83 protein-coding genes and 1 pseudogene are annotated in these 94,656 nt (G+C 58.2%); 37 read left to right on the forward strand and 47 right to left on the reverse strand.

The genetic code is table 11. From position 1 onward, the window contains the following. From FGA82_RS13405 to FGA82_RS13420, 4 genes and pseudogenes are all read left to right on the forward strand, one after another. Nucleotides 1-976 (forward strand): annotated as a pseudogene (locus FGA82_RS13405) (bifunctional DNA primase/helicase); the annotation flags it as partial. 16 nt (nucleotides 977-992) lie between these two features. Continuing rightward, a complete protein-coding gene (locus FGA82_RS13410; protein ID WP_141127440.1) occupies nucleotides 993-1,286 on the forward strand; it encodes a hypothetical protein in 294 nt (97 codons plus the stop codon). A 66-nt stretch (nucleotides 1,287-1,352) separates the two neighbouring features. After that, the gene (locus FGA82_RS13415) at nucleotides 1,353-1,649 is read left to right on the forward strand and encodes a hypothetical protein (RefSeq protein ID WP_141127441.1); all 297 of its coding nucleotides are present in this window, start codon (nucleotides 1,353-1,355) and stop codon (nucleotides 1,647-1,649) included. Next, on the forward strand, nucleotides 1,646-1,921 hold the full coding sequence (locus tag FGA82_RS13420) for a pyocin activator PrtN family protein (protein WP_064392767.1): 276 nt from the start codon (nucleotides 1,646-1,648) through the stop codon (nucleotides 1,919-1,921). The genes FGA82_RS13415 and FGA82_RS13420 overlap by 4 nt, the downstream gene beginning before the upstream one ends. A gap of 1 nt (nucleotide 1,922) precedes the next feature. Here the strand turns inward: FGA82_RS13420 and FGA82_RS13425 are convergent, their stop codons facing one another. Then, nucleotides 1,923-3,047 (reverse strand): site-specific integrase, encoded by a 1,125-nt coding sequence (locus FGA82_RS13425; protein ID WP_141127442.1) that lies wholly within the window; start codon nucleotides 3,045-3,047, stop codon nucleotides 1,923-1,925. Between the two features lie 102 nt (nucleotides 3,048-3,149). Here FGA82_RS13425 and dusA point away from each other — a divergent pair, with 102 nt between their 5' ends. Continuing rightward, nucleotides 3,150-4,160, forward strand: a complete 1,011-nt coding sequence (dusA, locus tag FGA82_RS13430) for a tRNA dihydrouridine(20/20a) synthase DusA (RefSeq protein ID WP_141127443.1) — start codon at nucleotides 3,150-3,152, stop codon at nucleotides 4,158-4,160. 75 nt (nucleotides 4,161-4,235) lie between these two features. Then, entirely contained in the window at nucleotides 4,236-4,607 is a 372-nt protein-coding gene (locus tag FGA82_RS13435; RefSeq protein WP_141127444.1) for a DUF2388 domain-containing protein, read from the forward strand. Here the strand turns inward: FGA82_RS13435 and FGA82_RS13440 are convergent, their stop codons facing one another. Continuing rightward, the gene (locus FGA82_RS13440) at nucleotides 4,608-5,441 is read right to left on the reverse strand and encodes an undecaprenyl-diphosphate phosphatase (RefSeq protein ID WP_141127445.1); all 834 of its coding nucleotides are present in this window, start codon (nucleotides 5,439-5,441) and stop codon (nucleotides 4,608-4,610) included. It abuts the gene before it with no gap. Nucleotides 5,442-5,946: 505 nt separating this feature from the next. Here FGA82_RS13440 and FGA82_RS13445 point away from each other — a divergent pair. From FGA82_RS13445 to FGA82_RS13455, 3 genes are all read left to right on the forward strand, one after another. Beyond that, a complete protein-coding gene (locus tag FGA82_RS13445) occupies nucleotides 5,947-6,687 on the forward strand; it encodes a winged helix-turn-helix domain-containing protein (protein ID WP_141127500.1) in 741 nt (246 codons plus the stop codon). Nucleotides 6,688-6,966: 279 nt separating this feature from the next. After that, nucleotides 6,967-7,599, forward strand: coding sequence for a winged helix-turn-helix domain-containing protein (locus tag FGA82_RS13450; RefSeq protein WP_141127446.1), 633 nt, complete (start codon nucleotides 6,967-6,969; stop codon nucleotides 7,597-7,599). A gap of 392 nt (nucleotides 7,600-7,991) precedes the next feature. Then, a complete protein-coding gene (locus tag FGA82_RS13455; RefSeq protein WP_095121080.1) occupies nucleotides 7,992-9,386 on the forward strand; it encodes an undecaprenyl-phosphate glucose phosphotransferase in 1,395 nt (464 codons plus the stop codon). Between the two features lie 494 nt (nucleotides 9,387-9,880). Here FGA82_RS13455 and FGA82_RS13465 read toward each other — a convergent pair whose 3' ends face one another. The 6 genes from FGA82_RS13465 to galE form a co-directional block, all read right to left on the reverse strand. After that, nucleotides 9,881-11,959, reverse strand: a complete 2,079-nt coding sequence (locus FGA82_RS13465) for a YjbH domain-containing protein (protein ID WP_141127448.1) — start codon at nucleotides 11,957-11,959, stop codon at nucleotides 9,881-9,883. Further along, nucleotides 11,956-12,714, reverse strand: a complete 759-nt coding sequence (locus tag FGA82_RS13470) for a capsule biosynthesis GfcC family protein (RefSeq protein WP_141127501.1) — start codon at nucleotides 12,712-12,714, stop codon at nucleotides 11,956-11,958. Before FGA82_RS13470 ends, FGA82_RS13465 begins: the two co-directional genes overlap by 4 nt. Continuing rightward, nucleotides 12,714-13,379: a YjbF family lipoprotein gene (locus tag FGA82_RS13475; RefSeq protein ID WP_141127449.1), complete on the reverse strand. Its 666-nt coding sequence runs from the start codon at nucleotides 13,377-13,379 to the stop codon at nucleotides 12,714-12,716. The genes FGA82_RS13470 and FGA82_RS13475 overlap by 1 nt, the downstream gene beginning before the upstream one ends. An 11-nt stretch (nucleotides 13,380-13,390) precedes the next feature. Further along, entirely contained in the window at nucleotides 13,391-14,452 is a 1,062-nt protein-coding gene (locus FGA82_RS13480; RefSeq protein WP_049802139.1) for a polysaccharide biosynthesis/export family protein, read from the reverse strand. A 144-nt stretch (nucleotides 14,453-14,596) separates the two neighbouring features. Beyond that, nucleotides 14,597-14,833, reverse strand: coding sequence for a hypothetical protein (locus FGA82_RS13485; protein WP_007910552.1), 237 nt, complete (start codon nucleotides 14,831-14,833; stop codon nucleotides 14,597-14,599). A gap of 230 nt (nucleotides 14,834-15,063) precedes the next feature. Then, nucleotides 15,064-16,080 (reverse strand): UDP-glucose 4-epimerase GalE, encoded by a 1,017-nt coding sequence (galE, locus tag FGA82_RS13490; protein WP_141127450.1) that lies wholly within the window; start codon nucleotides 16,078-16,080, stop codon nucleotides 15,064-15,066. Nucleotides 16,081-16,471: 391 nt separating this feature from the next. On the opposite strand from galE, the gene galU reads away from it, so the two are divergent. Next, nucleotides 16,472-17,305, forward strand: coding sequence for a UTP--glucose-1-phosphate uridylyltransferase GalU (gene galU / locus FGA82_RS13495; RefSeq protein ID WP_007910549.1), 834 nt, complete (start codon nucleotides 16,472-16,474; stop codon nucleotides 17,303-17,305). A 28-nt stretch (nucleotides 17,306-17,333) separates the two neighbouring features. Beyond that, entirely contained in the window at nucleotides 17,334-17,738 is a 405-nt protein-coding gene (locus FGA82_RS13500; protein WP_141127451.1) for a mannose-1-phosphate guanylyltransferase, read from the forward strand. Between the two features lie 142 nt (nucleotides 17,739-17,880). On the opposite strand, the gene FGA82_RS13510 is transcribed toward FGA82_RS13500, so the two are convergent. From FGA82_RS13510 to FGA82_RS13545, 8 genes are all read right to left on the reverse strand, one after another. Then, nucleotides 17,881-19,011 (reverse strand): SGNH/GDSL hydrolase family protein, encoded by a 1,131-nt coding sequence (locus FGA82_RS13510; RefSeq protein ID WP_141127452.1) that lies wholly within the window; start codon nucleotides 19,009-19,011, stop codon nucleotides 17,881-17,883. Nucleotides 19,012-19,218: 207 nt separating this feature from the next. Beyond that, a complete protein-coding gene (locus FGA82_RS13515) occupies nucleotides 19,219-20,265 on the reverse strand; it encodes an acyltransferase family protein (RefSeq protein ID WP_141127453.1) in 1,047 nt (348 codons plus the stop codon). A 12-nt stretch (nucleotides 20,266-20,277) separates the two neighbouring features. Continuing rightward, nucleotides 20,278-21,381 (reverse strand): hypothetical protein, encoded by a 1,104-nt coding sequence (locus tag FGA82_RS13520; protein ID WP_016986717.1) that lies wholly within the window; start codon nucleotides 21,379-21,381, stop codon nucleotides 20,278-20,280. Continuing rightward, the gene (locus tag FGA82_RS13525; RefSeq protein WP_141127454.1) at nucleotides 21,372-22,604 is read right to left on the reverse strand and encodes a phosphoribosylaminoimidazole carboxylase; all 1,233 of its coding nucleotides are present in this window, start codon (nucleotides 22,602-22,604) and stop codon (nucleotides 21,372-21,374) included. Before FGA82_RS13525 ends, FGA82_RS13520 begins: the two co-directional genes overlap by 10 nt. Further along, nucleotides 22,601-23,713, reverse strand: coding sequence for a polysaccharide pyruvyl transferase family protein (locus FGA82_RS13530; protein ID WP_141127455.1), 1,113 nt, complete (start codon nucleotides 23,711-23,713; stop codon nucleotides 22,601-22,603). Before FGA82_RS13530 ends, FGA82_RS13525 begins: the two co-directional genes overlap by 4 nt. Before the next feature lie 15 nt (nucleotides 23,714-23,728). Beyond that, complete coding sequence (locus FGA82_RS13535) at nucleotides 23,729-24,811, reverse strand: glycosyltransferase family 4 protein (RefSeq protein WP_141127456.1); 1,083 nt, start codon at nucleotides 24,809-24,811, stop codon at nucleotides 23,729-23,731. Between the two features lie 40 nt (nucleotides 24,812-24,851). Then, nucleotides 24,852-27,080: a polysaccharide biosynthesis tyrosine autokinase gene (locus FGA82_RS13540; RefSeq protein WP_141127457.1), complete on the reverse strand. Its 2,229-nt coding sequence runs from the start codon at nucleotides 27,078-27,080 to the stop codon at nucleotides 24,852-24,854. Nucleotides 27,081-27,119: 39 nt separating this feature from the next. Next, a complete protein-coding gene (locus tag FGA82_RS13545; RefSeq protein ID WP_064117874.1) occupies nucleotides 27,120-27,560 on the reverse strand; it encodes a low molecular weight protein-tyrosine-phosphatase in 441 nt (146 codons plus the stop codon). Between the two features lie 294 nt (nucleotides 27,561-27,854). Between FGA82_RS13545 and FGA82_RS13550 the strand changes: the two genes are divergently transcribed. Together FGA82_RS13550 and tal are read left to right on the forward strand one after the other, a co-directional pair. After that, a complete protein-coding gene (locus FGA82_RS13550) occupies nucleotides 27,855-28,811 on the forward strand; it encodes a cellulase family glycosylhydrolase (RefSeq protein WP_141127458.1) in 957 nt (318 codons plus the stop codon). A gap of 202 nt (nucleotides 28,812-29,013) precedes the next feature. Then, nucleotides 29,014-29,940 (forward strand): transaldolase, encoded by a 927-nt coding sequence (gene tal, locus FGA82_RS13555; RefSeq protein ID WP_141127459.1) that lies wholly within the window; start codon nucleotides 29,014-29,016, stop codon nucleotides 29,938-29,940. A gap of 197 nt (nucleotides 29,941-30,137) precedes the next feature. On the opposite strand, the gene rssC is transcribed toward tal, so the two are convergent. Both rssC and rssB read right to left on the reverse strand, forming a co-directional pair. Next, nucleotides 30,138-30,620 (reverse strand): anti-sigma factor antagonist RssC, encoded by a 483-nt coding sequence (gene rssC / locus FGA82_RS13560; RefSeq protein ID WP_003226553.1) that lies wholly within the window; start codon nucleotides 30,618-30,620, stop codon nucleotides 30,138-30,140. Then, complete coding sequence (gene rssB, locus FGA82_RS13565; protein WP_016986724.1) at nucleotides 30,620-31,801, reverse strand: two-component system response regulator RssB; 1,182 nt, start codon at nucleotides 31,799-31,801, stop codon at nucleotides 30,620-30,622. Before rssB ends, rssC begins: the two co-directional genes overlap by 1 nt. A gap of 275 nt (nucleotides 31,802-32,076) precedes the next feature. On the opposite strand from rssB, the gene FGA82_RS13570 reads away from it, so the two are divergent. Continuing rightward, a complete protein-coding gene (locus tag FGA82_RS13570; protein WP_141127460.1) occupies nucleotides 32,077-32,376 on the forward strand; it encodes a PilZ domain-containing protein in 300 nt (99 codons plus the stop codon). 52 nt (nucleotides 32,377-32,428) lie between these two features. On the opposite strand, the gene FGA82_RS13575 is transcribed toward FGA82_RS13570, so the two are convergent. Beyond that, a complete protein-coding gene (locus FGA82_RS13575) occupies nucleotides 32,429-33,118 on the reverse strand; it encodes an MlaA family lipoprotein (RefSeq protein ID WP_141127461.1) in 690 nt (229 codons plus the stop codon). Between the two features lie 198 nt (nucleotides 33,119-33,316). Between FGA82_RS13575 and FGA82_RS13580 the strand changes: the two genes are divergently transcribed. Both FGA82_RS13580 and FGA82_RS13585 read left to right on the forward strand, forming a co-directional pair. Beyond that, the gene (locus FGA82_RS13580; RefSeq protein ID WP_141127462.1) at nucleotides 33,317-33,937 is read left to right on the forward strand and encodes an HAD family phosphatase; all 621 of its coding nucleotides are present in this window, start codon (nucleotides 33,317-33,319) and stop codon (nucleotides 33,935-33,937) included. A gap of 108 nt (nucleotides 33,938-34,045) precedes the next feature. Next, nucleotides 34,046-34,309, forward strand: coding sequence for a DUF4404 family protein (locus tag FGA82_RS13585; RefSeq protein ID WP_008087721.1), 264 nt, complete (start codon nucleotides 34,046-34,048; stop codon nucleotides 34,307-34,309). Between the two features lie 187 nt (nucleotides 34,310-34,496). On the opposite strand, the gene queF is transcribed toward FGA82_RS13585, so the two are convergent. Then, nucleotides 34,497-35,327, reverse strand: coding sequence for an NADPH-dependent 7-cyano-7-deazaguanine reductase QueF (queF, locus tag FGA82_RS13595; protein WP_141127463.1), 831 nt, complete (start codon nucleotides 35,325-35,327; stop codon nucleotides 34,497-34,499). A gap of 61 nt (nucleotides 35,328-35,388) precedes the next feature. After that, nucleotides 35,389-35,922 (reverse strand): copper-resistant cuproprotein CopI, encoded by a 534-nt coding sequence (locus FGA82_RS13600; protein ID WP_141127464.1) that lies wholly within the window; start codon nucleotides 35,920-35,922, stop codon nucleotides 35,389-35,391. A gap of 163 nt (nucleotides 35,923-36,085) precedes the next feature. Here FGA82_RS13600 and FGA82_RS13605 point away from each other — a divergent pair, with 163 nt between their 5' ends. Next, nucleotides 36,086-36,766 (forward strand): heavy metal response regulator transcription factor, encoded by a 681-nt coding sequence (locus tag FGA82_RS13605; RefSeq protein WP_108225795.1) that lies wholly within the window; start codon nucleotides 36,086-36,088, stop codon nucleotides 36,764-36,766. Beyond that, nucleotides 36,766-38,112 carry a heavy metal sensor histidine kinase gene (locus tag FGA82_RS13610; RefSeq protein ID WP_141127465.1) on the forward strand — a complete coding sequence of 449 codons (1,347 nt, stop codon included), beginning with the start codon at nucleotides 36,766-36,768 and terminating at the stop codon, nucleotides 38,110-38,112. Before FGA82_RS13605 ends, FGA82_RS13610 begins: the two co-directional genes overlap by 1 nt. A gap of 119 nt (nucleotides 38,113-38,231) precedes the next feature. Here FGA82_RS13610 and FGA82_RS13615 read toward each other — a convergent pair whose 3' ends face one another. The 3 genes from FGA82_RS13615 to FGA82_RS13625 all read right to left on the reverse strand — a co-directional run bounded on the left by FGA82_RS13615 (nucleotide 38,232) and on the right by FGA82_RS13625 (nucleotide 41,481). Further along, entirely contained in the window at nucleotides 38,232-39,476 is a 1,245-nt protein-coding gene (locus tag FGA82_RS13615; protein ID WP_141127466.1) for a lipoprotein-releasing ABC transporter permease subunit, read from the reverse strand. Nucleotides 39,477-39,539: 63 nt separating this feature from the next. Beyond that, entirely contained in the window at nucleotides 39,540-40,238 is a 699-nt protein-coding gene (gene lolD, locus FGA82_RS13620; RefSeq protein ID WP_141127467.1) for a lipoprotein-releasing ABC transporter ATP-binding protein LolD, read from the reverse strand. Continuing rightward, nucleotides 40,231-41,481 carry a lipoprotein-releasing ABC transporter permease subunit gene (locus tag FGA82_RS13625; protein WP_141127468.1) on the reverse strand — a complete coding sequence of 417 codons (1,251 nt, stop codon included), beginning with the start codon at nucleotides 41,479-41,481 and terminating at the stop codon, nucleotides 40,231-40,233. Before FGA82_RS13625 ends, lolD begins: the two co-directional genes overlap by 8 nt. Nucleotides 41,482-41,575: 94 nt before the next feature. On the opposite strand from FGA82_RS13625, the gene FGA82_RS13630 reads away from it, so the two are divergent. Together FGA82_RS13630 and FGA82_RS13635 are read left to right on the forward strand one after the other, a co-directional pair. Continuing rightward, nucleotides 41,576-42,157, forward strand: coding sequence for a PilZ domain-containing protein (locus FGA82_RS13630; protein ID WP_016986736.1), 582 nt, complete (start codon nucleotides 41,576-41,578; stop codon nucleotides 42,155-42,157). Between the two features lie 14 nt (nucleotides 42,158-42,171). Further along, nucleotides 42,172-42,894 carry a glycerophosphodiester phosphodiesterase gene (locus tag FGA82_RS13635; protein WP_095121056.1) on the forward strand — a complete coding sequence of 241 codons (723 nt, stop codon included), beginning with the start codon at nucleotides 42,172-42,174 and terminating at the stop codon, nucleotides 42,892-42,894. A gap of 42 nt (nucleotides 42,895-42,936) precedes the next feature. Here the strand turns inward: FGA82_RS13635 and sthA are convergent, their stop codons facing one another. Then, a complete protein-coding gene (sthA, locus tag FGA82_RS13640; protein ID WP_007984277.1) occupies nucleotides 42,937-44,331 on the reverse strand; it encodes a Si-specific NAD(P)(+) transhydrogenase in 1,395 nt (464 codons plus the stop codon). Between the two features lie 197 nt (nucleotides 44,332-44,528). Then, the gene (locus FGA82_RS13645; RefSeq protein WP_249384245.1) at nucleotides 44,529-45,473 is read right to left on the reverse strand and encodes an FAD:protein FMN transferase; all 945 of its coding nucleotides are present in this window, start codon (nucleotides 45,471-45,473) and stop codon (nucleotides 44,529-44,531) included. Between the two features lie 162 nt (nucleotides 45,474-45,635). Between FGA82_RS13645 and FGA82_RS13650 the strand changes: the two genes are divergently transcribed. Then, complete coding sequence (locus FGA82_RS13650) at nucleotides 45,636-46,937, forward strand: MFS transporter (protein ID WP_141127470.1); 1,302 nt, start codon at nucleotides 45,636-45,638, stop codon at nucleotides 46,935-46,937. A 219-nt stretch (nucleotides 46,938-47,156) separates the two neighbouring features. On the opposite strand, the gene FGA82_RS13655 is transcribed toward FGA82_RS13650, so the two are convergent. Beyond that, the gene (locus FGA82_RS13655; protein WP_016986741.1) at nucleotides 47,157-48,620 is read right to left on the reverse strand and encodes a glyceraldehyde-3-phosphate dehydrogenase; all 1,464 of its coding nucleotides are present in this window, start codon (nucleotides 48,618-48,620) and stop codon (nucleotides 47,157-47,159) included. Nucleotides 48,621-48,974: 354 nt separating this feature from the next. Here FGA82_RS13655 and mfd point away from each other — a divergent pair, with 354 nt between their 5' ends. The 3 genes from mfd to FGA82_RS13670 are packed head-to-tail and all read left to right on the forward strand — an operon-like array spanning nucleotide 48,975 to nucleotide 55,703. Next, entirely contained in the window at nucleotides 48,975-52,424 is a 3,450-nt protein-coding gene (gene mfd / locus FGA82_RS13660) for a transcription-repair coupling factor (RefSeq protein WP_141127471.1), read from the forward strand. Between the two features lie 10 nt (nucleotides 52,425-52,434). Beyond that, on the forward strand, nucleotides 52,435-53,001 hold the full coding sequence (locus FGA82_RS13665; RefSeq protein ID WP_141127472.1) for a CsiV family protein: 567 nt from the start codon (nucleotides 52,435-52,437) through the stop codon (nucleotides 52,999-53,001). Nucleotides 53,002-53,012: 11 nt separating this feature from the next. Further along, nucleotides 53,013-55,703 carry a DEAD/DEAH box helicase gene (locus FGA82_RS13670; RefSeq protein WP_141127473.1) on the forward strand — a complete coding sequence of 897 codons (2,691 nt, stop codon included), beginning with the start codon at nucleotides 53,013-53,015 and terminating at the stop codon, nucleotides 55,701-55,703. 148 nt (nucleotides 55,704-55,851) lie between these two features. On the opposite strand, the gene FGA82_RS13675 is transcribed toward FGA82_RS13670, so the two are convergent. From FGA82_RS13675 to FGA82_RS13690, 4 genes are all read right to left on the reverse strand, one after another. Continuing rightward, complete coding sequence (locus FGA82_RS13675; protein ID WP_141127474.1) at nucleotides 55,852-59,145, reverse strand: DEAD/DEAH box helicase; 3,294 nt, start codon at nucleotides 59,143-59,145, stop codon at nucleotides 55,852-55,854. Between the two features lie 9 nt (nucleotides 59,146-59,154). After that, on the reverse strand, nucleotides 59,155-59,892 hold the full coding sequence (locus FGA82_RS13680; RefSeq protein WP_141127475.1) for an S-methyl-5'-thioinosine phosphorylase: 738 nt from the start codon (nucleotides 59,890-59,892) through the stop codon (nucleotides 59,155-59,157). Nucleotides 59,893-59,904: 12 nt separating this feature from the next. Next, entirely contained in the window at nucleotides 59,905-60,915 is a 1,011-nt protein-coding gene (gene nagZ, locus FGA82_RS13685; RefSeq protein ID WP_141127476.1) for a beta-N-acetylhexosaminidase, read from the reverse strand. A gap of 158 nt (nucleotides 60,916-61,073) precedes the next feature. After that, nucleotides 61,074-61,781, reverse strand: coding sequence for a TetR/AcrR family transcriptional regulator (locus FGA82_RS13690; protein WP_007910473.1), 708 nt, complete (start codon nucleotides 61,779-61,781; stop codon nucleotides 61,074-61,076). A 229-nt stretch (nucleotides 61,782-62,010) separates the two neighbouring features. Here FGA82_RS13690 and lexA point away from each other — a divergent pair, with 229 nt between their 5' ends. Together lexA and sulA are read left to right on the forward strand one after the other, a co-directional pair. Next, a complete protein-coding gene (lexA, locus tag FGA82_RS13695; RefSeq protein WP_003226590.1) occupies nucleotides 62,011-62,619 on the forward strand; it encodes a transcriptional repressor LexA in 609 nt (202 codons plus the stop codon). 10 nt (nucleotides 62,620-62,629) lie between these two features. Beyond that, nucleotides 62,630-63,103: an SOS-induced cell division inhibitor SulA gene (sulA, locus tag FGA82_RS13700; RefSeq protein WP_141127477.1), complete on the forward strand. Its 474-nt coding sequence runs from the start codon at nucleotides 62,630-62,632 to the stop codon at nucleotides 63,101-63,103. Between the two features lie 94 nt (nucleotides 63,104-63,197). Here sulA and FGA82_RS13705 read toward each other — a convergent pair whose 3' ends face one another. From FGA82_RS13705 to FGA82_RS13740, 7 genes are all read right to left on the reverse strand, one after another. Further along, on the reverse strand, nucleotides 63,198-63,431 hold the full coding sequence (locus FGA82_RS13705) for a hypothetical protein (protein ID WP_141127478.1): 234 nt from the start codon (nucleotides 63,429-63,431) through the stop codon (nucleotides 63,198-63,200). A gap of 106 nt (nucleotides 63,432-63,537) precedes the next feature. Beyond that, the gene (locus FGA82_RS13710) at nucleotides 63,538-64,062 is read right to left on the reverse strand and encodes a DUF6586 family protein (protein WP_141127479.1); all 525 of its coding nucleotides are present in this window, start codon (nucleotides 64,060-64,062) and stop codon (nucleotides 63,538-63,540) included. A 143-nt stretch (nucleotides 64,063-64,205) separates the two neighbouring features. Beyond that, a complete protein-coding gene (gene topA / locus FGA82_RS13715) occupies nucleotides 64,206-66,836 on the reverse strand; it encodes a type I DNA topoisomerase (protein ID WP_034156438.1) in 2,631 nt (876 codons plus the stop codon). Nucleotides 66,837-66,950: 114 nt separating this feature from the next. Next, nucleotides 66,951-67,187: a DUF1653 domain-containing protein gene (locus FGA82_RS13720; RefSeq protein ID WP_007910467.1), complete on the reverse strand. Its 237-nt coding sequence runs from the start codon at nucleotides 67,185-67,187 to the stop codon at nucleotides 66,951-66,953. A gap of 98 nt (nucleotides 67,188-67,285) precedes the next feature. Beyond that, nucleotides 67,286-68,461, reverse strand: coding sequence for an acetyl-CoA C-acyltransferase FadA (fadA, locus tag FGA82_RS13725; RefSeq protein WP_007910465.1), 1,176 nt, complete (start codon nucleotides 68,459-68,461; stop codon nucleotides 67,286-67,288). A 32-nt stretch (nucleotides 68,462-68,493) separates the two neighbouring features. Next, nucleotides 68,494-70,641 carry a fatty acid oxidation complex subunit alpha FadB gene (gene fadB / locus FGA82_RS13730; RefSeq protein WP_141127480.1) on the reverse strand — a complete coding sequence of 716 codons (2,148 nt, stop codon included), beginning with the start codon at nucleotides 70,639-70,641 and terminating at the stop codon, nucleotides 68,494-68,496. A 516-nt stretch (nucleotides 70,642-71,157) separates the two neighbouring features. Next, nucleotides 71,158-71,595, reverse strand: a complete 438-nt coding sequence (locus FGA82_RS13740; protein WP_141127481.1) for a hypothetical protein — start codon at nucleotides 71,593-71,595, stop codon at nucleotides 71,158-71,160. Between the two features lie 103 nt (nucleotides 71,596-71,698). Between FGA82_RS13740 and FGA82_RS13745 the strand changes: the two genes are divergently transcribed. Next, the gene (locus tag FGA82_RS13745; RefSeq protein WP_141127482.1) at nucleotides 71,699-72,136 is read left to right on the forward strand and encodes a universal stress protein; all 438 of its coding nucleotides are present in this window, start codon (nucleotides 71,699-71,701) and stop codon (nucleotides 72,134-72,136) included. A gap of 172 nt (nucleotides 72,137-72,308) precedes the next feature. Here FGA82_RS13745 and FGA82_RS13755 read toward each other — a convergent pair whose 3' ends face one another. Further along, nucleotides 72,309-74,231, reverse strand: coding sequence for an ATP-binding cassette domain-containing protein (locus FGA82_RS13755; RefSeq protein WP_141127483.1), 1,923 nt, complete (start codon nucleotides 74,229-74,231; stop codon nucleotides 72,309-72,311). Between the two features lie 214 nt (nucleotides 74,232-74,445). On the opposite strand from FGA82_RS13755, the gene FGA82_RS13760 reads away from it, so the two are divergent. Then, complete coding sequence (locus FGA82_RS13760; RefSeq protein ID WP_141127484.1) at nucleotides 74,446-76,374, forward strand: transglycosylase SLT domain-containing protein; 1,929 nt, start codon at nucleotides 74,446-74,448, stop codon at nucleotides 76,372-76,374. Nucleotides 76,375-76,456: 82 nt separating this feature from the next. Here FGA82_RS13760 and FGA82_RS13765 read toward each other — a convergent pair whose 3' ends face one another. Further along, nucleotides 76,457-78,262 carry an ABC transporter transmembrane domain-containing protein gene (locus FGA82_RS13765; protein ID WP_141127485.1) on the reverse strand — a complete coding sequence of 602 codons (1,806 nt, stop codon included), beginning with the start codon at nucleotides 78,260-78,262 and terminating at the stop codon, nucleotides 76,457-76,459. A gap of 255 nt (nucleotides 78,263-78,517) precedes the next feature. On the opposite strand from FGA82_RS13765, the gene FGA82_RS13770 reads away from it, so the two are divergent. Next, nucleotides 78,518-78,697: a PA1571 family protein gene (locus FGA82_RS13770; RefSeq protein ID WP_141127486.1), complete on the forward strand. Its 180-nt coding sequence runs from the start codon at nucleotides 78,518-78,520 to the stop codon at nucleotides 78,695-78,697. 168 nt (nucleotides 78,698-78,865) lie between these two features. On the opposite strand, the gene pdxB is transcribed toward FGA82_RS13770, so the two are convergent. After that, a complete protein-coding gene (pdxB, locus tag FGA82_RS13775) occupies nucleotides 78,866-80,008 on the reverse strand; it encodes a 4-phosphoerythronate dehydrogenase PdxB (protein ID WP_141127487.1) in 1,143 nt (380 codons plus the stop codon). Nucleotides 80,009-80,167: 159 nt separating this feature from the next. Here pdxB and FGA82_RS13780 point away from each other — a divergent pair, with 159 nt between their 5' ends. Beyond that, nucleotides 80,168-81,577: an MATE family efflux transporter gene (locus FGA82_RS13780; protein WP_141127488.1), complete on the forward strand. Its 1,410-nt coding sequence runs from the start codon at nucleotides 80,168-80,170 to the stop codon at nucleotides 81,575-81,577. A 133-nt stretch (nucleotides 81,578-81,710) separates the two neighbouring features. Here the strand turns inward: FGA82_RS13780 and tusA are convergent, their stop codons facing one another. Both tusA and rlmM read right to left on the reverse strand, forming a co-directional pair. Further along, nucleotides 81,711-81,962, reverse strand: a complete 252-nt coding sequence (tusA, locus tag FGA82_RS13785; RefSeq protein ID WP_141127489.1) for a sulfurtransferase TusA — start codon at nucleotides 81,960-81,962, stop codon at nucleotides 81,711-81,713. A 164-nt stretch (nucleotides 81,963-82,126) separates the two neighbouring features. After that, on the reverse strand, nucleotides 82,127-83,200 hold the full coding sequence (gene rlmM / locus FGA82_RS13790) for a 23S rRNA (cytidine(2498)-2'-O)-methyltransferase RlmM (RefSeq protein WP_141127490.1): 1,074 nt from the start codon (nucleotides 83,198-83,200) through the stop codon (nucleotides 82,127-82,129). Nucleotides 83,201-83,421: 221 nt separating this feature from the next. On the opposite strand from rlmM, the gene acnA reads away from it, so the two are divergent. Continuing rightward, complete coding sequence (gene acnA / locus FGA82_RS13795; protein WP_141127491.1) at nucleotides 83,422-86,163, forward strand: aconitate hydratase AcnA; 2,742 nt, start codon at nucleotides 83,422-83,424, stop codon at nucleotides 86,161-86,163. A gap of 325 nt (nucleotides 86,164-86,488) precedes the next feature. Here the strand turns inward: acnA and FGA82_RS13800 are convergent, their stop codons facing one another. Continuing rightward, a complete protein-coding gene (locus FGA82_RS13800) occupies nucleotides 86,489-87,301 on the reverse strand; it encodes an aminoglycoside phosphotransferase family protein (RefSeq protein ID WP_171057282.1) in 813 nt (270 codons plus the stop codon). Then, nucleotides 87,291-87,779 carry an SRPBCC family protein gene (locus FGA82_RS13805; RefSeq protein WP_141127492.1) on the reverse strand — a complete coding sequence of 163 codons (489 nt, stop codon included), beginning with the start codon at nucleotides 87,777-87,779 and terminating at the stop codon, nucleotides 87,291-87,293. Before FGA82_RS13805 ends, FGA82_RS13800 begins: the two co-directional genes overlap by 11 nt. Nucleotides 87,780-87,975: 196 nt before the next feature. Between FGA82_RS13805 and FGA82_RS13810 the strand changes: the two genes are divergently transcribed. Together FGA82_RS13810 and FGA82_RS13815 are read left to right on the forward strand one after the other, a co-directional pair. Beyond that, nucleotides 87,976-88,896 carry an ADP-ribosylglycohydrolase family protein gene (locus tag FGA82_RS13810; RefSeq protein WP_141127493.1) on the forward strand — a complete coding sequence of 307 codons (921 nt, stop codon included), beginning with the start codon at nucleotides 87,976-87,978 and terminating at the stop codon, nucleotides 88,894-88,896. A 57-nt stretch (nucleotides 88,897-88,953) separates the two neighbouring features. Further along, nucleotides 88,954-89,358: a lysozyme inhibitor LprI family protein gene (locus FGA82_RS13815; RefSeq protein WP_141127494.1), complete on the forward strand. Its 405-nt coding sequence runs from the start codon at nucleotides 88,954-88,956 to the stop codon at nucleotides 89,356-89,358. A 73-nt stretch (nucleotides 89,359-89,431) separates the two neighbouring features. Here FGA82_RS13815 and FGA82_RS13820 read toward each other — a convergent pair whose 3' ends face one another. Further along, complete coding sequence (locus FGA82_RS13820; protein ID WP_141127495.1) at nucleotides 89,432-89,872, reverse strand: MerR family transcriptional regulator; 441 nt, start codon at nucleotides 89,870-89,872, stop codon at nucleotides 89,432-89,434. Between the two features lie 114 nt (nucleotides 89,873-89,986). On the opposite strand from FGA82_RS13820, the gene FGA82_RS13825 reads away from it, so the two are divergent. The 4 genes from FGA82_RS13825 (at nucleotide 89,987) to FGA82_RS13840 (ending at nucleotide 92,510) form a co-directional block, all read left to right on the forward strand. After that, on the forward strand, nucleotides 89,987-90,625 hold the full coding sequence (locus FGA82_RS13825; RefSeq protein ID WP_141127496.1) for an NAD(P)H-dependent oxidoreductase: 639 nt from the start codon (nucleotides 89,987-89,989) through the stop codon (nucleotides 90,623-90,625). Nucleotides 90,626-90,932: 307 nt separating this feature from the next. Beyond that, on the forward strand, nucleotides 90,933-91,538 hold the full coding sequence (locus FGA82_RS13830) for a hypothetical protein (RefSeq protein WP_141127497.1): 606 nt from the start codon (nucleotides 90,933-90,935) through the stop codon (nucleotides 91,536-91,538). Between the two features lie 9 nt (nucleotides 91,539-91,547). Beyond that, nucleotides 91,548-91,754, forward strand: a complete 207-nt coding sequence (locus tag FGA82_RS13835) for a helix-turn-helix domain-containing protein (protein WP_007910409.1) — start codon at nucleotides 91,548-91,550, stop codon at nucleotides 91,752-91,754. Nucleotides 91,755-91,838: 84 nt separating this feature from the next. Further along, a complete protein-coding gene (locus FGA82_RS13840; RefSeq protein WP_141127498.1) occupies nucleotides 91,839-92,510 on the forward strand; it encodes a hypothetical protein in 672 nt (223 codons plus the stop codon). A 57-nt stretch (nucleotides 92,511-92,567) separates the two neighbouring features. Here the strand turns inward: FGA82_RS13840 and mrdA are convergent, their stop codons facing one another. Then, nucleotides 92,568-94,460, reverse strand: coding sequence for a penicillin-binding protein 2 (gene mrdA / locus FGA82_RS13845; RefSeq protein ID WP_141127499.1), 1,893 nt, complete (start codon nucleotides 94,458-94,460; stop codon nucleotides 92,568-92,570). Between the last annotated feature and the right edge of the window lie 196 nt (nucleotides 94,461-94,656).

Raw genomic sequence — 94,656 nt, forward strand, 5'->3', positions numbered from 1 at the left:
GGGTCAGGTCTCCGGTATGCCTGTGGTGTTTCTGGAAGCCGATCGCCACAGCGACGATCGGGCACACGCGAAAACCTTCGAATGGGATGAGCTGAAAGACTTCTACGGCGGCGGCACGCTGGCCACCAAAGGCGTCAAGACGGCGGGCAACGAGACCTACGAACCGCCCTTTCGGGGAACGATCGCCATCAGCCAGAACGCCGCCGTGGTGGCTCACGAAGCGATCATGACGCGCATCGTCAAGCTGCACTTTGTACGCCCAACCGTCACCCCGGAAAGCCGTGCGGCGGCTGACCAGTTAAACGCACTGGACGGCGGCACCCTCAGCCACTTCCTGTTGCGCGCCGTGGGCAAGGAGTACGCGGTACTGGATTTGTTCGCCCAGCGCATGCCCGAATACGAAGCGAAGCTGCGCCGCCTGCACACGCATTGTTTTGCCTGCAGTACGGCCTATGTCAGCGACCAGGGCAACTGCACCAGTTGTGGTTATGACCTGCGCGGCTACATCCGCGTGGAGCGCATCAGCAAGAACCACGCTCAGTTGCTTTCGCTACTCGATGCACTGCGCCTGATTCTGAAACTGGATGAGCCTCAAATAGCCGCGACCCAGCGCCAAATCGTCCGCATGGCGATTGAGCGCCAGGCATCGATCAGCTCCGACCACCCGGCCGTTGCTGAATTCTGGGAAGTCTACGACTACCTCGAATCTCTCAACGATGACCCCTTGGTTGATCACAGCAGTGACCCGAGCGTCATCGCGATCAACCTCAACGAATTCAGCGAAAGAGCTGCTGAACACAAACAGAAACTGGCGGACGTGGCCACCCTGCGTGACCTACTGAAAGAGTCCCGCTCGCACAAGTTTCTGGAAGCAAACAAGGCCGTACATAGCGCAGTCCGCGCAGCCATTAACAGCAGGACACCCTTGGCGCCGGGTCGCCCTACCACGGTCAAGTGCTGGATCTTCAAAGCGTGAAAAGGAGGCTACACCGATGCAAATCCAAATCTTTATGGGCAATGCCGGCGACGGCAACACAAGCAAGCTGCAGGAGATCCAGAACCGGTTGGAAGGGATCGGCGAAAGCCAGCCGGTCATTCAGGCCGGTGCTTATGGGGTGGACGGACTGCTGCAGATTCTTGAGGTTCGTGCCGCAGGTGGCCAACGTGAAATCCTGGTGGACGCGTGCAGCCCACAGCAGATTTTGAGCGTAATCGAATGGCAGTCCTGCACTGAGGAAGACCCGAAGTACGCCGACCTGATCATTCACCTGGCCCGCCAGGACTGACGGAATAAAGAAGCGATGTCGAGGAGTTGCACCTCCCCGACATCAACCACCACCGAGGGCAACACCATGGAAGTACAGCACCAAAGCAGCAGTGATTCGAAGGCTAACACACTCATCAACGGTGACCCGCATGCTCGGCATCTGATGGCTATCAGAATCGTCGGTACAGCACTGTTTGATTACCAGGTGCGGAAAACCGAGGTAGCGCGGATCCGTCTCGAATGCCTTACCACTTTCGCCAAGGAATTGGGCGACATCGACGCGGCAGAGTTCGCTGTTGTCGCTCAACTACTGGCTGGCAGCTCAACAGCCAACCTAACCCCGTTTGATCGACCTAACTCACTCGAAGGAATCGCACTATGAAAACGTTGTTTGTACTGATGGCTCAATACAATGGCCAAGTGGTAATTCCGCTGGATCGAGTGTGTCAGGATTATTTCACGCACCTGACAACAGACATGTTCCAACGCAAAGTGGGGGCCGGCCAGATAAAGCTCCCTATCACTCGCATGGAGCCGAGTCAGAAAAGCGCGAAAGGTATTCATATTGCAGACCTGTCGGCTTACCTGGATGAGCAGCGCGCTGCAGCAGTCAAAGAAAGTAACCAACTGAATAGCGCGCCGCGCAGCAGTTAATTCACTTCAACGTTTTGGCGCCCAGCTTTACGGGCGCCTGCAGAATGCGCTCGAACCACTCCCAAGTTGCATAAACATCCCCTCGCCCGCGCAGGTGGGTATAACGGCGCATCGAGTTCCAATCTCGATGTCCCGACACACTCGCCACTCGCGGAATATCCCAGTCCATTTCGAAAAGCCGGCTGACGCCTTCGTGGCGCAGATCGTGAAAGTGCAAATCTGCGATGCCCAGGATTTTGCAGGCCCTTGTCCAGGACGTGGACACGGATTCAGCGCTGTAAGGAAAAATCTCAGGCAACACTTTAGGCATGGTCTGAAGTATCGCCCATGCTTCTGGCGGCAAATGACACCAGACGTCGTTACCGATCTTCTGGCCTGGATTCTTCATGTCACGAACCAGCACCCGCTGGCCAGCTTCGTCCAAGTCATCCCATAGGATCCGAGTGATCTCTTCTTGCCTACGCGTGGAAAACAACGCGAAGCCAGTCAGCTTAAGCATGTTGATAGACGTTGGACGACGGGTTTGGATACTCCGGAAGTGCGAAAGCAGTTTGTCGAGTTCGTCCAGGGTTGGCCGGCGATCGCGCTCGCGGCTTTTCATGTTGTAACCGAGCTTTTTTAATACTCGGCGGGCGTCCACCATTGCATGCGGATCCACTTCATAACCCCAAGCGGGGCGAGCGATCGAGAGAACCGCGCCCAGGTGTGCGAGATCGTTGCCAGCGGTCTGGGGCTGAACACCCCCACCCTCCTTGCCCATGCGCCATAACGCATACTCGACCAGGTGCTGGCTGCTTATATCTCTGTCGTTCAACCTTCCCAAGTAGGACTCGCTGATCGCCTTCAACGTGCCGAGCTTAGTTTTCCCGAGAGGGCGCGCCTTGGTCATTTCGGCCAAGTAGCGATCGATCATTTCCTTGATCGTCGCACCAGGTCGGTTCGCCCGCTCGATCGCACCTGGTTCGTCCAGCTCGGTTTCTCTTTTACGCACCCAAGCCTGTGCGGCCTGTTTTCGGGCGAAGGTCTGACTCTCTTGGTAAACTTGCACCCCATCGCGAAACAGGCGTATCTGTGCCGTGTAACTGGTGCTGCCGTCGGTGCGTTTCCGTGCTCTGATCGTGGCCATAGTCAACTGGTACAATTGGAAAAGTGATTGGTACATTGTACCAACCGACCTTAGAAAACGCCTATTTACCCCCTGAAATCGGCCTAGAACACGTAGAGCAAAATGGTACATAAATCAGCTACATACCCAACAAACACCGACTCTACGCTGTCTAGAAGGTTCTCCGTTGCGCCCATGATGGATTGGACCGACCGTCACTGCCGTTTCTTCCTACGCCTTCTATCGAAGAACGCCCTGCTCTACACCGAAATGGTCACCACCGGCGCGCTGCTCAACGGCGATCACGAACGTTTCCTCCGTCACAACGAAGCCGAGCACCCGCTCGCGTTGCAGTTGGGCGGTAGCGTTCCGTTGGACTTGGCCGCCTGCGCCCGCATGGCCCAGGAACACGGTTACGACGAAGTGAACTTGAACGTCGGCTGCCCAAGCGATCGTGTGCAGAACAACATGATCGGCGCGTGCCTGATGGGTCATCCGCAACTGGTGGCGGATTGTGTGAAGGCGATGCAAGACGCGGTGTCGATTCCAGTAACGGTAAAGCACCGCATCGGCATCAACGGTCGGGACAGTTACGCGGAGCTGTGTGATTTCGTCGGCACAGTCCGCGATGCCGGGTGCACCAGTTTTACCGTGCATGCGCGGATTGCGATTCTGGAGGGGTTGTCGCCGAAGGAGAATCGTGACATTCCGCCGTTGCGCTATGACGTGGCGGCGCAGCTGAAGGCGGATTTTCCGGAGTTGGAGATTGTGCTGAATGGCGGGATCAAGACGATGGAGGCTTGTCATGAGCATTTGCAGACGTTTGACGGTGTGATGTTGGGGCGTGAGGCTTATCACAATCCGTATTTGCTGGCGGAGGTGGATCAGCAGTTGTTCGGCAGTTCGGCGCCGGTGATCAGCCGGGCTGAGGCGTTGGCGCAGTTGCGTCCTTATATAGCCGAGCATTTGCAGGCCGGTGGGGCGATGCATCACATCACGCGCCATGTGCTGGGCCTGGGCACGGGGTTCCCGGGGGCGCGTAAATTCCGTCAATTGTTGTCGGTGGATATTCACAAGGCCAAGGATCCGTTGGCGTTGCTGGATCAGGCTGCCGAGTTGCTTGAAGGTCGTTGATTGATGGTTTGAATGTGCGGGTGACGCATGAGCGTTGCCCGGTGTTTTGTTGTACTGACAGGATGTCTTTTGTTTATGCCCGCGTTTACTTTTCCTGCTTTCAAGCGTTTCACCCTTCTCGCCTTGTTCAGCTTCACTTCCGACGTTTATGCGCACTGCGATGGCTTTTGCATGGGCCGTACTGATACGCCGTGGGAGGTGACGCAGTTTTCCGGCTTCACCTTGGTGTCTTTAATCCTCGCACCTATTTCGACTAGCCAGGAAACGACCGACAGCCATAAACGTGTTTACTCTGCCGAAGAACAAGAAGACGCGCGACTCTATCTGGCCAGCGACGGCATGCTGCAGGCCGCGTATTTCACCTCGGCCTTGCAGCGCTTTCGCCAGGAGTCGTCGGATTCGACATTAAACGATCTCGCCGTCGCGGCGTTGATCAGCGCTCAGTGATCAGGCGGCCGCTGCGGCAGTCCAGTTGACCCAGCCAAACAGCCACGTCGCAAGAATCAACAAACCAAACGCGATCCGATACCAGGCGAATGCGGCGTAGCTGTGGTTGGCAATAAACTTGAGCAGGCCGCGTACGGCGATCATCGCGAAGATGAACGCGGTGACGAAGCCGAGGGCGAAGACTGGCAGGTCGTTGGGCTGGAACAGTTCGCGGTATTTGTAGCCGGAGTACACGGCGGCGCCGACCATGGTCGGCATGGCGAGGAAGAACGAGAACTCGGTGGCGGCTTTGCGCGACAGACCGAAGAGCAGACCGCCGATGATGGTTGAGCCGGAGCGCGAGGTGCCGGGAATCATCGCCAGGCATTGTACGAAACCGACTTTCAGTGCGTGAGACCAGCGCATGTCGTCGACGTGTTCGACGCTGATCACATGGCTGCGCTGTTCGGCCCACAACATAATGATGCCGCCGACGACCAGTGCGACGGCGACGGTGATCGGGTTAAACAGGTATTCGTGGATGGCGTCGGCGAACAATACACCCAAGACCACGGCGGGGAGAAAGGCGATCAGCAAGTTGAGGGTGAAGCGTTGGGCATTACGTTCGGTGGGCAGGCCTTTGATGATGTCGAAGATCTTCGGTCGAAACTCCCAGACGACGGCAAGAATGGCACCCAGTTGAATAATGATGTTGAACGCCATGGCGCGTTCGCCGCCGAATTCCAGCAGGTCGGCGACGATGATCTGGTGGCCGGTACTCGAGATCGGCAAGAACTCGGTCAGGCCTTCTACCGCACCTAATATCAACACCTGGAAAAGGGTCCAGAAATCCATTAATCCTCCGTCAGAGCGCTCTTGGCGAGCGACCGGGTAATAACACTCAGGGGTTGAGTATCTGCAGTGACACCATTGACATACATAAACGCAAAAGTTCATCAGCCATAAAGATTACGTCTTATTAAAAGACACACTCAAGCCATGTTAGTAATCGTCGGCCGACGAACTACGCAGAAAATACTTAGGCCTTTTTTCAGAAAAAAGTTGCTCCGGCAATAAAGTGTGATCAATATCACATTATGCAGAGATGGCCAGACAGTGGCAGATGGACATAGACAAAGCCATCGCAATAAGCTCAAAATAGTGGCACCATTGCATATCGCCACCATCTAAGCAGTAGTTCACCCCTCCGAGAAAATCAACTAAAAGCTTGAAAAGCTTAATTATTGTTAGAAAACTCGGGAGCCACGTCTAAAAATCGCGTGAATGTTACCAATTGTCAGTCACAGATGAGAACCTGTGCTTTAACATCCCGATGTCAGCACTTAATTCGAGTCAATGCATGATGCTCTCAGGGAACTTAGCGACTAGAAGCCCGCGCCCGACAAACGACGAACCCGGTGTTCTTACTCTGGGTCGCACCCGTGGCGTGGCTGAACATTTCAAAGCGCTAGTCGCCCAGCATTTACGCACTGATATGGCGCTCGAAGCCAATGCGTACACTAGTTCATCTCAGTTGAATGAACAGTCTGGTTCGTATCGAGCGATCTTTCTGGTTATCGACAGCCCACAGGCCCTCGAAGACAATCTGGCGCTGGTCGAGAACCTGCGCAGCGACAACTTGAAGCCGATCATTTGCGCGGTCATCACCGGTCGCGGCGCCTTCAACAAGATCAAATATTATCTGGCTGGCGCGGATGTTTGTATCAAGCTCAATACCCTTTCCGACGATGGCGCCGAGTTGCTGGGCGAGTTCTTCAACAGTGAAGAATGGCAACGCGATATCGATCTGACGCTTGATCCGACCCGTATCTGCCTGATGGGCACCAGCAAGAAACTCGATATCTCGTTTGCCGAAATGAAGATCCTCGAAGCCTTCGCGCAAACCAGTAATCACATTCTGAGCCATGATGAAATTGCCAGCATCATGGGCCTCAATACCAATTTCTACGACCCTCGCGCACTGGAGAAATCAATCAGTCGCTTGCGTGGAAAAATCAAGGACATGTATGGTACAAACGCGATTCAGAGCATTCGCGGCTATGGCTATCGCCTGCTGCGGGGTCTGATATCGACTGCCTGACTCTCGGGCAGCCATCCCTTTTGCATACGTACGAAGGATCGTCTGATGCAACCATATCGTTCCAATTCTGCTTCACGCCTGTTTGAAATCAAGCAATTGAATGAGCGCGACAACACGACCCATAACAATAAAACTCCATAACATAGCAGCAGATCGAGTGGAATTTATCGAGGGCCATTCTTGGGCCCAGACCCTGCCTATCGATTACTTCCGAGGAAGTCATTGCTCGCCTGCCGATTTATCTTTTAGCCAATTTTGGTATGTATTCAGGAGAGAGACATGGAAACTAGTACAACCCTCCCAAGGAAATATTTTGTTGTCGTGACTCACAGTACAACGTCGCAACGCGAACTGGAGAGCATGCTGTCCAGTGAACGTTTCAATTCGTTTGAAGGGGTTGATTCGCCCTCTTCCGCTCCAATGGTGATGGAGTTCACATATCCAAGCATCAGTCGAAAAAATGCCCCGCGCAGTATTGAACACGATACTCAGCGAATATTGGCCACGCTCGAGTCCGAATGGCGCGCTGCGCAATCGGCCAATCCTTTCCAGAATGTCCCGGCAATCACCGGGGAAACCCGCAGCATGCCGCCTGCCATTGAAGGTGATATGCCTGGCAATGAAACCTGGCATCTTGACCCGACTCAGGGCGCACTGGTCAAAGAGGGTGTCGAAATCAATCTGACTGGCCTGGAAACAGCATTGGTCAGAAAAATGCTCAGCCATGAAGAGCGTGTTGTCAGTCGTGACGAGCTGATCCTCAGCATCGGTCGAGAACCGGAACAATATCGCGGTCTGGAAATGTGCCTGAGTCGCCTGCAAGACAAATTCAAAAGCGCCAGTAATGGAGAGCGACTGTTTCGTGCCGTCAGAAACCGTGGTTATTGCCTGATTCAGGAAATCGTCGCGTAACCCCGCAAGACTTCCACGAACAGAACAAACAGACAAAAGTGCGATTACAAAAACAACAAGAGCACTCTGTTTGGCATCATTTCCCTCCTTGAACTAAAAACTCCCTGCCTCCACCCCTCCAACAGTAACAAATACAACATCATTTATTCACCCCCTCCTCTACGACCTTTTCTAACACCCTTCTATTTAATTATTAAAAAGTTGGCACTGTGCCATCTTGTTAGAACTCGTCAGACACCATTCCAGCCAATAACTTAGTCTATTGACTGACGACAGTTCGGCATATCGATGTTGTTACCTCAGGACACTCGTTAAAACAAAAACAATAAGTCTGCATAACAACTCGGTTTTCAACTGTTGAAACCTGAATGGACGTCTTTTGGGGATACCGTATGGATCTTTCTTTAAGTATCAATCGAAGCACAGGCCTCAAGGGACTGACCTTTTGGGGCCAATGGGCGCTGGCACAAGGCTTTGTGGTGACGCTGTTGTTCATACTCGCCGAGCAGCACACCGGGACGGTCGCGTTCTACTACCGGATGTGTGCAACGCTGGCAGTACTGGCGTCGGTGCCGGCTTATACGTTTAGCGGCGTGTATCGCAAGCGTGACAATTACCTGACCGGTCTCGGTCGACTGTTCATGGGTTGGTCGATGACCATGGCGGCGCTGGCGTGCATCGCCTTTGTCTGCCAGGCCGATGAGCTGTTTTCTCGGCAGGTGATTCTGAGCTGGGCAGTGTATGGCTTCCTTGGTCAGGCGTTTCTTTACGCGCCGCTGCATGCGTTTTCCAAGTACTACCAACGGTCGCGTAAAAGCGAGCACAAGACGCTGATCGTCGGCACCGGCGAACTGGCCTTGGGTCTGGCAAAGAAACTCAGCCAGCTGGAAAATCTGCCGTTGGTAGGTTTGGTCAGCAATGGTGATGTGTCTGCGTTGGGTTCGGATGCACCGCGTGTTGTCGGTGATCAGGAACAGTTGCTGGAGCTGATCGAAGCGCATGACATCCGTCGCTTGTACATCACCCTGCCGTTGTGTGAAGCAGCGAAAATCGAGGCGATTTATGGCGATTTGCTTGGTGCCAACGTCGACGTGGTGTGGGTGCCGGACTTGAACAGTCTGACCCTGCTCAATCACTCGGTGAAGGTTGTGGACGGGCTGCCGGCGATCTACTTGAACGAGAGCCCGCTGACCAGCCGCCCTACCGCTGCTCTGAGCAAGAGTCTGGTCGAGAAAACCGTGGCGTTCCTGGCGATCATCGCGCTGAGTCCGATCCTGCTGATCATTGCGCTGGCAGTGAAGATCAACTCGCCCGGCCCGGTGTTCTTTAAACAGGATCGCCACGGCTGGAACGGCAAGGTGATCAAGGTCTGGAAGTTCCGCTCGATGCGTGTTCACGATGACCGCGATGTGAAGCAGGCCAGCCGTAATGACTCGCGCATTACCCCGGTCGGCCGCTTTATCCGCCGTACTTCGCTGGATGAGTTGCCGCAACTGTTCAACGTGTTGCAGGGGCACATGGCCCTGGTCGGCCCACGCCCGCACGCCGTCGCGCACAACAACTACTACTCGGGGAAAATCCTCGCGTACATGGCGCGTCACCGGATTAAACCGGGGATCACCGGGCTGGCGCAGATCAGCGGTTGCCGCGGTGAAACGGACACCATCGACAAGATGCAGAAGCGTGTCGAGATTGACCTGCAGTACATCAACAGCTGGTCGTTGTGGCTGGACCTGAAGATCCTGGTGAAGACGCCGTTTACGTTGCTGTCGAAGGATATTTACTGAGGTTTGAAGCTGCATACCGCAAGGGGACGAAAGTCCCCTTTTTTGTGCGTGGGATTTGGGGATGGAATCGGATATTGGATGGATGCAAAAACTGTGGGAGCGAGCCTGCTCGCGATGGCGGTGGGTCAGGCAACATTGATGCTGGATGTGCTGACGCCTTCGCGAGCAAGCTCGCTCCCACAGGGATTTGTGTTTGGCTCACGCTCTGTGGCGTAGCAAATATTCAATGTAGGAGTGAGCCTGCTCGCGATTACGGTGGGTCAGACAACAGGATGTCGACTGGTCTTGCGCTATCGCGAGCAGGCGAAGGCCTACAGGGGATTTGTGGTTGGCTCAGGCCTTGTGGCTAGACACATAACCTGTGGGAGCTGCGGTGCGACGATTCGACTTGCCAGCGATGGCGGTGGGTCAGCCAATATCAATCTTGAATGTGCCGACCTCATCGCTGGCAAGCCAGCTCCCACAGGTTTCAGAGGTTTCTCGGAGATCCGCGCTTACTCCGTGATTTTCTCGAAATTGCGATAAAACATGTCCCCTTCCCGGCTATCGGTCATCGAGTGCAGTTGGTAGCTGCGGCTCAGTCGCGCGCCACCGTCACGGGTCAGTGGTGCCCAGACCAGGTTGGCGCGGCGCATGGTCGACATGCTCATCATTTCGTCGAACGGGATCGACAGGTAGATGCCTTTGTCGAAACTACCTTCGCCGTATTCGGCACTGCCCGCCGTGGTGATCGTCGCCCACGCGCCAAAACGCACACCATTGAAGAACTCTCGAGAGATGTCCAGCGTGCCGCCCCAGTCACCGGCCAGATAACGCCCGACGCTCACCGCCGCCAGCGTATCGAACGGCAGATCGGTATACCCGGTGATATGCCCGGTCACCACCGAGTAATCACGCAACGCAAAACCCTGATCGAAATCACGCTGCCGCACCCAGTTCAGATCCGCGCCCACCGACCAGCGCTCGCCGGTCGGGCGGAACAACACCTCACCGCCAACACCGGCAAACATCGATTCCAGATAACCGCCATACACCATGCCATACCAGTCTTTATCCAACTGCTCGGCATGACTCACCTGAAACAACGGCATGGTGGTGTTAGACGTGGTCAGGTACTGACGCAAATCGGTGCGCACACGCGGCAAACCGCTCGGCGCGTCGTAGCTGAATTTATCGAAGTTGTTGGCCAGGTTGGCACTGAGCAAACCGCTCCACCATGTGTTGCGGTTGAAACGGTATTCGGCGTCGGCATCAGCACTCAATTGATAGAGCAAGCCATCCGGGCCGCCGACGTTCTGCTTGAAGCCCAGCCCCACGCCATAGCTGAAATGCTGCGGCGCTTCGGTGTAGAGGGTCTTCTCGTTGTGCGGCATCGCCGGGTTGATCTCGGTGGTGCGGTGCAGCGACTCAAGTGGCTCTTCGTTGTTGATCACTTCGCGGAAGGTCTGGCGCGGCAAACTGGTTTCTTCCAGTGGCAAGTCGTAGCGCTTGTTGACCACGGTGAACCAGTCGATGTCGTCGTTGACGCTGTTGTCGAGAATCCGGCTCGCCCGCCCGACAGCCTTGGACGAATGGAAGTAGCGCTGCTGCTCGCCATACACGATCAGCTCGGAATCACGCTGCGCGATGCGCTCGACCTTGTAGCCGGCATTCTGCTGCAAACGCTGCGAGACGTTGGCCCAGTTGACCTGATCCATCGCCGTGGTCGGTGCCTTCGCCGGCAGCGGTTCCGGGGTCGGATCGTAAGTCTTCGCCGGTGCCTTGCGGCTGACGAAATTGGTGTGAAAGGTCACGCCAAACATCGCCGTATTACCGCGCTCCCACGCCGCGCTGACATCGACCGAATCGGTGACTTTGAACACCGCGCCAAGGTTGATCGGCGAGTCCTGTTTGATCTCGTTGTCCTTCGGCTCGTGCTTGTAGTCGTTGCCTTCAAATTCGAGTTTCAGGCTGAGGCGATCCCACGGCGTCTGATAGCTCACACCACCGAAGAACGACGGCCGGCCACGAAAGTACGAACCCGAGTTGACGTCACCGGTGCCTTCCAGGGCCGGGCGGGTATCGAAGCGATCGCTGACGTAGCCCAACGGGTTGTCGATATCGCCGCGATTACCGAGATAACCCCAGGCAATCCCGGCGCTGAAATCGAAGTTGTCGTAGCGCTTGTTGGCGACGAAAAATTCACTGGAGAACAAACCGGTACCGCCGACGTCTCGGAAGCCCAGGGCCACGTCGGGCAGCCAGTGGCTTTCCTGCCACAGCCGGACTTTGACGTCGACCGCCTTGTCCTTATAGCTTTGACTGCCGCTGAGGGCCTCCGAGCCGTACGGCCGGTTGGTGATCGCGGTGTAGCGAAACGAGCCTTCGAGCCAGTCCAGCGGCTGCAACGACACGCTGTAGCGGCTGTACGGATCGGTGCGGTTGGCGTTGACGCTCAACTCGCCGGCCGGGGCCATGCGCGCGGTCGGCGTCTGCAACAGACCGGTGCCACCGAAGTCATTCTGGGTAATGCGCGGCTCGGCATGAGCCAGACCGCAAGGCAATAACAACACAGCTGCAAAACGTAACTTCAACGAACCACCTCGGCCAGCTGCGTGGCAATGAATTCGGCCAACTGCTGATTCAGTTCAGGTAGAGGCGGATCAAGATCATCATTTTTCAACGGCACCAGAATCTTGCTGCCGGCCACGGGAAAGTGCCCGCTCTCGCGATTCCAGTGGGCGATACCGACACGTTGCGAAGCGCCGTTGGGCTGGATCAGCCACAAGTAATCGGCTTCGGCATCGGCCAGAATCGAACAGCCTTGCAGGTATTCACGGGCCTCCTGCAACGGCTGATACGGCAAGTGGCACGGCTCGGCGACGGCACCCAACACTTGCACTTCGTCGACGCGCTTCGGATAGACCAGACGATCGCCGTCATCGAGGCGAATGTTGCGCGCGAAGCCGACTTCCAGCGCTACCGGATCAAGATCGGCAATCTGCCGTCCCGTCACCGGCATCTGCCGCACTTCTTCGGCAATGCGCTGCGCCAGCGCCGCACGACTTGGCCGGTCGAACAGCATCGACATGCGTTGCAGCACATCCAGGTCAAACAACACGCCGACCTTGAGCCGCGTCTGCTCCTCAATCAGCGACTGGCGCAGCAAGCCGCCCGCCAGCCAATAGCCTTCGGCATTCGGCACGGCTTCGCTGATCACATCGAGCAAACGTCCGCCCGGTGGCAACGCGACCGGCCCGGGATTGGCGACATCGCCCGACACCGTGACGGCCGCCTGACTCACACTCGCGACCAGCATCAGGCTCGCCGATAACATTTTCAGGCGCATCACGGCAGGTGCCTGCGATCAGGGGTCAGTTGCACAACCTTGACGCGCAACTGCGACGTCAGTTGCTGCTCGCTCTGCAAAATGAAACCGTCACGCGGGTCGACCCAGTAACGATTGGTCGCGCTCAGGCCAATGGCCGGAGCGTCAATGTGTTCATCGACACGCAGCACCGTGTATTCCTTGTCGAGAATCTTCAGGGTCTGTTCCGAGCGACGAGAGAAACGGCTGTTGACGATCACCCCGACTTCCTGACCCTTGTAGAGGTCGATCCAGCGCCGCGTGGTGAAACCGTCGGCGACGTGGTGCAGACCCTGCTTGAACGGCGAGTCGTCAGCCAGCCGCGTGCCGTCCAGATCACCTTCCAGGCCCAGACCAATGGTGCGCACGGCGAGGCCATTGCGCAGCAGCAGCACTTGCTTGCCGGAGGCGACCCAGAACTGCAGGTCTTCGCGCTCGCGCACCAGCGCCAGCACGCCGGAACCGGACGGCGTGGTCAGTTTCAGTTGCGGGTAGTTGACCCCGGCCACTTCGGCCGCCGACACGTCGACTTCATCCGGGCCGACGACCGCCGCTTTAAGGTTATTCAACGAAGCGCTCATCAGCGGGTTACAGCCGCACAGCAACGAGGCCGCCATCAGGCACAGGCCAACTTTCAAAATATTCAAAGTCGGCGGCCTTATTTGCTGTTGTTACTGTATTCGCTCCAGTTCTTCGCAGCGGAAGCGCCAGTGCCGACAATCGATGCCGACGGCACCAATTGGCTGATCAGACGGTTCCAGCGAGTCACGTTGGCAGGCCCGACATACACCACGTCCTGCGGGCGGACTTCGAAGTGCGAGGCGAGCGCCATGGCGGTCGGCGATTCGGCTTCCAGCTGGTAGATCTTGGCCGGTTCGACATCAAGGTTTTCCACGCCACGAATGACGTAGACCGCGTTGCCATTGGAGGTGGTCTGGGCCAGGCCGCCGACCGAACCGAGCACGTCGGTGAGGTTCATCGTCGCAGTCTTGAAACTCAGCGCACGGGGCTGATTGACCTCGCCCATCACGTAGATGCGCTTGTTGTCGTTGTACGGCAGATACAGCTGATCGCCGCCCTTGAGGTAGACGTTCTGCAACTCGGAATCCTGCTGATTGAGCGAGTCGAGGTTGAGCGGATAAGTGCGCCCCTTACGCGTCAGCAGCAGCCCGGACAAATCGGCGTTGTTGGTATCGATACCGGCCGAACCGAGGGCTTCGACCACGCTCAGTGGATTGGTGGAAATTGCTTGCGGGCCGGCCTTGGCCACCGCGCCGGTGACCACGACTTTCTGACTGGCGAAACGCAACACCGCGACATCGACCTGCGGTTCGGCAATGAACGCCGACAAGCGTTGCTCGATGTCCGAGCGCAGTTGCTGGATGGTCCGGCCGGTGGCCTGGACTTCCTTGATGAACGGGTAGTAGAGCGTGCCATCGGAGCGCACCAGACGGCCGTTGGCATCGATCTGTTGTTGCGCGCCGGAGGGGGCCGTCAGCTCAGGGTGATCCCACACGGTGATGTACAGAACATCGTTGTTGCCGATGCGGTATTCGGCCGGCGTTGCCAGCAGCTCCGGCGGCAGCGACTCACGCTTTTGCGTGGCGCGGTTCATGGCGATCAGCTTGGGCGTGATCGGAATCAGCTCGACCCGGCTGCTTTCGCTGGCACCCTGGCGGGTGATGTCACTGGTGCTGAGGTATTGACCGGGGGAAAACATGCAACCTTGCAAAGCGAGACTTGCCAACATTAAAAGATAAACACTACGAGTCATAATGGCACTACGCTATTCAAGGGCGAATCCAAAAACAAAGTCACCCGACTTGCGTCGGGCGACCCTGTACTGCACTAACAGAACTTCCTGTTAGTTATGCGTGCCGGTTGTACCGGTGGTACCCGTCGTACCGGTGGTACCGCCGTTGGCACTGCCACCGCTGTTAGACGCCGCTACAGCACTGGCAACCATTGCAGTACTGGCTGCGGGCGCTTGAGAAGCCGCCACGTTGCCACCTACATTGGTTACCGCTGTCAGCGGTGCTTCAGCGGCGGCAGCCCAGTTGCTCAACATCGTCAACAGGGCTACTGCCATCACTTTTTTCATATCAACTCCTTTCTAACATTCGACCTGTTAAAAAACCGGCCTGAGTTAGCGGTGGTGAGTTCAAGTCCGCAAAAAGCGCGAACAAGATCCGTCGTTCTTTCACAGTCTTACCCAACTGATAAAAGTCGAACGGCAGGTTTATATCTACGGACTTGCAAAAGGCATTGCCAGTGTAATTTCCAGACGTTATCTAACAACCTGACTGAAAATAACATTGGACTAAATGGCCATCATCGCGAGTAGCCTTGAGGATGATTCGATTGCCAGCGCCAAGTATCAGTGACCATGTCCTGCAAGTTGCGCGTAGCTTTCCAGCCTAATTCTTTGGCCGCCTTGGAAGCATCGGCCCAACTCTCGGCGATATCCCCGGAACGGCGCGGCATCATCCGATACGGCACCGGCTGCCCGCAGGCCTGTTCGAAGGCGTGGAGCACTTGCAGCACGCTATAGCCATCGCCGGTGCCGAGGTTCCAGGTATGAATGCCGGTGCGTTCGGAAATGGACTGCAGCGCCTTCAAGTGGCCGTCCGCCAGATCGACGACATGGATGTAATCGCGCACACCGGTACCGTCGATGGTCGGGTAATCGTTACCGAAGATCGACAACTCTTGCAGGCTGCCGACCGCGACCTGACTGATGTAAGGCACCAGATTATTCGGGATGCCGTTGGGGTCTTCGCCCATGTGCCCGCTGGCGTGGGCGCCGATCGGGTTGAAGTAGCGCAGCAAGGCGATGCTCCAGCGCGGCTCGGCCTGGCTAAGGTCTCGCAGGACGTTCTCGACGATCAGCTTGGACTGGCCGTAGGGATTGGTTGGATTGCCGGTGGGGAAATCCTCGCGAATCGGCATCTGCTCAGGCTCGCCATACACCGTGGCCGACGAGCTGAACACCAGCCGGAACACCCCCGCCGCCGCCATCGCCTGGCACAGATTGATGCTGCCGCTGACGTTGGTCTCATAGTACTCGAGCGGCTTGCGCACGCTCTCGCCGACCGCTTTCAGACCGGCAAAATGCAGCACCGCTTCAATGTTGTGCTCGCGGAAAATCCGGTCGAGCAGTGCCCGGTCGCAGACATCGCCGCGAATCATCCAGGCACTCTTGCCGCAAATGCCCTCAACGGCGTGCAACGCGGCTTCACTGCTGTTGCAAAGATTATCCAGTACGACAACTTCATAACCTGCTTCAAGCAGCGCAAGTGTGGTGTGCGAGCCGATATAGCCGGCACCACCCGTTACCAGAATCTTCATAGCGCGATCCGTCTTTGAATGAGTGACAAGTAGCGTGTCAAGCCTGATTCATTGAAGATGTGTCACAATCCACATAAATAAGGCGACAACAACCGAAAACAAAACTAGTTCAATGACTGGCAATAAATATTTTTGCAGGTCACACTGTATTGCCCGCTACTTATTAGCACTCCCTGCGCACTCATCACTATCAACAGATACCGACTAAAAATAACTATCAAGTAACTAACCGACATCTCATAACATTGTCGTGTTTTACCGCCACTCGCATTTGCCATTAATAACCTGACTCAGGTATTAAAGTAAGCCTTCAATCCAACATTGAACTTGTACGCCCTTTATTAGTGCGCGCATCTGTCGCCTGTGTTCCATGACTGTCCAGGATACTTTTATGATTCGTAAATGTTTGTTCCCCGCTGCCGGCTATGGCACGCGTTTCTTGCCGGCTACCAAAGCCATGCCGAAAGAGATGCTGCCGATCGTCAACAAGCCGTTGATCGAATACGCCGTCGAAGAAGCGCGGGACGCCGGCCTGCAACACATGGCCATCGTCACCGGTCGCGGCAAGCGTGCGCTGGAAGACCATTTCGACATCAGCTACGAACTCGAACACCAGATCCGTGGTACCGAGAAAGAGAAGTTTCTCGCCGGCACCCGCGAGCTGATCGACACCTGCACCTTCTCCTACACCCGTCAGGTGGAAATGAAGGGCCTGGGCCACGCGATTCTCAGCGGTCGCCCACTCATCGGCGATGAGCCGTTTGCCGTGGTGCTGGCTGATGACCTGTGCCTGAACCTGGAAGGTGACGGCGTGCTCACGCAGATGATTGAGCTGTACAAGAAATTTCGCTGCTCGATCGTCGCCATCCAGGAAGTCCCGGCCGACCAGACCCACAAGTACGGGGTGATCGCCGGCGAACTGATGTCCGACGGCATCTATCGGGTCAACAACATGGTGGAAAAACCGGCCCCGCAAGACGCGCCATCGAACCTGGCGATCATCGGTCGCTACATTCTCACCCCGGACATCTTCGACCTGATCGCCGACACCCAACCGGGCAAGGGCGGCGAGATCCAGATCACCGACGCGCTGATGAAACAGGCGCAGAACGGTTGCGTGCTGGCCTACAAATTCAAAGGTCTGCGCTTTGACTGCGGTGACGCCGAGGGTTACTTGCAGGCGACCAATTTCTGCTACGAAAACGTTTATCTCAAGGGCCGCTGAGACGGCTCCCCCACCCAACGAGGCCACCATGAACATTGCACAACATTCCGTAGAGATTGAACGCGAGGTGGGTAACCTCGGGGTGATGAGTTGGTTGTCACGCCATCAGCCGTTGCCCAGCGCCAACGAAACCTGGCTGGGCACGATTTTGCTGGTGGAGCGGATTGGCGTGTTTCCGGCGTCCGGTGATATTCGCCGGCCGTTGCGCGACCCCTATCCGCTGCTCGCGCATCTGAAAAAGCTGTATGGCGAGCAGGCGCTGGAAATGGATGACCGTGATGGTCTGAAAGTGATCTTCAGCGACTGGCGTTTTCGCGTGCGGATTTGCTGCAACGACCCGGCGATCATCATTAACGTTGAGACGCGGTGCGATACGCGGTTGATGCCGCAGAAGATTGCGGAATTGCTTGAGCAAGTCGACACGTTCGAATAGCTCCCCCCACCTGATCGTTCCCACGCTCTGCGTGGGAATGCATCCAGTGACGCTCTGCGTCACACAGCGAGGGGACGCGGAGCGTCCCGGGCGGCATTCCCACGCGGCGCGTGGGAACGATCACCGCTCTGGGGTTTGCGTTTTATTTAGGGGCGGTGTCGCAACGATCCTTGGCGCCCATGATCCAGCCATAAAAGTAATCAGCAATCACCTTCCCACCCGTGGCCGGTACCGGATGAATCTTGTCCGGGCCGATCATCGCGGCCGCGTAGCGTTTGACGTCCGGCCCGAACGCGCATTGCAGGTTGGCATACCCCAGATGCTGCTCACGTGCCCACGGTTCAAGCACCTGCGCGTACGCCGACATTGGGTAAGCGCTGGAGCGCGTGGTGTCCTGGCGCATGATCAGGTTGATGCTCGCCTGCGGTTGAATCTCACGCAACATCCCGACCAAACCCTGAACGTTCTGCAGGTACTGCGCAGGCTTCACGCCGAAGCCCTGATCGTTGCCACCGAGCATGATCAGATAAACGTCCGCAGGAATCTTCGATACTGCGGCTTTCCACTGCACCTGCCATTGCGGATCCTGGTGATAGAAATCCGCAGAGGCAGCGCCGGAGGCCGCCAGTTTTGAGACCCGCACGCCGTTCTGATCGTTGCTCATCCACAGACCAAAAAACGTCGGCGCGCCCTTCACCACTTCCAGCTTGAAGGACCAGTCTTTCGCTGCCGAAAGACCTGTCAGCGCGACCTCTTGAACGCCCGAACCTTGAAGCTTCAGGGGTTGCCAGTCTTGCGCGGGAGACCAGCGATAGCGGATGTCGCTGGATTCGCCATTACCCAGGTAAAGCAATTTCGCCTGAGTAACCGCCGTATCAAGGCGCGGCGTCGGACTCGCATCCACTTGCAACCATGCACCGGGCCGGCCTGTCACCGTGCGACTGTCCGGACTCGCCTGGCCCAGGTCTGAAACCTTCCAGTCGCCGCCGAAGTACTTGTCACTGCTGCGGGTGTATTTGAAATGCGTGCCGCCCAGCGCCGCGCCGTGGTTGAAACCGACGTAACCCGGCCCGGCAAATCCCGCCTCCCCGGCCACGCGCTGCACCAGTTTGTTCAGATAGAAATCCTGCCCGGCGCTGTAGCTGTCGCCGATCACCGAAACCGATAAGACTTTGCCAGCCTTGCCTTCACGCCACTGTGCAAAACGCTCGCGGGCATCGCCCACCTGAACCACCGACGCCGCGACGGGTTGAGCGTCATCTACTGCCAACATGCAAAATTTCCTTCAGTCTGGAATGGCCCAATGAATAACGGGATGTACACAGATCAACTGTAGGAGCTGTCGAGTGAAACGAGGCTGCGATCTTTTGATCCTGCGCTTCAAAAACAAGATCAAAAGATCGCAGCGTGCCGCAGCTCCTACAAGAGATCTTGTGTACGACACGGATCCACTGTGGGAGCGAGCTTGCTCGCGAAGCTCTTAGCTGCTTTGTGGTTGCACCACCGGGGTGACCGGCACCAACGGTTTCTTCTTCGCCGCGCGCTCGCCAAGAAACAACACAGAGGTGAAATTGAATCGACTGAAAACCATCGACAACACCACCGGCCCGAGCAAGCCAAAGCTCAAGCCGCCGAGCACCAGCAGGCTTTCATCCTTCACCCCCAACCGCCCCAGCACAAACCGCGACGTCGCCGCGAACAGCACATGGAACAGGAAGATCGCATAGGAATAACCACCGAGCCACGTCAGCGCTTTCGAGCGCACATCACTCGACAGCAAGGCGATGCACGACACGCAACCGACAGTCAGACCGATCAAACTGCGTCGATCAACAATCAACTCCCGATCAATCGCCGCGACATACAACAGCGTCAGCGAGATCAACACAAACACCAGCGGCCCGATCACTTTGAACGTCTGCTTCAACCGATCGACATTCTCTTGCCCAATCATCCCTGCGACAAAAAACGGCAGCAGGTAAATCGCGCCGTTAATCCCGAACGCATCGAACTTGAACGGCGGCAGCAAAAACAACAGCGCAGCAAACGCAAACAGCCCATACAACCGCGTCGCTGAGCGCAGCATTCCGCGCCACTCCAGCAGCCCGACGAACATGAAAATGATGAACACCGCCTGCAGGAACCAGAAGTGGTTGATCGGCACCCAGAACGACAACAACGCATCGATCACGCCGACATTCTTGTTCACCCCCGGCCCCACCGCCTGCAACACCGAGAACGGTACGCCGACACAAAACAGCGGCACGATCAAACGGCGCACCTTGCCGCTGAAGAACGCGGAAAAGTCGTTGCCACGGATTTTGTAGATCGAATAGATGTATCCGGAGATGAAGGTGAACAACGGCATACGAACGTACACCATCGAATCGGCGATCACCCGGAACGGCGAGCCGATATCGATCTTCAACCCGCCGCCCAACGGGCCGATGACGTGATAGAGCACCAGCAACAGGCACGCCAGACCGCGCAGGGTTTCAATCTCCAGGGACTTTTTCTTGCTCGACATAAAGCACCTGCCTCAATTCAGAATTCGTGATTCGACCTGCACCGGTTTGTTCGCCCGCAGCATCAAGCCCAGACCGACAAACAACACCGGCACCACCATCGAAAAGTGCCGGGCGAAGGAGCCGAAGTCCGGCTCGAACAACCCCTGCACCAGCAGAAACGCCAGCGGAATCGCGATCAGTTCCTTGGGTTTGGTCTGGATCGGCGCGCCTTTGTAGTCGGTCGAGGTGATGACTTTGAACAGCAGCAACGCGGTCATGATCATCAACGCCACGAAGATCACCTGACCCGGACCCGACAGCAGAATCAGCTCCACCGGAAACGACAAGCGAAAGAAGATGATCATCGAGTCCAGCGCTTGCGAAACGAAATCGCTGCCGCTGAGCCACGACACGATCAAGGATTTCGAGCCCTCCTCGCCCGCCGTGCGTAGTTCGTTGTTACTGGCGCGAATCGATGACACCGGAAAGCCCAGTGCGAGCTGGATCGACATCGCTACCGCCAGATAAAACAAGAACAGCATCAGGAAGAACGTCGTCCGCGACACGTACTTTTTCATCACGCAGACGCCGACCCACGACAGCGAAAACAGAATCCAGTAAGGCCGGATCAGCACGCCGTAGATCACTGCCGAGAGGAAAAATCCGCCACGATATTTGCGCGTCAGCGAGCTGAGCAGAATGCTCAACACCGCCACCGACACAATGATTTCCTTGGTCAGGTTCTCAAGGAAAAACGAGCGCACAATCCCCCACAGACACAGGGTGCCGAAGATCGCCAACGGCATGCGCCGAAACACCACCACCGGAATCGCAGTGAGGAAAAAATTGCAGAACATGCCGTAGGCCCAGGCATTGGTCAGGTTGATCCCGGTGGGCCGCAGCAGGAACGCCGAGCACTCGTAGGACGAGCGATCCGGCGAGAACGGGTTCCAGAAGTTGCAGTTGTCGGCCCGTGCGTAGGACGACCACAAGGTCATCGCGTCCGGCCCCGGATCGCGAGGGATCAGCAGCGGCATGGCCACCGACAGAAACAACCCGGTGAAGAGAATCAGGAACGACACATACGAATCGAGTCGCTTGCCACGAAACTCGATGCACGGCAGTTTCAGGCCCATGACAACGCAGCCTTTTTCGCAGCGGTTGCGCGAGTCAGCACGGCAATCACCACGAGCTGCACGATGATCGCGAAGACGTTGCCCCACGCCGCGCCGTAAATCGAATAATGCTTGATCAGCACATAGCTGACCGGCACTGACACCAGCAGGCAAATCGCCGCGCTGGCCAGTGATACGCGACTGTTTTTCGAGGCAATCAGACCGCCCCAGACGATGTCGCCGATCGCGCGCAGGGCGAAGGAGAAAATCAGTACGCCGAGGATCGCATTGTCCGGACGCGGAACGCTGGTGGCGACGTAATCGAGCACCACGTTGAAAAACACATAGATCGTCACCGCCACCGCCGCCGACACTACGAGCGAACGCATGACCCACTTGTTGACGAACAGTTGCTTGACCGTGAACGCCTGCTGATCAGCCTGAAAACGCTTGGCCAGCACCGGAATCCCGACCACCGCCACCACCGCGTACGACAACGCCTGCAAAGTGTTCGCCGCCGACCACGCGTAGACGTATTTACCGAGGCTGGCGTAGGGTTCCAGATCGATGATCAGAAAGCGCTCCGCGTACTGACTCAATGCGATCAATCCAGTGCCGAGGTAAAACGGCAACCCGGCCTTCCACACCGTGGCCGTCGCCAGCGTTCCGCTCTCGCGGCCCTTGTGCACGTTCACCACGATCAAGTAACCGGCCACGATCACCAGCAGGTTGGCGGCGACCCACAGCCACAACACGCTGGCGATTCCCGACACCCAGTCGAGCATCATCCCGCCCACCGCCAACACCGCCCACAGACCGGTCTTGATGAAAAACAGCAGCGCGCCCGCTGTGGCTTTCTGCGCGGAAAATACGAACGAGTTGATTTCAAACGACAGGTGTTCAGTGAGCAATACCAGCGTCACACAAAGGATCAGCGCGGCACCCGCTTCAACTGTCTGGAACAGTGAATAGATCAGCACTGTCGCTACCGACAACAACAGCCCCACCGCCAGATACAGCAGCAAAACCTTGTCGACCACCCGACGCGAACTGCCGCCGACGCTGATCAAGCGATTGATCTCGGAACTGAAACCGACGCTGTAGAACTTCGACGCAATCAGCGATGCCGCCACCACCACGCCGTAAAAGCCCAGTGCCTCATAACCGAGGTAATGGGTAATCGCCAACACCAGCAAAAACTTCGCGCCTAACGCTCCGCCACGAAGCAGCAGCCGAAATATCATCGAACGACACCTTTGATGATCTCGTCCATGGCCACGGTTTTTGCTTCGATTTCTCGGCAGGTGTCGGTCAGGCGCTTGCCGAAATTCGACAGCGCATTCGGCGCGTAAACCGTGTCGATGATGGTGTCGACATTGATGTCGCCGCCGTTGATCACCCAGTCCTCGACGCCCATGTCCTGATAGGCGCCAAAGCCTTTGCGCTCATAGCTGATGTGGTACGCCGGCACACCGGAGAGCAGCGATTCGATAGCGCCGTGCAAGCGTACGGAAATCACCAGATCCGGCTGATATTTGGCAATCGTTGCTTTCAACGACAGCAAGTCTTCGGTGATGCCCAGCTCGCGATAGAACGCGCCGTCATCGTTGCCGCGTACCGCGCTCTGTACCGCGCAAACCACTTTGCTTTTGTTCTTCAAACGCTGCAGCAGCAATTTCAGGTTAGCCACGTAAGCGACTTTCTTTTCCTTGCTCCACTCCGGCGGCTTGCGCAGCACTACGCAGACCGTGGCTGGCGAAGACGCGCAGCGGGTGAATTTTGCTTGCTGAAGGATTTTGCTGGCCAGCGACTGCACCGCCAGATCCGGCGCGCGGTAGACGTTGGCGCAGGCATCGAAAATCGCCGAGGAGCGATTGTCGCGCACAAACACCGCGTCGGCATTGGCGTAGTGTTCGACGATCTTGCTGCTCTCGCCATGGAACGGGCCGATGCTTTGCGGCAGGTACACCGACGGCACTTTGCTGAGGATCGCGGTTTCCAGTTGCTTGGCGTGGCCGAGTTTCAGCTTGATGTGTTCGAAGGCACTTTTCGAACGCATGTAGCCGCCGCCGACGCCGACGATCAGGTCGGTTTTCTTCAACAGATCCGCCAGCCCGGCGTAGGACTGATTGAGAAACACCGCTTGCTTGACCCGGCCCAAACCCTTGGCCGCCATTACCGGCGCGTCGAAACGTGGATGCGGCAGGTAGCTGAAAGAGTCCGGATCGGAAGCCACCACGCTGATCGCCGTGTCTTCGCCAAAGTTGCGCTGCACCAGCGCGATGGCCAGATCGACGAGCAAGCCATCGCCGGAGTTGGACGCACTGTAGCCATGCAAAATCGTTACGTTCATATGCTTGAGTTCTACTTAATAAGTGGGAGCGCGATACAGGTCGTAAGTCTGGCGAATCATCAACGCGGCGCTGAAACGCTCGCGGACAATGCTCCGTCCTTCGTTGCCGAGGTCGAGCAAGCGTGGCTTCTGGATGATCGTCAGCACGTCGGCCAATGCCTGGTGATCGCCGGACGGGAAGACATAACCGGAGACTTCATTGGTGACCAGTTCCGGCAGCGAGGTGCAGTTGCTGGCAATCACCGGCAACCCCATGGCCATGCCTTCCAGCGGCACCATGGCGAAACCTTCCCAGCGACTCGGCACAATCAGCGCATCGGCTTTCTGGTACAGCGCCTGCACTTCGCTCGGCGTGACCCATGGCAGGTATTCAACGGAGTCCATCGGTGGGCACTCCACCGAGTCCTCGTTCACCGCGCTGCCGACGACCGTCAGCTTCAAGTCTTTGCGCTGCACGTTGGCGAAGGCCTTGAGCAGCACGTCGAAGCCTTTCTGATAATCGAGGCGACCGACGAACAGCAGATGAATCGGCTCGGGACTCGCCGCTTTCGGCGCGTCGTCCTTGCGGTGAATGCCGTTGTAGATCAGCTTCATGCGCTTGCGCTCGATGCCGAAGCGCGCGGCTTTGTCGAGTTCGTACTGGCTGACGCAAATGATCACGTCGGTGACTTTCTGCAGTACTCGCTCGATCCACGCATAGACTTTCTGCTTGGTCGGCGAGCTTTCCATCAGGAACGAAAACGCGTGCGGGCAGTAGACGATTTTCGGCTTGCGCCACGGTCGCAACAGCACACACACGCATCGGCCGATGACCCCGGAAAAGGTGCTGTGCAAATGCACCACGTCGGGTTTTTCCTTGAGCATCACCTGAGTCAGGCGCCAAGCGAAACGCAACAACGACGGCACGTTGCGCCCGGTGCGGGGGAAAGTGCGGATCTGCTGCGCGCCGATGCCGTGCAACTCTTTGGCCTGATCCTCCGGGACCAGATACACCAGCTCGTAGTTCGCCGCATCACCTTCCGGCGAAGCCGAAATCGTACGGATTACCGTCGCGACGCCACCTTTGATCGTCTCTGCCACGTGCAGTATTTTCTTCACAAATCACCCACTTCAAACAGGAAAAAACAGTCGCTGACAGTCAGGATTTGTCGGACGCGTATTCGTAGTTGTAATAGCCGTAACCGCCGTTGCCGTAGTAGCTGGCGGCACGCTTCTCGACGCCGTTGAACACCGCGCCTTTGAGCTCGATGCCGTTCTGCGCGAAGCGGCGAATGGTCAGTTCGATCTCCTTGGCCGGGTTCACCCCGAAGCGCGTGACGATCAGGCTGATCCCGGCTTCTCGGCCGACAATCGCCGCATCGGTCACCGCCAGCAGCGGCGGCGTATCGATGATCACCAGGTCGTAACGCTCGCTCAGCTCGGCGAGCAATTCGCGAAAGTTGGCGTGCATCAACAGCTCGGAAGGATTCGGCGGCACCTGCCCGCGACTAATGAAGTGCAGGTTGTCGACTTCGACTTTGTTGATCGCCTGATCGATGCTGCAGCGCTTGACCAGCAGGTCGGACAAACCGTTAGTGATCGGTGTGTTGAGGGTTTTGTGCAGATGACCTTTGCGCATGTCGGCATCGATCAGCACCACGCGCTGGCCGCTGAGGGCCATGACCGCCGCAAGGTTGGACGAAACAAAAGTCTTGCCGACTTGCGGGCTCGGCCCGGAAATCATGATGCGGTTGTTGGTCGAATCGAGCCCGGCGAAGTGCAGGCAGGTGCGCAGGCTGCGGATCGATTCGATCGACAGATCGGTCGGATTGCGCAGGGCCAGCAGGTACGCCGGCTTGTCGACGCCATCGCGGGCGCGGCCTTTCTTGCTGTCTTCTTCCTCCTGCAAAGCGCTGTACGGGATCGACGCGTACACCGGCAAACCGAGTTGTTCGATGGCTTCCGGGCCTTCGAGACCACGGCTCAGGGATTTGCGCAGCAGCACCAGCGCCACACCAACGAAGGCGCCGAAGAATGTGGCAATCAGCACAATCAGGGCTTTTTTCGGTTTGACCGGGCTAGTCAGGTCGACATCCGCCGCATCGACCAGACGCACGTTACCCACGGCACCCGCGCGGACGATGTCCAGCTCCTGGGATTTGTTCAGCAACTGCGTGTAGATCTGCGAAGCGACTTCGACATCGCGGGTCAGGTTGAGCAATTCCTGCTGTGTGGCGGGCAGATCGCCGACCTTGCCTTCCAGCGACTTCTGTTGCTGGGTCAACTCACCGATCTGGCTCATCAACGCACGATAGGCCGGGTGCTGCCTGGTGAACTTGCGATCCATCTCCGCCTGCTGCATTTTCAGCTCGGAAATCCGCGTTTCCAGGGCCACGGACTGGCCGAGCACCGACTGTGTTTCCAGCGAGATGTTCACGGTTTTGCCATGGGTCTGGTAGGCGTTCAGCGCATCGCTGGCCTTGGCCAGATCGCGTTTGACCTGCGGCAACTGGCTCTGCAGGAAAGCCAGGCTTTGTGCCGCTTCTGCCGAGGTACGGCGCACGTTCTGATCCACGTACAGGGCGGCGATCTTGTTGAGAATCTTCACCGCTTCAGCGGCGTCGCTGCTGGCCAGCGCCAGTTTGATAATCCCCGACTCCTTGCCCTGCTCGGAGATGTCCAGTGCGTCCTGATAACCCTGAATCGTCACGATCCGTGGGTTGCGCACCACTTCGAAACGCGTGCCGGGATTCGCCAACAACTGGGTGATTTGCCCTTCTACGCCATCCTGCGCGAAGGCTTCACCAGCAACGCCTTCTACCAGCAGGTTGTCGTTGTCATCGAGTAACTGGAAGTGCTTCTGTTCGCCGGCGACCAGGGTGAGTTTCTTGCCCAGCAGTTCTTTCGGCAGATTGAGCCGAGCGAACTCCAGACGCTCACCGCCCCAGGCGTAGCTGTTCAGACCGAAACGCGGTGCAGCGACGCTGGTCTCGGTCTCGCCGCGATAACGCCGGGCGAGAAAGCCGCCGATCATCGGGAAGGTATTGGGGGTGACATCGATGTCCAGGCGCAGGTCGTCGACGGTTTTGCCGATCACCGCACGGGATTTGATGATGCCGATTTCGGTCACCGACGGCGATTGCCCACCGAGCATGCTATTGAGGTCGGAAAATCCGAGCATGTCGTTCTTTTTTGGCTCGACCTGCACCAGCGCATTCGCCAGGTAAACGGGCGTGGCCAAAACTGCGTACGCGACACCGGTAACCATGAAGGCGCCGGTGAGCGCGCCGATCAACCATTTCTGGTCGATCAAACTGCCGAAGATGCCGAGAAGATCAATACTGTCTTGATCATTGTCGCGGGTGCCGATGACGGACGGTAACTGCATAAGTCTGTTCTTACCATTCATTGATCTGAAGAATATTCATCAACGCGCGAGGCGTTGTGCCCATGAGCTAACAGCATCTTCAATCAATGCATGGGCATGAATAAAAGCGGCCTTGCCTTGACGATACGGATCTTGTATTTCGCGCTCGCTCTGCCACTTGCCGAGCAGAAATACTTTGCCTCTGGCGTGAGAGGCAATCTTCAATACTTGATTTACATGTTGTTTTTCCATCACCAGAATCAGGTCTGATTCATTGACGATGTCCGCAGTCAGTTGCCGTGCCGTGAAGCCCTCGGCGCTATGCCCATGGTCTTCCAACACTTGGCGGGCGGACGCTTCGACACCCTCGCCGACCCGTGCCGACAGGCCTGCAGAGGAGACCGTGATCGCTGAGGGGGCCAACGCGTTACGCAGCATCAGTTCTGCCGTCGGACTACGGCATATATTGCCCACGCAAACGACAAGGATCTTTCTGAACAAGGTTTTACTTTCCTGTGTAATGTCAAACGGCCAACATCCCGAGAGCAATTGAATGAACCCTCAAGATCTTTCTTCACTCGGAAATAGATTCGCCCTGTTAGTACCGAAGCATTAAGTACCACAGCGTTTAAAAGCCCCCCAACCACAATTAGCGGACTAAAAATAACTGTGATTTTCGCTTGATTGTTTTCCGACAAAAAATAACATTCGCGCACTAAGTGCCATCACCTCACTCGAAAATTGAGCAACGAGATAATTTATTCGCAGTTGTCACTTCTCTTCGGGAGAGCAGACATGAAAACAACACATCTCAAAAAACTCGGCGCATTGGCACTGATGGTGGCCGGGGCTACGACTCAGGTTCACGCCAGCGAACTGTTTCCCAACCTTCCGGCCAAGAACATCGGCGTACAAGTGAAGATCCAGAACTTCACGGCCGCCGACGCCGCGCAGATCAAATCGGCAGGCTTCGGTTTTGTCCGCTTCGGTGTGTGGAGCGACAGCCTGACGGCCAAGGCTTATCAGAAACAGGTCAGCGATGCCTTTGCGGCGGCGCAATCTGCGGGCCTGCCGGTGCTGCTCACGGTGCGCGCGATCAAGGCGTTGCCGGCCACATCGAGCGCAGAGCTGAGCACTGCCGGTGAAGGCTTCGCTAAAGCTGTGACCGGGCTGCAACAGTCATACAGCGCGCAACTGGTGGCGATCGAGTTATGGAATGAACCGGACCTGGAAACCTACTGGCCGACGCGCAATTTCGACACCACGTTTGTGCCGTTCATGAGCGGCGTGTGCAAGGCGCTGCAGGAGCAACCGCCATCGACGCCGGTGATCGGTTACGGATTCGCCCGTCCGCCTAGCGCAGGCTCGGCTTCGACCGTGGCGCTGAGCCGCATCGTCAGCGAATACCCCAAATGCCTGAGTGGCGTGTCCTATCACCCCTACGGCATGACGGCTACGCAGATCAGCAACGCGCAGAACTTTATTCAGCAGAACTTTCATGTGCCCGGGATCATCAGTGAGTGGGGTATCTCGGCACTGGCCTCCAACGGCGGGCCTGAAGGCCAAGCGAGCAAGATCAACGCGTTTATTGGCGATGTTAAAAAACTCAAGATTCCGCTGACTTCCATCTACGAATGGAAGAACAGTGATTCCGGCAGTAACGATCGCGAGAAGAACTTCGGCCTACTGACCTCCGACGGTCAGCCGAAACCGGCGCGCATGTCGGTCGAAGCCCTGTTGAACGCCGAGTAGTCCCTGCACAACCGACCTGTACGCAGGTCGGTTGCTTTGAACCTGTTGGCCGTTTTGGCATCGTATTCATCGATACCGCGCCCCGCCTTTCAAACAATCGTTTTCAGGATGTTGCCGCAGGGGCCATCGATACACGCACCTACCCTTGAGTGGCCGTCAGCGCTCGGGTAATGTCATCAGACCCATAGGACAGAGCACGCCCATGACTTCCAAGCTGGAACAACTCAAACAATTCACCACCGTAGTTGCCGACACCGGCGACTTCGAAGCGATCGCCCGGGTCAAACCGGTCGACGCCACCACCAACCCTTCCCTGCTGCTCAAAGCGGCGGCCATTCCGGCCTACGCCGAGTTGCTGAACGCTTGCGTCAGCGACTGCAAGGGCGATGTCGGCCTCGCCAGCGACCGTTTCGGCGTCGCGGTGGGCCAGGAAATTCTCAAAGTCATCCCGGGCCGTATCTCCACCGAAGTGGATGCACGCCTGTCGTTCGACAAGGACGCCGTACTGAAACGCGCGCATCGCTTGATCGAGCTGTACGACAAGGCCGGCATTGGCCGTGATCGCGTACTGATCAAGATCGCCTCGACCTGGGAAGGCATCCGCGCCGCCGAAGTGCTTGAGAAGGAAGGCATCCAGACCAACCTGACCCTGCTGTTCTCCTTCGCTCAGGCCGCCGCTTGCGCTGACGCTGGCGTGTTCCTGATTTCGCCATTCGTGGGCCGCATCTACGACTGGTACAAGAAGGCCAACGGCAACGACTACACCGGTGCTGATGATCCGGGCGTACAGTCGGTCACCCGTATCTACAACTACTACAAGGCCAATGACTACAAGACTGTGGTCATGGGCGCGAGCTTCCGCAACCTCAACCAGATCGAGCAACTGGCCGGCTGTGACCGTCTGACCATCAGCCCGGACCTGATCGACAAACTGGCGGCAGATTCCGGCAAGCTGGAGCGCAAACTGGCCCCGGGCAACGCCGGTGAAGCCCGTCTGAGCCTCAACGAAGCGCAATTCCGCTGGTTGTCCAACGAAGACGCAATGGCCACCGAGAAACTGGCTGAGGGCATTCGTCAGTTTGCTCGCGACCAGGAGAAGCTTGAGGCGCTGTTGCAGGCCAAGCTGTGATTTGAGTGGGTGAAATGAAAAAGGGCGAATCCTGGTGGATTCGCCCTTTTTTATGGCTGCTGGATAATTCTAGTGTTCTTGCGACCGCTTTCGCGAGCAAGCTCGCTCCCACAAGGGGATTTGTGAACGACGCTGATCCAGTGTGGGAGCGAGCTTGCTCGCGAAGGGGCCAGCCCAGACAACATCACTTCATGAGATCAATGCCGCTCGAGGGCATTCACCAGGTCATGAAACGCTTCACGATTGGAATCGTTGAGGCCCATGAGGATCTTGTGCGCTTCGAGCACCTTGATCCGCACGACTTCTTCCGACTGGTCCTGATCCGGCAGGTCGTCCAGGCACTCCGGGCACGGCACCGGGTGGTTGACGATGTTGAACACCTGCTCGAAACCCATCGATTGCAACAGACGAGTGATGTCTTCGTGGGTGGTGACGACAGTCGGCAACAGGCCGACCTTCTGCCGCGACAGGATCGACAGTTTGGCCAACAGGCCCAACGTCGTGCTGTCGATGCTGCGGGTTTCGGTCAAATCGATCACGATCGCGTTGAAATTCAGCGCGGTGAAGATTTTCTCAATAGTCGCATCCAACGCCGAACACAGGGTCAGGCGAACTTCACCGACGAACTTCAGGACGAAGGTGCCGTCCTGCTCGGCGAACTGGATTCTACCGGTACTCATTAAAGATTCCTGCTCAACACCAACAGGGCGATATCATCCGGCATCTCCCCTAGCGTGGCCAATCCAAACACTTGCCGCAGACCATCCAGGCTGCCGCCCGCCGACTTCACCCGTTGAGGCAAAGCGGCTTCTTTTTCTTTGAGCGTAGGTTCTGGCAAAAGATCCAGAATGCCATCCGACATCAGCGTCAGGCTGAACGTCGGCGGCAGCTCAAGCACGTGGTCTTCGTAGGTGGCTTCATTGAAGAGCCCCACCGGCAGACCACGCCCTTCGAGATAACGAACACTGTCAGGCGTGTACAACACAGGCAACGGCAGATGGCCGCCGATGCTATAGGTCAACAAACCGGTCTCCTCGTCGATGACTCCACCGACCATTGTGACGTGTTTACCCAGCTTACAACTGATCAGCCCCCGGTTGATATGACCAAGGACTTCCGAAGGCTTGAATTCCGGCAAGGTGCCGTTGCGCTTGGATTCGAACAGCAAGCGCGTGGTCATGAACTTCAGCAGCACGGTGACAAAGGCTGAGGAGGCGCCATGACCGGATACATCCGCCAGGTAAAAGGCGACCCGGCGCTCGTCTACACGGAAATAGTCGACAAAATCACCCGACAGGTACAACGACGGGATGATCTGGTGCGCGAACTTGAACTCGTCAATGCTCCACGGGCTTTCCGGCAGCATGTTCATCTGCACCTGGCGACCGGCGTTCTGGTCTTCCTGGAGCAGGTTCAGGCTGGCCTCAAGCTCGCGGTTGGCCTTTTCCAGCTTCTCGCGGTAGCGCTGGTTTTCCAGCAGCAGGCGCGCACGATCCAGGGCCCGGCGCACAGAGTGCTCGAGCACAGCCAGATCTTCGAGAGGCTTGATCAGGTAGTCCGCCGCGCCCAGGCGCAGGGCTTCGACCGCGTCGTTCATCACGCCGGCACCCGACACCACGATCACCGGCGTCTGCGGTGACCGCTCGGTAACCTGACGGATCAGTTCGAGACCGCCCATCTGCGGCATGCGCAGATCGCAGATGACCAGGTCGGGCGTGTCTTGCTCGAATACCTGAAGACCCTGTTGGCCGTTGCTGGCCTGCAGGACGCTGAAACCACTGTCTTCCAAGTAGGCCGCGAGGCTCGCGCGCACTACTTCGTCATCATCGATTATCAGCAGCGTGGCACTGGTTTTTGGCATGTGGGCAAACGGCGCCAGAATTAGGTTGGCGTAGTTGGCGGGGCATCGGGCCCTGCGCAGACTACTGGATTCGCTTTCTAGCCTCTCTGCTGCACCGCTTTCGAGCATTGGCTGCAAACGCGGTTACACCAGAGGTGCCCTTCTAAGGCGCAGACGGTACTCCCATCCGCAGAGCGTTTCAAGCATGCGCCGATGGTCGCTTGACGACTTTACTTGTCAAATCACCGAGAGTTATAAGAACAGCTCAAACCGTAACCCAATGGAAGGACGAACCTATGAGTCAAACCAGTCGGGACTACAGCGAAAAGCGCGATTTCATCCGCATGCGGGTCGATGCCGATGTCGTGTTGATTCATGAAGGAGATGAGGTTTCAGGGGTGTGCATCGACCTCTCCAGCAGCGGCATGCAGGTCGAAGCGCCGCGCCAGTTCGCGGTCGGCGACCGTTTGAGCGTGCGGATCGACTCTGAACACGCAGCGTTAAGTGGGCTTGAAGCAGAGACCGAAGTGGTCTGGGTCAGACCACAGGATGGCGGCGGCCAGAAGCTCGGCCTGACCATCCTGAAGATGAAATAGCTGCACACAAAAAAGGCGACCCGGAGGTCGCCTTTGTCTTTACCGGTCGAGATTAAAAATCGTCTTCGACCTGGCCATCCTTCACTTTGAACTCGCGGTTCTGCAAGTAAGCGTTGCGGATGAAGGTGTACTTGTCACCACTGATCAGCTTCTCGCTCGACAGCAGGCTGGCGCGGGTGTCGACGATGTTCAGACCAAAGATCGAATTACGCACCGGCACATCGTTGATGTAGCGGTACATGCCGGTGTAGCTGTCGACGTACTTGGACGGCGCGTCACGCAGGGTGCTTGGGCCCATCAGCGGCAGCATCACGTACGGACCGCTGCCCACGCCCCAGTAACCGAGAGTCTGACCGAAGTCTTCATCGCTGCGATTCAGGCCCATTTTAGTGCCGACATCGAAGAAACCGAGCAGGCCGAAGGTAGTGTTGAAAATCAGGCGGGCGGTGTCGACGCCAGCGGCAGCCGGTTTGGCTTGCAGGATGTTGTTCGCCAGGTTGGTGACGTCACCGACGTTGCGGAACATGTTGTGAATGCCGTCTTCGAGAAACTGCGGTGTGACGAATTCATAGCCCTGCGCCAATGGTTTCAGCGCATAGGTGTCGACGAAGTCGTTGAACTGGAAGATTGGACGGTTAACACTTTCCCAAGGGTCTTCTTCCGTTGCCGCCTGAGTGGCAAACGGAGCCAGCAATAGACTGGCACATACACATAGCTGAGCGAGCGGATTGCTCCAGCGCATAGAAAAACTCCTTGGAATGGTACTGTCGCGGACATCTGGGCCCGGGTATTCAGGCCGCTAGTATAAGCGTAAAAGCCCGTTTGGACAGTCTGCGCAATGCAGCAGTCTGTAGGACGCTTCTCGCGTCGCCGTTCACACAGCTGTCATCCAACTGTCACCGGCACAGCCTAGCCTGATCGTTATTTCAGGGACGTTGCCATGACACACGCCGAAACCTTGCCCGTCGCCGCGCCGAGCCTGACGGCCGTACTGTTTGGACTCAGCGGCTGTCTGGTGGATTTCGGTGCCCGCGCCAGTCGACAGACGATCGCCCTGCCCGAGTATGCCGAAGCCACACCGGGCGCACTCGACAGCCTGCACAGTTTGCAGCGCCAGCAGATTCCCTGCGCTTGGCTGGATGAACTGCCCTCGACCCTCGCACAAGCGTTGTCGGCCTCGCTGCCAGCGTGGATCAAACCCGCGCAACATTCGGCAACAATCAATCCATGGCCTGCGCCGAACGCTTGCTGGCAGGCCCTGATGGACCTGAACGTCAGCAGTCTGGACGGTTGCGTATTGGTCAGCGGTGAGCCGCGCTTGCTGCAATCGGGCCTTAACGCTGGGCTATGGACCATCGGCCTCGCCTCCTGCGGCTCGCTGTGCGGCCTGGCACCGGGGGAATGGCAAGCACTGAGCCAGAAAGAACGCGAACAACTGCGGGGCAAGGCGACGATGCAGTTATTCGGTCTCGGCGTGCATTCGGTCATCGATCACCTGAGCGAACTCGACACCTGCCTGGCGGACATCAGCCTGCGCCGCCTCAAAGGCGAAAAGCCCTGATCGGGATCATGCAGGTTTGCCGGGAGTGGATTAATCTAAAGGTCAGCCATAGACCTTTGGCGCGCGGCTGCGGTCAATGCCAGTGCCTATTGATAAAAGGAAAACATCATGCCCGCCCAAGAACTGCAAAAACAGCTCGATACCCTGCGCGAGCAGCTGGAGCAGAATCCGCCGCTGTCGGAAGCTGAACGGGAAGATTTGCACGCGCTGATGGCGCAGATCGAATCGGAAATCAAACTGGAAACTGCCACGCAAGACGCCAGCATCGCTGACGGCGTCAATCTGGCGGTTGATCGCTTTGAACTCGAACACCCGGCCATTGCCGGCACCTTGCGCAACATCGTCAACGCGCTGGGCAGCATGGGGATCTGATTCCCCCCGAAACGCAAAAAGCCCCGCCATCACTGGCAGGGCTTTTTCATTTCCGGACCTGAAACACAGTCCCTGTGGGAGCGAGCTTGCTCGCGAAGGCGTCGTGTCAGTCGACATCATCCTTGAATGACACACCGTATTCGCGAGCAAGCTCGCTCCCACATTGGATATCGCACATTCCGGATCTTTATTGACGCACCAGCCGATGGTTCGGCAGTTGTACGCTTTCGGTGCTGCGATACGGGTTGATATCCAAACCACCGCGACGCACGTAACGTGCAAACACCGTCAGCTTCTCTGGCTTCAGAAGACGCTGCAGATCAAGGAAAATCCGCTCCACACACTGTTCATGGAAGTCCGAGTGCTGGCGGAAGCTGACGATATATTCCAGCAAACTGGCGTGATCCAGCGCCGAGCCACGATATTCCACCACCACTGTGCCCCAGTCCGGCTGACTGGTCACGGGGCAGTTGGATTTGAGCAGATGGCTGTGCACCGTCTCCTCGACGATCCGCGAATCATCGCAACGCAGCAGCTCCGGACGCGGATGCTCATAGTTGCTGACACTGATATCCAGATCATCGATGCACATGCCCGGCAACGCCACGACGCCTTCTGCTTCTACGTCCTTCAGGCTACGCACGCGCACGCCAACCGGTTTGCCGGCAGCGGCAGAAAGGTCCTTGACCAGCGTGGCTTCCAAAGAAGTGACGTCGGCAAACGCCGTCTGGTTCAGCGAGTTCAAATACAACTTGAACGACTTCGATTCGATGATGTTCGGCGAATCCGCCGGAATGCTGAATTCGCCGATCGCCACCACCGGCTTACCGGACGGTAACAGCCACGACAGCTCGAAGCAGTTCCAGAAATCCACACCTTTATACGGCAGGGTTTCGGCGGTCAGACCCAGCTCGGCCCATTTCGCGGAGCGCGGAATCGGGAACAGCAGGGACGGTGTGTACGTGGCGATGTATTCGCTGGATTTGCCCAGCGGCGAGTGTTCGGCTGCGGGATGCATGGCGGAAACCTGACTGAATAATCAGCGGATTCTAACAGCCTTTGCCCGCGCCTTTGAGTGCTTACTGACTGACTGTCAGTTTACCGACCATGCCCGCCTGATAATGCCCGGGAATATTGCAGGCAAATTCCAGGCTCGTCGCCTCGCGGAAGGTCCAGGTCAGTTCGGCAGTCTTGCCCGGCTCGACCAGCACGCTGTTCGGGTCGTCGTGCTTCATGCCGTGGCCCATCGCTGCGTGATCCATGCCGGCCATATCGTGGGACATTTCCTTCATGCCGGTAGGCGTGAGCATGCCGCTTTGTTGCATCTGCAACATTTCCTGCTGGTGTCTGGCATGCATCGCCGCGTCGCCGAGGTTGAATTCGTGCAACAACTGGCCTTTATTCACCAGCACAAAGCGAACGGTCTCACCGGCCTTGACCTGAATCACCTTGGGATCGAACGACATGTCGTTCAACACCACTTCAATGCTGCGCGTCGCTTTGGCGGCAGGCGCTGGCTGGCCAAAATCGTAGGTGTGAGCTGACGCGGCCCAGACTGGCGAACTCAGCGCCAACAGAAAGGCAGCCAAGGTCAGGGATTGGCGTAAAAACATGGTCGTTCTCCAACAAGATAAGGTTCAGCCTGTGGGAAACTCTAGCCGGCCTGCGCTGGCATCTACCTGACAGGCAGATTACAACTTTGTCAGGTTGGCGTTTGTCGCATGCCCTCAAGGTATAACGCTTTCATCTCTACACCCCGAATCCACTGAGTCGCCCATGAAACTGCTGATCGTCGAAGACCAAGCGAAAACCGGCCAATACCTGCGCCAGGGCCTGACCGAGGCCGGGTTCAATACCGAACTGGTGGCCGACGGCAACAGCGGTCAGCAACTGGCGCTGAGCGGTGATTACGCGCTGCTGATCCTCGACGTGATGCTACCGGGCCGCAACGGCTGGCAGATTTTGCACGCAGTGCGTAGCGCCGGGCTGGATACGCCGGTACTTTTTCTGACGGCCAAAGATGCTGTGGAAGACAGGGTTCACGGCCTCGAACTGGGTGCCGATGATTATCTGGTCAAACCGTTCGCCTTCTCCGAACTGCTGGCACGGGTGCGCAGCCTGTTGCGTCGCGGCAGTGCCACGCCACAGGAAACCAGCTTGCAACTGGCCGATCTGCGCCTGGACCTGATCCGCCGCCGGGTCGAGCGCAGTGGCCAGCGCATCGACCTGACCGCCAAAGAGTTCGCGCTGTTGGAAATGCTCCTGCGTCGCCAAGGTGAAGTGTTGCCGAAATCGCTGATCGCCTCGCAAGTCTGGGACATGAATTTCGACAGCGACACCAATGTCATCGAAGTGGCGATCCGCCGTTTGCGCCTGAAGATCGACGACGAATTCCCCAACAAACTGATCCACACCGTTCGCGGCATGGGTTACGTGCTTGAAGAGCGTTGCGCCTGATGCGCCGCTTGTCCCTCAGTTCGCGCTTGGCATTGTTGTTCGCCGCTTGCACCGCTGTGGTCTCGCTGTTCGCCGGGGTGCTGTTCAACCGCGCCAGCGAGGCGCACTTCATCGAACTCGACCAGCAACAACTGGACGGTAAACTGATCGGCCTGCGCCGCGCCCTGCAAGATGTGCAGCCCGGACAACGCGAGGCGCGGTTGGCGGATGAGCTGAGCCGCCAGGCCGATCTGTCGCTGCGCATCACTGACAGTGACGGCCAACGCTGGTACGACAGTTCGACGCTGATCCCCAAGGATTTGCCGCAACAATCGGGTCTATCGACAATCAGCAGCGCCGGCACGGATTATCGGGTGCTCAACGCCCCGCTCTACCCGAACAAAACTGATTCGCCGCAACTGACCCTGCTGCTCGACATCACCCATCACCAGCACTTTCTGCAGCGCATGCAACATCTGATATGGCTGACCGTCAGTCTCTCGGCACTGGCTACGGCGCTGCTCGGCGCATGGGCTGCCCGCAGTGGTTTGCAGCCATTGCGGCGCATGAGCGCGGTGGCTCGCGGGATTTCCGCACACTCGCTCAACGCCCGACTGCCAGAAGCGCAAATTCCTCCCGAGCTCGCGGAAATGGCCCACAGCTTCAACGCCATGCTCGCCCGCCTCGACGACTCGTTTCAGCGGCTCTCGGCGTTTTCCGCCGACATCGCCCATGAGCTGCGTACACCGCTGTCGAACCTGCTGACCCACACTCAGGTCACCCTCACCCGGCCACGGCCGATCGAGGATTACCGCGAGGCGCTGCACAGCAACCTCGAAGAGCTGCAATGGATGGCGCAACTGGTCAACGACATGTTGTATCTGGCCAAGGCTGACCACGGTTTGCTGATGCCCAAACGTGAAGCGCTGGCGTTGGCGGATGAGACCGATCTGCTGCTGGAGTTTTTTGCGCCCTTGGCTGAGGACGCCGGCGTGAAGCTGACGCGCGAGGGTTATGCGCGGATCGAGGGTGATCGCAGCATGTTGCGCCGGGCCTTGTCGAATTTGCTGGATAACGCTCTGCGGTTTACCCCGGCTGAGGGCACGGTGAATGTGCGAATCGTTGATGTATCGAACGCTGTGCGGGTTTCAGTCGAAAACAGTGGTGAGGGGATTTCTGCGGAGTTGTTGCCACGGCTGTTTGACCGTTTTTATCGAGCGGATCCGGCGCGGCAGGAAGGCAGCAGTGAGCATGCGGGATTGGGGTTGGCGATTACTCAATCCATCGCCCGGGCCCATGGTGGGCAGATTCATTGCGAATCCGAAGCGGGATGGACGCGGTTTGTGATCGAGCTGCCTCGAACCTGATCGTTCCCACGCTCTGCGTGGGAACGCAGCCCGGGTCGCTCCGCGTCCCTTCCAGAGCCGAACGCGGAGCGTCCGTTGAGGCATTCCCACGCAGAGCGTGGGAACGAGCATGGAGTCGCTTACGAATATCTCAGGGCGTGAGCCGGCTCGATTTTCGCCGCCCGCCAGGCCGGATACACCGTCGCCAGGAAGCTCAGAATAAAGCCTGCCGAGCAGATCAACAGCACATCCCCGCCCTGCAATTCCGACGGCAGATTGCTGACGAAATACACGTCGGAACTGAAGATATGCTGCCCGCTCACACGTTCGACCCAGCCGACCAACTCACTGACATTCAGCGCCGCGATCACACCGAGCACGCCGCCGATCAATGTGCCGACAATGCCGATCACCGTGCCCTGTACCATGAAGATCGCCATGATCTGCCGTGGCGTGGCGCCGATGGTGCGCAAAATCGCGATGTCCGCGCCCTTGTCGTTCACCACCATGATCAACGTCGCGATGATGTTGAACGCCGCCACCGCGACGATCATCAGCAACAGCAGGCCGATCATGGTTTTTTCCATTTTCATCGCGCTGAACAGGCTGCCCTGGGTGTGGGTCCAGTCGTCAGCTTTGAAGTCCGCGCCCAAACCAGCGGCGATGTCCGAGGAGACTTTCGGTGCGGCGTACAGGTCTTTGACCGCCAGACGCACGCTCTGTACCTGATTCGGCTCCCAGTGCTGCATGGTCGCGGCGTCAGCCACGTGGATCAGGCCCATTGAGCCGTCCAGTTCAGCGCCAACCTTGAATACGCCGACCACGTTCAGACGCTGCATGCGCGGGGTGATTCCGCCTGGCGCGGTGCTGACTTCCGGAACGATCAGGGTGATTTTGTCGCCGACGTTGAGGCGGAAACGTCGTGCGGTGATTTCACCAATCACCACGCCGAACTCGCCCGGTTTCAAGGCATCCAGACGGCCCTGCACAATGTGCTGGGCAACGATGGAGACCTTGCCTTCCTGGGCCGGATCGACGCCGCTGATCTGGATCGGCTGCATCAGGCCCTTATAGGAGAGCATCCCTTCCATTTCGGTGAACGGCACGGCGGCAGTCACTTCAGGATTTTTCATCGCGGCGGCAGCAACCGGCTGCCAGTCATCGATCGGCTTGACGCCCACGATGGTCGCGTGCGGCACCATGCCGAGGATGCGCGAGCTCATTTCGCGCTGGAAGCCGTTCATCACCGACAACACCACGATCATTGCGAGCACGCCGAGGGCGAGGCCGATCATCGAGGTCATCGAAATGAACGAAACAAAGCGATTGCGGCGCTTGGCGCGGGTATAGCGCGTGCCGATAAAGATCGATAACGGTCTGAACATTCGCTGGGGCACCGTATAAAAATAAAAGACCCGACGCCTTTGCAGACGCCGGGTTTCAGCCAATCAGACAGGCGTGAGGCAACCTTCTTGCAGGTGCAGTACGCGATCCATCTGGCGAGCCAGGTTCATGTCGTGGGTCACCACCAGGAACGCCGTGCGCATGGAGGTGCTGAGTTCCAGCATCAAATCCTGAATACCTTGGGCGGTGTGGGAGTCGAGGTTGCCGGTTGGCTCGTCGAGCATCACCAGGCCAGGCTTGTTCACCAGCGCACGGGCGATGGCAACACGCTGACGCTCACCACCGGACAATTCGGAGGGTTTGTGCGCCAGACGATGACCGAGGCCGACGCGTTCCAGCAAAGCCGTGGCGCGCTGACGCGCTTCCGGGATCGGCGTCTTGCCGATCAGCAGCGGCATGCAGACGTTTTCCAGCGCGGTGAATTCCGGCAGCAAGTGGTGGAACTGGTAAACGAAACCGAGCGCACGGTTACGCAGCAGGCCACGCTTCTTCTCGCTAAGTGCCGACAGCTCTTCACCGTCGAGCCAGACACTGCCCTTCGTCGGCGTATCGAGGCCGCCGAGCAGGTTGAGCAACGTACTTTTGCCCGAACCCGAGGTTCCGACAATTGCCACACGCTCGCCCGGGTGCAACTCCAGTTGCAGGCCGGCCAGTACTTCTACCGATTCCGGGCCTTCCTCGTAGGATTTGCCCAGGTTGCGGCAGCTCAGAATTGCTTGTTCACTCATGCCCGACTCACTCATAACGTAGCGCCTCCGCCGGCTGGGTGCGCGCGGCACGCCAGGCTGGATACAGGGTGGCGAGAAAACTCAGGACCAACGCAGCAGCGCAGACCATGACGACATCCTGGCTCTGTACCTGCGACGGAAGATAATCAATGAAATACACGTCAGCATTAAGGAATTTGTGGCCGATCAGGCCTTCCAGTGCCGAGATCGCCGCGCTGACGTTAAGTGCGGCGAAAATCCCGACCACCGCACCAATCGCCGTGCCCACCACACCGATCACCGTGCCTTGCACCATGAACGTGCGCATGATCGTGCCCGGTGTCGCGCCCAACGTACGCAGAATGGCGATGTCGCCCTTCTTGTCGTTCACCACCATCACCAGCGTGGAAATGATGTTGAACGCCGCCACAGCGACAATCAGCAACAGCAGCAGGCCGATCATGGCTTTTTCCATGCGGATCGCCTGATACAGATTGCCGTGGGTGCGGGTCCAGTCGCGGGCGTAGTAATGGTCTTCGCCAAGCTGCTGGGCGATGTTCCATGCCACACGCGGCGCCTGGAACAGATCGTCGAACTTCAGGCGGATGCCCTGCACCTGATCAGGTTTCCAGCGGTGCATCTTCGCCAGATCCTGCAGGTTGGTGACGCCCAGATAGCCGTCGAGCTCGCCGGCGCCGACATGGAAAATGCCGACCACGGTGAAGCGCTTCATGCGCGGAAACATCCCGGCCGGGGTCACGCTGACCTCCGGCGCAACAAAGGTGACTTTGTCACCGATGCTCACGCCCAGCTTGGTCGCGGCCTTGTCGCCGATGACGATGCCGAAGCTGCCCGGCGTCAAATCGTCGAGTTTGCCCTGCTTCATGAAGTTGTCGATGATCGACACGTTGCGCTCGAGCGCAGGGTCGATGGCGCTGAGCAACACCTTGGACACCTGACCGTTATTGGTCAGCAGGCCCTGCATCTGGGTGAACGGCGCAACCGCCGTCACCTGCGGGTTCTGTTTGACCTGGGTGGCCAGGCTTTGCCAATCGTTGATCGGCTCAGTGGATTCAATGGTCGCGTGGGGCACCATGCCCAGCACGCGGGTGCGCATCTCATGATCGAAGCCGTTCATCACCGAGAGCACGACGATCATCACGACCACGCCAAGGGCGAGCCCGATCATCGAAGTCAGGGAAATGAATGACACAAAATGATTGCGACGCTTTGCACGGGTATAACGCGTGCCGATAAATACGAAGAGAGGTCTGAACATGTCGGGGCTTGTTCGGAGGGAAAAGGAACGTCCTTGTGGCGGGGGTCGATAACCAGCTTTACACTCAGACCACCGCCGCTACCATGGGTTCGCCATGTCGACATTAGATGAAGAAGATCGCCGCGAATACTACCGTATCGAGGACACGATCGCACTGGAAATTCGGCCCCTGTCCGCTCCCGAAGCCGCAGGCCAGGAAGTGTTGCAGGATGCTTCCCCACTCTTCAACCTGCTCAGCGAACTGCACCTGAGCGAATTCGAGTCGCAGCACCTGTTGCGCCAGATCAGCGAGCGCGACCGGGCCATCGCCGCGTTCCTGAAATCCCAGAACAAGCGCATCGACCTGCTTAGCCAGGTGGTCGCCCTGACCGTTCTCGGCCATATCGGCGAGCCGCAACCGGTGATCATCTCCGAGGGTGGAATCGACTTTCAGTACCCGACGCCGATTGCCACTGGCGCACACTTGTCGGTGAAACTGGTGCTGATGCCACAAGCTCTGGGCCTGTTGCTGCGCGCCCGTGTCACCCATTGCGACCGCAAGGGCGAAGGTTATGACGTCGGCACCGAGTTCGAACACTTGACCGACGCCCAGCGCCAGTTGCTCGCCCGCTATATCTTGCAGAAGCAGGCTCAGGAACGACGTCTGGCCCGCGAACAGAACGAATCAGGCATTTAATTTAAGGAAGAACCGTGACCCTCATCTACGGCCACCGCGGCGCCAAGGGCGAAGCACCGGAAAACACCCTGAGCAGTTTTCAGGAATGTCTCAAGCACGGCGTGCGCCGTTGCGAACTCGATCTGCACCTGTCCAAGGACGGCGAGTTGATGGTCATCCACGACCCGACCCTCAAACGCACCACGGAACGCCGTGGCAAGGTCGTCGAACATACCGCCGCCGAACTGGTGACCTACGACGCGCGCAAGGGCGGCCCGGGCTGGATCAAGCCGTGCCCGATTCCGACGCTGGAAGAACTGTTCGAAAAATGCGATTTCGATCACTGGCAACTGGAAGTGAAGAGTGCGTCACGTACTCGCGCGGCAACCACGGTGCTGGCGATTCGTGAAATGGCCCAGCGCCATGGCCTGCTCGACAAGGTGACGATCACCTCGAGTTCGCGGGAAGTGCTGAAAGCAGCGCTGGATCTGGTGCCGGACGTATCGCGGGGCTTGGTCGCCGAGTACGCCTGGCTCGACCCGCTGAAGGTCGCGGCCAGCTATGGCTGTGAGATTCTGGCTTTGAACTGGACGCTGTGTACGCCGGAACGCCTGCAGAAGGCGCAGCGTCAGGGGCTGCATGTGTCGGTATGGACCGTCAACGAGCCTGCGCTGATGCGCAGACTCGCCGACTTCGGCGTTGACAGCCTGATTACAGACTTTCCCGGTTTGGCCACTGCCACCCTCGAGAATTGCTGAAATCGGTCTCCCCGGCCGGCTCAGGCCACCGGCCGGAGCCCGTCAAAAAAGCCGGTTGAGGCCGTCGTACGCCGCTACCCGGTAGGCTTCGGCCATGGTCGGGTAGTTGAACGTCGTGTTGACGAAGTACTTCAAGGTGTTCAGTTCGCCCGGCTGGTTCATGATCGCCTGACCGATGTGGACGATCTCCGACGCCTGATAACCGAAGCAGTGAACGCCGAGCACTTCCAGGGTTTCACGGTGGAACAGGATCTTCAGCATGCCTTGCGGCTCACCGGCGATCTGTGCACGCGCCATGCTCTTGAAGAACGCCTTGCCGACTTCGTACGGCACTTTGGCCTGGGTCAGTTCCTGCTCGTTCTTGCCGATCGAGCTGATCTCCGGAATGGTGTAGATGCCGGTCGGCACGTCATTCACGAAACGCCAGCTACCGTTATCAACGATGCTGCCAGCAGCCGAACGACCCTGGTCGTGGGCGGCACTGGCCAGGCTCGGCCAGCCAATCACGTCACCGGCACCGTAGATGTTCGGCACGCAGGTACGATAAGCCTCGTCGACCTCGATCTGGCCACGGCTGTTGACCTTGACGCCGATGTTTTCCAGACCGAGTTGGTCGGTGTTACCGGTACGGCCGTTGCACCAGAGCAAGGCGTCGGCCTTGATCTTCTTGCCGGACTTCAGGTGCAGGATCACGCCGTTATCGACGCCTTCAACGCGATCGTAATCTTCGTTGTGGCGCACGGTGATGTTGTTGTTGCTGAAGTGATAGCTCAACGCCTGGGAGATTTCCGAGTCGAGGAAGCTCAGCAACTGGCCACGGTTATCGACCAGCTCAACCAGCACACCCAGACCGCTGAAGATCGATGCGTATTCGCAACCGATCACGCCGGCGCCGTAAACGATCAGTTTGCGCGGGGTGTGGCCGAGGCTGAGGATGGTGTCGCTATCGTAGATACGCGGGTGGTGGAAATCGATGTCCGCCGGGCGGTAAGGACGCGAGCCGGTGGCGATGATGATGTGTTTGGCCACCAGCTTCTCGACCACGCCGTTGGCGCAGACCACTTCGATGGTTTGCTCGTCGGCGAAGCTGCCGGTGCCGAAGAACACGTCGACGCGGTTACGGGCGTAGTAGCCGGTGCGCGAAGCGACTTGTTTGGAAATGACTTTCTCGGCGCTTTTCAACACGTCCGGGAAGGAGAACCAGCGTGGCTCGCCGATCGCCCGGAACATAGGATTAGTGTTGAACTGCATGATCTGCCGCACCGAGTGACGCAGTGCCTTGGACGGGATGGTGCCGAGGTGGGTGCAGTTGCCGCCGACCTGGCGACGGCTGTCGACCATCGCGACCTTGCGCCCTGCTTTGGCGGCGTTCATTGCCGCGCCTTCTCCCGCCGGGCCGGAACCCAGCACCACCACGTCGTAGTTGTAGACAGCCATGCGTACTCCTCAGAACAGGCCGCGGTGCCAGCAGCACCGGCGGCTAAATCACGCCGAACGGCGGCGCGAAGGAACAATTGGGGGTCAATCAAGAACCCGGACACAGTCTATAGAAGCGTCAACGCCGCGCACATTAACCCTTGGTCGCGTCGTAGGCTACTTTTGCCTGCACTACAACGCCAGCTTTCGTATTGTTCTCAGTCAGTTTTCTTGCCACTGAGGCGTTCGAAAGCGGTGTTGGTGCGAACGACAAAACCTGTATCGGCACGAATGACAAAGAATGCACCAATGTCATGTTTTTCGGCATAGTCCCACGCCCTTTCGGGGCCGAGAATCAGCAACAGCGTCGATAGTCCATCGGCCATCAACGCTGAAGGATGAATCACCGTGACTGAGGCCAGGTCGTGTAGGACAGGTGCACCGGTGCGCGCATCGAAGGTGTGGGAATAACGCCGGCCGTCCTGCAGGAAATAGTTACGGTAGTCGCCGGAGGTGGAAACGCCGTAGCCGTCGACATTGATGATGCGCTCGGCGACCTGCTGATCGTCGCGGGGTTCTTCCAAAGCGATGCGCCAGGGTGAGCCGTCGAGTTTTCTGCCTTTGGCCTTTAATTCACCTGTGGCTTCGGCCAAGTAGTCTTGAATGCCCATGGCATCGAGCCTTGCCGCGATGGTGTCGACGGCATAACCGGCGGCGATGCTGTTGAAATCGACTTCGACGGCCGCGTCTTTGCACAACTGATCGCCATCGATATGCAGATGCTGGTGACCGACCCGCTGCATCACCTCGGCCAGCGCAGCGGCATCAGGGACTTTCTCTTCACGACCTTGTGGGCCGAAGCCCCAAAGGTTCATCAGCGGTTCGACGGTGAGGTCGTAGGAGCCTTCGCTTTGCGCTGAGAGCTGTTCGCCTGTGCGGACCAATTCAAGTACCGATGCAGGCATTTTCTGGCAGCTATTCGCGGGCAGAGCGTTGAAACGTTCGATGTCCGAATCATTGCGATAGGTGGACAACTGCCGATCGACTTCGCCGAGGATGCTCTCCACTTCACTGCGAACCTGCGTCGCTTCAGGCATGCCAGCGTGGCGCACGTACTTGATCGAATACGTGCTGCCCATGGTAGGCCCGCCGAAGCTTTCCATGGACTCGCCATTACCGCAGCCAGCCAATATGCCGCCAAGAATCACAAGCCCAAGCAACCGTCCAGTGAACAATTATTCATCTCTCCGTAAAACCGCGGCGGCCATTATGAATTAAAGGATCTGCAACATCTTTATACAAAATCCAATAGTGAGTACCTGAACATGTCCTCCACCACGGGCAAAGGCAAAGCGATCTTTCGCGTTGTCAGCGGCAACTTCCTCGAAATGTTCGACTTCATGGTCTATGGCTTTTACGCCACGGCCATCGCCAAAACCTTCTTCCCGACTGACAGCGCTTTCGCCTCGCTGATGCTTTCGCTGGCGACCTTCGGCGCGGGCTTCCTGATGCGTCCGCTGGGGGCGATTTTCCTTGGCGCTTATATTGACCGTCATGGCCGTCGCCAAGGGCTGATCATCACCCTGGCATTGATGGCTGCCGGCACGGTGCTGATTGCCTGTGTGCCGGGCTATGCCACCCTCGGAGTCGCCGCGCCACTGATCGTACTGTTCGGTCGTTTGCTACAAGGCTTCTCGGCCGGCGTGGAGCTGGGCGGTGTATCGGTTTATCTGGCAGAAATTGCCACACCGGGCCGTAAGGGCTTCTTCGTCAGCTGGCAGTCTGCGAGTCAGCAAGCGGCGGTGGTCTTCGCCGGTTTGCTCGGCGTTGGCCTCAACCACTGGCTGAGCCCGGAACAAATGGGTGATTGGGGCTGGCGCGTGCCGTTCCTGATAGGTTGCATGATTGTGCCGGTGATCTTCGTCATTCGTCGTTCGCTTGAGGAAACCCCGGAATTCCAGGCACGGAAACATCGCCCTACCCTGCAGGAAATTGTCCGCTCGATCGGTCAGAACTTTGGCATCGTCATCGCCGGCATGGCGTTGGTGGTGATGACCACGGTGTCTTTCTACCTGATCACCGCGTACACCCCGACGTTCGGCAAGGCTGAGTTGCACCTGTCGGATTTCGATGCGTTGCTGGTGACGGTGTGCATCGGCCTGTCGAACTTCTTCTGGTTGCCGGTGATGGGCGCGGTATCTGACAAGATTGGACGCAAACCCTTACTGCTCGCGGCGACGATTCTGGCGATTCTCACCGCTTACCCTGCCCTGTCGTGGCTGGTGGCGAACCCGAGCTTCAGCCATTTGCTGATTGTCGAGTTGTGGCTGTCGTTCCTGTACGGCTCGTACAATGGCGCGATGGTGGTGGCGCTGACCGAGATCATGCCGGTGGAAGTGCGTACGACCGGGTTTTCGCTGGCCTACAGCCTGGCGACGGCGACCTTTGGCGGTTTTACCCCGGCGGCATGCACTTATTTGATTCATGTGCTGGATAACAAGGCCGCACCGGGGATCTGGCTCAGTGGTGCGGCGGTGCTGGGGTTGATTGCGACGTTGGTGTTGTTCCGGGGCAATAAGCATGAGCTGCGCACGGCGCAGGCGGCCATACCCGGCGGCGCTCGATAGAACGCTATCGCTGGCAAGCCAGCTCCCACAGGGTTTCGGGTGTTAACGCAATTGTGCAATTCACCAAGAAACCTGTGGGAGCTGGCTTGCCAGCGATGAGAGCATAAAGCAAAGATCGCAGCCTTCGGCAGCTCCTACAGAATCAATGCGATCTTTTGATCTTCCCCCAAACAAAAACGCCCCGACCAATGTCGGGGCGTTTTCATGTGCAGCTATAGCTTAGCGCGGGAACGCTGGCGGATTCACATCAGCCATGTCTTCCATCACGCGGATAACCTGGCAGCTGTAACCGAACTCGTTGTCGTACCAGACGTACAGAACAACACGGTTGTCCTGAACGATGGTCGCTTCAGCGTCGACTACACCAGCGTGGCGCGAACCGACGAAGTCAGTCGAAACCACTTCCTGCGAATTGACGAAGTCGATTTGCTTGTGCAGATCGGAGTGCAGCGCCATGTAGCGCAGGTACTCGTTCATCTCTTCACGGGTGGCGGCTTTCTCAAGGTTGAGGTTGAGAATGGCCATCGACACGTTCGGCGTCGGAACACGGATCGCGTTACCGGTCAGCTTGCCGGCCAGCTCAGGCAGGGCCTTGGCAGCAGCGGTGGCAGCACCGGTCTCAGTGATCACCATGTTCAGCGCGGCGCTACGACCACGGCGATCGCCTTTGTGGAAGTTGTCGATCAGGTTCTGGTCGTTGGTGTACGAGTGAACGGTTTCGACGTGACCGTTGATGATGCCGAACTTGTCATTCACAGCTTTCAGCACCGGCACGATGGCGTTGGTGGTGCAGGAAGCGGCGGAGACAATCTTGTCATCAGCGGTGATTTCACCGTGGTTGATGCCGTGAACGATGTTCTTCAGCTTGCCTTTGCCAGGCGCGGTCAGAACGACGCGGTCGATACCCGGGCACTGCAAGTGCTGGCCCAGGCCATCAGCGTCACGCCATACACCGGTGTTGTCCACCAGCAGCGCGTCTTTGATGCCGTACTGGGTGTAATCCACTTCAGTCGGGTTCTTCGCGTAGATCACCTGGATCAGGTTACCGTTAGCGGTGATGGTGTTGTTTTCTTCGTCGATGGTAATGGTGCCGTTGAACGAACCATGTACCGAGTCGCGACGCAGCAGGCTGGCGCGTTTGGTCAGGTCGTTTTCGGCGCCTTTGCGCACGACGATGGCGCGCAGACGCAGGCCGTCGCCACCACCGGTTTTTTCGATCAGGATGCGCGCCAGCAGACGGCCGATACGACCGAAGCCGTACAGCACAACGTCGGTGCCTTTACGTGCGGAAGCGTTTTGCTGGCCAACCACGTCAGCCATTTCTTCACGAACGAACTGCTCGGCGCTGCGGCCATTGCCTTCGTTGCGGAATTTGAACGCCAACTTGCCCAGATCTACCGAAGCCGCGCCGAGCTTGAGCTCGCTCATGGCTTTGAGCAGTGGGAATGTTTCGTGGACGGAGAGTTCGCTGTCGTCGGAAGAACGGTGGCGAGCAAAGCGGTGAGCTTTGAGAATCGCGATGACAGACTGGTTGATCAGGCTGCGGCCATAGATCGAGCTCACCACGTTGTTATTGCGGTAGAGCTGACCGATAAGCGGAATCATCGCTTCTGCGAGTGCTTCACGGTCGATCCATTCACCAAGACACTGGTCGGGCTTCTGAGTCACGGTAACCTTCCACATGTAGGGGCAGAAAAAAGGGGCTACATTATGCCGCCGACAACCTCCTGTAGCAATGCGCGCTTGTCGCGAAATCGGTAACAAAATTCCGTTCAAAAAAATTACGCCTCTCTCAAGCCCAGTAAAACCGGGGCTTTCAGCGCAGTCAATTTTTCGACGACTGTTAGACGATGTCTGTAACCCTCCGTAACACCAGCCACTTTCGGCACTACATAACCACAAAAAAACGGCTGGTTTTTATGGTTACCACTACATTTCGTCCAAACTGCGAAGATAGACGTAGTCTGCAACTGACAGGCGGCACCGGACGCCGCTACAATTACCGACTTTGTCGCAAAGCCTGGAGCTCAACCTTCCGTGCCCGTTCTGCGTCTACCGCTACTCCCTGCCGAGGCAGGTAAACAGCATTGGGGCAATCTGCCCGGTGCTGCCCTCAGCCTGGCGATTGCCGAGGCTGCCAGCGCTGCCAAGCGCTTCACCCTGCTACTGACCGCCGACAGCCAGAGTGCTGAACGACTGGAACAGGAGCTGAGTTTCTTCGCCCCGGATTTGCCCGTGCTGCATTTCCCCGACTGGGAAACCCTGCCCTACGACCTGTTCTCGCCGCACCAGGACATCATTTCCCAGCGCATCGCCAGCTTATACAGGCTGCCAGAGCTGGCGCATGGCGTGCTGGTGGTGCCGATCACCACGGCTTTGCATCGTCTGGCGCCGACCAAGTTCCTGCTCGGCAGCAGTCTGGTGCTGGATGTCGGGCAGAAGCTCGATGTCGAACAGATGCGCTCGCGACTCGAAGCCAGCGGCTATCGCTACGTCGACACGGTTTATGAGCACGGCGAGTTCACCGTACGCGGCGCGCTGATCGATCTGTTCCCGATGGGCAGCAAACTGCCCTACCGCATCGACTTGTTCGACGATGAAATCGAGACCCTGCGCACCTTCGATCCGGAAAACCAGCGCTCCATCGACAAGGTCGAGTCGGTCAAGCTGCTGCCGGCTCGTGAGTTTCCGCTGCAGAAAGATGCGGTCACCCGCTTCAAGGCGCGCTTCCGCGAGCGTTTCGACGTCGACTTCCGTCGCTGCCCGATCTTTCAGGATCTGAGCAGCGGGATTACCCCGGCCGGCATCGAGTACTACCTGCCGCTGTTCTTCGACGAAACCTCGACCCTCTTCGATTACCTGCCGCAAGACACGCAAGTGTTCTCGCTGCCAGGCATCGAGCAAGCGGCGGAGAATTTCTGGAACGACGTGCGCAATCGTTATGAAGAGCGCCGCGTCGATCCTTCACGTCCTTTATTGCCACCGGCGGAATTGTTCCTGCCGGTGGAAGACTGCTTCGCCCGCTTGAAGAGCTGGCCACGCGTGGTCGCCAGTCAGCAAGACGTAGAAACCGGCGCTGGCCGCGAACGCTTCCCCGCGCAGGCATTGCCGAATCTGGCAATCGAAGCCAAAGCCACGCAACCGTTGGCAGCGCTCTCAGCCTTCCTCGACGAGTTCCCCGGACGCGTGCTGTTCACCGCCGAATCCGCCGGCCGTCGTGAAGTGCTGCTGGAGTTGCTGGAACGCCTGAAGCTGCGGCCGAAAACCGTCGACAGCTGGCCGGACTTCGTCGCGAGCAAGGATCGCCTGGCGATCACCATTGCCCCGCTCGACGAAGGCCTGATGCTTGACGATCCGGCGCTGGCATTGGTCGCGGAAAGTCCGCTGTTCGGCCAACGCGTGATGCAGCGCCGCCGCCGCGAGAAGCGTGCCGACGGCAATAACGATGCGGTGATCAAAAACCTAACCGAGCTGCGCGAAGGCGCGCCAGTGGTGCACATCGATCACGGTGTTGGCCGCTATCTGGGCCTGACCATTCTGGAAATCGACAATCAGGCAGCCGAATTCCTCACCCTCGAATACGCCGAGAACGCCAAACTTTACGTGCCGGTGGCCAACCTGCATCTGATCGCGCGCTACACCGGCAGCGATGACGCATTGGCCCCACTGCACCGCCTCGGTTCCGAGACCTGGCAGAAAGCCAAACGCAAAGCCGCCGAACAAGTGCGCGATGTTGCTGCCGAACTGCTCGACATCTATGCACGTCGTGCCGCTCGCGAAGGCTACGCTTTCGCCGACCCGAAAGCCGACTACGCCACCTTCAGCGCCGGTTTCCCGTTCGAAGAAACCCCGGATCAGCAATCGACCATCGAAGCCGTGCGTGAAGACATGCTCGCGCCGAAACCGATGGATCGACTGGTCTGCGGCGACGTCGGCTTCGGCAAGACCGAAGTGGCCATGCGCGCCGCCTTCATCGCCGTACACGGTGGCCGTCAAGTGGCGATCCTGGTGCCGACCACCCTCCTCGCCCAACAGCACTACAACAGCTTCCGCGACCGCTTCGCCGACTGGCCGGTGACCGTAGAAGTAATGAGCCGCTTCAAATCGGCCAAGGAAGTGAACGCGGCGATCGCCGATCTCGCCGAAGGCAAGATCGACATTGTCATCGGCACGCACAAGCTGCTGTCCGACGACGTCAAAATCAAAAACCTCGGACTGGTGATCATCGACGAAGAGCACCGCTTCGGTGTGCGTCAGAAAGAACAGCTCAAGGCCCTGCGCAGCGAAGTCGACATTCTCACGCTGACCGCGACGCCGATTCCGCGCACGCTGAACATGGCGGTGTCGGGCATGCGCGACCTGTCGATCATCGCCACGCCGCCGGCGCGACGCCTGTCGGTGCGCACCTTCGTCATGGAGCAAAACAAGAGCACGGTCAAAGAGGCCTTGCTCCGTGAACTGTTGCGTGGCGGTCAGGTTTACTACTTGCACAACGATGTGAAAACCATCGAGAAATGCGCTGCCGATCTCGCCGAACTGGTACCGGAAGCGCGTATCGGCATCGGTCACGGACAGATGCGCGAGCGCGAACTCGAACAGGTGATGAGCGACTTTTATCACAAGCGCTTCAACGTGCTGATCGCCTCGACCATCATCGAGACCGGCATCGACGTACCGAGCGCCAACACCATCATCATCGAGCGCGCCGACAAGTTCGGCCTGGCGCAACTGCATCAGTTGCGTGGTCGCGTTGGCCGCAGTCACCACCAGGCTTACGCCTACCTACTGACGCCGCCGCGCCAGCAAATCACCTCGGATGCGGAAAAGCGTCTGGAGGCAATTGCCAATACTCAGGATCTCGGCGCCGGTTTCGTGCTGGCCACCAACGACCTGGAAATCCGTGGTGCCGGCGAACTGCTCGGCGATGGTCAGAGCGGGCAGATTCAAGCCGTCGGCTTCACGCTGTACATGGAAATGCTCGAACGCGCGGTGAAGTCGATCCGCAAGGGCGAACAACCGAACCTCGATCAACCGCTCGGCGGTGGCCCGGAAGTCAACCTGCGGGTACCGGCGCTGATTCCGGAAGACTATTTGCCGGATGTTCACGCGCGTCTGATTCTGTACAAGCGCATCGCTTCGGCGACCGATGAAGAAGGCCTGAAGGATCTGCAAGTCGAGATGATCGACCGCTTCGGCCTGCTGCCGGAACCGACGAAGAATCTGGTGCGCATCACGGCGCTGAAGTTGCAGGCTGAGCAGTTGGGCATCAAAAAAGTCGACGGTGGCCCGCAAGGTGGGCGCATCGAGTTCGAAGCGCAGACGCCAGTTGACCCGATGACCCTGATCAAGCTTATCCAGAGCCAGCCGAAACGCTACAAATTCGAAGGCGCGACGATGTTCAAGTTCCAGGTGCCGATGGAACGCCCGGAAGAGCGCTTTAATACTGTAGAGGCGCTGTTTGAGCGCCTCCTCCCGAAAACTGTTTGAAGGACGCCGCATGCGCCTGTTTCGCTCACTGACTTTGCTACTCACCTTCGTAGCTCCGATGGCGTTTGCCGATGACCTGTATCAGGTCGAAATGATTCTGGTCCGGCAGAACGCCGTGCCGGCGATCGTCAGCCGCGCAGCACCGGAAGACTGGGCTGCGGGCGCCCAGCGCCTGGCTGATGACAGCCAGCGCACGCCTGCGTTGAATGACGTTGTCACCAAACTCACCGCCAGCGGCGACTACAGCGTGCTGATGCACAAGGCGTGGCAGCAAACCCTTGGCGAAGCACCGGCAAAAGTTGCGGTCAGCGACGGTAAGGAGCAGTTCGGGCAATTCCCGATCGAAGGTACGCTGGAGATGAAACTCGGGCGCTTTACCGACGTCGCCGCCGACTTCTGGGTCAATCAGATCGACGCCAATGGCTTGGTCACCGCCAGTGAGCGCCTGAAACAGGACAGCCACACCAAGAACGGCCAACTCAACTATCTCGATAACGGCCATCTGGCCCTGCTGATCAAGATCACTTCCCTGACCGCGCCTGCGCCTCGGGAAGCGCCTGAAGCCATCCCGGACTGATCGAAGTCCTTATGTCCCCGCCCCTGAGCAAACCGTTGGCACCCTCCTGGGTCAGCCGATTCAAGGAACAGAGCCTGGAGCGTGGCCGCCGCTACGCCCTGGAAAATCGAGTACGCATCGCCCAAGTCGGCGATGCGACGATCACCGCCAGTTGCGAAGGCTCTGGCGGTAACGTTTACCGTCAGACCATTCACCTGCGCGAGTCAGCCAAAGGCACCTTGCTGCTGGTCGATGCCGGGTGCACCTGCCCGGTTCGCAACAACTGCAAACATTGCGCAGCGGTACTGCTGAAAGTCCAGGAAACCCTCGATTATCCCGCCGCCGCCAAAGACGCCGAACTCTTGGAAAAGCTGCAAGCCGTGCTGGAAAACCGTAGCCCGAAAGCGCCACCGCAAGTGTTGGTCGATAACGTGCAGCCGTTGCCACGTCTGTGGCTGGCCAGCGTCGAATTCAGCGCTTTCGAACCGCGCAACGGCAAGATGCAGCGCTACATCCAGCATCGTGCGGCGCTGTCGTTCAGCTATCTGGATGAATACGTCAGCGGGCAGAAGAACAGCGACATCCTGATTCGTCAGGAAGCCCAGACACTGCGGATAAAACGTCACCCGGAAGTCGAACAGTCCTACCGCGAACAGTTAAGAATCCTCGGCTTTCGCATCGCCACGCGGCAGAGCAAAGCGCTGCCGGAAAGTGCCGGCGAGCTGTATGAAATGGTCAATGACAGCGCTTGGCTGACCTTCACCCTCAACGACCTGCCGAAGCTGCGCAGCCAAGGCTGGGAGCTGCAGATCGATGAGGAATTCGGCTTCGATCTGACCGCCGTGGATGACTGGTACGCCACCGTCGAGCAGGTGCCGGAGCGTGACTGGTTTGATCTGGAACTGGGGATCATCGTCAACGGTGAGCGCCTCAGTCTGTTGCCGATCCTGCTCAACCTGATGCGCTCCCATGCGGAAATCCTCAATCCGGAACGCCTCGCCCGTCGCCGCGATGATGAACTGATTCTGGTCAACATTCCGCAACGCACCAGCGAGCACGGGCCGCTGCAAGTGGCCTTGCCGCTGGGCCGGTTGAAACCGGTATTGATGACGCTCGGCGAGTTTTATTTGCAGGAGCCGGGCGAAACCACTCTGCGCCTGAGCAAGGCGGATGCCACGCGCCTTAACTCGCTGGAAGGCCTCCCGCTGCTGTGGGAGGGTGGCGAGCAGATCCGCACGTTGGCTCAACGCCTGCGCGATATTCGTGATTTCAGCGCTGAAGCGCCGGAAGGACTGAACGCGACGCTGCGCCCTTATCAGCTCGAAGGCTTGAGCTGGATGCAATCTCTACGGCAACTGGAAGTCGGCGGGATTCTCGCGGATGACATGGGTCTGGGTAAAACCCTACAGACCCTGGCGCATATTCTCAGTGAGAAAATCGCCGGTCGTCTCGATCGCCCGTGCATGGTGGTGATGCCAACCAGCCTGATTCCGAACTGGCTCGATGAGGCGGCGCACTTTACGCCACAACTGAAAGTGGTCGCGCTGTACGGCGCCACGCGCAAAAAGCACTTCGACAATCTCGCGGATTATGACCTGATCCTCACTACCTACGCGCTGCTGCCCAAAGACGTCGAACGTCTGGCCAAGCAGCCGCTGCATGTATTGGTGCTGGATGAGGCGCAGTACATCAAAAACCCGAACAGCAAAGCCGCTCAAGCCGCGCGCGAGCTTAATGCACGTCAGCGCCTGTGCCTCAGCGGTACGCCCCTGGAAAACCACCTCGGTGAGCTGTGGTCGCTGTTTCACTTCCTGCTGCCGGGCTGGCTCGGCGACGTGAAAAGCTTCAACGCTGATTACCGTGTGCCGATTGAAAAGCGCGGCAGTGAAGTCAGACTGCAGCATCTGAACGGTAGGATAAAACCGTTCTTGCTGCGCCGTACCAAAGAGCAGGTCGCCACCGAGTTGCCACCGAAGACTGAAATCATCCACTGGGTCGACCTCAACGAAGCGCAGCGCGATGTGTACGAAACCATGCGTTTGGCGATGGACAAGAAAGTCCGCGACGAGATCACCCGCAAAGGCGTGGCGCGCAGTCAGATCATCATTCTTGAGGCGCTGTTGAAGCTGCGTCAGGTCTGCTGTGATCTGCGCCTGGTCAATGACGCCACCCTGCCCGCTCGCGGCAGCACCTCGGGCAAGCTCGACAGCTTGATGGAGATGCTTGAGGAGTTGTTCGAGGAAGGACGGCGAATTCTGCTGTTCTCGCAATTCACCTCGATGCTGTCATTGATCGAAGACGAGCTGAAAAAACGTAACATTTCCTATGCACTGTTGACCGGCCAGACCCGCGATCGACGTACTCCGGTGAAAGAATTCCAGAGCGGCAAGCGTCAGATCTTTCTGATAAGCCTGAAGGCTGGTGGTGTCGGCTTGAACCTGACCGAGGCGGATACGGTGATTCATTACGACCCGTGGTGGAACCCGGCGACCGAGAATCAGGCGACCGATCGTGCGTATCGAATCGGTCAGGAGAAACCGGTATTCGTCTACAAGATGATTGCCCGGGGCACGGTGGAAGAGAAGATTCAGCACTTGCAGAAAGAAAAGTCCGACTTGGCGGCGGGCGTGCTGGATGGGCGCAAGGCCGGGGACTGGAAGTTGCAGAGCGATGATATCGAAGCGTTGTTTGCGCCGCTGCCGGATAAGCTCGAAAAGCGTTGAGATCTGCGTCGCCTGTTAAATAGCCATCGCTGGCAAGCCAGCTCCCACAGGTATCGAGTTGGAACACAGTTTTGTGTACGACTCCCAACCCTGTGGGAACTGGCTTGCCAGCGATGGGGCCATCAGATATTGCTCTATTAATTAGGGCTCAACCCTTGGCAACAGGCAACGGCGCAAACAATGCCTCAATGTCACTCTGCTCCAGCTTCCAGCCACCTGCTGTCCCGCCTTCAAGCACCGCCCCGGCCAACGCGGCTTTCTCCTGCTGCAACGCCTGTATTTTTTCCTCTACAGTGCCGCGAGCGATCAACTTGTAAACAAACACCGGATTGTTTTGCCCGATTCGATACGCACGATCGGTTGCCTGATTCTCCACCGCCGGATTCCACCAAGGGTCGAAGTGGATCACCGTGTCCGCAGCGGTCAGGTTCAAACCGGTCCCCCCGGCCTTCAGACTGATCAGAAACAGCGGCACCTTGCCGCCCTGAAAATCCTTCACCGGTGTACGCCGGTCCGTGGTTTCACCGGTCAGCAGCGAATAAGCAATGTCACGTTGCTGCAATTCTTCCTCGATCAGGGCCAGCATCGAGGTGAACTGCGAAAAAAGCAGAATCCTGCGACCTTCGCCCAGCAACTCCTCGAGCATCTCCATCAAACTGACCAGCTTGCCACTGCCGGAGCGCAGCGCCTTCGCCGTCAGCGGCATCTTGATCAGACGCAAATCGCAACAGACCTGCCGCAGCTTGAGCAAGGCATCGAGAATGATGATCTGACTGCGCGCCACGCCACTGCGGGCAATTTCGTCACGGACTTTTTTGTCCATCGCCACGCGCACCGTTTCATAGACATCACGCTGGCCGTCGCTGAGATCAACCCAATGGACAATTTCGGTTTTCGGCGGCAGTTCGGTGGCTACCTGATCTTTTTTGCGGCGCAGCAAAAACGGCTTGATGCGCGCTGTCAGGTGCTGCATACGCTGAACATTGCCATGCTTTTCGATTGGCGTGCGGTAATCGCGATTGAAGGACTTGCTGTCGCCAAGCCAACCGGGCATGAGGAAATGAAACTGCGACCAAAGCTCGCCCAAGTGGTTTTCCAATGGCGTGCCGCTCAGGCACAAGCGCTGACGGGCCTGCAGGTCACGGGCCGCTTGCGCCGCTTTGCTGATCGGGTTTTTGATGTTCTGCGCTTCGTCGAGAATCAGCACGCTCCACAGCTGCGGCTGTAGAACCTCGAGATCCCTCGGTAGCAAAGCGTAAGTGGTCAGTACCAGATCGTACTCAGCCAGCTCAGCGAAATCCTTCTGCCGCCCCGAGCCGTGCAGCGCCAATACTTTCAACTGGGGGGTGAAACGCTCGGCCTCGTCGAGCCAGTTGGGAATCAGGCTGGTCGGCATTATCGCCAGAGCCGGACAATCAAGCCGACCGGCGTGTTTTTCCGTGAGCAGATGCGCCAAGGTTTGCAGCGTTTTGCCCAGCCCCATGTCATCGCCCAGAATGCCGCCGACCTCAAGCTCGCGCAGTGTCTGCATCCAGTTCAGGCCTTCGAGCTGATACGGGCGCAGTTGCGCGTTAAGGCCGGCCGGCGCAGCGACGTGGGTGTGACTGGAATTCTGCAAGCGCTTGGCGAAGGTGCGCAGCCGCTCGCCACCCTGCCAATCCAGCGGCACGCCATCGAGCATACTCAAGCGCGCGGCATCCGGGACACTCAAACGCAGTGCATCGCCCTGATGACCAACCAGGTACAACTCGCCCAGCGCGGCCATCAGAGGTTTGACCCGACTCAGCGGCAGCGCGACCTTGGCGCCTGAAGGGTCGCCAAAACCGCTGGGTTTCAGTTCGATCAGAAGTTTTTCGTCATCGCTGCGCTGTGCCAGATTGACTGGGTCAAGCAAGCGCGGCTGGGTGCGCAACAAGTGCAGAAGGATTGGTAGCAAACTATAGCGCTGACCATTGACGACGATACCCAACTGCAAATCAAACCACTGATGCCCGGCCTCTTCTTCGACCTCGGCGTACCAATGCTCAACCGGTTGCACATTGAAATGAAAGCCGGGACTGACCTCGACTTGCCAGTCCGAGGCGCGCAGCGTGGCAAGCCCTTCGTGCATAAACCCGAGCCAGGCGGAATCATCCGGCAACGTGAACATCTCACCGGGACGATCCAGCGAGCTCTTGCGCGTGGCTTTCTTGAAGCCGTGCTTTTGCAAAATCTGGCGCAGTTTCTTTTCCACTGCAGGCTGGCGTTGAATGCGCTGGGTCTCAGTGCCGTTGAGGATCAACACTTCCGGGTTGCGATCGACCGTCGGCTGGCCGTTGTAGGTGAACACCAGGGCGGCGCGGTGCTCGAGAATGTATTCCCAGCGCGAGCGCTCCCGACCACTGACGAGGGTGAGTTGCGGCTGCGGAAGTACGTCGTCGATGACTCGTTCGGTCAGTTGGTGGGGCGTCGGGATTCTCGTTGCCGCGCTCATGCGATGGCTGAACTGCATGGCCTGACGCGCCGGAATGTCCGGCGCCAGAGTCAAATGACTGGCCAGCTTTTCTTCCAGTTCATTGAACAGAGGGCCAATCTGCCGCTGTTGACGATCCAGGTAATAAAGCGGCTCCAGCGCCAGCACGGTTTCCTGCGCCGCCTCGGCACTGCTCCACTGCGCGCGAAACCCGCCGTCGGCCTGCTCGGCCCAGGCGAACTGGCCGATGCGTTTCTCGCCAGACACCAACGGTTGCAGATCCTCGAAATCGAGGAACAGCCGCGAGGTGCGCAGGAGCATTTCCAGCAGTTCGGCGCCGCTGCTGCCTTCCAGCGGATAGCCACTGTAATAGGCGTGGTGGGAGTGCATGGCAACCAGCAGCCTGGCAACGCGCAGATCCAGCTCGGACAGGTAGCCGGGCTGACGCATGAGCATTTCCGCCAGCGAGTACATCGGTTTGACTTCCCGTAACTCGCCGTTCTTGAGCTGGGAAACCTTGAAAATATCGAGCAGCCACTTGCCGCTCACTGACGTTGGCTTGAGCTTGTAAAACAGGCGCGTGCCTGCCGTTTGCGCGCCTTCTTCGGCGTGCTTGGCCGGCACGGGAATTGTCGAAAGCCAATGTTCCAGCGCCCGACCCAACTGGATCTGTGCGTCACTCTCAGACGCATCATCAGCACCGCCCTGCAGGTGATAGAGCACCGCAGCGCAGTGCTTGCAGTCGATTACGACAGGACAGCTGCACAGGCAACGCAAGTTGACGGAACCCAGGCGATCTTCGGACAGGTAAATGCTTTGTTCATACGCCTGATCTTCCGAACCGACGCAGAACGCCTCGATCTTTTTGTCATGGATCTCGATGATCTCTACCCGGTCATCGGCGGCATAAGCGCGAGCCTTGGCCAGCGCCTTGCTACTGAATGCCTTAGTCCAGGCCAACGACTTAAGCCGTTCGATGAGAATGCTCATGGGCAGCCCTTAGCCGGCCAACACCCGCGCCAACACTGATTTCACCTTGCCCATGCCATCGTGCAATGCCTGCTCGATCTCGGCCATGGTGATCACTTCAGTGGTCTTGCCCGCGGCCGGGTTGACCACCAGCGCCAGACAGGCGTAATCCAGATCCAGCTCGCGGGCCAGTGCCGCTTCCGGCATGCCGGTCATGCCGACGATGTCGCAGCCATCACGTTCCAGACGCACGATCTCGGCGACCGTTTCCAGGCGCGGGCCTTGGGTGCAGGCATACACACCCTGATCGCTGTACTCGCAACCTTCGGCGGCCACGGCGGCGATCAATTGCTGACGCAGCGGCTCGCTGTAGGGAAAGCTGAAGTCGATGTGAGTGACGTGCTCCAGATCATCGGCGAAAAAGGTGTGCTCGCGTCCGCTGGTGTAGTCGACGATCTGGTGCGGCACGCAGAAATGACCGGTGCCCATGGCCGGGTGAATTCCGCCCACCGCGTTAACGGCAATGATCGCTTCGGCACCGGCCTGCTTCAACGCCCACAGGTTGGCGCGGTAATTGACCTTGTGCGGCGGAAAGCGATGCGGATGGCCGTGACGGGCGAGGAACAGCACTTCCTTGCCAGCATATTCGCCAATTTGCACGTCGGCCGATGGCGCGCCGTATGGCGTGTCCACTGCCAGCGATTGGCGAATGGTCAAGCCTTCGAGTTGAGTCAGGCCGGTGCCACCGATGATTGCGTAAACCGTCATAGCGAAAAATCCTTAATCGATCAGTTGAGCGTCTTTGAGCGCGCCGATGGCGGTGAGCCAGCGCGGATCCTGACGGTAATCGGTACTGGCGAATGCCTGACCGCGCATGCGGGCGATGCGGTCGGAGGGCTTGACCTTCATGCGTTGTGCGGCGCTCAGGGCCAGTTCGGCAGCGGCGCGGTCGTTGCACACCAGGCCCATGTCGCACCCGGCAGTCAGTGCGGCCTCAATACGGCTGGCGGCGTCGCCGACCACATGAGCACCGGCCATCGACAGGTCGTCGCTGAAAATCACCCCGTCGAACTGCAATTCGCCGCGCAAGATGTCCTGCAACCAGCGGCGGGAGAAGCCGGCAGGCTGCGAATCAACCTGCGGATAGATGACGTGCGCCGGCATGATCGCGGCCAGTTGCTTGCTGAGCCTGGCGAATGGCACGAGGTCGTTGGCGCGGATTTCGTCGAGGCTGCGCTCGTCGTTTGGAATCGCGACATGAGAGTCGGCTTCGGCCCAGCCGTGACCAGGGAAATGCTTGCCAGTGGCGGCCATGCCGGCGCTGTTCATGCCGCGAATGAACGCTCCGGCGAGTAGTGCCGCGCGCTCGGGATCACCTTCGAACGAACGGGTGCCAACGACGGCGCTGCGCTGATAATCCAGATCAAGCACCGGGGCGAAGCTCAGGTCGAGGCCGACCGCGAGCACTTCGGTGGCCATGATCCAGCCACATTGTTCGGCGAGGTATTCGGCATTCGGGTTGTCGGCGATGGCGCGCATGGCCGGCAGACGCACGAAGCCCTGACGCAGGCGCTGCACGCGGCCACCCTCTTGATCCACCGCCAGCAGCAGATCCGGACGAATTGCCCGAATCGACGCACTGAGTTCACGCACCTGGCGCGGATGCTCGATGTTGCGCGCGAAAATGATCAGGCCGCCCACTTCGGGCTGACGCAACAATTGGCGATCCTCGGCAGTCAGCCAGGTACCGGCGACGTCCACCATCAACGAGCCTTGCAGGCCAGCAGTCATAGAGATTCCTTGAAAACGAAAAACCCGACCCGCAGCAAATCGCTACCGTGAGCAACGCTCGGCAGGTTGGCGATTTCTATGGAGATGGGGTTCAGAACGAGAGTCGGCATGGGCGGCTAGCTTAGCGGATACAAGCTGCTGCGCCCACCCGTGCGCGGTTAAACCTTGGCGGCGACCGGCGTTGATTTGCTGCGCGGCCGCAGTTGCGCGGTGGCCATGGCTGCATCGGTGACGCCGGTTTCGGCGCGCATGCCCGCAGCGAGGAACGGCACCATCAGACGCATCACTTGTTCGATGGAAGTGTTGACGCCGAAATCGGTCTCGGCGATCGCGCGCAGGGCCTTGATACCGGACATGCTGAACGCTGCAGCGCCGAGCATGAAGTGCACGCGCCAGAACAGTTCGATCGGCGGAATGCGTGGTGCGGCTTCATTGACCAACAGCATGTAGCGACGGAACACCTTGCCGTACATGTCTTCCAGATAACGGCGCAAATGGCCCTGGCTCTGGCTGAATGCGAGGCCGAGCAGGCGCATGAAGATCGACAGGTCGTTGCCGCTGCGTGGTTGAACCACGAGAGCCTGTTCGACAAGGATTTCCAGTAGCTCTTCGAGGGTTGGCTTGTTTTCAGGCTTGGCCTGACGCCGCTCCAGCTCTTTGTCGAGGCTGATGCAGAACGGCCCGAGGAAGCGCGAAAACACCGCCTGGATCAGCGCTTTTTTCGAGCCGAAGTGATAGTTCACCGCTGCCAGGTTGACGCCAGCCTTGCTGGTGATCAAACGCAATGAGGTTTCAGCGAAACCTTTCTCCGCGAACAACTGCTCGGCAGCATCAAGAATGCGTTCAACGGTTTCCGACTGGGCCATGGCTACTCCGCCTGACAAACACTTGTTTGAAACATACGTTTCAGCCTGTGCCTTGTCAAGCCTGTCGGTTCGTTTTGGGAATGGTCGGTCAGCTATTTAACCACACAAGACCGATGCATTAATAAGCAAGGCTGCCGACCGTCTGGCGGTCTGCAAAAAAACGGGCATTGCCAAGGGCGTTCCACTGTATATAATCCCAGTCACTGTATAAAAAGACAGAGCGATCAATATGCTAAAGCTGACGCCACGCCAAGCCGAGATTCTGGCCTTTATCAAACGCTGCCTCGAAGACAACGGCTACCCGCCAACCCGTGCGGAAATCGCTCAGGAACTGGGCTTCAAGTCGCCAAACGCGGCTGAAGAACACCTCAAGGCACTTGCCCGAAAAGGTGCCATCGAGATGACTCCAGGGGCTTCTCGCGGTATTCGCATCCCCGGTTTCGAAGCCAAAGCCGACGACTCTACCCTGCCGATCATTGGCCGGGTCGCTGCCGGCGCGCCGATCCTCGCCCAGCAGCACATCGAAGAGTCCTGCAATATCAACCCGGCCTTCTTTCATCCACGCGCCGACTATCTGTTGCGCGTGCATGGCATGAGCATGAAAGACATCGGCATTTTCGACGGTGACCTCCTCGCCGTGCACACCACCCGCGAAGCGCGTAATGGCCAGGTTGTCGTCGCCCGCATTGGCGATGAAGTGACCGTCAAACGCTTCAAGCGTGAAGGCAGCAAGGTCTGGCTGATTGCCGAAAACCCTGAGTTCGCCCCTATCGAAGTCGACCTGAAAGATCAGGAACTGGTGATCGAAGGCTTGAGTGTCGGCGTCATTCGCCGCTAAAGGAGGCTTTATGCAGTTCCCACACACACCTCAGCAAACACAACTGCCTTTATTCGAAGCGTTTCTGGCACAACCGATGGCGCCGACCCTCAAAGAGGTCGTCGAGCGCCCGTGGACTGCCGAACCTGAAGTATTCAGCGAGCTGTCACTGCGCGGCGCTACCGGGAACTGCCTGAACCTGCTTGCCCCGATCCTTCGCGAACTGAGCGAGGATCAGGACGCGCGCTGGCTGACGCTGATAGCGCCTCCTGCGAGCCTGACCCAGACATGGCTGCGGGATGCCGGGCTGAATCGCGAACGCATTCTGCTACTGCAACCAAGGGGCGCTCAAAGCGCTCAACAACTGGCATGCGAAGCTCTGAAGCTGGGCCGCAGTCACACCGTAGTCACTTGGCTCAACCTGCTGAACGCAAATTCACGGCAACAACTGATCAGCGCCGCACGCACGGGCGATGCTCAGAGCCTGAATATTCGTTTGGGTTGATTGGTGGTTATACGCGCTGTGTGAAGCGCAGGGCTTCTCCAGGGACAGAGAAGCCGATTTGAAGCGGTAACGTCAAAAAGTAAAAAGACGGGGATCAATGAAGAACCCGCGGCCCTTCTTCCTTATCAAACTCGCCTTCGACCATGCGACCGGCCATTTGCACGCCGACGCTTAACATCGCCTTGGCGATCTCCACATGCTGACCTTGCAGGAACGCCTTGGCATCCGCGGAGAAATCCAGCGTCACCAGAGAACCTTCGTCCTCGGCCCTGCGCAGCTCGATTCGGCCGTCGGGTAACTCGACAATTTCTAGAAAGGACGTTGGCATATAGGTCTGTTCTCCACGAAAGGCAGGGATTATATAGACATCATTCAGGCTTCGCTCGGGATCTTGACCAGCAGCATGTTTCAGATTGCCACCGTGTCAATCGCCCTCAGCATTCGTTCAAGCCTTCGCGGAAACGTATTGCCAGACCTTTCAAGTTCTGCCGCCAGCTCTCCAGCTCCTCTCGACTCAACTCTTCTGGCGCTTCTTCTTCATCCAGATTAATCGCCTGAATCAACGGTTGCGTCACATCGCCCTTCGGCTTGTGCGGCACTCGTGGCGGTTGAAACAGCGCCGAATGCGCTGCCAGCAGTTTTGCCAACCAGGTTTCAGAATTGCCCGCCAACTCAACCATTTCGGCCAGTTCGGGAATCGCAATCGACTCCAGCACTTCACGCGTCAGCAGCATCTCGGCCCGCGGCGCATTGGCCTGCGGCAGACGATAGAAACCCGCGATCTCATGACAAAGCCCCAGCAAGGCGCCATACAGGTGAAACAAGGCCGATTCACGCCCAGCCTGAATCAACGCCAGAGAATTCATCGCCCGCCCTTCTTCAGCGCGAACCAAGGCTTCGAGCGACAGCCCGGCGAAATAGATCTTCTGGTTGGTGCGGGTATAGAGTTCGTGAGCCATGACGGCGCTCTCCACAACGAAATAATTGCTTCACACAGGCCGGACAGTGTCGTGGATCAGCCGATCCCACCGCAAGCACAAAACAAAAAGGCCGCATGAAAACCCGAGGGTTCTCATGCGGCCTTTCAGTGTCGGACTAACGCTTACTCAGCCTTGGCCTTTGTACGCTTGTCTTCAACCGTCCACTTGCCGCCGTCGAAGTACGCCTTCCAACCGGTAGGCTTGCCGTCGACTTCGGTCTGCACGTACTGCTCCTTGGTCTTGCGGCTGTAGCGGATGACCGCTGGCAGACCATCAGGATCCTTCTTCGGCGCGTCGCAGAGGAAGTGGTACTTCGGATCGATTTCGTCCTTGTGCGGCACAATCTCGATCACCAGCGGAGCACGGGTCTCACGGTTTTTCGGGAACTGGCTGGCGGCCAAGAACAGACCAGAGGCACCGTCACGGAGGATGTAGGTGTCGTTGACCTTTTCGCATTTAAGCTCAGGCATCTTTACCGGATCCATCTTCGGCGGCGCTGCATCACCGCTTTTCAGCAGTTTGCGGGTGTTCTTGCACTCAGGGTTGGTGCAACCGAAGAACTTGCCGAATCGGCCGGTCTTGAGTTGCATCTCGCTGCCGCACTTGTCGCATTCCAGGCTCGGACCTTCGTAGCCCTTGATGCGATAGCTGCCTTCTTCGATTTCGTAGCCAGCGCAATCCGGGTTGTTACCGCAGATGTGCAGTTTACGTTTTTCGTCGAGCAGGTAAGCATCCATCGCCGTGCTGCAGATCGGGCAGCGATGTTTGCCGCGCAGTACCAGCGATTCCGACTCACCTTCGTCGTCGGCAGCGATCTCGTCGCCCGGCACCAGGTTGACGGTGGCCTTGCAGCGTTCTTTCGGCGGCAGACTGTAGCCCGAGCAACCGAGGAACACGCCGGTCGACGCAGTACGGATCTGCATCGGACGACCACAGGTCGTGCACGGAATGTCGGTCATGACTGGCTGGTTGGCGCGCATGCCGCTTTCAGGGTTTTCAGCTACCTCGAGTTTCTTTTTGAAATCGCCGTAAAACTCGTCCAGCACACTTTTCCAGTCGCGCTCACCCTGTGCCACGTCATCGAGGTTCTCTTCCATGCCGGCAGTGAAGCCGTAGTCCATGAGATTGGAGAAGCTTTCCGACAGACGCTCGGTGACGATGTCGCCCATCTTTTCCGAGTAGAAACGACGGTTGTGCAGGGTCACATAGCCGCGATCCTGAATGGTCGAAATGATCGCAGCGTAAGTCGAAGGACGACCAATGCCACGTTTTTCCATTTCTTTCACCAGACTGGCTTCCGAGTAACGCGCCGGTGGTTTGGTGAAGTGCTGGGACGGATCAAGCTTGATCAGCTTCATCACATCGCCCTGCGCCATATCTGGCAGAACGTCGTCATCGCCGGGCTTGGCAATCTGCGGCATGACACGGGTGTAACCGTCAAACTTCAGGATACGGCCCTTTGCGCGCAGCTCGAAGTCACCAGCGCCGACGCTGACAGTGGTCGACAGATACTGCGCCGGCAGCATCTGGCAAGCGAGGAACTGGCGCCAGATCAGCTCGTAGAGACGCTCAGCGTCACGCTCCATGCCTGCGAGCTTGCTCGGCGTGGTGTTGGCGTCGGAAGGACGGATCGCTTCGTGAGCCTCTTGCGCGCCTTCTTTGCTGCTGTAGACGTTTGGCGTTTCCGGCAGGTACTTCTTGCCGAACTCGTCTTCAATGTAAGTGCGCGCCATCGCCACGGCATCAGCCGAGAGGTTGGTCGAGTCGGTACGCATATAAGTGATGTAGCCGGCTTCGTACAGACGCTGGGCCATCATCATGGTTTTCTTCACGCCGAAGCCCAGGCGGTTGCTCGCAGCCTGTTGCAGAGTCGACGTGATGAATGGCGCCGACGGCTTGCTGCTGGTCGGCTTGTCTTCGCGTTTGACGATGCTGTAGCTGGAAGACTTGAGCTTCTCCAGCGCGGCCATGGCCTGGGCTTCGTTGAGCGGCTTGAAGGCTTCGCCTTTCTCGCGAGCCACTTCGAAACGCACGGTCGAGCCTTTGGTGGTGCCGAGATCGGCATGCACTTCCCAGTACTCTTCCGGGTTGAACGCGCGAATTTCGCGCTCACGCTCAACCACCAGCTTCACGGCTACCGATTGCACGCGACCGGCGGACAGGCCACGGGCAATCTTTGCCCACAGCAGCGGCGAGACCATGTAGCCAACGACGCGATCGAGGAAACGACGCGCCTGTTGAGCGTTGACACGATCAATGTCCAGCTCGCCCGGTTCCGAGAAGGCTTCCTGAATCGCCTTCTTGGTGATTTCGTTGAACACCACGCGCTTGTAGCGGCTGTCATCACCACCGATGGCTTCGCGCAGGTGCCATGCAATGGCTTCCCCCTCGCGATCCAAGTCGGTTGCGAGATAGATAGTGTCAGCATCTTTGGCGAGCCGGCGCAGCTCTTCGATGACCTTCTCTTTACCCGGGAGGATCTCGTACTTGGCTTTCCAGCCATGATCGGGATCGACACCCATACGCGAGACCAGCTGCTTGCGCGCTTTCTCTTTCGGCGAGAGCACCGGACCTTCACCCGCAGCAGCCTTGCCGCGCTTGGCGGCTGGCTCTTTGCTGGCGCTAGCCGAACCGCTGGTGGGCAGGTCTCGGATATGGCCGATACTCGACTTCACCACGTATTGGTTACCCAGATACTTGTTGATGGTCTTGGCCTTAGCCGGGGATTCCACAATGACCAGCGATTTGCCCATGGATCAGAAAATTCCTGAATTCTAGAAGTGAAAGGCGGTTGGCGCCTGACGCGGCACCGCTATATATAGTTGATACAAGGTGAGGTCAAGCACAGGGTTCTGTGCGCACTCGCCTTATGCCTTGGAAAAAAGGCTTGGTTCGGCTTGCACCAAAGCAAAGCGTGGCACCTGCTCGCCGTCAACCTCGACTGACTCGAGAAACATGCTCAGAGGGCGCACCCAAAAGCCGTAATCGCCATACAGGGCTTGGTAAAAGACCACTTCTTCTTCGGTTTCGGAATGCCGCGCAACACTGAATACGCGGTACTGCGGACCTTTGTAATGTTGGTAGAGCCCAGGTTGTATCGGCATGCTTCGGCCCTCACTCAAATTTTTTCAAAATAAAAACAAAATAAATCCACAAAAACAAAAACCGGGGCACTTGGCCCCGGCTTCCATCGACGAGACGCTTAAACGCGTTCGAAGACGGTGGAGATGCCTTGGCCGAGACCAATGCACATAGTAGCCACCCCGAAGGTGCCGCTATTCTGCTTCATCACGTTCAGCAAGGTGCCGGAAATACGCGCACCGGAGCAACCGAACGGGTGACCCAGGGCGATCGCGCCGCCGTGCAGGTTAACCTTCTCGTTCATCTTGTCGAGCACTTTCAGATCTTTCAGCACTGGCAGGGCCTGTGCGGCGAAAGCTTCGTTGAGTTCGAAGAAGTCGATATCGTTGATGCCAAGGCCTGCACGTTTCAGGGCTTTTTGTGTTGCCGGAACTGGACCATAGCCCATGATTGCCGGATCCACACCCGCCACTGCCATCGAACGGATAACCGCCATTGGCTGGATACCCAGGTCCTGAGCACGCTGCGCCGACATCACGATCATGCACGAAGCACCATCGGTGATCTGCGACGAAGTACCGGCAGTCACGGTGCCGCCCTTTGGATTGAAGGCTGGCTTGAGAGCTGCCAGACTTTCCAGGGTGGTTTCCGGACGAATGGTTTCGTCGTAGTCGAACAGTTTCAGGAAACCGTTCTCGTCGTAGCCCTGCATCGGGATGATTTCGTCTTTGAACTTGCCTTCCACGGTGGCCTTGTGGGCCAACTGGTGGGAGCGCACGCCGAAAGCGTCCTGCTGTTCGCGAGTGATGCCGTGCATTTTGCCGAGCATTTCCGCGGTCAGGCCCATCATGCCCGAGGCTTTCGCCGCATACAGCGACATGTGCGGGTTCGGATCGACACCGTGCATCATGCTCACGTGACCCATATGCTCGACGCCGCCAACCACGAACACGTCACCGTTGCCGGTCATGATCGCTTGCGCAGCAGTGTGCAGCGCACTCATCGACGAGCCACACAGACGGCTGACGGTCTGGCCAGCCGAAGTGTGCGGGATCTGGGTCATCAGCGACGCCATGCGTGCGATGTTCCAGCCCTGCTCCAGGGTCTGGTTGACGCAGCCCCAGATCACGTCCTCGACTTCAGCAGGATCGACCTTGGCGTTGCGTTCCAGCAATTTGCTGATCAGGTGCGCCGACATGTCTTCGGCGCGGGTGTTGCGGTGCATGCCGCCCTTGGAGCGGCCCATCGGAGTACGACCGAAGTCGACAATCACGACGTCTCTTGGATTCAAGCTCATAAAATTTCACTCTCGCTCAAAAGTTGGGACGCTTAACCGAAGAACCGTTGGCCGGTTTTGGCCATTTCACGCAGTTTCGCGGTCGGGTGGTACAGCGCGCCCAAATCAGCGTACTGGTCAGCCAGGGCAACGAACTCGGCAACACCGATCGAATCGATGTAGCGCAGCGCACCGCCACGGAATGGAGGGAAACCGATACCGTAGACCAGACCCATGTCGGCTTCGGCGGCAGTTTCAACGATGCCGTCTTCCAGGCAACGCACGGTTTCCAGGCACAGCGGGATCATCATCCAGTTGATGATGTCTTCGTCAGTGACGTCGCGCTGCTCGTAGACGATCGGCTTGAGCACTTCCAGCACCGACGGATCGGCGACTTTCTTCTGCTTGCCTTTCTTGTCGGCTTCGTAGGCGTAGAAGCCCTTGCCGTTCTTCTGACCCAGGCGTTTGGCTTCGTACAGCACGTCGATGGCCGAACGACGGTCATCCTTCATGCGGTCCGGGAAACCTTCAGCCATGACGTCACGACCGTGGTGACCGGTGTCGATGCCGACCACGTCCATCAGGTACGCCGGGCCCATCGGCCAGCCGAATTTTTCCATGACCTTGTCGATACGGACGAAGTCCACACCGGCGCTGACCAGCTTGGCGAAACCGCCGAAGTACGGGAACAGTACGCGGTTGACCAGGAAGCCCGGGCAGTCGTTGACGACGATCGGGTTCTTGCCCATTTTCTTGGCGTAGGCAACGGTGGTGGCAACCGCCAGCTCACTCGACTTCTCACCACGGATTACTTCAACCAGCGGCATCATGTGCACCGGGTTGAAGAAGTGCATGCCGACGAAGTTTTCCGGACGCTTGAGGGCCTTGGCCAGCAAACTGATGGAAATTGTCGAGGTGTTGGACGCGAGGATGGTGTCCTCTTTGACCTGACCTTCCACTTCAGCCAACACGGCTTGCTTGACCTTAGGGTTCTCGACCACAGCTTCGACCACCAGATCGACGTGACCGAAGTCGCCGTAGGACAGGGTCGGACGAATGGCGTTGAGCACTTCAGCCATCTTCGCAGCGGTCATGCGACCTTTATCAACGCGGCCAACCAGCAGTTTGGCGGCTTCGGCCAGACCCTGCTCGATACCGTGTTCGTTGATGTCCTTCATCAGGATCGGCGTACCTTTGGAGGCCGACTGATAAGCGATACCACCCCCCATGATTCCAGCGCCGAGTACAGCGGCCTGCTTCACGTCTTTGGCGATTTCGTCGTAGGCCTTGGCCTTTTTCTTCAGTTCCTGATCGTTCAGGAACAGACCGATCAAGCTCTGCGCGGCAGAGGTCTTGGCCAGTTTGACGAAACCTGCAGCTTCGACTTCCAGCGCCTTGTCACGACCGAAGTTCGCGGCTTTCTGGATGGTCTTGATCGCTTCAACCGGCGCCGGGTAGTTCGGGCCAGCCTGACCGGCGACGAAACCTTTAGCGGTTTCGAAAGCCATCATTTGTTCAATGGCGTTCAGCTTGAGTTTTTCTAGTTTCGGCTGACGCTTGGCCTTGAAGTCAAACTCGCCGGAGATGGCGCGTTTGATCAGTTCAAGGGCAGCTTCCTGCAGTTTCTCAGGAGCAACCACGGCGTCGACGGCGCTGACTTTCAGCGCGTCTTCAGGGCGGTTTTCCTTACCGGAGGCAATCCACTCGATAGCGTTGTCGACACCAATCAGGCGCGGCAGACGCACGGTGCCCCCGAAGCCTGGGTAGATGCCCAGCTTGACTTCCGGCAGACCGATCTTGGCCTTGGTCGACATGACGCGATAGTCAGCTGCCAGGCACATTTCCAGACCGCCGCCCAGTGCGATGCCATTGATGGCCACTACGGTTGGGACGTTGAGGTCTTCGAAATCGCTGAAGATCTTGTTGGCTTCGAGATTGCCAGCAACCAGCTCGGCATCCGGCAGCTTGAAGTTGTCGACAAATTCGGTGATGTCGGCGCCGACGATGAACACGTCCTTGCCACTGCTGACGATCACGCCCTTGATCGAAGCATCTGCCTTGATGGTGTCTACGGCCTGACGCAGTTCGTTCAGGGTTAGACGGTTGAACTTGTTGACGGACTCACCCTTGAGGTCGAATTTCAATTCGACGATGCCACTTTCAAGAGCTTTAACCGTGATGGCTTTACCTTCGTAAATCATCAACTGATCTCCACGATATGGAAGCTGAACAGTACACGTCGGACGCAGGCGAATGGCTCGGCAGGACGCTTTTTCGTCGATGCTAACGCCAATCCACCCGGCACACCCGCCAACGCGATAGTCGGGATTCTGTAGGAGCAGTCTGTAAGACAAACGCTCAATTCATACGCCCGTTTGATTTGGGTACGTCACCTTCACGGAATTTCCGACAATTGTCAATCGCCCAAAATACGGGTTGAAATGCGACTTTGCGGTCATTTCTGTAAGACGAAGACCCGCAACACGCGTCTGCATGTGAAGCCATTCATAGAATCAATAGTTAGAAAAGTCGCCCTAATTCGCGGCAGCCCTTGTTTAAAGGGCTACGCTGGAGTGACTACACGGAGATGCGCTGATCGAGTCGACATCAAAAGATTTTCCGGCCTGCCTGGCCAACCCCGCCCGATGAATCATGTCGGGCTTTTTATTGCGCGTCTGCCAGACCTTCCCCACCATGCAGTGGGAAAAGTCCGCGCCTCACGCCAGCGCTTTCAGAGTGGCGTCGATATCCTGCAAAACGCTGGCTTCGCCCTTCTCGCCCCAATACAACGCGATCATCTGCTTGTCCGCCTCGACTTTGAAAACATTGCCCGGCAACTTTTCGAAATGATTGAGCAGCGCTTGATCCTCGCAGACTTCCTGCCACTGATTGACCCACACACCCGGCGACTTCTGCCAGTAAGTCCAGCAGACAGGCTGCTTGCTGCGACGTGGCCGATGATACTGCGCACACGGGTTCGGCGGCTCTTGCGCCAGCCAGTGTGGCCATTCCTGCGGTGCCAGCTGCATGGCCAGACCGATGCGTCGCGCCTCCATACGCAGGGCAATGCGACCGCTTTGCGCGCGCGATGGGCGTAACCACGCCAGCGGACTCAAAACCACCAACAGGATTGACACCACTAACCAGACCGTCATATCTCTATTCCCAATTCTTGGTGAGCGCATTGTGTCACTTTGGAACCAATGCGCTTGAAACCAGCCATACTTAACAATATTGAAACCTCACGAGGAGCACCTCATGCCCTACCACCACATCCTGGTCGCCGTAGATCTGACCGAAGAGTGCGACCCTGTGATTCACCGCGCCCGAGAGCTGTCGGCGAGCAATGGCGCCAAGCTTTCGCTGGTGCATATCGTCGAGCCGATGGCCATGGCATTCGGCGGCGACGTGCCGATGGATCTGTCACAACTGCAACAACAGCAGTTCGATCAGGCCAAGGAGCGTCTTGAGCGCTTGAAAGCCAAATATGCAGAACTTGAAGGTGCAAACTGCCACCTGACCTATGGCCAGCCTCGCCAGGAAATCCATCATTTCGCCAAGGAAAACACGTGCGATCTGATCGTGGTCGGCAGCCATGGCCGCCATGGTCTGGCGCTGTTGCTGGGTTCGACCGCCAATGATGTACTGCACGGCGCGCCTTGCGATGTACTGGCGGTACATCTGATCAAACGCTGAAACCGTCCCGTGTAGGAGTGAGCCTGCTCGCGATCGCGTTCTGACAGTCGACGAATTCGTTGAATGCCAAACCGCTATCGCGAGCAGGCTCACTCCTACAAGTGAACTGCGTTTAGATATGAAAAGCCCGGCGCTCATCACTGAACGCCGGGCTTTTTCACATCAGGATCAATCAGGCATCCAGCTCGGCCCAACGCTCCATCAACGCATCCAGCTCAGCCTGCAACTGCTCCAGCGAAGCAATCACCTTGGCTGTTTCAGCCGGTGGACGCTGATAGAAACCGCCTTCAGCCATCTCAGCCTCCACTGCGGCGATCTGCTGTTCCTTGGCATCGATATCGCCCGGCAACGCTTCCAGCTCGCGCTGCAGCTTGTAGCTCAGCTTCTTCTTGGCCGCCGGTGCTGCTGCGGCAGGCGCTGCGACCACAGCAGGCTCAGCGGTCACCACGGCGGAGTTCAAGTCAGCCTTGCCCGACTTGCTTTCAGTCACGCCCAACAGGCGCGGCGAACCGCCCTGACGGATCCAGTCCTGATAGCCGCCGACGTATTCACGCACCTTGCCTTCACCTTCGAAAACCAGGGTGCTGGTGACCACGTTGTCGAGGAATGCCCGGTCGTGACTGACCATCAGCACGGTGCCGTTGAAGGTCAGCAGCACTTCTTCCAGCAGCTCAAGGGTTTCCACGTCGAGGTCGTTGGTCGGTTCGTCGAGGACCAGCAGGTTCGCCGGTTTGCTGAACAGTTTTGCCAGCAACAGACGCGCACGCTCACCACCCGACAGCGCCTTGACCGGCGTGCGGGCACGCTGCGGGCTGAACAGGAAGTCGCCGAGGTAGCTCAGCACGTGCCGGCTCTGACCGTCGATATCGATGAAGTCGCGACCTTCGGCGACGTTATCGATCACGGTTTTTTCCAGATCCAGCTGATGACGCAACTGGTCGAAGTACGCCACGTCGATCCGCGTGCCCTCTTCCACTTTGCCGCTGGTCGGTTGCAGACCGCTGAGCATCAGTTTCAGCAGGGTGGTCTTGCCAGTACCGTTGGCGCCGAGCAGACCAATACGGTCGCCGCGCGTCAGCACCATCGAGAAGTCCTTGATCAGGAACGGGCCACCCGGGTGAGCGAAACTCACGTTCTCGAGGACCATCACCTGCTTGCCGGACTTGTCGGCAGTGTCCAACTGAATGTTGGCCTTGCCGGTGCGCTCACGACGCTCGCTGCGCTCAACGCGCAGGGCTTTCAGGGCACGGACGCGGCCTTCGTTGCGGGTGCGGCGCGCCTTGATGCCCTGGCGGATCCAGACTTCTTCCTGGGCCAGTTTCTTGTCGAACAGCGCGTTGGCGGTTTCTTCAGCGGCCAGCGCGGCTTCTTTGTGCACAAGGAAACTGGCGTAGTCGCCGTTCCAGTCGATCAGGCCGCCGCGATCCAGTTCGAGGATGCGCGTGGCGAGGTTTTGCAGGAAGGAACGGTCGTGCGTGATGAACAGCACGGCGCCCTGGAAATCTTTCAGCGCTTCTTCGAGCCAGGCAATCGCACCGATGTCCAGGTGGTTGGTCGGTTCGTCGAGCAGCAGCAGATCCGGCTCGGACACCAGCGCCTGCGCCAGCAGCACGCGACGACGCCAGCCGCCGGACAACTGGGCGAGGGTCTTGTCGGCCGGCAATTGCAGGCGGCTCAAAGTGCTCTCGACCAGAGTCTGCAAACGCCAGCCATCACGGGCTTCGAGGTCTTGCTGAACGTGCATCAGCTTGTTCAGGTCTTCTTCAGTAACGCAGTTCTGCGCAAGGTGATGGTATTCGGCGAGCAACGCGCCCACGCCATCAAGGCCTTCAGCGACCACGTCGAACACTGTCCGATCGTCGGCCACTGGCAATTCTTGCGGCAATTCGCCGATTTTCAGACCGGGGGCACGCCACACCGAGCCTTCATCGGGCTTCTGGTCGCCCTTGACCAGTTTCATCATGCTGGACTTGCCAGTGCCGTTGCGGCCGATGATGCACACCCGCTCACCACGGGCGATCTGCCAGGACACCTTGTCCAACAACGGCATAGCGCCGAACGCAAGGGACACATCGCTGAATTTGAGCAGGGTCATGAGCTTCTCCAAAAACCGGGCGCGCATTCTACCTGAGTTAGGGCTTCAGCAGGCCGGCAATTTGTCTGTCGAAGCACTCTGCACAACAATTGTTGCGAACTTGTGCTGCGAGGCCGGCAAAGCTTTCGCCGCTTGCTGGCAAAAGGCTAAGCTACAGACAATTCAGTGCTGATTGATGTCGGCACTTGTCATGATTTCTCTGCCCGGATGTCTCATGCGCAGTCGCCTTTTCAGTGTCTTGTCCTGCTTGCTACTTACCGCCGCTGCCGCTCAATCCGCCCAGGCGGTGGACCTGTCCACCCAACGCCAGTATTACGATGAAGCCAAGCGCGCCTTGGCCAAGGGTGATACCGGCCCGTATTTCCGTTATAGCCAGGCGCTGGCCGATTATCCGCTGGAACCGTATCTCGCTTACGACGAACTGACCGCACGCCTGAAGACCGCGAGCAATGCAGAAATCGAGAAATTTCTCGCCGAGCACGGTGACCTGCCCCAGGCCAACTGGATGAAACTGCGCTGGTTGCGCTGGCTCGCCGACCGTGGCGATTGGGCGACCTTCGTCAAGTATTACGACCCGAAACTCAATTTCACCGAACTGGACTGCCTCAATGCGCAGTATCAGATCAGCAGCGGTCACAAGGCCGAGGGTTACGCCAATGCCGAAAAGCTCTGGCTGACCGGCAAATCACAACCCGCTGCCTGTGACGGACTGTTCGGCATCTGGGCCGCCGACGGCCAGCTCACCGAACAGAAACGCTGGGAGCGCACCAAACTCGCCGCTCAGACGCGCAACTATCCACTGGCCAACAGTTTGGTCAATGGCCTGACCACCCTCGCCCCGCGCGGTCGTTTGCTGGTGGATGTGGCGCAGAAACCGGAGTTGCTGAATCAACCGTCGCGCTTCACCCCGGCCGATGAGCCGATGTCCGACGTGGTCAGTCTCGGCCTGCGCCGTCTCGCCCGTCAGGATCCGGACAAGGCCATGGCGCTGCTCGACGGTTACGCCAGCAGCATGCATTTCTCCCGCGATGAAAAAGTCGCGATCGCCCGGGAAATCGGTCTGACCCTCGCCCGACGCTTCGACAGCCGCGCGCTGGACGTGATGACCAAATACGACCCGGAGTTGCGCGATAACACCGTCTCGGAATGGCGTTTGCGCCTGCTGCTGCGTCTGGCGCGTTGGGACGATGCGTATCAGTTGACCCGCCGTCTGCCGCAGGATCTGGCCACCACCAACCGCTGGCGCTACTGGCAGGCGCGCAGTCTGGAACTGGCCCAGCCGCAAAACCCGGAAGCACAGACCCTATACAAAGGCCTCGCGCGGGAACGTGACTTCTACGGTTTCCTTGCCGCCGACCGCTCGCAATCGCCGTACTCGCTGAACAACAAGCCGTTGGTCCTCAGCCAGGCACTGATCAACAAGGTGCGCAACACCCCGGGCGTGCGCCGCGCGCTGGAATTCCATGCTCGCGGGCAGATCGTCGACGGTCGTCGCGAGTGGTATCACGTTAGCCGCCATTTCAACCGCGATGAGATGGTTGCCCAGGCGAAACTGGCTTACGACCTGAAATGGTACTTCCCGGCGATCCGCACCATCAGCCAGGCGCAGTACTGGGACGATCTGGATATTCGCTTCCCGATGGCTCACCGCGAAACCCTTGTGCGTGAAGCCAAGGTGCGTGGCCTGCATTCGAGCTGGGTGTTCGCCATCACCCGCCAGGAAAGCGCTTTCATGGACGACGCCCGCTCCGGCGTTGGCGCCAGTGGCCTGATGCAGTTGATGCCCGGCACCGCCAAGGAAACCGCGCGCAAGTTCAGCATCCCGCTGGCCTCGCCGCAGCAGGTACTCGATCCAGACAAGAACATCCAGCTCGGCGCCGCTTACCTGAGCCAGGTGCACAGCCAGTTCAACGGCAACCGCGTCCTCGCCTCCGCCGCCTACAACGCCGGCCCGGGTCGAGTGCGCCAATGGCTACGCGGTGCTGATCACCTGAGCTTTGACGTTTGGGTGGAAAGCATCCCGTTCGATGAAACCCGTCAGTACGTGCAGAACGTGTTGTCGTACTCGGTGATCTACGGCCAGAAGCTCAACTCGCCACAGCCGCTGGTGGATTGGCATGAGCGGTACTTTGACGATCAGTGATCACGAGGCTGACGCCGAGTAACAAAAAATGCCCGTATCTCGCGATACGGGCATTTTTTATAGGTACAACCTGAGCGGTTACTTAGTGAATGGCAGGATCGGTGACAGGATTAGTTGAAGCGCTCTTGCCATCATTGAACTGCAACGCCGCCAATCGTGCATACAGCGGATTGCTGGCAATCAGCTCCTGATGAGTGCCAATGGCCACAAGTTTGCCCTGATCCATCACTGCAATCCGGTCAGCGTTTTTCACCGTGGCCAGTCGATGCGCGATCACCAGCGTGGTGCGGTTCTGCATGAGGCTCGGCAGCGCTTCCTGAATCAGGTGTTCACTCTGTGCATCGAGGGCGCTGGTAGCTTCGTCCAACAGCAGGATCGGTGCGTCGACCAGCAACGCCCGGGCAATCGCCAAGCGCTGACGCTGGCCACCGGAAAGGCCGAGGCCACCATCGCCGAGATGGGTCTGGTAACCGTTGGGCATTTTCTCGATGAAGTCGTGGGCGTGAGCAATTTTTGCCGCTTCCTTGACTTGCTCCAGCGTCGCCCCCGGATTGCCGTAACGAATATTCTCTTCAACGCTGCCAAAGAACAGCGCCGGCGACTGTGAGACCAGGGCGAAGTGACGGCGCAGGTCCAGCGGATCGAGGCTGGTCAACGGCACGCCATCAATCAGGATCCGACCTTCCACAGGATCATAAAAGCGCAATAGCAAATCGTACACGGTGGACTTGCCGGCGCCGGATGGCCCCACCAGCGCCAGCGTCTCACCGGCCCGGATGGTCAGATTCAAACCGTTGACGGCGTAGCTTTCCGGACGCGAAGGGTAGGAAAAACGCACGTCCTGCAATTGCAATTCCCCCCGCACGCGCTCCGGCAGGGTCACCAGCCCGGCGGTTGGTGGCTGGATGATATTTTCCGAACCCAACAGCTCAGCGATTCGTTCGGCGGCACCGGCTGCGCGCTGCAGCTCACCGATCACCTCACTCAACGTGCCAATGGCACTGCCGACAATCAGGCTGTAAAAGACAAACGCCGCCAGTTCGCCCCCGGTGATGCGCCCCGCGATCACGTCCATCCCGCCAACCCACAACATCACTGCCACGGCGCCGAGCACCAGCACAATCACCATGGTGATCATCCACGAACGCTGAAAGATGCGTTTGCGTGCAGTGTCGAATGCGTCCTCGACCGTCGTCGCAAAACGCCGCTCATCCTGCACCTGATGGTTGTAGGCCTGCACGGTTTTGATCTGGCCGAGGGTTTCCGACACATAGCTGCCGATATCGGCGACACGGTCCTGGCTCAACCGCGACAGATTGCGCACGCGCCGGCCGAAAATCAGAATCGGTGCCACCACGAACGGCAAGGCAATCACCACGATGCTGGTGAGCTTTGCGTTGGTCACGAACAACAGGATGACACCACCAATGACCATCAGCAGGTTACGCAGGAACATCGACAGCGACGAGCCGATCACCGATTGCAAGAGTGTCGTGTCGGCAGTCAGCCGCGACTGAATCTCCGAACTGCGGTTGTTCTCATAGAAGCCGGGGTGCAGATAGACCAGATGATTGAAGACCTCACGGCGAATGTCGGCGACGCAGCGCTCACCGATCCACGACACCCAGTAAAACCGTGCGAACGTGCCGACCGCCAGGCCCAGTACCATCAACATGAAGATGCCGATGCTCTGATTGAGCTGATGCGGTGACTGAGTCATGAAGCCCCGGTCGACCAACAGTTTGATCCCCTGCCCCATCGACAATGTAACGGCGGCGGTGACGATCAATGCCAGCAGAGCGCCGATGACTTGCCAGCGGTAAGGGGCCAGAAATCGGCTGGTCAGACGCAGGGCGCGCCGGTGCCTTGAAGAAAGCTTCGGGGTCATTCAAGTACGCATCCGTGTTGATGAAAGGGCTAGCGTAAACCTTCTTTGGGGTGGAACTCTGTAAATCACAATGAGTCAGGTTAAATATGCCCCCAAAGACTAGGCCATAGTTGCTATCGGTCTAACGTCGCGGTTGAGACGAACGGTCATTTCTGTTGGACTGGAATGGCCGCTCATGACGGATCGAAGGCGCTGTCACAGCCTGGTCACGTGGCGGTTTTAATCTGGGTACACAACCTGATGAGGAGACAGGCCATGTCCTTGCAACACAGCAGCGATGACAAGATTGAAGTGATCCGCACCAAGCCCGGCCAGACTCTGGGTTGCTCGATTATCGATAAGGATGGGCATGAAGTACCGATCACTGAAGACATGATCCAGGACGCATGCCGCGAACTGGAGAAGCGATTGGTCAAGCCTGCCGAACAAAAGTGATATAGCCACCGTCTTCCTGACCCGGCCCCTTTGGCCGGGTTTTTTCTGTGTACCTATCTGAAATTTGTGCCGGGACTTTTGCGAGCAAGTTCGCTCCCACAGGGATTTCCCATCCACTGAAGATTTCCTGTGGGAGCGAGCCTGCTCGCGAATCGGCCACCTCGGTTTCTAGACAGCCACAGCCCCCAGTGCTGCGACTATCTTCGCCAACTCTGGCGACTCCCCTTCAATCCGCACCTTCAGCCCTTCAATCTCGCGCCGCACCGGATACTGCTTGCGCAACACATCGAACGCCGCACGCTGCTCACCGACATTGCCTACAAGGCTGCGGCGAAAATCCGCGTCATCGCGGCGCGGGTCGTACACCCCACGGCATAACATCGCCAGCGCCCAGGCCGGATCGCTGTCACCGTGCAGGGAAACTTCCGACAACCACGGTGCCGGTAGCAGCTCACTGAGTTGAATGCTCGCTGGCTGGCCGATGAATGCGCAATACGCCTGATAGATCTGCGCAGTTCCGCGCTGTTTGCCGTCGAGGCTGTAACCGGCAATGTGCGGGGTCGCCAACACGCAGAGTTCGGCCAGCGCCACATCAACCTCCGGTTCGGCCTCCCACACATCAAGAACGGCTTGCAGGTCTTCACGCTCCAGCAGCACGTTGCGCAGCGCGGCGTTATCCACCACCGGACCACGCGCCGCGTTGATCAGCCATGCGCCGTGCTTGAGCTGCTGCAAACGCTGCTGATCGAACAAATGCCAGGTCGCCCCTTCGCCACTGCGGGTCAACGGCGTGTGCAGACTGATCACGTCGCACTGTTCGATGATCTGCTCCAGGCTGACGTAATCGCCGCCTTCGGCAGCCTGCCGTGGCGGATCGCAGACTTTGACGTCCCAGCCCAGGCCCTTCAGGACCTGGATAAGCCTCCCTCCCACCTCACCCGCGCCGACGACACCATAACTCCGCTGAGTGAGATCGACGCCTTCGATTTCGGCGAGGGTCATCAGGCTACCCAGCACGTAATCGACCACGCCCCGAGCGTTACAGCCGGGGGCACTGGACCAGGTAATGCCGGCCTCATCGAAATACCCGAGATCCAGATGATCAGTGCCAATGGTGCAGGTACCGACAAAGCGAACCTTGCTGCCCTCGAGCAACTCACGATTGACGTTGGTCACCGAACGTACGAGCAATACGTCGGCCTGCTCGACCGTCGCACGGTCGATGGAACGGCCCGGCACCCGGCGGATCTCGCCGAAACCGGCAAAAAAAGCATCGAGCAGCGGGATATTTTCGTCGGCAACAATCAGCATGGCGGGCTCCTTTGGCGGATCGGCAGTTTAGGTGCAGATCGGTCGCCGGGCCAGCAGGCTTTGCGCTTACAAATCCGCAACAGAGGATTTTTCCGGACTGTAACGTCAGCGGCGTAGAATGCGGCGCCTTGCGCATCAACCTCTGTGGACGCTTTGCCTGTGAATTCTGTAACTGACCAACCTGTCGCCGTCTCCCTGACCCGCCCCGCGCGGATTCGTCTGGAATTCAAGAACCTGCTGGCCCTCGCGCTGCCGATCATCATTGCGCAGTTGGCGACCACGGCCATGGGCTTCGTCGATGCGGTGATGGCCGGCCGCGTCGGGCCGAAGGATCTGGCGGCGGTGGCGCTGGGCAACTCGATCTGGGTGCCGGTGTTTCTGCTGATGACCGGCACGCTGCTGGCAACCACGCCGAAAGTCGCCCAGCGTTTTGGCGCTGGCACTCACAGCGAAATCGGTCCTCTCGTGCGTCAGGCGTTGTGGCTGGCGCTGGTGGTAGGGCTGATCGCGACGGCGATGCTGGTCGCCGCCGAGCCGGTGCTGCACTTGATGAAGGTCGACCCCGAGCTGATCGGCCCGTGCATGCAATACCTGCACGGCATCGCCAGCGGTCTGCCGGCGGTGGCGTTCTATCATGTGCTGCGCTGCACCAGCGACGGCATCGGCCGCACGCGTCCGGCGATGGTGCTGGGCCTGTGTGGTCTGGCACTGAACATTCCGCTGAACTACGTCTTCATCTATGGCCACTTCGGCGTGCCGGCGATGGGCGGCGTCGGCTGCGGTTGGGCCACGGCGATCGTGATGTGGGTGATGGCGTTGGGGCTGGCCGGCTATGAGCGTTGGGCGCCGGCCTATCGTTCGAGCGAAATCTTCAGCCGTTTCGACTGGCCGCAATGGACGGTGATTAAACGTCTGCTGGCGATTGGTCTGCCGATCGGCATCGCGGTGTTTGCCGAATCGAGCATTTTTGCCGTCATCGCCCTGCTGATCGGTAGCCTCGGCGCGACCGTGGTGGCAGGGCATCAGATTGCGCTGAACGTCAGCTCGCTGGTGTTCATGATTCCCTACTCGCTGGGCATGGCCGTTACCGTGCGCGTCGGCCAGGCACTGGGCCGCGAAGAACCACGCGAAGCGCGCTTTGCCGCTGGCGTCGGCATGGGCACTGCGCTGGCTTACGCCTGCCTGTCGGCGAGCATGATGCTGTTGCTGCGCGAGCCGATTGCGGCGATTTACACCGCTGACCCGACGGTGATTCACATCGCGGCGATGCTGATTGTGTATTCGGCGCTGTTCCAGTTTTCCGACGCCATCCAGGTGACCGCTGCCGGCGCGCTGCGTGGTTATCAGGACACTCGGGTGACGATGATCCTGACGCTGTTCGCTTATTGGGGCATTGGTTTGCCGGTGGGCTATGCCCTCGGCCTGACCGACTGGCTCGGCGAGCCACGTGGCCCGAGCGGCCTGTGGCAGGGTTTGATCGTTGGCCTGAGCTGTGCGGCGTTGATGCTGTCGATTCGCCTGACGCGTAGTGCGCGCAAGCGTATTCGGATCAGTCGTAGCGCAGGCTAAGCCATTAACACAGGACAAAAAAGTGGGAGCGAGCTTGCTCGCGAATGCGGTGATTCAGTCGACATTTACAGTGACTGACACTCCGCTTTCGCGAGCAAGCTCGCTCCCACAATTGTTTTATGTGTAGCTGCTGTTAAGCGTCTTTCTTGCGGATCCAGTACAGATAAGTACCGGCCTCCTCGTGCTGGCTCACCAGTTCGTGGTCGAGAAACACACAGAACTTGGGAATGTCGCGTCGGGTCGACGGGTCGGTGGCGATCACCTTGAGCAGTCCGCCGGGCACCAGGTCACGAATGTGCTGGTGCAGCATCATCACCGGCTCCGGGCAATTGAGACCGGTGGCATCGAGGGTGCCGTCGACCGGGGTATCGATCATTTCACTCATGATTCACTCCTGAAACTGGCCGGCATTGTCGCGCATTGCCGGGTGTTCGGTCATCTGTGGCGTTACGCCACACCCTATGTAGGAGCTGCCGACGGCTGCGATCTTTGCTTTTCAAGATCAAACGATCGCAGCCTGCGGCAGCTCCTACAGGGTTTTGTGTTGTTTCAGCGGGATTTGGCTTTCTTGGTGTCGTGACGGCGCAAATGGCAGGTCACTTCCTCGCGGTCGTGATACAGCTGTTTGCAGCCGATATCGACCTTGATCCCGCGCGCCTTGAAACCATCGGCAATGCGTTCGAGCAAACGCTTCACTTCGGCGTAACGCTGCTTCATCGGCAACTTCAGGTTGACCACCGCCTCGCGGCAATGCCCCTCGCCGATCCACTCTTCGAGCATCGCGGCGTTACGCGCCGGTTTCTCGACGATGTCGCAGACCATCCAGTCCACCGGTTGCTTGGGCTTGAAGGTAAAACCGTCGGCCATCAAATGCTGGACCAGACCGGTGTCCATCAGGCTCTCGGCCATCGGGCCGTTGTCGATGGCAGTCACCAGCATGCCGCGATTGACCAGTTGCCAGGTCCAGCCGCCCGGCGCAGCGCCGAGGTCGACGCCGGTCATGTCGCTGTGCAGGCGATCTTCCCACTGATCACGCGGGATGAAGTGGTGCCACGCCTCTTCCAGCTTCAGCGTCGAACGGCTCGGTGCTTCACGCGGGAACTTCAGGCGCGGAATGCCCATTGGCCACATCGCCGAGTTACCGGCATCGGCCATCCCCAGAAACACTTCGCGGCCACTTTTGAATGTCAGCAGCAGACGCGGCTTGCCGGCGTCTTCCACCAGTTTGCCAGCGCCGGTCAACGCCTTGCGCAGCGGGCCTTCGAATTTCTTGCAGAAGTTCGACAGTTCCTTGCCGTCGTTGGTGTCGACGACTTCCAGCCACAAGCTGCCGCACACCGGGAAATCGGCCATGTGCGCGAGGATCACGCTGATGCGATCGTTTTCCGGCAGGTCGATGAAGACCCCGCGCGCCCATTGGCGCGGGAAGATCAGTTCGGCAAAGCGCTGTCCGCGCATCAGGCGCTCGGCGCCGTCTTCTTCGGTGCAGACAAACTCGGCGCACGCGGTGGCCGCTTTGGCCTTGGCGTAGCCGGCCACATTGAGTTGCGCGGCGAGGTCGGAAATCTCCGAACAGACTTCGCCTTCGAAGCCTGGCCGGCAATGCATGAATAGGGTGTTCATTCTTACTCCTGGGCAGAGGGCGATGATTCGGCCCCTGCGCGATGCTCAGGCCTTGCGCTGAAGCAAAGCCTGTCACGAAAACCGGCGCATGATAGCCGATGTCGGAACCTTGGTTCCGCTCATAGAGTCCAGTTATTAGCCAGCTACCTAAAACAGGGCTAGGTTTAAAGCTCTATTCGTCCCCCGATCCGTAGCCGTGCGGATTCAAAGGAGTGATTGTAATGCCGTCCCTCGATAGCCTGAAAACGCTCAAAACCCTGCAAATCGACGACAAGATCTACCACTACTTCAGCCTGCCGGATGCCGCCAAAAGCCTGGGCGACCTCGACAAGCTGCCGATGTCACTGAAAGTCCTGCTGGAAAACCTGCTGCGCTGGGAAGATGAAAAAACTGTCACCGGCGCCGACCTCAAGGCGATTGCCGCCTGGCTCAAGGAACGTCGCTCCGATCGCGAGATTCAATACCGCCCTGCCCGCGTCCTGATGCAGGATTTTACCGGCGTACCCGCCGTGGTTGATCTCGCCGCGATGCGTGCGGCGATGGCCAAGGCTGGCGGCGATCCACAGCGAATCAATCCGCTATCGCCGGTGGACCTGGTGATCGACCACTCGGTGATGGTCGACAAATTCGCCACGCCTAGCGCGTTCGAGCAGAACGTCGACATCGAAATGCAGCGCAACGGCGAACGTTATGCCTTCCTGCGTTGGGGCCAAAGTGCCTTCGACAACTTCAGCGTGGTGCCGCCGGGCACCGGCATCTGCCATCAGGTTAACCTCGAATACCTCGGCCGCACCGTGTGGACCAAGGATGAAGACGGCCGCACCTACGCGTTCCCCGATACGCTGGTCGGTACCGACTCGCACACCACCATGATCAACGGCCTCGGCGTACTCGGCTGGGGCGTCGGCGGGATCGAGGCCGAAGCGGCGATGCTCGGGCAACCGGTGTCGATGCTGATTCCGGAAGTGATCGGTTTCAAACTGACCGGCAAACTCAAGGAAGGCATCACCGCTACCGATCTGGTGCTGACTGTCACGCAAATGCTGCGCAAGAAAGGTGTGGTCGGCAAGTTCGTCGAGTTCTACGGTGACGGCCTCGCCGACCTGCCGCTGGCCGACCGCGCAACCATCGCCAACATGGCTCCGGAATACGGCGCGACGTGCGGCTTCTTCCCCGTTGATGACGTGACTTTGGAATATCTGCGTCTGTCCGGCCGGCCACCGGAAGTTGTGAAACTGGTCGAGGCTTACACCAAGGCTCAGGGCCTGTGGCGTCTGCCCGGTCAGGAACCCGCGTTCACCGATAGCCTCGCGCTGGACATGGGCAGCGTCGAAGCGAGTCTGGCCGGACCGAAACGCCCACAAGATCGCGTCTCGCTACCGAATGTGCCGCAAGCTTTCAGCGACTTCATCGACCTGCAATTCAAACCCACCAGCAAAGAAGAAGGACGCCTGGAAAGTGAGGGCGGTGGGGGCGTCGCGGTGGGCAATGCCGATCTGGTTGGCGAAACCGAATACGAGTACGAAGGCCACACCTATCGCCTGAAAAACGGCGCGGTGGTCATCGCTGCGATCACTTCATGCACCAACACCTCGAACCCGAGCGTGATGATGGCCGCCGGATTACTGGCGAAAAAAGCTGTGGAGAAAGGCCTGACGCGCAAACCGTGGGTGAAGAGTTCGCTGGCACCGGGCTCGAAAGTGGTCACCGACTACTACAAGGCAGCGGGGTTGACGCAATACCTTGATCAGCTCGGCTTTTCGCTGGTCGGTTATGGCTGCACCACCTGCATCGGCAACTCGGGACCGCTGCCCGAGCCGATCGAGAAAGCCATTCAGAAAGCCGACCTGACCGTCGCGTCGGTGCTATCCGGCAACCGCAACTTCGAAGGCCGCGTGCATCCCTTGGTGAAAACCAACTGGCTGGCTTCGCCGCCGCTGGTGGTCGCCTATGCGCTGGCCGGCAGCGTGCGCAGCGATATCAGCAGCGAACCGCTGGGCGAGGATCAGCAGGGCAATCCGGTGTATCTGCGCGATATCTGGCCATCGAGTAAAGAGATTGCCGATGCGATCAATCAGGTCAACACCGCGATGTTCCACAAGGAATACGCTGAAGTGTTTGCCGGCGATGAGCAGTGGCAGGCGATCGAGGTACCGCAAGCGGCGACTTACGTGTGGCAGGACGATTCGACTTACATCCAGCATCCGCCGTTCTTCGACGATATTTCCGGCCCGCTGCCAGAAGTCAAAGACGTCAAAGGCGCACGCGTGCTGGCCCTGCTCGGCGATTCGGTGACCACCGACCACATCTCCCCTGCCGGCAACATCAAGGCTGACAGTCCGGCCGGTCGTTATCTGCGCGAAAAAGGCGTGGAGCCACGGGACTTCAACTCTTACGGCTCACGGCGTGGCAATCATGAAGTGATGATGCGCGGCACCTTCGCCAACATCCGTATTCGCAATGAAATGCTCGGCGGTGAAGAAGGTGGCAACACAATCTACATTCCAACCGGCGAGAAACTGGCGATCTACGACGCGGCGATGAAATATCAGGCTTCGGGCACGCCGCTGGTGGTGATTGCCGGGCAGGAATACGGCACCGGCTCCAGCCGTGACTGGGCGGCGAAGGGCACCAACCTGCTGGGCGTCAAAGCGGTGATCGCCGAGAGTTTCGAGCGGATTCACCGCTCCAACCTGGTGGGCATGGGCGTGCTACCACTGCAGTTCAAGCTTGATCAGAACCGCAAGAGCCTCAACCTGACCGGCAAGGAAACCTTTGAAATCCAGGGTCTGACCGGCGTCGAGCTGACACCGCGAATGAATCTGCCGCTGGTGATCACCCGTGAGGATGGCAAGCAGGAGAAAATCGAGGTGCTGTGCCGCATCGATACGTTGAATGAAGTGGAATACTTCAAATCAGGCGGGATTCTGCATTACGTACTGCGCCAGTTGATCGCCTCATAACGAATCAACGCATAACCAATGTAAGAGCTGCCGCAGGCTGCGATCTTTGGCTTTTAAAAGCAAAATCAAAAGATCGCAGCCTGCGGCAGCTCCTACATACAGGCGAAAAAAAACCCGCCGAAGCGGGTTTTTCCCAAGACCATTATCGACTCCCTGTCGGCAGCGATCCTTGCAAATGGTCGATCATCCGTGATCCTGAAACACTCCCTGTGTCTCAGTTGATGTGTGTAGATTACCCAGTGGATCCAATCGGCAATAGTCGTAAAAGCTACCAGTGCGTGTAAGACATTCGCCATAGCAACCCTTCCGAAAACCCTTAGCCCTGTCAGGCATCGAGCATGGAAGCCGCGATCTGCGCGACTTTCAGCTGGTCCGAGGCCTGTTCCAGCGCGTCATCCTCCAAAAACCAGGCTGCAGACAAACCGGCGAACGCCAGCACCCATTGCAGCAGCCTGCGGCGATCAAGCCTGGCAGCTTCAGCAATCACATCCAGTTGCCGGCGAAAACGTGCGGGATCGGTGGCTGTCGGCAAGTCCGGGTTGCAAATCAGGTTGGCGTAATCAAAACCACGCTCGCCCCTGACCCGTTTCGGATCGATGGCCAGCCAGCCACGCGACTGGAAATCCAGCACATTGTCGTGATGCATATCGCCGTGCAGCACCACGACATCCTGTGGGTTGGCGAGCAGGTTTTCGGCGGTTTGCAGGCTCAGGGCGTAGAGGCCCTCATGTTGTGCAATCGCGATGCGCAGCGAAGCGAACCATGGCCCCAATTCCACCAAAGGCGGCGGTGGAGTTACGCGCGGTGCATGCAATCGTGCCAGCGCCGAACAGAGAATCCGGCTCGCCTCGTCATCTTTGCCACTCATAGCCATGCGCATCAGCGAGCGCCGGCCCATGGCACGTTCCATCAACAGTCCATCCTGGTGATGCGCCAGTACATGCGCAGCACCGTCACCGTCCCACCAGGTCATCAGCCGATTGCCATACTTTTCATCGACATCCAGCGCCACCTTGAGCATGGCCGGCCTGTCGTTCAGGCGTACCGGCAACAAACGGCTGCCGGGCGTGATGATCGGCGCGCCATCCGCCACCAGTGCCCAGCGCTTCAGCCAAGGATCGAAAACGTCAGCCACCATCACGCTCACGGGCCTTGGCGCTCTCGGCAAGAAACTGTTCGAGCCGGCTCAACTGCTCCTCCCAGCCACGACTGTCCATGTAATACGCCTCTTTCTGGCGAATGTCGGGAATGTGCGCGAAGCCTGATTCGGATACTTTCAACAACGTACCGCTCTCGAAGTCTTCCAGCTCGAACCTGACCAGCGTGGTCGGCTCCTGGGAATAGTCAATCTTCGGATTGACCGCATACGGATGCCAGCGGAACGAAAACAACTGCTGCGGCTCAACCCGCTCGATCAGCACATTCCACAACACATGTTCATAACCCGGATACGTGACCTGCCCCTGCGTCCATTCACCGGCGATAAACCGCCGGCCCTCCAGCGCCACACCAAACCACTGGCCAAACGCCTCGGCATCGACCAATGCACGCCAGACATGAGAACGCGTCTCCCTGAGTTTGATTTTGCGTTCGAAACTATTGGGTACTGGTTTCATACGTCACCTCCTGTTTTGAACACTAGGCCTGTATGACCACATGTCCAATGTGAAGTTGTATCAGGGCAGTGCAGTCATTCATCGGCAAGGACACATCAAGCTGCACTTTTTGACCAGTGCCGTGATGGATCCAGGCGCCCTCCGCCCAACGAAACTGTTACCTTTTCCAGCGAATTTGAATGAACAAGGACGAATCATGCCGCCATCCCTCGCTGAACGTTACCGCGGTGCCCTGCTCGGTCTGGCGTGCGGCGACGCTGTCGGTACTACGGTTGAGTTCAAACCACGAGGATCATTCCAACCGTTGACCGATATGGTCGGCGGTGGCCCGTTCCACCTCAAGCCAGGGCAGTGGACCGATGACACCTCTATGGCGCTGTGTCTGGCAGAAAGCCTGCTGAACAAGAATGGATTCAATGCTGCCGATCAGATGGGCCGCTACCTCAACTGGTGGCAATGGGGTTACCTGAGTTCGACCGGTGAATGTTTCGATGTCGGCATGACCGTCAGCCAGGCGCTCGCGCGATATCAGCAAAACGCGGAACCCTTCGCGGGCTCTACCGACCCTTATAGCGCCGGTAACGGTTCACTGATGCGCCTGGCTCCGGTGGTGCTGTTCTACTTTCCCGACGTGCGGCAAATCCAGAGCTTTGCCGCCGACAGTTCGCGAACCACCCACGCAGCACCAGAAGCCATCGAATGCTGCCAATTGTTGGCCGGGCTGATTGCCAGAGCGCTTGAAGGCGCAAGCAAAGCAGAACTGCGTCAGCTGCCTTCCGCCAGCTTCTCGCAACCCAAGGTCGCCGCCATTGCGCGTGGCGATTACCTCGTTCTGTCCGAGAGGGACATCAAAGGCAATGGCTACAGCGTGCAGTCACTGGAAGCGGCGTTGTGGTGCTTTCACCAGACGGACAGCTTCGAATCGGCCATTTTGCGAGCGGCGAACCTGGGTGATGACGCCGATACTACCGCTGCGATCACCGGTCAGTTGGCCGGCGCCTATTACGGCGTGCGAGGCATTCCTGCGCATTGGCTGGAAAAGCTGCACGACGGTGAAGAGATTGCGGCGACCGCCGACCGTTTGCTTGAGGTTTCCCGGATGCGCCCACCTGAATAAGCGCGGTGCAGCAGCTACACTGCTCGGCACTTATCTTCGATACAGCGAGACTTGACCATGTCCCCACGCCTGCTTCTGGCTCTCACGCCCTTCCTGTTCAGCCCCCTCGCCCATGCCGCCATCGACTGCGCCAATGCCAGCGATCAGGCGACGATGAATCAGTGCGCCGGGCAGGACTTCAAAGCGGCGGACAAAGAGTTGAACACGATGTATCAGCAGATCACCGCGCGCTTGAAGGACAATCCGGACGGCAAGAAACTGTTGGTCAGTGCGCAGCGGGCCTGGATCGGCTTTCGGGATGCCGAGTGCAAGTTTTCATCGTCCGGAGTTACTGGCGGAAGCGTTTATCCTTGGGTTTACAGCAGTTGTCTGACGGGGGTGACCAAGGTGCGGGTTGAGTCGCTGAAACAGTATTTGAAGTGTGAGGAAGGTGACATGAGTTGCCCGGTGCCTGGGGCCTGATTTTTTGCGGCGGTATTGAGGGATCTTTCGCGAGCAGGCTCGCTCCCACATTGGAACGCATTTCAAATGTGGGTCAACGCCCGTTCAATGAGTTGCGCGTGATCATGCTCTGCTCGGGCCGATACGACTCGGTCCGTTGCACTTTCGCGCACACGACAGGTGCACCACTGCGCAGACTTTCCTCCAGCACATGCCGTAGCCGTAACAATCCCTCACGTTGCATCGCCAGGTTGGCCTCGATCTGGCGTATCTCATCCATACGGATATCGATTTGCTCGATGGTCAGCGACTTCGAACAACTCCCGTCCTGCAAGAACAGACCGCGAATGGTGTCGAGGGAAAAACCGAGCCGCTGCGCGTCGCGCACCAATATCAATCGTGCAACAGCCGCCTCGGTGTAGTGACGATATCCATTGGCGTCACGGGTAGAAGGCTCCAGTAACCCTTGCTCCTCGTAATAGCGAATGGCCGAAGCGGCAACACCGGTGCGCTTGGAAACTTCTCCAATCTTCATAAAAACTGCTTGACCTTCAAGTTGGCTTTAATCGTTAGCATAAGCCCAGGTTCAGCACGACAGCCAGTCGTTATTGACCCACCTGAACATCTTTCACCTTTATGGAATTTGATGATGAGCACACTGACAGACCTGCTGAAATGGCGCTACGCAACGAAAAAGTACGACCCTTCCCGGACGGTGTCCGATGAAAAAATCGAGCGCATTCTGGAAGCGGTACGGTTAACGCCGACATCAAGTGGACTGCAACCTTTTGAATTGCTCGTAGTGACCAATCCAGAGGTTCGCGAAAAGATCAAAGCCGTTAGCTGGAATCAGCAGCAGGTTACCGACTGCTCTCATTTGCTGGTGTTTGCCGCCTGGGATGACATCACTGCGGAGCGAGTCAATATGATGTTCGACCTGACCAATGAAGTACGCGGAACCGTTAACGAGGGCTGGGAAAATTATCGTCAGATGCTCTTGGGCATTGTCGCTGAGCGTGGCAAGGAGGCCAATTATCAGGCTGCTGCGCGGCAGGCCTATATCGGTTTGGGCTCGGCTTTGATCGCCGCAGCATTTGAAGAAGTCGATGCCACACCGATGGAAGGTTTCGACCCCGCAGCCATCAATGAAATCCTCGGACTCGCGGCTCGTAACTTGCGCAGTGTGGTGATTCTGCCGCTGGGCCATCGAGCCACTGATGGAGACTGGTTGGTCAATTTGAAAAAGGTTCGCCGCTCGCGAGAAAACTTCGTTACCGAGATCAAGTAAGCGCTACAGGAGCGGGCGACTGAGCATGCCTGTGGCGTGTGTCCCCGCTCTAATCAATTCCTGCCCCCGTCATCGATACCCGCGGCCACCGATTAGATCGCGCTCCCTCCTCTGCTCTCGACTTGCATCGAATTCGAGAGCCAATCGACATTGAAATCCCTCCAAAGCGAATGAACTGAAGACGATGCCGTGGCCCGGCATCCCGATGCCAGGAGCGACCTTAACAAAACAAGAACAAGTTATTATTGCCATTCGATAATTTAACATCGAGAATCAGTCATTCCCAATGACACCGCAAGGATTTTTCATGAGTACTCGTAACAACGGATTGGCACTGCAGCGCATGCATTGGGTCGGACTACTGGCAGCGATTCTTGTCTGGGTTTTGGGGGTGACCGAGGTCGGCGGCAATGCGTCAATCTGGTTCTTTAAAACGGATGAAATGCTTGCCGCCCTGCTCTACGCCTTCGCCGAAAACTCGCCGCAATTACTTGACCCGTTTGTCGAAGGTGCGCTGCTTGCCCCCGACACATGGCTCTCGCCACTGGTCACCGCGCTGCTCGTCGTTCTGGATTTCCTGCCCGTCCTGCTTTCGACCTACGTGCTCTGGCTGACAGGGCTGTTTTTCCTGCGCTTGTCCCGCGGCGAAACCTGGACCGAGCGCAACATCAAGGTGTTATGGCGAGTGGGGATTCTGTGCATCATTTCACCGGCCACTTACCCGCTGGTAGAGACCTTGCAAGGTTTGGCACTGTCTATTGATCTGCCTCCTGGGGATCGCATCTTTCAACTCTCGATTGGCCTGTCTTCCTCTTCTGCCTACGAGATTGTCAAAGGCGTATTGCTCTGTTTATTTTCAATTATCATGCGCGATGCAAAAGTACTCAGCGATGAGCAAAGTCAATACATATAGAACAATACAATGACCATTATCGTCCGCCTTGACGTTGTCATGGCCACGCAAAAAATTCGCTCGAAAGAGTTAGCCAGCCTGCTGGGCATCACCGAGGCCAACCTGTCATTACTGAAAAATGGCAAGGTCAAGGGCGTGAAAATGGCCACTCTGGACAAACTCTGTGCAGCACTCGATTGCCAACCCGGCGATCTGCTGGAATATCAGAAAGACTGAGCCTTGCGCATGCGCGAACGTTAATTGTCGCCAGTCCCCACCGTTTAACTCTCATTCAATCCTTAGTTGCAAGGCGGCTTTGTCATGACCCGGTTTTTATTCTGCGCGCTGTTTTTACTGACAGCGTTGATCAGCGGCTGCGCCACGCAAATGGACGTGGCGCTGAATGCCACACCTGATCCGGACTATCACTTCGATCGAAAAGCGACTGTGCTGGTGACTTCTGCGGGCGGCAGTGACGAAAACGCACTTAATGCACGCTACTACCTACGGGACATGGTTAATGCGCTAAAAGACAGGGGCTACCAAGAGGTCTATACCGACGCCAGTATGCCGAAGAACCACGCACCGATAAAAATGACCGTCAGCCTCGATGTCGGCAGCCGACAGGTGACTTACCGATATACCGCCACCGAGTATGGGCAGGTGCCGACCAGCACTTCTACCGTCTGCAAGAACAGCAAGAAAAAAGACGACCGACTTACCTGTACGAGTAGACCAAACACTACCTATGGCCCGATAGGTACTTCGGAGCGAACCGGTTACACCACGCTCAGTACCTTTATTGCCACCGCACGCGATGAAGTCAGTAAGCGACCGGTCTACCTGCTTCGCGCTTCGTCCTATAACGAAGATTGCCAGTCAGCCAAGGTCGAAGCTTTTCTGGTGGAGCAAGGCTTGCAGAACCTGAACTTCGAGGACCGTGTGCAGCGCAACTACACCGTCACGATGCCCGAAGGCTACCGCTGCAAGTAGACTTTGCAGGGCAACTAACAGCCTCGGCTCTCCAGCATGAGCCGGGGCTGCGAACCGTTAGACGCGCGGGTCTCCAGGCGCCTTGGACGGCGCCGCATATTGCGGCTTGAGATGGCCGTCCTGATCAAGTAGCCAGGCGTCCATGATCTGCCGCACCACAGGGCCGGCGACACGACCACCGGCCTCGCCGTTTTCGATCATCACCGAAATCGCAATCTTCGGATGCTCGGCCGGCGCGAAGCCAACGAACAAGGCGTTATCGCGGTGGCGCTCGAGGGTTTTCTCGCGGTTATAACGCTCGCCCTGCTTGATGGCCACCACTTGCGCCGTACCACTCTTACCGGCGATGCGGTATTGCGCACCGGCCGCGGCCGCACGAGCGATGCCTCGGGCATCGTGCATCACCATCTGCATGCCGTGATTGACCTGCTCCCAGTCTCGCGGATCCTTGAGCAGGATGTTCGGCATCGGATGCTCATCGACCGGGGCAACGCCATCGACGGTTTTGGCCAGGTGCGGCCGGTTCCACACACCTTTGTTGGCGATCAATGCCGTGGCCTGAGCCAGTTGCAGTGGCGTGACCTGCATGTAGCCCTGACCAATGCCGAGGATGACCGTTTCGCCCGGGAACCAGGCTTGCCGGCGAGTCGCGCGCTTCCAGGCTTGCGATGGCATCAGACCGGGCGACTCTTCAAACATGTCCAGCGAGACTTTCTCGCCGAGGCCGAACATCGCCATGTAATCGTGCAGGCGATCGATGCCGAGCTTATGCGCGAGGTCGTAGAAATAGGTGTCATTGGAACGCATGATCGCCGCGTCCATGTCCACCCAGCCATCGCCGCTGTGGTTCCAGTTGCGGTACTTGTGATCGAAGTCCGGGAGTTGGTAATAACCGGGGTCGAAAACGCGGGTCTGCGGCGTCACGACACCGGCGTCGAGGCCGGCGATGGCCACCTCAGGCTTGATCGTCGAGCCCGGCGCGTAGAGCCCGCGCAGTACGCGGTTGAACAGCGGACGGTCGATCGAATCTCGCAGTGCCGAGTATTCCTTGGAGCTGATACCGGTGACGAACAGATTCGGATCGAAGCTCGGATTGCTGACCATGGCCAACACTTCACCGGTCGACGGATCGAGCGCAACGACAGAACCACGACGATCACCCAGAGCCGCTTCGGCAGCTTCCTGGAGTTTGATGTCGAGGCTCAGGACGATGTTCTGGCCAGGAACTGGATCGGTATGTTTGAGTACACGGAGCACGCGACCTTGGGCGTTGGTTTCCACCTCTTCATAACCAACGTGGCCGTGCAACTGCGCTTCGTAGAAACGCTCAATGCCGGTTTTGCCGATGGATTGAGTACCGCGATATTCGACCGAATCGAGGCTTTTGGATTCTTTTTCGTTGATCCGGCCGACGTAACCGATTGAGTGGGCGAAATGTGCGCCGAGCGGGTAATGACGGACAAACTGCGGCTCGACATCAAGGCCTGGGAGGCGGAACTCGTTGACGGCCAGTACGGCGATCTGCTCCTCCGTCAGCTCATAGAACAGCGTCACCGGCGTAAATGGGTGGCGGGACTGCTTCATGGCTTTATCGAAGACTGTGCGATCTTCTGCAGGCAGATGCAGGAGATTAATGACTTCGTCCAGTTCTTGATTGACGTCAGTGGCGCGTTCGCGGGTGACGGTCAGGTTGAAGCTGGGACGGTTATCGGCGAGCAGCACGCCATTGCGGTCGTAGATCAAGCCGCGTGTCGGCGGGATCGGCAAGACGTGGACGCGGTTGTTTTCAGAGATGGTCGAGTGGTAGTCGAATTCCACCACTTGCAGGATATACAGGCGCACGACCAGGGCGCAGCTGATGGCAAAGACAAATAAGGCGCAGGCGATCAACCGTTTGTTGACCAGGCGCGTCTCTTTTTCGTGATCCTTGATCGGGATGGGTTCAGGCATTTCTACAGCAACTCTTTGACATAAATGAATGCCGATCCGTGGGCATGACATCAGTCCGTTAAAAAACGAGCTGCACCATACCAAAAACTGCCCGGTCACTTCAGAAGGAATTTCCCCAATGGCCATTTCTTGCGACGGCTGGGACAGCGGTGTCCCACGAAAACTTTCCTGCGGACAAAACAAAACCCCAACTGCT

Source organism: Pseudomonas fluorescens (assembly GCF_005938625.1).
Lineage (GTDB): Bacteria > Pseudomonadota > Gammaproteobacteria > Pseudomonadales > Pseudomonadaceae > Aquipseudomonas > Aquipseudomonas fluorescens_BD.

Coding starts and splice junctions, on each gene's coding strand:
- FGA82_RS13410 (WP_141127440.1), top strand. CDS start 993: ATGCAAATCCAAATCTTTATGGGCAATGCCGGCGACGGCAACACAAGC.
- FGA82_RS13415 (WP_141127441.1), top strand. CDS start 1,353: ATGGAAGTACAGCACCAAAGCAGCAGTGATTCGAAGGCTAACACACTC.
- FGA82_RS13420 (WP_064392767.1), top strand. CDS start 1,646: ATGAAAACGTTGTTTGTACTGATGGCTCAATACAATGGCCAAGTGGTA.
- FGA82_RS13425 (WP_141127442.1), bottom strand. CDS start 3,047: ATGGCCACGATCAGAGCACGGAAACGCACCGACGGCAGCACCAGTTAC.
- dusA (WP_141127443.1), top strand. CDS start 3,150: ATGGTACATAAATCAGCTACATACCCAACAAACACCGACTCTACGCTG.
- FGA82_RS13435 (WP_141127444.1), top strand. CDS start 4,236: ATGCCCGCGTTTACTTTTCCTGCTTTCAAGCGTTTCACCCTTCTCGCC.
- FGA82_RS13440 (WP_141127445.1), bottom strand. CDS start 5,441: ATGGATTTCTGGACCCTTTTCCAGGTGTTGATATTAGGTGCGGTAGAA.
- FGA82_RS13445 (WP_141127500.1), top strand. CDS start 5,947: ATGATGCTCTCAGGGAACTTAGCGACTAGAAGCCCGCGCCCGACAAAC.
- FGA82_RS13450 (WP_141127446.1), top strand. CDS start 6,967: ATGGAAACTAGTACAACCCTCCCAAGGAAATATTTTGTTGTCGTGACT.
- FGA82_RS13455 (WP_095121080.1), top strand. CDS start 7,992: ATGGATCTTTCTTTAAGTATCAATCGAAGCACAGGCCTCAAGGGACTG.
- FGA82_RS13470 (WP_141127501.1), bottom strand. CDS start 12,714: ATGCGCCTGAAAATGTTATCGGCGAGCCTGATGCTGGTCGCGAGTGTG.
- FGA82_RS13480 (WP_049802139.1), bottom strand. CDS start 14,452: ATGTTTTCCCCCGGTCAATACCTCAGCACCAGTGACATCACCCGCCAG.
- FGA82_RS13485 (WP_007910552.1), bottom strand. CDS start 14,833: ATGAAAAAAGTGATGGCAGTAGCCCTGTTGACGATGTTGAGCAACTGG.
- galE (WP_141127450.1), bottom strand. CDS start 16,080: ATGAAGATTCTGGTAACGGGTGGTGCCGGCTATATCGGCTCGCACACC.
- galU (WP_007910549.1), top strand. CDS start 16,472: ATGATTCGTAAATGTTTGTTCCCCGCTGCCGGCTATGGCACGCGTTTC.
- FGA82_RS13500 (WP_141127451.1), top strand. CDS start 17,334: ATGAACATTGCACAACATTCCGTAGAGATTGAACGCGAGGTGGGTAAC.
- FGA82_RS13510 (WP_141127452.1), bottom strand. CDS start 19,011: ATGTTGGCAGTAGATGACGCTCAACCCGTCGCGGCGTCGGTGGTTCAG.
- FGA82_RS13515 (WP_141127453.1), bottom strand. CDS start 20,265: ATGTCGAGCAAGAAAAAGTCCCTGGAGATTGAAACCCTGCGCGGTCTG.
- FGA82_RS13520 (WP_016986717.1), bottom strand. CDS start 21,381: ATGGGCCTGAAACTGCCGTGCATCGAGTTTCGTGGCAAGCGACTCGAT.
- FGA82_RS13525 (WP_141127454.1), bottom strand. CDS start 22,604: ATGATATTTCGGCTGCTGCTTCGTGGCGGAGCGTTAGGCGCGAAGTTT.
- FGA82_RS13530 (WP_141127455.1), bottom strand. CDS start 23,713: ATGAACGTAACGATTTTGCATGGCTACAGTGCGTCCAACTCCGGCGAT.
- FGA82_RS13540 (WP_141127457.1), bottom strand. CDS start 27,080: ATGCAGTTACCGTCCGTCATCGGCACCCGCGACAATGATCAAGACAGT.
- FGA82_RS13550 (WP_141127458.1), top strand. CDS start 27,855: ATGAAAACAACACATCTCAAAAAACTCGGCGCATTGGCACTGATGGTG.
- tal (WP_141127459.1), top strand. CDS start 29,014: ATGACTTCCAAGCTGGAACAACTCAAACAATTCACCACCGTAGTTGCC.
- rssC (WP_003226553.1), bottom strand. CDS start 30,620: ATGAGTACCGGTAGAATCCAGTTCGCCGAGCAGGACGGCACCTTCGTC.
- rssB (WP_016986724.1), bottom strand. CDS start 31,801: ATGCCAAAAACCAGTGCCACGCTGCTGATAATCGATGATGACGAAGTA.
- FGA82_RS13570 (WP_141127460.1), top strand. CDS start 32,077: ATGAGTCAAACCAGTCGGGACTACAGCGAAAAGCGCGATTTCATCCGC.
- FGA82_RS13575 (WP_141127461.1), bottom strand. CDS start 33,118: ATGCGCTGGAGCAATCCGCTCGCTCAGCTATGTGTATGTGCCAGTCTA.
- FGA82_RS13580 (WP_141127462.1), top strand. CDS start 33,317: ATGACACACGCCGAAACCTTGCCCGTCGCCGCGCCGAGCCTGACGGCC.
- FGA82_RS13585 (WP_008087721.1), top strand. CDS start 34,046: ATGCCCGCCCAAGAACTGCAAAAACAGCTCGATACCCTGCGCGAGCAG.
- queF (WP_141127463.1), bottom strand. CDS start 35,327: ATGCATCCCGCAGCCGAACACTCGCCGCTGGGCAAATCCAGCGAATAC.
- FGA82_RS13600 (WP_141127464.1), bottom strand. CDS start 35,922: ATGTTTTTACGCCAATCCCTGACCTTGGCTGCCTTTCTGTTGGCGCTG.
- FGA82_RS13605 (WP_108225795.1), top strand. CDS start 36,086: ATGAAACTGCTGATCGTCGAAGACCAAGCGAAAACCGGCCAATACCTG.
- FGA82_RS13610 (WP_141127465.1), top strand. CDS start 36,766: ATGCGCCGCTTGTCCCTCAGTTCGCGCTTGGCATTGTTGTTCGCCGCT.
- FGA82_RS13615 (WP_141127466.1), bottom strand. CDS start 39,476: ATGTTCAGACCGTTATCGATCTTTATCGGCACGCGCTATACCCGCGCC.
- lolD (WP_141127467.1), bottom strand. CDS start 40,238: ATGAGTGAGTCGGGCATGAGTGAACAAGCAATTCTGAGCTGCCGCAAC.
- FGA82_RS13625 (WP_141127468.1), bottom strand. CDS start 41,481: ATGTTCAGACCTCTCTTCGTATTTATCGGCACGCGTTATACCCGTGCA.
- FGA82_RS13630 (WP_016986736.1), top strand. CDS start 41,576: ATGTCGACATTAGATGAAGAAGATCGCCGCGAATACTACCGTATCGAG.
- sthA (WP_007984277.1), bottom strand. CDS start 44,331: ATGGCTGTCTACAACTACGACGTGGTGGTGCTGGGTTCCGGCCCGGCG.
- FGA82_RS13645 (WP_249384245.1), bottom strand. CDS start 45,473: ATGGAAAGCTTCGGCGGGCCTACCATGGGCAGCACGTATTCGATCAAG.
- FGA82_RS13650 (WP_141127470.1), top strand. CDS start 45,636: ATGTCCTCCACCACGGGCAAAGGCAAAGCGATCTTTCGCGTTGTCAGC.
- FGA82_RS13655 (WP_016986741.1), bottom strand. CDS start 48,620: ATGTGGAAGGTTACCGTGACTCAGAAGCCCGACCAGTGTCTTGGTGAA.
- FGA82_RS13665 (WP_141127472.1), top strand. CDS start 52,435: ATGCGCCTGTTTCGCTCACTGACTTTGCTACTCACCTTCGTAGCTCCG.
- FGA82_RS13670 (WP_141127473.1), top strand. CDS start 53,013: ATGTCCCCGCCCCTGAGCAAACCGTTGGCACCCTCCTGGGTCAGCCGA.
- FGA82_RS13675 (WP_141127474.1), bottom strand. CDS start 59,145: ATGAGCATTCTCATCGAACGGCTTAAGTCGTTGGCCTGGACTAAGGCA.
- FGA82_RS13680 (WP_141127475.1), bottom strand. CDS start 59,892: ATGACGGTTTACGCAATCATCGGTGGCACCGGCCTGACTCAACTCGAA.
- nagZ (WP_141127476.1), bottom strand. CDS start 60,915: ATGACTGCTGGCCTGCAAGGCTCGTTGATGGTGGACGTCGCCGGTACC.
- FGA82_RS13690 (WP_007910473.1), bottom strand. CDS start 61,781: ATGGCCCAGTCGGAAACCGTTGAACGCATTCTTGATGCTGCCGAGCAG.
- lexA (WP_003226590.1), top strand. CDS start 62,011: ATGCTAAAGCTGACGCCACGCCAAGCCGAGATTCTGGCCTTTATCAAA.
- sulA (WP_141127477.1), top strand. CDS start 62,630: ATGCAGTTCCCACACACACCTCAGCAAACACAACTGCCTTTATTCGAA.
- FGA82_RS13705 (WP_141127478.1), bottom strand. CDS start 63,431: ATGCCAACGTCCTTTCTAGAAATTGTCGAGTTACCCGACGGCCGAATC.
- FGA82_RS13710 (WP_141127479.1), bottom strand. CDS start 64,062: ATGGCTCACGAACTCTATACCCGCACCAACCAGAAGATCTATTTCGCC.
- topA (WP_034156438.1), bottom strand. CDS start 66,836: ATGGGCAAATCGCTGGTCATTGTGGAATCCCCGGCTAAGGCCAAGACC.
- FGA82_RS13720 (WP_007910467.1), bottom strand. CDS start 67,187: ATGCCGATACAACCTGGGCTCTACCAACATTACAAAGGTCCGCAGTAC.
- fadA (WP_007910465.1), bottom strand. CDS start 68,461: ATGAGCTTGAATCCAAGAGACGTCGTGATTGTCGACTTCGGTCGTACT.
- fadB (WP_141127480.1), bottom strand. CDS start 70,641: ATGATTTACGAAGGTAAAGCCATCACGGTTAAAGCTCTTGAAAGTGGC.
- FGA82_RS13740 (WP_141127481.1), bottom strand. CDS start 71,595: ATGACGGTCTGGTTAGTGGTGTCAATCCTGTTGGTGGTTTTGAGTCCG.
- FGA82_RS13745 (WP_141127482.1), top strand. CDS start 71,699: ATGCCCTACCACCACATCCTGGTCGCCGTAGATCTGACCGAAGAGTGC.
- FGA82_RS13755 (WP_141127483.1), bottom strand. CDS start 74,231: ATGACCCTGCTCAAATTCAGCGATGTGTCCCTTGCGTTCGGCGCTATG.
- FGA82_RS13760 (WP_141127484.1), top strand. CDS start 74,446: ATGCGCAGTCGCCTTTTCAGTGTCTTGTCCTGCTTGCTACTTACCGCC.
- FGA82_RS13765 (WP_141127485.1), bottom strand. CDS start 78,262: ATGACCCCGAAGCTTTCTTCAAGGCACCGGCGCGCCCTGCGTCTGACC.
- FGA82_RS13770 (WP_141127486.1), top strand. CDS start 78,518: ATGTCCTTGCAACACAGCAGCGATGACAAGATTGAAGTGATCCGCACC.
- pdxB (WP_141127487.1), bottom strand. CDS start 80,008: ATGCTGATTGTTGCCGACGAAAATATCCCGCTGCTCGATGCTTTTTTT.
- tusA (WP_141127489.1), bottom strand. CDS start 81,962: ATGAGTGAAATGATCGATACCCCGGTCGACGGCACCCTCGATGCCACC.
- rlmM (WP_141127490.1), bottom strand. CDS start 83,200: ATGAACACCCTATTCATGCATTGCCGGCCAGGCTTCGAAGGCGAAGTC.
- acnA (WP_141127491.1), top strand. CDS start 83,422: ATGCCGTCCCTCGATAGCCTGAAAACGCTCAAAACCCTGCAAATCGAC.
- FGA82_RS13800 (WP_171057282.1), bottom strand. CDS start 87,301: ATGGTGGCTGACGTTTTCGATCCTTGGCTGAAGCGCTGGGCACTGGTG.
- FGA82_RS13805 (WP_141127492.1), bottom strand. CDS start 87,779: ATGAAACCAGTACCCAATAGTTTCGAACGCAAAATCAAACTCAGGGAG.
- FGA82_RS13810 (WP_141127493.1), top strand. CDS start 87,976: ATGCCGCCATCCCTCGCTGAACGTTACCGCGGTGCCCTGCTCGGTCTG.
- FGA82_RS13815 (WP_141127494.1), top strand. CDS start 88,954: ATGTCCCCACGCCTGCTTCTGGCTCTCACGCCCTTCCTGTTCAGCCCC.
- FGA82_RS13820 (WP_141127495.1), bottom strand. CDS start 89,872: ATGAAGATTGGAGAAGTTTCCAAGCGCACCGGTGTTGCCGCTTCGGCC.
- FGA82_RS13825 (WP_141127496.1), top strand. CDS start 89,987: ATGAGCACACTGACAGACCTGCTGAAATGGCGCTACGCAACGAAAAAG.
- FGA82_RS13830 (WP_141127497.1), top strand. CDS start 90,933: ATGAGTACTCGTAACAACGGATTGGCACTGCAGCGCATGCATTGGGTC.
- FGA82_RS13835 (WP_007910409.1), top strand. CDS start 91,548: ATGACCATTATCGTCCGCCTTGACGTTGTCATGGCCACGCAAAAAATT.
- FGA82_RS13840 (WP_141127498.1), top strand. CDS start 91,839: ATGACCCGGTTTTTATTCTGCGCGCTGTTTTTACTGACAGCGTTGATC.
- mrdA (WP_141127499.1), bottom strand. CDS start 94,460: ATGCCTGAACCCATCCCGATCAAGGATCACGAAAAAGAGACGCGCCTG.